Origin of the sequence: Spirillospora sp. NPDC029432 (genome assembly GCF_040703975.1) — a bacterium.
In the GTDB taxonomy this organism is placed as follows: domain Bacteria; phylum Actinomycetota; class Actinomycetes; order Streptosporangiales; family Streptosporangiaceae; genus Spirillospora.
This window is the reverse complement of the sequence record NZ_JBEZWH010000020.1, coordinates 1-112,813: the sequence shown is the minus strand read 5'-3', so window position 1 is coordinate 112,813 and position 112,813 is coordinate 1. Positions and strand designations below refer to the sequence as shown.

General features: G+C 72.2%; 105 protein-coding genes, 1 pseudogene and 1 riboswitch (1 of these 107 cut by a window edge). Of the genes and pseudogenes, 70 read left to right on the top strand and 36 right to left on the bottom strand.

Annotation, left to right across the window (positions count from 1 at the left end; translation table 11 throughout):
* On the top strand, positions 1–1,204 hold the 3' portion of the coding sequence (locus AB0881_RS18565) for an acyl-CoA dehydrogenase family protein (RefSeq protein ID WP_366618155.1). 47 nt of this gene lie to the left of the window's left edge; only the last 1,204 of its 1,251 coding nucleotides appear in the window; the start codon falls outside the window, past its left edge; its stop codon occupies positions 1,202–1,204.
* Between the two features lie 63 nt (positions 1,205–1,267).
* Here AB0881_RS18565 and AB0881_RS18560 read toward each other — a convergent pair whose 3' ends face one another.
* Positions 1,268–1,963 carry a PadR family transcriptional regulator gene (locus AB0881_RS18560; protein ID WP_366618154.1) on the bottom strand — a complete coding sequence of 232 codons (696 nt, stop codon included), beginning with the start codon at positions 1,961–1,963 and terminating at the stop codon, positions 1,268–1,270.
* A 148-nt stretch (positions 1,964–2,111) separates the two neighbouring features.
* Here AB0881_RS18560 and AB0881_RS18555 point away from each other — a divergent pair, with 148 nt between their 5' ends.
* The 5 genes from AB0881_RS18555 (at position 2,112) to AB0881_RS18535 (ending at position 7,564) form a co-directional block, all read left to right on the top strand.
* Complete coding sequence (locus AB0881_RS18555) at positions 2,112–2,681, top strand: flavin reductase family protein (protein ID WP_366618153.1); 570 nt, start codon at positions 2,112–2,114, stop codon at positions 2,679–2,681.
* A gap of 26 nt (positions 2,682–2,707) precedes the next feature.
* Positions 2,708–4,870, top strand: a complete 2,163-nt coding sequence (locus tag AB0881_RS18550; protein WP_366618152.1) for an acetate--CoA ligase family protein — start codon at positions 2,708–2,710, stop codon at positions 4,868–4,870.
* A gap of 61 nt (positions 4,871–4,931) precedes the next feature.
* Positions 4,932–5,618 carry an enoyl-CoA hydratase/isomerase family protein gene (locus AB0881_RS18545; RefSeq protein WP_366618151.1) on the top strand — a complete coding sequence of 229 codons (687 nt, stop codon included), beginning with the start codon at positions 4,932–4,934 and terminating at the stop codon, positions 5,616–5,618.
* An 85-nt stretch (positions 5,619–5,703) separates the two neighbouring features.
* Positions 5,704–6,510, top strand: a complete 807-nt coding sequence (locus AB0881_RS18540; RefSeq protein ID WP_366618150.1) for an enoyl-CoA hydratase/isomerase family protein — start codon at positions 5,704–5,706, stop codon at positions 6,508–6,510.
* A 61-nt stretch (positions 6,511–6,571) separates the two neighbouring features.
* Positions 6,572–7,564, top strand: coding sequence for a PhnD/SsuA/transferrin family substrate-binding protein (locus AB0881_RS18535; RefSeq protein ID WP_366618149.1), 993 nt, complete (start codon positions 6,572–6,574; stop codon positions 7,562–7,564).
* Between the two features lie 85 nt (positions 7,565–7,649).
* On the opposite strand, the gene AB0881_RS18530 is transcribed toward AB0881_RS18535, so the two are convergent.
* Both AB0881_RS18530 and AB0881_RS18525 read right to left on the bottom strand, forming a co-directional pair.
* Positions 7,650–8,447: an alpha/beta hydrolase gene (locus AB0881_RS18530; protein WP_366618148.1), complete on the bottom strand. Its 798-nt coding sequence runs from the start codon at positions 8,445–8,447 to the stop codon at positions 7,650–7,652.
* A 64-nt stretch (positions 8,448–8,511) separates the two neighbouring features.
* Positions 8,512–9,168 carry a 4-carboxy-4-hydroxy-2-oxoadipate aldolase/oxaloacetate decarboxylase gene (locus AB0881_RS18525; RefSeq protein ID WP_366618147.1) on the bottom strand — a complete coding sequence of 219 codons (657 nt, stop codon included), beginning with the start codon at positions 9,166–9,168 and terminating at the stop codon, positions 8,512–8,514.
* 168 nt (positions 9,169–9,336) lie between these two features.
* Between AB0881_RS18525 and AB0881_RS18520 the strand changes: the two genes are divergently transcribed.
* Genes AB0881_RS18520 through AB0881_RS18475 form a run of 10 tightly spaced genes read left to right on the top strand, consistent with a single transcriptional unit; the run spans position 9,337 to position 18,706 of the window.
* The gene (locus tag AB0881_RS18520; RefSeq protein ID WP_366618146.1) at positions 9,337–10,278 is read left to right on the top strand and encodes a hypothetical protein; all 942 of its coding nucleotides are present in this window, start codon (positions 9,337–9,339) and stop codon (positions 10,276–10,278) included.
* An 8-nt stretch (positions 10,279–10,286) separates the two neighbouring features.
* Complete coding sequence (locus AB0881_RS18515; RefSeq protein WP_366618145.1) at positions 10,287–10,982, top strand: RraA family protein; 696 nt, start codon at positions 10,287–10,289, stop codon at positions 10,980–10,982.
* Positions 10,979–11,641, top strand: coding sequence for an RraA family protein (locus AB0881_RS18510; protein ID WP_366618144.1), 663 nt, complete (start codon positions 10,979–10,981; stop codon positions 11,639–11,641). Before AB0881_RS18515 ends, AB0881_RS18510 begins: the two co-directional genes overlap by 4 nt.
* A 5-nt stretch (positions 11,642–11,646) precedes the next feature.
* Positions 11,647–12,612, top strand: coding sequence for a PDR/VanB family oxidoreductase (locus tag AB0881_RS18505; RefSeq protein ID WP_366618170.1), 966 nt, complete (start codon positions 11,647–11,649; stop codon positions 12,610–12,612).
* Positions 12,613–12,630: 18 nt separating this feature from the next.
* Complete coding sequence (locus AB0881_RS18500; RefSeq protein ID WP_366618143.1) at positions 12,631–13,662, top strand: amidohydrolase family protein; 1,032 nt, start codon at positions 12,631–12,633, stop codon at positions 13,660–13,662.
* 31 nt (positions 13,663–13,693) lie between these two features.
* Complete coding sequence (locus AB0881_RS18495; protein ID WP_366618142.1) at positions 13,694–14,974, top strand: Rieske 2Fe-2S domain-containing protein; 1,281 nt, start codon at positions 13,694–13,696, stop codon at positions 14,972–14,974.
* An 11-nt stretch (positions 14,975–14,985) separates the two neighbouring features.
* On the top strand, positions 14,986–15,180 hold the full coding sequence (locus AB0881_RS18490) for a hypothetical protein (protein ID WP_366618141.1): 195 nt from the start codon (positions 14,986–14,988) through the stop codon (positions 15,178–15,180).
* Entirely contained in the window at positions 15,177–16,307 is a 1,131-nt protein-coding gene (locus AB0881_RS18485) for a zinc-binding dehydrogenase (protein WP_366618140.1), read from the top strand. The genes AB0881_RS18490 and AB0881_RS18485 overlap by 4 nt, the downstream gene beginning before the upstream one ends.
* A gap of 39 nt (positions 16,308–16,346) precedes the next feature.
* Positions 16,347–17,918 (top strand): FAD-dependent oxidoreductase, encoded by a 1,572-nt coding sequence (locus AB0881_RS18480; RefSeq protein ID WP_366618139.1) that lies wholly within the window; start codon positions 16,347–16,349, stop codon positions 17,916–17,918.
* Positions 17,903–18,706, top strand: coding sequence for a DUF1445 domain-containing protein (locus AB0881_RS18475; protein ID WP_366618138.1), 804 nt, complete (start codon positions 17,903–17,905; stop codon positions 18,704–18,706). Before AB0881_RS18480 ends, AB0881_RS18475 begins: the two co-directional genes overlap by 16 nt.
* A gap of 77 nt (positions 18,707–18,783) precedes the next feature.
* On the opposite strand, the gene AB0881_RS18470 is transcribed toward AB0881_RS18475, so the two are convergent.
* From AB0881_RS18470 to AB0881_RS18455, 4 genes are all read right to left on the bottom strand, one after another.
* A complete protein-coding gene (locus tag AB0881_RS18470) occupies positions 18,784–20,022 on the bottom strand; it encodes an amidohydrolase family protein (protein WP_366618137.1) in 1,239 nt (412 codons plus the stop codon).
* Positions 20,023–20,198: 176 nt separating this feature from the next.
* Positions 20,199–21,599, bottom strand: a complete 1,401-nt coding sequence (locus AB0881_RS18465; protein ID WP_366618136.1) for an MmgE/PrpD family protein — start codon at positions 21,597–21,599, stop codon at positions 20,199–20,201.
* A gap of 32 nt (positions 21,600–21,631) precedes the next feature.
* Entirely contained in the window at positions 21,632–22,306 is a 675-nt protein-coding gene (locus AB0881_RS18460) for an enoyl-CoA hydratase/isomerase family protein (protein ID WP_366618135.1), read from the bottom strand.
* Positions 22,306–22,788: a VOC family protein gene (locus AB0881_RS18455; protein ID WP_366618134.1), complete on the bottom strand. Its 483-nt coding sequence runs from the start codon at positions 22,786–22,788 to the stop codon at positions 22,306–22,308. The genes AB0881_RS18460 and AB0881_RS18455 overlap by 1 nt, the downstream gene beginning before the upstream one ends.
* 321 nt (positions 22,789–23,109) lie before the next feature.
* On the opposite strand from AB0881_RS18455, the gene AB0881_RS18450 reads away from it, so the two are divergent.
* The 6 genes from AB0881_RS18450 to AB0881_RS18425 all read left to right on the top strand — a co-directional run bounded on the left by AB0881_RS18450 (position 23,110) and on the right by AB0881_RS18425 (position 30,894).
* Positions 23,110–24,426 (top strand): SDR family NAD(P)-dependent oxidoreductase, encoded by a 1,317-nt coding sequence (locus tag AB0881_RS18450; RefSeq protein ID WP_366618133.1) that lies wholly within the window; start codon positions 23,110–23,112, stop codon positions 24,424–24,426.
* A 374-nt stretch (positions 24,427–24,800) separates the two neighbouring features.
* The gene (locus AB0881_RS18445) at positions 24,801–27,152 is read left to right on the top strand and encodes a CoA transferase (protein ID WP_366618132.1); all 2,352 of its coding nucleotides are present in this window, start codon (positions 24,801–24,803) and stop codon (positions 27,150–27,152) included.
* 10 nt (positions 27,153–27,162) lie between these two features.
* Positions 27,163–28,329, top strand: coding sequence for a thiolase family protein (locus tag AB0881_RS18440; RefSeq protein WP_366618131.1), 1,167 nt, complete (start codon positions 27,163–27,165; stop codon positions 28,327–28,329).
* A complete protein-coding gene (locus AB0881_RS18435) occupies positions 28,326–28,745 on the top strand; it encodes an OB-fold domain-containing protein (RefSeq protein WP_366618130.1) in 420 nt (139 codons plus the stop codon). The genes AB0881_RS18440 and AB0881_RS18435 overlap by 4 nt, the downstream gene beginning before the upstream one ends.
* Positions 28,746–28,911: 166 nt before the next feature.
* Complete coding sequence (locus tag AB0881_RS18430) at positions 28,912–29,658, top strand: hypothetical protein (RefSeq protein WP_366618129.1); 747 nt, start codon at positions 28,912–28,914, stop codon at positions 29,656–29,658.
* A 428-nt stretch (positions 29,659–30,086) separates the two neighbouring features.
* A riboswitch (cyclic di-AMP (ydaO/yuaA leader) is annotated at positions 30,087–30,250 on the top strand.
* A gap of 8 nt (positions 30,251–30,258) precedes the next feature.
* Positions 30,259–30,894: a hypothetical protein gene (locus AB0881_RS18425; RefSeq protein WP_366618128.1), complete on the top strand. Its 636-nt coding sequence runs from the start codon at positions 30,259–30,261 to the stop codon at positions 30,892–30,894.
* 100 nt (positions 30,895–30,994) lie between these two features.
* Here AB0881_RS18425 and AB0881_RS18420 read toward each other — a convergent pair whose 3' ends face one another.
* Positions 30,995–34,186, bottom strand: a complete 3,192-nt coding sequence (locus AB0881_RS18420) for a hypothetical protein (protein WP_366618127.1) — start codon at positions 34,184–34,186, stop codon at positions 30,995–30,997.
* Positions 34,187–34,523: 337 nt separating this feature from the next.
* On the opposite strand from AB0881_RS18420, the gene AB0881_RS18415 reads away from it, so the two are divergent.
* Entirely contained in the window at positions 34,524–37,283 is a 2,760-nt protein-coding gene (locus AB0881_RS18415; RefSeq protein WP_366618126.1) for an AAA family ATPase, read from the top strand.
* 27 nt (positions 37,284–37,310) lie between these two features.
* The gene (locus AB0881_RS18410; RefSeq protein ID WP_366618125.1) at positions 37,311–38,201 is read left to right on the top strand and encodes a polysaccharide deacetylase; all 891 of its coding nucleotides are present in this window, start codon (positions 37,311–37,313) and stop codon (positions 38,199–38,201) included.
* Between the two features lie 12 nt (positions 38,202–38,213).
* Here AB0881_RS18410 and AB0881_RS18405 read toward each other — a convergent pair whose 3' ends face one another.
* The 3 genes from AB0881_RS18405 to AB0881_RS18395 all read right to left on the bottom strand — a co-directional run bounded on the left by AB0881_RS18405 (position 38,214) and on the right by AB0881_RS18395 (position 41,211).
* The gene (locus AB0881_RS18405) at positions 38,214–38,849 is read right to left on the bottom strand and encodes a hypothetical protein (protein WP_366618124.1); all 636 of its coding nucleotides are present in this window, start codon (positions 38,847–38,849) and stop codon (positions 38,214–38,216) included.
* Positions 38,850–39,088: 239 nt separating this feature from the next.
* Entirely contained in the window at positions 39,089–40,276 is a 1,188-nt protein-coding gene (locus tag AB0881_RS18400) for a VWA domain-containing protein (protein WP_366618123.1), read from the bottom strand.
* Positions 40,277–40,371: 95 nt separating this feature from the next.
* Positions 40,372–41,211 carry a helix-turn-helix transcriptional regulator gene (locus AB0881_RS18395; protein WP_366618122.1) on the bottom strand — a complete coding sequence of 280 codons (840 nt, stop codon included), beginning with the start codon at positions 41,209–41,211 and terminating at the stop codon, positions 40,372–40,374.
* Positions 41,212–41,502: 291 nt separating this feature from the next.
* Between AB0881_RS18395 and AB0881_RS18390 the strand changes: the two genes are divergently transcribed.
* Entirely contained in the window at positions 41,503–42,465 is a 963-nt protein-coding gene (locus AB0881_RS18390; RefSeq protein WP_366618121.1) for an SDR family oxidoreductase, read from the top strand.
* An 87-nt stretch (positions 42,466–42,552) separates the two neighbouring features.
* On the opposite strand, the gene AB0881_RS18385 is transcribed toward AB0881_RS18390, so the two are convergent.
* The gene (locus AB0881_RS18385) at positions 42,553–43,731 is read right to left on the bottom strand and encodes an amidohydrolase family protein (RefSeq protein ID WP_366618120.1); all 1,179 of its coding nucleotides are present in this window, start codon (positions 43,729–43,731) and stop codon (positions 42,553–42,555) included.
* 174 nt (positions 43,732–43,905) lie between these two features.
* Between AB0881_RS18385 and AB0881_RS18380 the strand changes: the two genes are divergently transcribed.
* The 4 genes from AB0881_RS18380 to AB0881_RS18365 all read left to right on the top strand — a co-directional run bounded on the left by AB0881_RS18380 (position 43,906) and on the right by AB0881_RS18365 (position 46,334).
* Positions 43,906–44,370, top strand: coding sequence for a hypothetical protein (locus tag AB0881_RS18380; protein WP_366618119.1), 465 nt, complete (start codon positions 43,906–43,908; stop codon positions 44,368–44,370).
* Between the two features lie 161 nt (positions 44,371–44,531).
* On the top strand, positions 44,532–45,023 hold the full coding sequence (locus AB0881_RS18375; RefSeq protein ID WP_366618118.1) for a DoxX family protein: 492 nt from the start codon (positions 44,532–44,534) through the stop codon (positions 45,021–45,023).
* An 11-nt stretch (positions 45,024–45,034) separates the two neighbouring features.
* On the top strand, positions 45,035–45,826 hold the full coding sequence (locus AB0881_RS18370) for an enoyl-CoA hydratase (RefSeq protein WP_366618117.1): 792 nt from the start codon (positions 45,035–45,037) through the stop codon (positions 45,824–45,826).
* Between the two features lie 160 nt (positions 45,827–45,986).
* Positions 45,987–46,334, top strand: coding sequence for an enoyl-CoA hydratase-related protein (locus AB0881_RS18365; RefSeq protein ID WP_366618116.1), 348 nt, complete (start codon positions 45,987–45,989; stop codon positions 46,332–46,334).
* A 12-nt stretch (positions 46,335–46,346) separates the two neighbouring features.
* Here AB0881_RS18365 and AB0881_RS18360 read toward each other — a convergent pair whose 3' ends face one another.
* The 3 genes from AB0881_RS18360 to AB0881_RS18350 all read right to left on the bottom strand — a co-directional run bounded on the left by AB0881_RS18360 (position 46,347) and on the right by AB0881_RS18350 (position 50,025).
* Positions 46,347–47,162: an FAD-binding protein gene (locus AB0881_RS18360; protein ID WP_366618115.1), complete on the bottom strand. Its 816-nt coding sequence runs from the start codon at positions 47,160–47,162 to the stop codon at positions 46,347–46,349.
* Between the two features lie 276 nt (positions 47,163–47,438).
* Positions 47,439–48,659 carry an Nramp family divalent metal transporter gene (locus tag AB0881_RS18355; RefSeq protein ID WP_366618114.1) on the bottom strand — a complete coding sequence of 407 codons (1,221 nt, stop codon included), beginning with the start codon at positions 48,657–48,659 and terminating at the stop codon, positions 47,439–47,441.
* A gap of 82 nt (positions 48,660–48,741) precedes the next feature.
* The gene (locus AB0881_RS18350; protein ID WP_366618113.1) at positions 48,742–50,025 is read right to left on the bottom strand and encodes a TetR family transcriptional regulator; all 1,284 of its coding nucleotides are present in this window, start codon (positions 50,023–50,025) and stop codon (positions 48,742–48,744) included.
* Between the two features lie 128 nt (positions 50,026–50,153).
* Between AB0881_RS18350 and AB0881_RS18345 the strand changes: the two genes are divergently transcribed.
* The 9 genes from AB0881_RS18345 to AB0881_RS18305 all read left to right on the top strand — a co-directional run bounded on the left by AB0881_RS18345 (position 50,154) and on the right by AB0881_RS18305 (position 59,049).
* Positions 50,154–51,089 (top strand): alpha/beta hydrolase, encoded by a 936-nt coding sequence (locus AB0881_RS18345; protein WP_366618112.1) that lies wholly within the window; start codon positions 50,154–50,156, stop codon positions 51,087–51,089.
* Positions 51,082–51,972, top strand: coding sequence for an alpha/beta hydrolase (locus AB0881_RS18340; protein ID WP_366618111.1), 891 nt, complete (start codon positions 51,082–51,084; stop codon positions 51,970–51,972). The genes AB0881_RS18345 and AB0881_RS18340 overlap by 8 nt, the downstream gene beginning before the upstream one ends.
* A 113-nt stretch (positions 51,973–52,085) precedes the next feature.
* Entirely contained in the window at positions 52,086–53,159 is a 1,074-nt protein-coding gene (locus AB0881_RS18335; protein WP_366618110.1) for an amidohydrolase family protein, read from the top strand.
* Between the two features lie 44 nt (positions 53,160–53,203).
* Positions 53,204–54,358 carry an amidohydrolase family protein gene (locus tag AB0881_RS18330; protein WP_366618109.1) on the top strand — a complete coding sequence of 385 codons (1,155 nt, stop codon included), beginning with the start codon at positions 53,204–53,206 and terminating at the stop codon, positions 54,356–54,358.
* A complete protein-coding gene (locus tag AB0881_RS18325) occupies positions 54,355–54,756 on the top strand; it encodes a Rieske 2Fe-2S domain-containing protein (protein WP_366618108.1) in 402 nt (133 codons plus the stop codon). Before AB0881_RS18330 ends, AB0881_RS18325 begins: the two co-directional genes overlap by 4 nt.
* 11 nt (positions 54,757–54,767) lie before the next feature.
* On the top strand, positions 54,768–56,069 hold the full coding sequence (locus tag AB0881_RS18320; protein ID WP_366618107.1) for an NADH-ubiquinone oxidoreductase-F iron-sulfur binding region domain-containing protein: 1,302 nt from the start codon (positions 54,768–54,770) through the stop codon (positions 56,067–56,069).
* A 12-nt stretch (positions 56,070–56,081) separates the two neighbouring features.
* Complete coding sequence (locus AB0881_RS18315; RefSeq protein WP_366618106.1) at positions 56,082–56,321, top strand: ferredoxin; 240 nt, start codon at positions 56,082–56,084, stop codon at positions 56,319–56,321.
* Entirely contained in the window at positions 56,318–57,871 is a 1,554-nt protein-coding gene (locus tag AB0881_RS18310) for a CoA-acylating methylmalonate-semialdehyde dehydrogenase (RefSeq protein ID WP_366618105.1), read from the top strand. Before AB0881_RS18315 ends, AB0881_RS18310 begins: the two co-directional genes overlap by 4 nt.
* A 155-nt stretch (positions 57,872–58,026) precedes the next feature.
* Positions 58,027–59,049, top strand: coding sequence for a LacI family DNA-binding transcriptional regulator (locus tag AB0881_RS18305; RefSeq protein WP_366618104.1), 1,023 nt, complete (start codon positions 58,027–58,029; stop codon positions 59,047–59,049).
* A 97-nt stretch (positions 59,050–59,146) separates the two neighbouring features.
* Here AB0881_RS18305 and AB0881_RS18300 read toward each other — a convergent pair whose 3' ends face one another.
* A complete protein-coding gene (locus tag AB0881_RS18300) occupies positions 59,147–59,527 on the bottom strand; it encodes a metalloregulator ArsR/SmtB family transcription factor (RefSeq protein ID WP_366618103.1) in 381 nt (126 codons plus the stop codon).
* Between the two features lie 318 nt (positions 59,528–59,845).
* Here AB0881_RS18300 and AB0881_RS18295 point away from each other — a divergent pair, with 318 nt between their 5' ends.
* The 3 genes from AB0881_RS18295 to AB0881_RS18285 are packed head-to-tail and all read left to right on the top strand — an operon-like array spanning position 59,846 to position 63,801.
* Positions 59,846–60,973, top strand: a complete 1,128-nt coding sequence (locus tag AB0881_RS18295) for an acyl-CoA dehydrogenase family protein (RefSeq protein WP_366618102.1) — start codon at positions 59,846–59,848, stop codon at positions 60,971–60,973.
* A 22-nt stretch (positions 60,974–60,995) separates the two neighbouring features.
* Positions 60,996–62,234, top strand: coding sequence for an acyl-CoA dehydrogenase family protein (locus AB0881_RS18290; protein ID WP_366618101.1), 1,239 nt, complete (start codon positions 60,996–60,998; stop codon positions 62,232–62,234).
* A 31-nt stretch (positions 62,235–62,265) separates the two neighbouring features.
* On the top strand, positions 62,266–63,801 hold the full coding sequence (locus AB0881_RS18285) for a class I adenylate-forming enzyme family protein (protein WP_366618100.1): 1,536 nt from the start codon (positions 62,266–62,268) through the stop codon (positions 63,799–63,801).
* 175 nt (positions 63,802–63,976) lie between these two features.
* On the opposite strand, the gene AB0881_RS18280 is transcribed toward AB0881_RS18285, so the two are convergent.
* The 3 genes from AB0881_RS18280 to AB0881_RS18270 all read right to left on the bottom strand — a co-directional run bounded on the left by AB0881_RS18280 (position 63,977) and on the right by AB0881_RS18270 (position 67,439).
* Positions 63,977–65,440, bottom strand: a complete 1,464-nt coding sequence (locus tag AB0881_RS18280; protein WP_366618099.1) for an MFS transporter — start codon at positions 65,438–65,440, stop codon at positions 63,977–63,979.
* Between the two features lie 141 nt (positions 65,441–65,581).
* Complete coding sequence (locus AB0881_RS18275; protein WP_366618098.1) at positions 65,582–66,298, bottom strand: MFS transporter; 717 nt, start codon at positions 66,296–66,298, stop codon at positions 65,582–65,584.
* A 76-nt stretch (positions 66,299–66,374) separates the two neighbouring features.
* On the bottom strand, positions 66,375–67,439 hold the full coding sequence (locus AB0881_RS18270; protein ID WP_366618097.1) for a phosphotransferase: 1,065 nt from the start codon (positions 67,437–67,439) through the stop codon (positions 66,375–66,377).
* 311 nt (positions 67,440–67,750) lie between these two features.
* On the opposite strand from AB0881_RS18270, the gene AB0881_RS18265 reads away from it, so the two are divergent.
* The 11 genes from AB0881_RS18265 to AB0881_RS18215 all read left to right on the top strand — a co-directional run bounded on the left by AB0881_RS18265 (position 67,751) and on the right by AB0881_RS18215 (position 78,414).
* Positions 67,751–68,935 carry a CoA transferase gene (locus AB0881_RS18265; protein WP_366618096.1) on the top strand — a complete coding sequence of 395 codons (1,185 nt, stop codon included), beginning with the start codon at positions 67,751–67,753 and terminating at the stop codon, positions 68,933–68,935.
* Entirely contained in the window at positions 68,932–69,387 is a 456-nt protein-coding gene (locus tag AB0881_RS18260; protein WP_366618095.1) for an OB-fold domain-containing protein, read from the top strand. Before AB0881_RS18265 ends, AB0881_RS18260 begins: the two co-directional genes overlap by 4 nt.
* Positions 69,384–70,586 (top strand): thiolase family protein, encoded by a 1,203-nt coding sequence (locus AB0881_RS18255; protein ID WP_366618094.1) that lies wholly within the window; start codon positions 69,384–69,386, stop codon positions 70,584–70,586. Before AB0881_RS18260 ends, AB0881_RS18255 begins: the two co-directional genes overlap by 4 nt.
* Before the next feature lie 69 nt (positions 70,587–70,655).
* On the top strand, positions 70,656–72,125 hold the full coding sequence (locus AB0881_RS18250) for an aldehyde dehydrogenase family protein (RefSeq protein WP_366618093.1): 1,470 nt from the start codon (positions 70,656–70,658) through the stop codon (positions 72,123–72,125).
* A gap of 26 nt (positions 72,126–72,151) precedes the next feature.
* The gene (locus AB0881_RS18245; RefSeq protein ID WP_366618092.1) at positions 72,152–73,363 is read left to right on the top strand and encodes an amidohydrolase family protein; all 1,212 of its coding nucleotides are present in this window, start codon (positions 72,152–72,154) and stop codon (positions 73,361–73,363) included.
* Between the two features lie 3 nt (positions 73,364–73,366).
* A complete protein-coding gene (locus AB0881_RS18240) occupies positions 73,367–73,573 on the top strand; it encodes a ferredoxin (RefSeq protein ID WP_366618091.1) in 207 nt (68 codons plus the stop codon).
* A 5-nt stretch (positions 73,574–73,578) separates the two neighbouring features.
* Positions 73,579–74,355, top strand: coding sequence for an SDR family oxidoreductase (locus AB0881_RS18235; protein WP_366618169.1), 777 nt, complete (start codon positions 73,579–73,581; stop codon positions 74,353–74,355).
* 6 nt (positions 74,356–74,361) lie between these two features.
* Positions 74,362–75,606 (top strand): cytochrome P450, encoded by a 1,245-nt coding sequence (locus AB0881_RS18230; protein ID WP_366618090.1) that lies wholly within the window; start codon positions 74,362–74,364, stop codon positions 75,604–75,606.
* Between the two features lie 12 nt (positions 75,607–75,618).
* Entirely contained in the window at positions 75,619–76,059 is a 441-nt protein-coding gene (locus AB0881_RS18225) for a nitroreductase family deazaflavin-dependent oxidoreductase (protein ID WP_366618089.1), read from the top strand.
* Between the two features lie 20 nt (positions 76,060–76,079).
* Positions 76,080–76,739: a TetR/AcrR family transcriptional regulator gene (locus AB0881_RS18220; RefSeq protein ID WP_366618088.1), complete on the top strand. Its 660-nt coding sequence runs from the start codon at positions 76,080–76,082 to the stop codon at positions 76,737–76,739.
* Between the two features lie 214 nt (positions 76,740–76,953).
* Complete coding sequence (locus AB0881_RS18215; RefSeq protein ID WP_366618087.1) at positions 76,954–78,414, top strand: AMP-binding protein; 1,461 nt, start codon at positions 76,954–76,956, stop codon at positions 78,412–78,414.
* Between the two features lie 27 nt (positions 78,415–78,441).
* Here the strand turns inward: AB0881_RS18215 and AB0881_RS18210 are convergent, their stop codons facing one another.
* Positions 78,442–79,251, bottom strand: a complete 810-nt coding sequence (locus AB0881_RS18210; RefSeq protein WP_366618086.1) for an enoyl-CoA hydratase/isomerase family protein — start codon at positions 79,249–79,251, stop codon at positions 78,442–78,444.
* Between the two features lie 222 nt (positions 79,252–79,473).
* On the opposite strand from AB0881_RS18210, the gene AB0881_RS18205 reads away from it, so the two are divergent.
* The 3 genes from AB0881_RS18205 to AB0881_RS18195 are packed head-to-tail and all read left to right on the top strand — an operon-like array spanning position 79,474 to position 81,871.
* Positions 79,474–79,776 (top strand): hypothetical protein, encoded by a 303-nt coding sequence (locus tag AB0881_RS18205; protein ID WP_366618085.1) that lies wholly within the window; start codon positions 79,474–79,476, stop codon positions 79,774–79,776.
* Positions 79,776–80,990 (top strand): FAD-dependent oxidoreductase, encoded by a 1,215-nt coding sequence (locus AB0881_RS18200; protein WP_366618084.1) that lies wholly within the window; start codon positions 79,776–79,778, stop codon positions 80,988–80,990. Before AB0881_RS18205 ends, AB0881_RS18200 begins: the two co-directional genes overlap by 1 nt.
* Positions 80,987–81,871 carry an LLM class flavin-dependent oxidoreductase gene (locus AB0881_RS18195; RefSeq protein ID WP_366618083.1) on the top strand — a complete coding sequence of 295 codons (885 nt, stop codon included), beginning with the start codon at positions 80,987–80,989 and terminating at the stop codon, positions 81,869–81,871. Before AB0881_RS18200 ends, AB0881_RS18195 begins: the two co-directional genes overlap by 4 nt.
* 74 nt (positions 81,872–81,945) lie before the next feature.
* Here the strand turns inward: AB0881_RS18195 and AB0881_RS18190 are convergent, their stop codons facing one another.
* Positions 81,946–82,824: an acyl-CoA thioesterase domain-containing protein gene (locus tag AB0881_RS18190; RefSeq protein WP_366618082.1), complete on the bottom strand. Its 879-nt coding sequence runs from the start codon at positions 82,822–82,824 to the stop codon at positions 81,946–81,948.
* Between the two features lie 167 nt (positions 82,825–82,991).
* Between AB0881_RS18190 and AB0881_RS18185 the strand changes: the two genes are divergently transcribed.
* Positions 82,992–83,768: a hotdog domain-containing protein gene (locus AB0881_RS18185; RefSeq protein WP_366618081.1), complete on the top strand. Its 777-nt coding sequence runs from the start codon at positions 82,992–82,994 to the stop codon at positions 83,766–83,768.
* A gap of 261 nt (positions 83,769–84,029) precedes the next feature.
* On the top strand, positions 84,030–84,929 hold the full coding sequence (locus tag AB0881_RS18180; RefSeq protein WP_366618080.1) for a TIGR03619 family F420-dependent LLM class oxidoreductase: 900 nt from the start codon (positions 84,030–84,032) through the stop codon (positions 84,927–84,929).
* A gap of 52 nt (positions 84,930–84,981) precedes the next feature.
* Here AB0881_RS18180 and AB0881_RS18175 read toward each other — a convergent pair whose 3' ends face one another.
* Positions 84,982–85,494 (bottom strand): helix-turn-helix domain-containing protein, encoded by a 513-nt coding sequence (locus AB0881_RS18175; RefSeq protein WP_366618079.1) that lies wholly within the window; start codon positions 85,492–85,494, stop codon positions 84,982–84,984.
* 95 nt (positions 85,495–85,589) lie between these two features.
* Here AB0881_RS18175 and AB0881_RS18170 point away from each other — a divergent pair, with 95 nt between their 5' ends.
* Positions 85,590–86,036 (top strand): hypothetical protein, encoded by a 447-nt coding sequence (locus AB0881_RS18170; RefSeq protein WP_366618078.1) that lies wholly within the window; start codon positions 85,590–85,592, stop codon positions 86,034–86,036.
* 55 nt (positions 86,037–86,091) lie between these two features.
* On the opposite strand, the gene AB0881_RS18165 is transcribed toward AB0881_RS18170, so the two are convergent.
* The 3 genes from AB0881_RS18165 to AB0881_RS18155 are packed head-to-tail and all read right to left on the bottom strand — an operon-like array spanning position 86,092 to position 88,623.
* The gene (locus tag AB0881_RS18165; protein ID WP_366618077.1) at positions 86,092–86,964 is read right to left on the bottom strand and encodes an alpha/beta hydrolase fold domain-containing protein; all 873 of its coding nucleotides are present in this window, start codon (positions 86,962–86,964) and stop codon (positions 86,092–86,094) included.
* Positions 86,961–87,764 (bottom strand): SDR family oxidoreductase, encoded by an 804-nt coding sequence (locus AB0881_RS18160; protein WP_366618076.1) that lies wholly within the window; start codon positions 87,762–87,764, stop codon positions 86,961–86,963. Before AB0881_RS18160 ends, AB0881_RS18165 begins: the two co-directional genes overlap by 4 nt.
* A 55-nt stretch (positions 87,765–87,819) precedes the next feature.
* Complete coding sequence (locus AB0881_RS18155; protein WP_366618075.1) at positions 87,820–88,623, bottom strand: glucose 1-dehydrogenase; 804 nt, start codon at positions 88,621–88,623, stop codon at positions 87,820–87,822.
* A gap of 133 nt (positions 88,624–88,756) precedes the next feature.
* Between AB0881_RS18155 and AB0881_RS18150 the strand changes: the two genes are divergently transcribed.
* Positions 88,757–89,599 (top strand): helix-turn-helix domain-containing protein, encoded by an 843-nt coding sequence (locus AB0881_RS18150; protein ID WP_366618074.1) that lies wholly within the window; start codon positions 88,757–88,759, stop codon positions 89,597–89,599.
* Positions 89,600–89,649: 50 nt separating this feature from the next.
* On the opposite strand, the gene AB0881_RS18145 is transcribed toward AB0881_RS18150, so the two are convergent.
* The 4 genes from AB0881_RS18145 to AB0881_RS18130 form a co-directional block, all read right to left on the bottom strand.
* The gene (locus AB0881_RS18145) at positions 89,650–90,804 is read right to left on the bottom strand and encodes an LLM class flavin-dependent oxidoreductase (RefSeq protein ID WP_366618073.1); all 1,155 of its coding nucleotides are present in this window, start codon (positions 90,802–90,804) and stop codon (positions 89,650–89,652) included.
* A 31-nt stretch (positions 90,805–90,835) separates the two neighbouring features.
* Positions 90,836–91,333 (bottom strand): flavin reductase family protein, encoded by a 498-nt coding sequence (locus AB0881_RS18140; protein ID WP_366618072.1) that lies wholly within the window; start codon positions 91,331–91,333, stop codon positions 90,836–90,838.
* Between the two features lie 145 nt (positions 91,334–91,478).
* Positions 91,479–92,804, bottom strand: coding sequence for an amidohydrolase family protein (locus AB0881_RS18135; protein ID WP_366618071.1), 1,326 nt, complete (start codon positions 92,802–92,804; stop codon positions 91,479–91,481).
* Between the two features lies 1 nt (position 92,805).
* Positions 92,806–94,002: a CoA transferase gene (locus tag AB0881_RS18130; RefSeq protein WP_366618070.1), complete on the bottom strand. Its 1,197-nt coding sequence runs from the start codon at positions 94,000–94,002 to the stop codon at positions 92,806–92,808.
* A 23-nt stretch (positions 94,003–94,025) separates the two neighbouring features.
* Between AB0881_RS18130 and AB0881_RS18125 the strand changes: the two genes are divergently transcribed.
* From AB0881_RS18125 to AB0881_RS18105, 5 genes are all read left to right on the top strand, one after another.
* Positions 94,026–95,006, top strand: a complete 981-nt coding sequence (locus AB0881_RS18125; RefSeq protein ID WP_366618069.1) for an enoyl-CoA hydratase/isomerase family protein — start codon at positions 94,026–94,028, stop codon at positions 95,004–95,006.
* A 144-nt stretch (positions 95,007–95,150) separates the two neighbouring features.
* The gene (locus AB0881_RS18120) at positions 95,151–96,269 is read left to right on the top strand and encodes a zinc metalloprotease (protein WP_366618068.1); all 1,119 of its coding nucleotides are present in this window, start codon (positions 95,151–95,153) and stop codon (positions 96,267–96,269) included.
* Between the two features lie 2 nt (positions 96,270–96,271).
* A complete protein-coding gene (locus AB0881_RS18115; RefSeq protein ID WP_366618067.1) occupies positions 96,272–96,664 on the top strand; it encodes a hypothetical protein in 393 nt (130 codons plus the stop codon).
* Positions 96,661–97,614: a hypothetical protein gene (locus tag AB0881_RS18110; RefSeq protein ID WP_366618066.1), complete on the top strand. Its 954-nt coding sequence runs from the start codon at positions 96,661–96,663 to the stop codon at positions 97,612–97,614. The genes AB0881_RS18115 and AB0881_RS18110 overlap by 4 nt, the downstream gene beginning before the upstream one ends.
* 174 nt (positions 97,615–97,788) lie before the next feature.
* Positions 97,789–98,271 (top strand): peptidoglycan-binding protein, encoded by a 483-nt coding sequence (locus tag AB0881_RS18105; RefSeq protein ID WP_366618065.1) that lies wholly within the window; start codon positions 97,789–97,791, stop codon positions 98,269–98,271.
* Between the two features lie 28 nt (positions 98,272–98,299).
* Here the strand turns inward: AB0881_RS18105 and AB0881_RS18100 are convergent, their stop codons facing one another.
* Complete coding sequence (locus tag AB0881_RS18100) at positions 98,300–100,258, bottom strand: DNA/RNA non-specific endonuclease (protein ID WP_366618064.1); 1,959 nt, start codon at positions 100,256–100,258, stop codon at positions 98,300–98,302.
* Between the two features lie 151 nt (positions 100,259–100,409).
* On the opposite strand from AB0881_RS18100, the gene AB0881_RS18095 reads away from it, so the two are divergent.
* Together AB0881_RS18095 and AB0881_RS18090 are read left to right on the top strand one after the other, a co-directional pair.
* Entirely contained in the window at positions 100,410–102,314 is a 1,905-nt protein-coding gene (locus AB0881_RS18095) for a peroxidase family protein (RefSeq protein ID WP_366618063.1), read from the top strand.
* Positions 102,311–103,189 (top strand): hypothetical protein, encoded by an 879-nt coding sequence (locus tag AB0881_RS18090; protein ID WP_366618062.1) that lies wholly within the window; start codon positions 102,311–102,313, stop codon positions 103,187–103,189. Before AB0881_RS18095 ends, AB0881_RS18090 begins: the two co-directional genes overlap by 4 nt.
* A 13-nt stretch (positions 103,190–103,202) precedes the next feature.
* On the opposite strand, the gene AB0881_RS18085 is transcribed toward AB0881_RS18090, so the two are convergent.
* The 3 genes from AB0881_RS18085 to AB0881_RS18075 all read right to left on the bottom strand — a co-directional run bounded on the left by AB0881_RS18085 (position 103,203) and on the right by AB0881_RS18075 (position 105,555).
* Complete coding sequence (locus AB0881_RS18085; RefSeq protein WP_366618061.1) at positions 103,203–104,285, bottom strand: hypothetical protein; 1,083 nt, start codon at positions 104,283–104,285, stop codon at positions 103,203–103,205.
* A 323-nt stretch (positions 104,286–104,608) separates the two neighbouring features.
* Positions 104,609–105,052 carry a hypothetical protein gene (locus tag AB0881_RS18080; protein WP_366618060.1) on the bottom strand — a complete coding sequence of 148 codons (444 nt, stop codon included), beginning with the start codon at positions 105,050–105,052 and terminating at the stop codon, positions 104,609–104,611.
* A gap of 290 nt (positions 105,053–105,342) precedes the next feature.
* Positions 105,343–105,555 carry an EF-hand domain-containing protein gene (locus AB0881_RS18075; protein ID WP_366618059.1) on the bottom strand — a complete coding sequence of 71 codons (213 nt, stop codon included), beginning with the start codon at positions 105,553–105,555 and terminating at the stop codon, positions 105,343–105,345.
* Between the two features lie 407 nt (positions 105,556–105,962).
* On the opposite strand from AB0881_RS18075, the gene AB0881_RS18070 reads away from it, so the two are divergent.
* The 3 genes from AB0881_RS18070 to AB0881_RS18060 all read left to right on the top strand — a co-directional run bounded on the left by AB0881_RS18070 (position 105,963) and on the right by AB0881_RS18060 (position 107,882).
* Positions 105,963–106,379 carry an STAS domain-containing protein gene (locus tag AB0881_RS18070; RefSeq protein ID WP_366618058.1) on the top strand — a complete coding sequence of 139 codons (417 nt, stop codon included), beginning with the start codon at positions 105,963–105,965 and terminating at the stop codon, positions 106,377–106,379.
* A gap of 118 nt (positions 106,380–106,497) precedes the next feature.
* Positions 106,498–107,055, top strand: coding sequence for a GAF domain-containing protein (locus AB0881_RS18065; protein WP_366618057.1), 558 nt, complete (start codon positions 106,498–106,500; stop codon positions 107,053–107,055).
* Positions 107,056–107,414: 359 nt separating this feature from the next.
* Entirely contained in the window at positions 107,415–107,882 is a 468-nt protein-coding gene (locus AB0881_RS18060; RefSeq protein ID WP_366618056.1) for an STAS domain-containing protein, read from the top strand.
* 41 nt (positions 107,883–107,923) lie between these two features.
* On the opposite strand, the gene AB0881_RS18055 is transcribed toward AB0881_RS18060, so the two are convergent.
* Positions 107,924–109,210 carry an amidohydrolase family protein gene (locus tag AB0881_RS18055; protein WP_366618055.1) on the bottom strand — a complete coding sequence of 429 codons (1,287 nt, stop codon included), beginning with the start codon at positions 109,208–109,210 and terminating at the stop codon, positions 107,924–107,926.
* A gap of 141 nt (positions 109,211–109,351) precedes the next feature.
* Between AB0881_RS18055 and AB0881_RS18050 the strand changes: the two genes are divergently transcribed.
* Positions 109,352–110,632, top strand: a complete 1,281-nt coding sequence (locus AB0881_RS18050; protein ID WP_366618054.1) for a hypothetical protein — start codon at positions 109,352–109,354, stop codon at positions 110,630–110,632.
* Here AB0881_RS18050 and AB0881_RS18045 read toward each other — a convergent pair.
* Positions 110,553–111,938, bottom strand: a complete 1,386-nt coding sequence (locus AB0881_RS18045) for an MFS transporter (RefSeq protein ID WP_366618053.1) — start codon at positions 111,936–111,938, stop codon at positions 110,553–110,555. The two genes, AB0881_RS18050 and AB0881_RS18045, sit on opposite strands and share 80 nt — an antisense overlap.
* 5 nt (positions 111,939–111,943) lie before the next feature.
* Positions 111,944–112,813 (bottom strand): annotated as a pseudogene (locus AB0881_RS18040) (flavoprotein); the annotation flags it as partial.

Sequence of the window (112,813 nt, the reverse complement as noted above, 5' to 3'; positions counted from 1 at the left end):
GATGCCGGCGGTGCTCGGCAGCCGTGACGAGGCGCTCGCCGCCGCGCGCCGCGTGAAGGAGAAGGTCGCGGCGCGCGTCGACGAGGCCGAGTCGATCCGGACGGTTCCCGCCGAGACCATCGCCGAGCTGACCGAGGCGGGTCTCTTCGGTGTGGTGACCCCCAAGCGCTACGGCGGGTCCGAGCTGGGCTTCGCCACCCTGTTCGAGGTCCAGGCCGAGCTCGCCTCCGCGTGCGCGTCGACCGGCTGGGTCTTCGGCGTCCTCGCCGGCCACACCTGGCTGGCGTCGCTCTTCCCCGAACGGGCGCAGGACGACGTCTTCGCCGACCCGCGAAGCCTCATCGCCTCCCTGATCCGCCTTGGCGGGGAGCCGCCGGAGCGGGTCCCGGGCGGCTTCCGGTGGCGCGGTGGCACGGGGCGGTTCTGCAGCGGCATCGACCACTCCGACTGGGTCCTGGTCGGTGGCCAGGTCACCGAGGCCGACGGGTCGGCCGAGCCGTGGTACTTCCTGATCCCGCGCGGCGACGTCGAGGTCGTCGACGACTGGCACACCGTGGGCCTGCGGGGGACGGGCAGCAAGTCGCTCGTCGTGAAGGACGCCTTCATCCCCGAGTACCGCGCCGTCAGGTTCGCCGAGCTGGGCTCCGGGAACGCACCCGGCGCGGCCGTCCATGAAGGCGGGCTCTACCGCCAGGCGTACGACACGGTGTGGCCGTTCTCGCTCGCCGGCGCGGCGGTCGGCGCCGCCCGCGGGGCCCTCGAGGTCTTCACCGCCAAGACGAGGCAGCGGCTCTCCGGGCTGCCTCCGGTCGCCCAGGCGGCCAACGGGACCGCACTGGCACGGATCGGGCACGCGGCGTCGCAGATCGATGCGGCGACGCTCCTTCTGCTGCACAACGCGGAGGACGCCGACCGGTCTCCGGCCGAGCCGATCTTCGACGATCTCGACAAGGCGCGCCGTCACCGCGACCTGGCCTACGCCGTGCAGCAGGTGCGGGCGGCCGTGAACACCCTCTACGAGGCGAGCGGCGGCAGCGGCGTCTACAGCTCGGAGCCCATGCAGCGCTGGTGGCGCGATGTCAACACCGCGGCGGAACACGTGGCGTTCACGTGGGACCTGGCCTCGGTCGCCTTCGGCCGGGCGCTCGTGGGCCTGGAGCAGGCCGAGGGGCCCCGCCCGGGGCCCGGGGTGGCGCGCCGCTGAATCCCGGCGCGATCCGGCGGATCCGAGAGAGGCGTCCGGTCCCCGAACGGGACCGGACGCCTCTCAGCGCTCGGGTACGGGCCCGCTCCGGGCCGCCCGCGCCGGGCGAGCGGCCTCCCCGGACCCGGCCGCCTGCTCGCCGTCCCCCTCACCGGCGCGGCGGGCCGCCCGGTTCCTGGCCTTGGCCCGGCGCCGGGCGATGCGCTGCGCCTCGTCGACCCACGCGAGCTTGGCCTCGGTGATCGCGATGGAGTACTGGATGGCGAGCTGGCGGCCGTACACCGTATCGTCCGAGTCGGCCGGCTTGCCGTACTCCTCGGTCAGGACGCGCAAGGACATCTTCTGGTGCGCGAGCGCCTCGCTCCACTGGCTGCGCGCCCCGTCGAGGTAGGTGTTGATCGACTCTTCGGGGAACAGGTCGGAGGTCCAGACCCGCAGCGCGAACTCGTCCTTCATCTTGGTGACGTCGAGCGGCGACGTCAGCCAGGCCTCCAGGGATTCCAGGCCCTTCTCGGTGATGCTGTAGAGCCGCCGCTGCGGTCCGGAGCGGCCGGGTGCCATCCGGCCGGCGACGAACCCCTCCTTCTCCAGGTTGCGCAGCTCACGGTAGATCTGCGTGTCGTACGCGTGCCAGCCATGGCCCACCGACCCGTGGAACCGCCCCTTGAGGTCGTATCCGCTGGCGGTGTTGCGGCTCAGCAGCTGCAGGATGGCGTGCCCGAGGATGGTCGGCTCCCAGGGATCCTTGCTTCTCGGCATCGCAAGCCTTTCGTTACTTGCCTTGGAGTGGTCAGCGTATACGCACTTGTGCTGTAGTCGCGCGCTCCACAGCTGCGTCAATGTCTCACCCAATGGTTGACGTCTCCGGGCAAACTAGTGCATTATTTCGTTACCTGCGACCGAGGAGATGCGCATGGAGCCGCACGAGCAGACGGTGCGCGAACAAGGGGCACGCGCTGAACCGGCCTCCGGCACGCTCGACCCGCGCGGCTTCCGCAGCATCATGGGGAGCTTTCCCAGTGGGATCACTGTGGTGAGCACCCTCGATGGCGGCGTGCCGCGCGGGGCGACGGTGACGGCGTTCGCATCGATCTCCCTGACGCCCCCGATCGTCATGGTGAGCCTCGACCGGGAGTCGCGCACGCTCGCCTCGATCCGCCGCCACGGCGCCTTCGCGGTGCACGTCCTCGACGCCGCGTCCAGCGACGTCTCCGCGCGCTTCGCCGCCCGAGGAAGCGACTTCGACGGGGTGGAATGGACTCGATCCCGCCTCGCCCGGGGTGTCCCGGTGCTCCAGGAGCACTGCGTGGCCCATGCCGAGTGCCTGGTCCACGACCTGCACGAGGTCGGCGACCACGAACTCGCGTTCGGCCTGGTCGTCGCCGGCGGAGTCACCGAGTCCCCGCCCCTGGTCTACCACCGCAGCCGCTATCACGAGTGGCCGACCGGAGCAGCGACGCAGCGTGTCGCCGGTTGAGCCGTTCACTACCCGAAGGAATCGCCATGGGATCCAGCTCAGGCCGTCTCTCCGCGCTGTTCCACCCCGGCAACATCGTCGTCGTCGGGGCATCCGACAGAGGCCCGACCGCACGACAGCACGCCGACCTGGTCAGGACCGGCTACAGCGGGGCGGTCCACCCGATCAACCCCCGGCGGGAGCAGGTTTGGGGCGGCCCCTGCCACGCGGATTTCGACGCTCTTCCCGAGCGGCCCGACCACGTCATCTTGAGCGTTCCCGCGGGGGCGGTACCGGACGCCCTCGGTGCCGCGATCGCGGCCGGTGCCCGCAGCGTCGCCATTCACGCGGCCGGCTTCGGTGAGGGCGGTGATGCCGAGGGGCGGGCCCTGGCAGCGCGGATCCGCGCGATCGCCGGCGGCGGCGACGTACCGGTGACGGGCGGGAGCTTCGGCGGGTTCTATCGCGAGTCCTCGCGGGTCATGACGCTCAGCCTCTCCCGGGTAGCGGAGGGCAAGGGCAGCCCTGTCGCCCTGGTGGGCCAGAGCGGCGGCGTCCTGATGTTCACCTATGAGGCCCTGATGGACCGGGCCATCCGCCCCACGACCGTGGTCGCCTCCGGCGGTGAGCTGCTCGTCGGCTCGGCCGACTTCGTGGCCGAGCTGGTCGAGGACGAGCAGACCAGGGTGATCGCCTGCTTCGTCGAGTCGATCAAGGACATCGACCTCTTCGGCCGGGCGGCCGAGCGGGCGCGCGAGCTCGGCAAGCACCTGGTCGTCCTGAAGGTCGGCGCCTCGCCGGAGGGCCGCGCCGCGGCGATGGCGCACACCGGCTCCGTCGTCGGTTCCCTCGACGCCTTCGAAGCGCTCGCCGCCGAGCTCGGCGTCGTGGTGGTGCACTCCGTGGACGAATTCGTCGACGCGATCGAGCTGCTGCTGCGGACCGGGGGCCTGCCCGGACCGAGGCTCGGCGTCATCAGCCATTCGGGAGGGCTGAAGGACCTGGTCATGGACTACGCGTCCCGGCTCGCGATCACCTTCCCCACGCTGGAGGACGCGACGCTGGAGAAGGTCGCGGAACTCCTCGGCACCGGATCCTCGGTGGGCAATCCGCTCGACACCGGCTTCCCCGGTCTCACCAACCCCGACCTCTACCGGCAGTGCGTGGAGGCCGTGGCGGCCGACCCGAACGTCGACGTCGTCCTGGTCCAGGAGGAACTTCCCCGCAGCACCGCGAAGCCGCGCGAGGAGAAGTACCTGCGCCAGCTCTCCGAGCAGGCGACCGGCGGCGCGCTCGGCAAGCCGGTCGGCACCATGTCGCTGGTCTCCTACAGCCTCACCGACCACGCGCGCGCCGTGCGCGACGAGCTGGACGGCATCTTCGTCCTGCAGGAGGCGAGCCGCGCCCTGTCGGTGATCACCAAGGCCGGGCGCGCCGCGACGCCCGCGAAGCGCGCCGAGCGGAGGGCACCGCGGGGCGACCTCGCCGCGGTACGGGCCGGACTGCAGGAGCAGCGGCGGCCCGGCGTGCCGGTCGCGCTCTCCGAGCACGACTCCAAGGCGCTGCTGGCGTCGTACGGGCTCCCCGTCACCACCGACAGGCTCGCACGGTCCGTGGACGACGCGGTGAAGGCGGCCGACGAGATCGGCTATCCGGTCGTGCTCAAGGTCAGCGGGGCCGCCATGAGCCACAAGTCGGAGATCGGGGGCGTCCTGCTCGACCTGCGCGACGCGGACGATGTCCGGGCCGGCTTCGCCGAGCTGGAGGGGGCGTTCGCCCGGGCCGTTCCGGGAGCGCCGGTCGAGGTGCTGGTCAGCGAGTTCGTCTCCGGCGGCACCGAGCTGGTCCTGGGCCTCAGCCGTGACCAGGAGGTCGGTCCCGTCGTGGCCGTCGGATCCGGCGGTATCGCGGTCGAGCTCCTCGACGACGTGGCCGTCGGCCTGCCGCCCTTCGACGAGTCGACCGCGGCGGACCTGCTGGCTCGCACGACGGCGGGGCGCCTCATCGGCGGCTACCGCAACCTCGTACGCGATGCCGGCGCCGCCCATCGCGCGACGATCGCCCTCGGCGACCTGGCGCTGGACCTCGGCGACCTGATCGAGGCGGTCGACATCAACCCGTTCGTGGTCACCGGGACCCGGGGGCTCGCACTCGACGCCCTCGTGGTGCTCCGCCCCGCGGCCGAGACGGTCGCGCCGGCGGCGCGCTGAGGTGAGGAGGGACATGAGGAGCGACATGAGGAGGGACATGGGGCGAGACATGAGGAGGGACATGAGCGGAGACATGGAGACCGCGACCGTGGTGCGGGCCGAGATCGTCGATGGCGTCGGGCATCTGATGCTCGACCTTCCGGAGCGCCGCAACGCGATGACCCAGGAGCTGGTCGACGCGGCGATCTCCGCCCATGACGCGTTCGCCGCTGAGGGCGTGAAGGTCGGCCTGCTCTCCGCGAACGGGCCGGTGTTCTCCGCGGGCGGGGACATCAAGGCGCCGCGGATCCCGGGCGTGCCGCCCGCCGGGGTACGCCTCATCGACACCTTCGACCGGTCGCCGATCCTCTGGGTGGCCGCGGTGCACGCGCCCGCGTTCGGCGCGGCGCTGCAGCTGCTGACCACCTGCCCGACGGTCGTCATGTCCGAGGACGCCTGGTTCTGCGTGCCGGAACTGCGGCACAACCGCTACCCGCGGCCGGTCGTGGCGGCGCTGGCCGAGGTGATCGGTCCGCGCCGGGCGTTCCGGATGGCGACGACGGGAGAGAAGATGCCCGCCGCGGAGGCCCTGCGCATCGGGCTGGTCGAGCACGTCGTGCCGGCCGCGTCCTTGATGGACGGCGCCTGGGAGCGGGCGCGAGCGCTCGCCTCGGTCGACGAGTCCGTGGCGGACGCGCTCACCCTCGCTCGCCAGGGGTGGGGGAGCCGATTGGGCACCCGGGCACCGCTCGATTCCCCGGCCGGGTGAGCCGCCCGGCCCATTCCGACCAGCCGGCGCCGGCGCACACCGCGCAGCCCGAGCACGCCGAACCACCAGAGAAGGAGAACGGCCGATGACCGAGAAGATCCAACTCGACAAGCGGTATGACGAGCAGGTCGCCGTCATCACCCTGAACCGTCCCGAGAAGCACAACGCCTTCGACGGCGACATCCTGGACGGATACATCGCGGCCCTGGACGAGGTCCGCGACGACGACCGCATCCAGATCGTCCTCACCCAGGCGAACGGCCCGTCCTTCGCGTCGGGAATGGACCTGCACTACCTGCGCGATTTCCGTGCGTCGTACCGGCCGCTCTACGACTGGGGCCGGATGAAGACGCCGGCGCGGATGTCGGTGGCCCTGCTGGACTACCCCAAGGTCACGGTCGCGGCCGTGCACGGCTACTGCCTCGGCGGCGGCTTCTCGCTGATGATGGCGCACGACGTCGTGGTCATCGCCGACGACGCTCAGATCGGGATGCCGGAGGTCCTGCGGGGCAGCTTCGGGCAGGGCGTCACCGCCCAGATCATCAAGGAGGGCATCCCCCGGAAGAAGGCGGTCCTGCTCCAGCTCCTCGGCCGCAACCTGACCGGGGCCGAGGCGGAGAGGCTCGGTCTCGCCACGCTGTCCGTCCCCCGGGAGGACGTGCAGGCCGAGGCCCACCGGATCGCGGTCGAGCTCGGCACCCGCAACCCCTCCGTCCTGGCGCACGCCAAGATCGCGATGAACCTCGACGAGAACCTGCCGCGCGTGCACGCCATGTGGTCCGACGACATGGTGGCCGCCCGGATGCGGATGTCGGTGGATCCGCTGGGCGACGTCGACGGCTACCTGAAGTCCCAGAAGGGCGGCACGAACAAGGACTACGTGCGCAAGTGACGCACGAGCGGCCGAGTTCGGGAACCGGTCACCGCGGGGCGCGCCCGATCGGAGGAACGGCATGACGAGATTGCGGCTGAGCGCCTGCCTGTCGAGAGGCCCGGTCACCGAGCCCCTGGCGTCCATCAGCCCCGAGGGGGTCGAGTGGAACCTCAGTTACGTGCACCCCTCGGAGATGTTCTGGCGGCAGCTGAAGTTCGGCGACTTCGACGTCTCGGAGATGTCGCTGTCCACCCTGTTCATCCAGTGGCGGCAGGGCGTGCGGGACTGGCTGGCCCTGCCGGTCTTCACGATGCGGCGCTTCTTCCATACCGGGATCGTGGTGCGCGAGGACAGCGGCATCACCGCACCCGCCGAGCTGCGCGGCGCCCGCGTCGGCGTCCCCGAGTACCAGCAGACCTCGGCGGTCTGGTCGCGCGCCGCGCTGCAGCACGAGTTCGGCGTCGCGCCCTCCGAGATCGAGTGGTTCATGGAGCGGCCACCGGTGCTGAGCCATGGCGGGGCGACCGGGTTCACGGCGCCCCCGGAGATCTCGCTGACCCGGCTCGACGGCGGCGACACCCTCGCGGCCATGTTCGGACGCGGCGAGCTCGACGCCTCGCTGGTCCACCTGACCGGCACCAACCTGGTCGACCGGGGGACGGGTCCCGGCGCCCGTGACGCACGGGTGCGTCCGCTCTTCGCGGACCCCCGGGCGGAGGGGCTCCGTTACCTGAGCAGCACGGGACTGCTGCCGGTGAACCACTGTGTGGTGGTGCGCCGGACGCTGGCGGAGGAGCACCCGTGGCTGGTGCTCAACATCTACTCGGCTTTTCTGAAGGCGAAGGAATCGGTACTGCGGAGGACCGGCGAGTTCGTCGACCTCTACGGCCGGACGGGCCTGGTGGCGCCCGAGGCCGCCGACGCCGTCGCCCGCCTCGATCCGCTCCCGTACGGGTTCGCGTCCCAGCGCACCGTCCTCGACGCTCTGGCCGGGTTCGTCCATGAGCAGGGGCTGGCCGACGAGCCGATCGACGCGGCCGAGGTCTTCGCCGAGCAGACCCTGGGACTCTGAGTCAGGGGCCACTCCGGGCTTGGATCCACCGACCCGCCGGTGGATCCAAGCCCTGCTCGCGTGCCGCGGCCTCCCGGACGCCGGTCTACGCGTGCGCCCGGAAGAACGCGAGCAGCTCGGAGTTGAACTCGCCGGGACGCTCCCACTGAGGCGAGTGACCGCACTCGCGGAGGATCGCGATCCGCGCGTCCCGGAACAGCGGCGCCAGCCGCCGCAGTACCGGTGGCGGGGTGAACCCGTCGGCGTCGCCGCCGAGCAGCAGCACCGGCGCCGGGATCGTCGCCAGGTCGGCGGCGTCGATCCCGGCCGCCGGAGCCGCCAGGCCGGCCGGATGCTCGTTGCCCAGGCCGATCCAGCGCAGCACGCCTTCGGGATCGCTGCTGCGGTAGGAGGCGCCGAGCTCGGTGAACCAGGTCGGCAGGGAGGTGAACCCCGGGGGCATCAGCGGAGGGGCGTCAGGGACACGGCTCGGCAGCCGTACGCCGCCGCTGCTCGCTATCAAGGCGAGCGTGGCGACCGACGAGGGCGCGGTGAGGGCCAGCTCGGCCGCGACACGACCACCCTGCGCGACGCCCACGACATGGGCCCGCCGGACGCCGAGCTCGTCCAGCAGCGCCGCGCAGTCGGAGACGGACGGGTCGGCGCCGTCGGAGGCCAGCTGCACCGACCTGCCGTGGGTCCGGCGGTCGAAGGCGATGACGCGGTAGCCGGCCGCGGCGAGCGGGCCGAACTGGTAGGACCAGTGCGGAACGGAGCCGACGGCGGAGTGCAGCAGGACGACCGCCTCGCCCGGGCCCTCGGTGTCGGCGACCCACAGCCGCGCGCCCGGGACTTCGACGTACCGCCCGTCCGGGAGGGCGGGCGGCGGGGGAGACGCGGTCACGGCGCGCTCACGCCGGTTCCGGTGCCGCCGCCACCACTAACGACTGCGTTCGCTACTCGGGCGGTCATCGGGCCGGTGCTCCGTCGGGGAGAGGAGCGAGGCCGTAGATCCCGACGGTGCCCTCGCCGGCGCGCAGACGTTCGATGATCCGGCGCTCCGCGCGCTCGCGGTCGAGGCCGTTGGCGAGCGCCTCCGGCACGTCGTCCGACGGGATGACGACCACGCCGTCATCGTCTCCCACCACCAGGTCTCCGCGATGGACCACGGCGTCACCGATCAGCACCGGTCGCCCCAGGGCCCCGGCCAGCGCCGGGTTCTTGGTGGTTCCGCGGACGCAGACACGCTCACTGAAGACGGCGAAGCCGAGTTCGGCCATGCGGGCGGTGTCGCGGACGCCGCCGTCGATCACCATCCCCTGGATGCCGCGGGCGAGGGCGGCCTCCGCCATGACCTCCCCGAAGTAGCCGTGCTCGGCCCCGGCGCCGACGCTGACGACGAGGACATCGCCCGGCGCCGCCGACTCCAGGGCATGGTGCAGCCAGAGGTTGTCGCCCGGCGGCGCCTGGACCGGGAAGGCGCGCCCGGCCAGCCGCTGCCCCGGGGCGATCGGCCTGATGGCGGAGGGCAGGGCGCCCGCATTCGCCCCCGACTCGAAGAGGGTGGCGCTGCCTAGGGCCAGAGCCGTCGCCTTCTCGTCTTCCCGGCTGTTCACTTCGGTCACGCCTGCTCCTCGCCGTCCTGGGCGGCCCCGCCTCGGGCGGGCCCTGCGCGATCGTCCTTGCCATCCCTCACACTATCGCATTAGTTTGTTTCTAGTGAGGGTCATCACTCATCTGGAGGAGCTTGGATGGCGCAGATCGTCGGAGCCGTTGGCACGTCACACAGTCCGATGCTCCTCAACAACCCGCGGATGTGGCGCGAGCGTGCGGGACAGGACCGTACGAATCCCGATCTGTTCGACGACGCCGGCGTGCACCGGACCTTCGACGAGCTGGCGGAGGCCGCCGGGGACCGCTACCGGGACGAGCTCGACCTCGCGCTCTGGGAGCGCCGGCACACGGCCTGCCACGCGGCCATGGACCGTCTCGCCGCCGAGGTCCAGGCGCTCGACTGCGACGCCCTGGTCGTCGTAGGCGACGACCAGGGGGAGGTGTTCGACAAGTCGATCCAGCCTGCCATCGGGATCTACTGGGGCAAGGAGTGGCACACGGATCTCCTCGACCACGTGCCGCCGGGCCGGTTCTTCGAGAACGTCAAGGTCGGCTACGCGATGGACGACGTCCACGTCTTCGAGGGCGCCCCCGATCTCGCCCGCGACCTGGTCACCACCGCCGTCGGCCTGGACTTCGACATCACCTCGCTGGAGGAGGTCCCGGCCGGCCGCGGCTTCGGGCACGCCTACGGGTTCGTCATCCGCAGGCTGCTCGACGAGAAGAGCGTGCCGGTCGTTCCGGTCCTGCTGAACACCTACTACCCGCCGAACCAGCCGACCGCCGCCCGCTGCTACGACCTCGGGCGGGCGCTCGCCGAAGGCGTGCGCCGGTCCGCGAGCGACCGCAAGGTCGTCTTCGCCGCCTCCGGCGGGCTGAGCCACTTCGTCGTGAACGAGCGGCTCGACCGGCTCGTCCTCGACGCGATCGTCACCGGGGACGCCGGAACGCTTCGCTCGATCCCGCAGGAGCAGCTCCAGTCCGGCACCTCCGAGATCCGGAACTGGATCACCATCGCCGGCGCGATGGAGGGCCGCGGCGTCGCCTGGCACGAGTACGTCCCGTGCTACCGCACCCACGCGGGCACCGGCTGCGGCATGGCGTTCCTGCGGTGGAACTGAGGACCGAGATGACCGAGATGACCGAGAACCCCCAGACCCTGACCGCCAGGCTCGCCCGGATGGACACCTGCGTCGTCTCCGACGCGCTCGACCGGCTCGCGATCGCCGGCGTCGTCCGCGGGATCCCGTGCAGGTCCGGCACCCTCCGGGCGGCCGGCAGGGCCGTGACCGTGCGGCTCGTGCCCGTCGGCCGGGCGCCCGCCCAGGAAGCCGGCGGGAAGCCGCGGCACCTGTGCACCGCCGCGGTCGCGGCCTCCGGCCCCGGCGACGTCCTGGTCGTCTCGCACCCGGGTGGCGACATGGCCGGTTGGGGCGGCGTGCTGTCGCTGGCCGCCGCCCACCGGGGGATCGAGGGGACGCTCATCGACGGCCCGTGCCGGGACGTCGATGAGAGCCGGGAGCTGGGCTACCCCGTGTTCGCGCCCTCGGTGACGCCCGTGACGGCCCGCGGCCGTATCGCCGAAGCCTCCTGGAACGAGCCGGTCGACTTCGCCGGCGTGCGGGTCCGTCCCGGTGACCTGGTCCTGGCGGACGGCAGCGGCATCGTCGTGGTGCCGCGCGACCGCGGCACCGAGACCGTCGAGCTGGCCGAGTCGCTCGCCGCCCGGGAGAGCGCCATGGCCGACGCCGTACGCCGCGGCGTCCCGATCACGGAGGTCATGGGCGCCGGTTACGAGAACCACACGGTGGGAGGGATCCGATGACGTCCGTCTCCGCAGAGGTGCTGTCAGAACTCGAGGCCCTCGAGACCCCCACACTCAGCGATGCCCTGGACAGGCTCGGCATCCCGGGCCAGTGCCGCGGCATCATGCCGCTGGATCGCGGTTTCCGCATGGCCGGACCGGCCTTCACCGTGAAGTACGCCGACGAGTACGTCGAGGGCGGCGGCGTCGGCGACTTCGTCGACGACATCGCCGCCGGCGAGGTGGCCGTCATCGCCAACCACGGCCGGCTCGACGTGACCGTCTGGGGCGACCTGATGACGATCCTCGCCCGGCGCAACCGGGTGGCCGGGACCGTGATCGACGGCGTGTGCCGCGACCTGCGCCGGGCCCTGGAGCTGGACTACCCGCTGTTCGCGCGGGGGCACTGGATGCGCACCGGCAAGGACCGGGTGCGGTTCGAGGCCGTCGGCGTACCGGTCCGCATCGGCGGCGTGCTCGTCCACCCCGGCGACGTGCTGGTGGGCGACGCGAACGGTGTCGTCGCCGTCCCGGCGGACCGGGTCGCGGACGTGCTGGAGGCCGCGCGCTCGATCGAGGACGCGGAGGAGAGGATCCGCGCGGCCCTGGCCGGGGGGCGGAGCCTGCGCGAGGCGCGCCGCGAGACCGGCTACCACCACCTGCAGACGAAGGACCGGTGACGGCGATGAACGACGCGGGCACCGAGCTGACGCTGCGGTTGCGAGGGATCCGCTACGAGGCGGAGGGGGTCGTCTCCCTTGAACTGACGGCGCCGGACGGCGCCGAGCTTCCGCCCTGGTCGCCGGGCGCGCATCTGGAGTTCGAGCTGCCCTCCGGGCTGGTACGGCACTACTCGCTCTGCGGCGACCACCGGGACCGCGGCCGCTACCAGGTCGCGGTGCTGCGCGGGGCCGATGGCGGCGGCTCGGCCGAGATCCACGAGACCTTCCGTGTCGGCCGGCAGGTGCTGGTACGGGGACCGCGCAACAACTTCGAACTCGTCGAGGCCGACGATTACGTCTTCATCGCCGGCGGGATCGGCGTGACCCCGATCCTGGCGATGGTCCGCTCGCTGGGCCCCGGCGGGCGCTGGCGGCTGCACTACGGCGGCCGGACCCCGGCCACGATGGCGTTCCTCGACGTCCTGGCGGCGTGGAGCGACAACGTCGAGATCGTGCCGGAGTCCACCGAGGGACTCCTCGACCTGGACGGGATCTTCGCGCGGGTCAAGCCCGGCACGGCCGTCTACTGCTGCGGCCCGGCGGGGCTGATCGACGCCGTCCGGCGGCGTGCCGATGAGGCCGGGATCGCCGACCGCCTCCACATCGAGCGCTTCGCGTCCTCGGACGCGGCGCTGGCCGAGATCGAGTCGGCCAGGAGCGGGGACGGGTTCGACGTCGAGCTCGCCCGCACCGGCGGATCGGTCCGCGTCGAGTCCGGCACCACCGTCCTCGAAGCGCTCCGCGCCGTCCTGCCCGATCTTCCCTCGTCGTGCGAGGAGGGCGTCTGCGGGACGTGCGAGACGCGCGTGCTCGGTGGCGTGCCCGAGCACCACGACCAGATCCTGACCGACTCCGAGCGCGAGGACGGCGACTCGATGTTCGTCTGCGTCTCCCGGTCCAGGACCCCGAAGCTCGTGCTCGACCTCTGAGAAGGAAGTAGCCGCCCCATGACCATCATCGACGTCCACGGCCACGTCAGCTCCCCCGCCGAGCTCTACGCCTACCGGTCCATCCTCCTCGCGGGCCGTGGCGCCCATGGCCGGTCGGGCGTGAAGCTGCCGCCCGACGGCGTGCTGCGGGGAGCCGAACGGCATGTCGGGCTCCTCGACGCCGCCGGGATCGACGTGCAGCTGATCTCCCCCCGGCCCTTCCAGCTGATGCACTCCGAGAAGCCGGCCGACATCGTGCGCTGGTGGACGAAGGCGACCAACGACGCCGTCGCCGCCCAGGTCGCCGCGTTCCCCGAGCGCTTCCGCGGTGTGGCCGCGCTCCCTCAGGCGGTCGGCACCTCGCCGGAGCACTGGGCCGACGAGCTCGAGCGCTGCGTCTCCGAACTCGGCTTCATCGGGGTCCTCATCAACCCCGACCCGGCCGAGGGCGAGGACCTCGGCATCCCGCGGATCGGGGAGGAGTGGTGGTACCCGCTGTTCGCCAAGATGGTCGAACTCGGCGTGCCGGGACTGGTCCACTCCGCGGGCTGCAGGTCCACGCGGGAGTCCTACAGCGAGCACATGATCACCGAGGCGAGCCGGTCGGTGATCTCGCTGGCCGGAGGCCGCGCGCTGGTGGACTTCCCCGACCTGAAGCTGATCGTGTCGCACGGTGGGGGCTCGGTGCCGTACCAGGTCGGCCGCTGGCGCGCCGCCCGCTACCTCGAGCAGACCGAGGTGGAGGCGTACGACACCAAGGACGGCGGCGCGGTTGCCGAGGTCGAGCCGTTCGACATCTCACTGTCCCGCCTGCACTTCGACTCGCTGGTCCACGACCGCCACGGGCTCGATCTGCTGCTCAAGGTGATCGGCCCGGAGCGGGTGCTGTTCGGGACCGAGATCCCGGGCAGCGGATCGCCCGTCGATCCCGAGACCGGCCGTTCGTACGACGACATCCTCAGCTCGCTCGACGCCATCGAGTGGCTCGGCGCCGACAAGCGCCGGCAGGTGGTCGAGGGCAACGCGCGCCGCCTGTACACGCGGCTCTGAGTCGTCTCCGCACCCTGGATAGGAGCATCCGATGAGGATCACCAAGGAACTCAACGAACGCTTGACACGTGTCGGCCCGGGGACTCCGATGGGCGACCTGTTCCGCCGGTACTGGATCCCGGCCTGCCTGAGCGAAGAGGTCCCAGAGCCGGACGGCGCGCCCGTACGGGTCCGCCTCCTCGGGGAGGACCTCGTGGCGTTCCGTGACAGCACGGGGACGGTCGGGCTCGTCGACGCGTACTGCCCGCACCGCAGGGCACCGATGTTCTTCGGGCGCAACGAGGAGGCAGGGCTGCGCTGCGTCTACCACGGCTGGAAGTTCGACACCCTCGGTGCCTGCGTCGACATGCCGACCGAGGCGGAGGACAGCAAGTTCCGCTTCCGGGTCTCGATCAAGTCGTACCCCACCTACGAGGCCGGCGGCATCGTGTGGACCTACATGGGACCGCAGGAACTGACGCCGCCGGTCCCCGACCACGAGTGGATGCGGGCCCCGGAGACCCACAGGCGGGTCTCGAAGACCGGGGAGAGCTGCAACTTCCTGCAGGCGATCGAGGGCGGGATCGACACCGCTCACAGTTCCTTCGCCCACAACAACGACCTGGCGAACCCGCGCCTGCTGCGCAACCTCGACCGGCACCCCAGGCTGGACGTGGAGTTCACCGACTACGGGTTCCGCTACGCCAGCCTGCGCAAGGTCGGGAAGAACACCACCTACCTGCGGATCTACCAGTACTTCATGCCGTCCCAGCAATGCCGGGGCTTCTTCGTCGGCCTCGACGGGAAGCAGCCCGCGATGCCGGGGGTCTTCGGCCACATCTGGGTGCCGATCGACGACGAGCACACCTTCGTCTACAACACCCTCTGCTCGATGGACGAGCGCTTCCCGATCAGCGATGAGTGGTGGGAGGAGCACGAGTCGGAGATGGGCCGGGGCAAGGAGGAGAACATCCCCGGGACCTACTGGCTGGTCCGCAACCGGTCCAACGACTACCTCATCGACCGCGAGGTGCAGCGCACCAAGACGTTCACCGGCATCGAGGGGGTCAACACCCAGGACTTCGCGATCCAGGAGGGGATGGGCCCGATCGTCGACCGCAGCCAGGAGGCCCTGGGGTCCACGGACCGGGCGATCCAGGCCTGCCGGCGCCTGCTGCTGCGCACGATGGACGAGATCGAGCGCGGCGGCACCGAACTGGTCGGCCACGATTCGGCGGCCGCCGCGGAGGTCCGCGGCGCGGACGCGATCGTGCCCGCGGGCAGGGACTGGCGCGACGAGGCCAAGACCATGACTCTCGCCCACTGGCGCTAGGGGGAGCGGCAATGCAGCAGCACGAGGTCGTCGAGATCCGGGCGACCGGCAACACCCCGGAGAGCGTCGCCGCGCGCATGCAGGAGGTCCTCGACGAGCACGATGCCGGCGGCTGGTCGCTCCAGACCGTGCAGCCGATCATCTACAACTCCTCCACCACCGGATACCTGCTGCTGGTCTTCCAGCGTGAAGTGGGCGGGCGGTGACCGCGGTGGTCCGGCCGGGTGATCGCGTCGCGGCCGCGGTGACCACCGGTCCCCGGCGGACCGAGGTGCGGACGCTGAGCGTGCCCGCGACGGGGCCGTCGGACGGCCTCATGGTGGTGGAGGCCGCGGGCATGTGCGGATCCGACGTCTCGATGTACGCCGCGGACCTGCCGGAGCGCGTCATGGGGCACGAGAACGTGGGCGTCCTCACCAACGTCGGCGAGATCGCCGCCGAGCGGTGGGGGTTCTCCGACGGCGACCGCGTGCTCCTGGAGGAGTACCTGCCCTGCGGGCACTGCTCCTACTGCCGTGGCGGGGAGTTCCGCTCCTGCCTGGCATCGGACACCTCGCTCAACCCGGAGGCCGTCCGGTTCGGCTCGACGCCGCTGTCGGTCGCGCCCGGGCTCTGGGGCGGTTACAGCCAGGTGATGTACGTCCACGCTTCGGCCGTCATGCACCGCGTGCCCGACGGCGTTCCCTCGACGCTGGCGACGCTGGGGCTGCCCCTGGGCAACGGCTACCAGTGGGCCTGCCTGGACGGCCGTGTCCGGCCGGGCGAGACGGTGGTCGTCCTCGGCCCCGGCCAGTCCGGGATCGGCGGTGCGGCGGCCGCCGGACTCGCCGGGGCACGGGTCGTCGTCGTGGGCCGGGCGCGCGACCGGGCACGACTCGAGGTCGCCCGCGAACTCGGCGCCGAGGCCGTCTTCGTCACCGGCCCCGGCGGCGACCACGACGAGGCGGCGGTCCGCTCGTACGTGGCGGACATGACCGGGGGACGGCTCGCCGACCTGGTCATCGACGCGGCCGCCGGCGACGACGAGACGGTCTCCCTCGCCATCGACCTCCTGGCCAAGCGAGGCCGCCTGATACTGGCAGCCGCCTCTAGGACGGCGCTGTCCCGGTTCCCCGTCTGGCAGCTCTCCCGCAAGCAGGTGGAGCTGCGGGCGGTGCGCGGGCACAGCTGGGAGTCGGTGGAGTGGGCCCTCGGGGAGCTGGCCTCCGATCGGCTGCCGTTCGAGCTCATGTCCAGCTATGTCGGCGGTCTGGCCGACGTGGACCACGCACTTCGCGCGACCGCCGGTGAGGGCGCCGAGCCGATCCTGCATGCGACGATCACGCCGGCGTGAGCCCCTGAGTTCGTGCTGATGGCAGAGAAGGAGTGTCTGATGTCAACGGTGACGCGTGCGGCGGATTCGCCCACGACCTGGGATCGCGAGGCCGACATCGTCGTGGTCGGGTACGGAGGCTCCGGCGCCACGGCCGCCTTCGTGGCCGCCGAGGCGGGCGCGGAGGTGCTCGTTCTCGAGAAGGGCGAGACCGGTGGCGGGAACTCGGCGTGCATCGCCGGGTCGCTGCTGGTCACCTCGGTCGACGACCAGGAGTCCCTGACCTATCTCGACTGGATGTGCGGCGGTCAGACCGAGGAGGGGGTGCTGCGGGCGTACCTCGACGGGCTGAAGGACCTCGCGGACTTCCAGAGCCGGCTCGGATTCGACCTCAAGCCGGACCCGCGGCCCTTTCGCGCGGACGGATTCTTCCCCGAGTACCCGGGCGCGCCCGGCGCGGACGCCTTCCTGGGAGTGAGCTACATCGCCGCCCCAGGCGGTGCGGCACTGTACGAGTCGATCGCCCGGCTGGCGGAGGGCGCCGGGGCGAAGGTGGAGTACTCCACGCCGGTCGTCCGGCTGGTCCAGCACCCGGACAGCGGGGAGGTGCTCGGTGTGGTCGCCGAGCGCCCCGACGGCTCGCGGATCTCGGTCAAGGCCCGGAAGGGGACGATCCTGGCGACGGGCGGGTTCGAGTTCAACGAGGAGATGCGCCGGCAGTACCTCACCCACTGCCCGGTCCTGTTCCTGGGCAGCCCGAACCTCACCGGTGACGGCATCGAGCTCGCGCAGCGGGCCGGGGCCAAGCTGTGGCACATGAATTCGGCGGCCGGACCCCTCTACTGGGGGCTCGAGGCCGAGCCCGGGCGCGTCTACGTCACCTACGACTTCATGAAGATGGCGAGGTTCGGCCACAGTGCCCCGGTGTTCAAGGACGCGGGGAGCGTCATCTGGGTCGACAGGCAAGGACGCCGGTTCCACGACGAGACCACGGAGACCGGCACCGTCCACCACGGTTACGGCAACCGGGAGAAGTGGTTCGCCATGGACGTGGAGGTCCCCGAGTTCGTCCACGTCCCCGCCTTCGTCGTCTTCGACGAGAAGGCCCGCGCCGCCGGCGCGGTGATGACCACGCTCAACTCGCGGACCCCGCCGTGGAGCGAGGACAACCTCGCCGAGCTGGAGAAGGGCTGGATCGTCCAGGCGGACACGCTCGAGGAGCTGGCCGCCAAGTGCCGGATCCCGATGATCCCCGGAGTGGCCCGCGGCGGCCACCTCGACGCCGGGCGGCTGGTGGCGACCGTGGAGGAGTGGAACGCCGGCTGCGCGGAGGGCGAGGACTCCAGCCAGGGCCGCGAGATCTTCCTGACCCCGCTCGACACCGGCCCCTACTACGCCGTCGGGCCGCTCTACCCGACCTTCGTGAACACCCACGGCGGGCCGAAGCACGATCCGGACCAGCGGGTCCTCGACCACGCGGACGTGCCGATCCCCAGGCTGTACGCCGTCGGCGAGTGCGGTTCGATGTGGGGGCCGTACTACAACTCGATGGGCGATATCGCCGAGTTCATCATCTCCGGCCGCAACGCGGCCCGGCACGCGGTGCAGGAGGGGCCATGGGACGCGATGTGACGACCGGGGCGACCACGGACCGGGAGACCTGGCCGGATCCCCGGAGCCTGCGGGCGGCGATCGCCGCGGGCGAGTGGGACGGCGCCCTCGACACGGTGCCCCACGGCTACACCCAGTCGACGGTGGTGATCATGCCGCGGCGGTACGCGTCCGACTTTCATGCCTTCTGCCAGCGCAACGCCCGCGCCTGCGGCCTGCTGTGGATGTCGGCCGCCGGCGACCCCGAGATCGGGCCGCTGGCGCCGGGCGGGGACATCCGCCGCGATCTGTACTCCTACCGGGTCTGGAAGGACGGCGTCCACGTCGGCACCGTCGCCGACGTGACGTCGCTGTGGCGCGATGACCTGGTCTCCTTCTACCTCGGCTGCAGTCTCACCTTCGAGCAGGCACTCGACAACGCCGGGGTCGCCCGCAAGGCCGGCCGGATCTACACGACCGGGCTGCCGTGCGAGCCCGTCGGCGACTTCAGCGCGAGCCTTTCGGTGACGATGCGGGCGATGACGCCGGCGAACGCGATCCGGGCGATCCAGGTCACCGGCCGCTTCCCCGCCACCCACGGGGCGCCGATCCACTTCGGCGACCCCGGGGCGATCGGGGTGAGCGATCTCGCCGCTCCGGACTTCGGGCCGCCCGCCGACGTGGCCGAGGGTGAGGTGCCGGTCTTCTGGGCCTGCAGTGCCACCGCGGTCGCGGCGGCCGAAGCGGCCCGGCCGGACCTGCTCATCACCTTCGACCCGCCCTACATGCTCGTCACCGACCGGCTCGTCGAGGAGACCGCGGTCTTCTGACGACGGGGGCGAGACGCTGGAAACACCAGGGCCGGGGCATGGATCGCATGCCCCGGCCCTGGTGCTCGTACGCCGCGTCAGGTGGTGGCCACGACATCGGTGTCGCGCCACTCGGCCTCCTTCTTGCCGAGCGCGGAGTCCCAGAAGCCGGCGTTGACGGGGCCCTGGTACGCCGGCGCGGCCGAGGCGCGGAGGGCGCCGACGGTGCACGACTCCCTGCTGCGCAGGGAGAACGGGTCGAACTGCAGCTCGCGCATGGCGTTGAGGTGCGTGATCTTGTTGACCTCGTCCTCCGGCATCCGCGAGAGGTAGTTGTTCCAGGCGACGTCGGTGCCGTCCGGCCACACGCAGTCGCCGTGCGGGTAGTCGAACTCCCAGCAGATGTTGTCGATGCCGATCAGGTGGCGCATCTCGATGCCGGGCTGGTCCTCGATGAAGCAGGTGATCGCGTGCTCGCGGAACACCTCCGTCGGGGTCTTCGGCCCGTACGCCTCGCGCACCCACGGGCGCGCCTTGTAGGCGATCTCGCACCGCTCCAGGAAGAACGGCACCCAGCCGATGCCCCCCTCGGCCAGCAGCAGCTTCAGCGAGTCGTAGGTGCGGAACACGTTGGACCACACGAAGTCCGCGGCCGTGCCGTAGAGGTTCAGCGGGATCATCACCCCCGTCGCCTCCATGGCGCAGTCGTCGGAGGTCTTCGGCAGCGTCGAGGAGGACCCGATGTGGGTGGCGATGACGGTGCCGGTGTCGGACGCGGCGGTCCAGAACGGCTTCCAGAACTCGTCGTCGTAGATGCTCGGCAGGCCGAACTTGGAGGGGTTCTCCGAGAACGCGACGGTGTTGACCCCGCGCTCGCTGATCCGGTGGATCTCCTTGGCCATGGCCTCGGGGTCCCACAGCGGCATGATGCCCAGCGGGATGAGCCGGTCCGGGTGCCTGCCGGCCCAGTCCTCGATCATCCAGTCGTTGTACGCCTCGACGCAGGCGAGTGCGAGGTCCTTGTCCGCCAGCTCCATGAACAGCTGGCCGGCGAAGCGCGGGAACGAGGGGAAGCACAGCGACCCCAGGATCCCGACGCTGCTGAGCTCGGCGACGCGCTCATCGGGGTCGTAGGTCCCGGGCCGCATCTTGCCGTAGTTCATCGTCCACGGGCTCTCGACCGAACCGTCGACGATCCACGAGCCCTTCCCCGTCTCGTCGGCGATGAACCGCGGTCCGCGTCCGGCGAACTTCGCGGGCAGCCGGCCCTCGAACATGGTCGGCGGCTCGAGAACGTGGTCGTCCACGCTGACGAAGATCAGATCGTTGGGCGTCACAGTGACTGTCCTTTCGATGACGGCGGATCGGGCTCGTCGCCGGCCTCGCCGCTCCACGCGATCGATGTGCGGCGGAGACCGGGCCGACTTGACTCTAACGAATAAGTTAGTTATCTACAAGGGTTGTATCGTCGTGATACGAGCATCTCTCGGGCATCGACAAGCTGAATAGTGCACTAAAGATCGACTGCGGAGGGCGACGGTGCGTCCTCGCTCCGGGCCACCAGGTGCCGCGCCAGCCGGTTGCTGTCGGGGAGCCTCTCCAGATTCATCACCATCTCGGCGACCCGGTCCGCCCGCTCCTCGCCCAAGGGCTCGCCGGCCAGACCGCGGAACTTCGTGATGACGTCCGACTCGCTCATCGGGCTCGCGACCGTTCCTCGCGCGCTGCGCACCTCGGCGGCGAGTACGGAGCCGTCATCGAGTTCGATGGAGACCTGGCACGGACCTTCCCCGGGAAGGGGAGAGGACGCGGGAGCGCGCTCGTACGTCACCCTGCGGGCGATGGCCAGGAGTTCCGGGTCGTCGAGTCGGGCGTTCATGTAGTCGCCGAACCCGTTCGCGTTGCGCACCAGCCTGAGCGCGATGCCGAACGCGGCGCTGAACTGCGCGGAGGTGATGTCGGCGGGTTCGGTGACGAGGCCGACGGCGTCGACCTCCCGGTCGTTCTGGAGCACGCGGATGCGGCGTACCGCGGCCGGGGTGAGACGGGGGTGTTGGTGTTGCAGCCGCGCGACGGCGTCGATGACCGTGTGCTGGGCCGCGCAGCAGCAGTACGGCTTGAGGCCGGTGGTGAGCAGTTCGAAGTCCTTGCCGAGGCCGGAGGCCGGCATGCCGGGATCGTCCGCCACCGCCTGGAGCAGGCCCCGGCGCCCATCGAGGGCTCCCTCGGGAGCCGTGACCCCCGCCCGGGCGAGCCGGACCGACTCGATGCCGGACCGTGCGGCGATGCCGGCGTGGACGCGCTTCACCGATCCGCCCGACACCGAGTGCTCGGTGATGCCCGACGCGTGGCTCGCGGCGATGCCCAGGGCATGCGCGGTGCGCGCCTCATCGAGCGACCAGAGCGCCGCCGCGGCCGCCGCCGCTCCGAACGGCCCGGCCACCGCGGTGGTGTGGAAGCCCCGCCGCATCATGCCCACGGCGCTCAGCGCGACGCGCACCATCACCTCGTAGCCGACCGCCACCGCGGCGACGAGCTCCGCGCCGGAGGATCCGTGCCGCTGCGCCGCCGCCAGCGCGGCCGGCACGACCACGGCCCCCGGATGGCTGGCCGAACGCATCTCGGTGTCGTCCATCTCGAAACCATGGGCGAAGGCTGCGTTCGCGAACGCCGCCGTCTCGACCGGGGCCGGAGCGCCGTAGTACGAGATCGTCGCCGGTCCGGCCGTCCCGGCCTCCGCCGCGTACCTCCACACGGCTCGGGACCATGGCAGGCGCGCGAAGGCGACCTGGCAGCCAAGGGTGTCGAGAATGTGCAGCTTGACGGTGGGCAGGACTTCTGCGGGCAGCGAGCCGCGCCTCTGGGCGACGAAGCGGGCGAGGGCGGCCGTCGCCCCCGAGGCGGGCGGTGCCACCCCAGCGGCGTCCCCATGATGCGTTTCCCGGGTCACGGGTGCGGCCCCTGACCGGGCGGTGTCTCCAGGCGGCGCGACCAGGCCTGACGCGCCGCCGCCAGCGCGGACTCGTCGGCGGCCAGCAGGTCGCGCCCCAGCCGCTGCGCCGAGCCCTGAAGGTCGCGCGCCGGCACCACCGCGTCGGCCAGGCCGAGGCGGAGGCACTCCACGGCCTCGATCCGCTCCTCGGTCATGGCCAGGCGCACGGCCCGCCGGTGGCCGATGATCCGGGCGAGCTCGGCGGTGAGCGGTCCCGGAAACCGCCCCTCGCTCCAGCCGGGCACGCTCATCCAGGCGTCGTCGGCCATCAGGACGCGCAGGCAGGCCGAGGCGAGGTGCATCCCCGCGCCCAGGACGGGGGCGTGGACGGCGGCGATCCAGACCATGGGGGAGCCGTTCAAGGTGCTGAACAGCTCGAGCGCGGCCGGCGGGACCCCCGGCTCCCGCTTGGCCTTGAAGTCGCCGCCGCCGCACCAGGCCGAGCCTTCCGCGGCGAGGACGGCGACCCGCACGCCCTCGCCGGCGAGGGCGTCATGGGCGGCGATCGCCTCGTCGACGAGCCGCCGCGTGAGCACGTTGTTCTCCTCGACGTCGCTCAGGACCACCCGTCCGACACCCTCGATGATCGACGAGCGGACGAGAGGCTTCACGGAGGGTGCCCGCGACATCAGGACTCCAGGCGGCCGGTGGCCGGGTGGACGGGCGGGTAGTTGTGCTTCCACCCCTCGGTCGGCCGGTAGTCGGAGGAGACCGCGTCGCGCGCGGCGTAGAACTCGAGCTGGAGGTTGTCCGGGTCGCGGAAGACCAGCACCCAGCCGGTGGAGGTCTCCAGGATCTCGGTGCGCCGCACCTCGAACTCGTCCAGCCGCGCCCGCCACGCCTCCAGCTCGCGGAACGAGGGGACGACGAAGGCCAGGTGGTCCAGGCCGGTGCGGAATTCCGTGGCGCTGTCGCCGGACCCCTTCGCGCCGTGGTGCGTCAACGAGATGACGATCCCGCTCGCCCGGTCCTCGAAGATGACCTTGCGGAAGGCGGGCTTGTCCAGCTCGGCCACCCTCTCCAGTCCGAGTACCCGCTCGTACCAGCGCCCGCTGCGGTCGAGGTCGCTCACGGTGACGCTGACGTGCCCGAAGCCCGAGACTCCCAGCATGCTTCCCTCCCGGCTGATCGGGAACCGCACGGCTGTGCCGGTTCCTCAATAGCGCAACGATGCGTTACGCGCCGACCCCGCGTCAAGGAGTATCGGCGGGCGTTATGCCCTTGAACGGCTTAGGTGTGGTCCTTGACGCCTGAGCAAGGACTAACGCATTATGCAGCTATAGGGTGCGGCTGCGAGCCGGCGAAGCCGGGTTCCGCGGGCAGGCGGGACGGGCCGTCGGGCACGGCGTTCCACGCGCCTCCGAACCCGCCGGCCCGAGCGTCACATCCTGCCGCTCGCATCACGGAAGCCCACTTCGACGAAGGAGATCGCATGAGTGCCGACATCGACCACCCCCCGGCCGATGCCGCCCGGGCCTTGCGCGGCAAGGTCGCCGTCGTCACCGGTGCGGGCGGCGGTATCGGCCGGTACATCGCCCAGAGCCTGGGTGAGGCCGGCGCCAGTGTCGCCATCGGTGACGTCGACGAGTCCGGCCTGGAGGAGAGCCGGGCCCTGCTCGCCGCGTCCGGGATCCCCGTGATCGCGCGGCCGGTGGACGTCACCTCCGAGGCCCAGCTCGCGGAGCTGATGGCCGCCACGGCGAAGGCGTTCGGGGGGATCGACATCTCGGTCAACAACGCCGCGATCGTCACCCACTCGCACTGGAAGGCCAAGTGGCCCGACCTCGACGAGATGCCGCGGACCTTCTGGGACAAGGTCATCGACACCAACGTCGGCGGGGTCTACTTGACGACCAAGCACGTCGCGCCCTACCTGCGGGCGCGCGGCGGGGGGCACGTCATCAACCTGTACGGCGGCGGCCCGCTCCGACCCGGTACCGGCGCGTACGCGCTGAGCAAGGACGCCGTCGCGGTCTTCACCCGCCACTCGGCCGTCGAGCTCGAGCCCGACGGCATCTGCGTGCTCTGCGTCGACCCGGGAGGCGCCATCGCCACCGATGACGCGCCGGACGAGATCAAGGCCAGGTACCCCGGCGTCGACTCGCTCGAGGATCTGTTCGTCCAGGCGGCGAGCGCGCCGATGAACCTGACCGGCGAGAAGGTCATGTTTCCCCGCGAGGGAGCGAAGGTCCTCGCTCCCGTACCGCCCAACCACCCACCACAAAGGAGAATCATGGGATACGACCCCTACGCCTTGGCTCCGCCGACGTCGTCGTTCACGCTGGTCAGCGATGACTTCAAGAACGGCGGAGCGATCCCGTTCGAGTGCTACGCGGACGATCGGGGCAAGAACGCGTCGCCGTCGCTGAAGTGGTACGACCTGCCGGACGGCACGGAGAGTCTCGTGATCACCGCGTACGACGCCGACACGCCGATCCCCGGCGGGATCTGGCACTGGCTGGTGAAGGACGTTCCGGTCTCGGGGCCGGCGGGGGAGCTTCTGCACGGTGCGGCACCGGACCTGCCGGCGCCCGCGGTGGCCCTCACCAACGACCTCGGCCAGGCCGGATACTCGGGCATGCGCCCGCCGCCGTTCTCCGGCATGCACCACATCTACTTCTGTGCCACGGCGCTGAAGGTGCCCACCCTGGAGATCCCTGACGACGCGACCATCGCGCAGGCCCACATCATGATGATCCCGCACACGCTCGGCCGGGCGGTCCTGGTCGGCACCAGCGTCGCGCCCTGACCCCCGCGTGAGCGCCCCCGGCGGCCCGTTGAGCACGGACTCGGTGTCGGCACGCAGGTGAAGTCTGACCGGAGCAGCCTTCGCCCATGAGTGCGCGTTCTTCATCGATCCCGCGCGCGGGTCGCCGGGAGTGACCTGCCGCAGGCCCTCGGCCAGCCGGCTCCAGTGCGCCTTGGAGGCGGGGACATCCCACTGAGTGGACTGTCCAGGGAGAAACTCCCAGGGACCGTGATCGGCTGGTTCCAGTCAGTGGACGAGCGGCTTCCCGTGGGGTGTGAGGGTTTGGACGATGGCGGCGAAGCGCGGTCAGGGACGGAGTCGGAGGGCGCGCCACGAGCCGGCATGAGGGCGCGAACGATGGGGGCACGGAGTAGATGTCGCTGCTGAGGGATTTCCGGGTCCTGGACCTGACGTCGGGGATCGCCGGTCCGTACGCGACGAAGCTGCTGGCCGATGCGGGGGCCGATGTCGTCAAGGTGGAGTCGGGTTCGGGCGATGGGTATCGCCGGTGGTCGGCTTCGGGCGCGGATCTCGGTTCGCAGGACGGGGCCATGTTCCGGTTCCTCAACGCGGGCAAGCGCTCGGTGCGGGGTGGGATCGAGGATCCCGAGGTCAGGGGGCTGCTCGCCGGTGCCGATCTGCTGGTCGAGTCCGGGACGGGGGATGCGGCGCTCGCGGGTGTGCGTGCGGGGTTTCCGATGCTGGACATCGTGTCGGTCACGCCGTACGGCCGGTCGGGGCCGTGGGCGGGGCGGCCCTGGACGGAGTTCACCTTGCAGGCGCTCGCCGGTTCGACCGGAGGGCGGGGATATCCGGGCCGGCCGCCGGTCCATGCGGGCGGGCGCCTGGGGGAGTGGATCGGGGGCGGCTACGCCGCCGCGGCCGCGCTGGCGCTGCGTACCGGTGCCCGTCGCCGTGGCCGGGGCGGCGAGCACATCGACCTGTCGCTGCTGGAATGCATGTGCGTGGCGATGTCGCTGTACGCGCCGCTCACGGTGAGCCTGGCCGGGACCGGGCCGTCCGGGCGCACGGTGGAGATCCCCTCGGTCGAGCGCAGCGCCGACGGCTGGGTCGGGTTCTGCACGATCACCGGTCAGATGTTCCAGGACTTCCTGGCCATGATCGACCGCCTCGATCTGCTGGACGATCCGGGGATCGTCGATCCGAAGCCGCGGCAGGGCCGCTTCGCCGAGTTCCAGAAGATCATCGAGGACTGGACAGGGACGCTGCCGGCCGCCGCGATCGAGGAGATCGCCAGTGCCCTGCGGATCCCGGTGTCGCCGATCGGCACTCCGGCGACCGTGCCGGCCAACGAGCACTTCAGCGCGCGCGGCGTCTTCGTCGCGAACCCGCATGGTTTCGTGCAGCCGAGGCGGCCCTATCTCGTCGACGGGGACGCCGGGCCCGGGCCGCTTCCGGCTCCGGGGGTGGGAGAGCACACGGGCCGTGTCGATTGGGAGCCTCGTGTACGCGAAGGTACCCGTTCGGATGGGGCGCCGCTGGAGGGCCTCCGGGTCGTCGACCTGACGGGGTTCTGGGCGGGTCCCTCGGCGACCCAGCTGCTCGCGGCCTTCGGCGCGGACGTCATCAAGGTCGAATCGACCGTGCGGCCCGACGGGATGCGCTTCACCTCCACCCGCCCGCCGAGCGTCGACGGCTGGTGGGAATGGGGCGCGGTCTTCCAGGGCGCCAACGCCGGCAAGCGGGGGATCACGCTGGACCTGGCCCGCGCCGAAGGCAGGGACGTCCTGTTCGAGCTGCTCGCCCAGGCCGATGTGCTGATCGAGAACTACTCGCCGCGCGTGCTCGACAACTTCGGCATCACCTGGGAGTCCGTACGGGAGCGCTGCCCGCGCGTCACGCTCGTGCGGATGCCCGCCTTCGGCCTGGACGGGCCCTGGCGCGATCGCACCGGATTCGCGCAGACGATGGAGCAGGCGTCCGGCCTGGCCTGGATGACCGGTCATCCCGACGCGCCGCCGATGGTCCTCAAGGGCCCCTGCGACCCCCTCGCCGGGACGCACGCCGTCGTGGCGACGCTCGCCGCGCTCGAACGCGCCGACACGCTGGGGCACGGTGTCCTCGTCGAGGTCCCGATGGTCGAGTCGGCGCTGAACGTCGCCGCGGAGGTCGTGATCGAGCACAGCGCGTACGGTGCCGAACTCGTCCGCGCGGGAAACCGCGGGCCGGTCGCGGCGCCGCAGAACCTCTACCGGTGCGGCGGGCCCGATGACGACGAGTGGCTCGCGCTGGCCGTCGTGACCGACGAGCACTGGGCGGCGCTGCGCACGGTGCTGGGCGATCCGGCCTGGGCGCGGTCGCCGGACTTCTCCTCTCGCGAGGGCAGGAGGCGCGGCCACGACCGGATCGATCAGCACCTCGACGCGTACTGCGCCGGGCGGGACGCGGCGGAGCTGGCCGAGGCGCTGGCGGCGGCGGGCGTTCCGGCGGCGCGCGTCGTGCCGCCCGCCGATGCGCTGGACAACCCGCAGTTCGCCGACCGCTCGTTCGCCGAGACCGTCGACCATCCGGTGCTCGGCGAGCACCGGATGCCGGGGGTGCCGTTCAGGGCCGCGTCCAGGGAGGGGCCCTGGTTCGCCCGGCCCGCGCCGACCCTGGGGCAGCACAACGACGAAGTGCTGCGCGAGGTCGCCGGGATCGGACCGGAGCGGATCGCCGCGCTGCGGCGGCTCGGCGTGATCGGCGAACGACCGGACAACCTGTAGGGAAGTGATCTTGAGCGAACACCCCTTCCGCGACGTGGCGATCGTGGCCGCGTACAACACCCGCCAGGCACGGGTCCTGGAGGGACACACGGCCTTCTCCATCACGCTGGAGGCGGCGCGCGGCGTGCTCGCAGAAGCGGCCGTCCCGGCGTCCGAGGTGGACGCCGTGTTCAGCAAGCACGCGCCCGAGCTGATCTACGCGCTCGGCATCGGCCCGGCCTGGAACTCCAACGCCGCGAGTGGGATCGCGGGGCTGCTGCAGGCGGCGAGCCTGGTCGCGACCGGGCTGGCGCGTACGGTCCTGCTCGCCGACGGGGGAGCGGGCCTCTACACGGAACGGGCCGCGACCGCGCCGTGGACGCGCCCGGCCAACGAGTTCGTCGTGCCGTTCGGCCTCTACACCGCCGCCGAGTTCGCCCTCATCGCCCGGCGGCACATGCACCTCTACGGCACCACGCCGGAACAGATGGCGGAGGTCGCCGCGACCATCCGCAACAACGGCCACGCCAACCCCGACGCGGTCTACTCCGGACGCGGCCCCTTCACCGCCGGCGACGTGCTGGCCTCGCGGATGATCGCCGACCCGTTCCGCCTGCTCGACTGCGCGACGACCTCCGAGGGCGGATGCGCCCTGATCGTGACGACCGCCGAGCGCGCGGCCGACCTCCCGGGCACCCCCGTGTACATCCTCGGCGGCGGCCTGGACGCGCTCGGACCGGCCTACCGGCACGCGCCCGCGTGGGATCTCCGCGGCGGCACCGGCGACGTGCCCAACGGCTACGTCGGGCGGCGCGCGGCCCGCGACGCGTTCGCCACGGCGGGGCTGGGGCCGTCCGACGTGGACGTGTGCGAGCTGTACGACCCGTTCTCGTTCGAGATCATCCGCCAGTTCGAGGCCTTCGGGTTCTGCGGGGAGGGCGAGGGCGGCGACTTCGTCATGGACGGCCGCATCGCACCGGGCGGCGAGTTCCCCATCACCACGGACGGGGGGCTCATGTCCTACAGCCACGGGGGCGGGGTCGTCCAGCTGTCCCAGCGCGTCGCCAGGGGCGTGCACCAGTTGCAGAAGCGCTGCCGGAGCGGCCAGGTACCGGACGCGAAGGTCGCGCTGTGCTCGGCCGGGGGAGCCGGCGCGCTGTTCACCGACGTCGTCCTGCTGGGGAGTGAGCGCCCGTGACCGTCCTGGAACCTCAGCGGCCGGGGATCCCGCTGCCGCAGCCGACGCCGGTGTCGCGGCCCTTCTGGGACGGCTGCGCCGCGGGCGAGTTGCGCTACCAGCGCTGCGGCGGATGCGGCCGCGCCGTGTTCGACCCGGCCTGGGACTGCCGCCACTGCGGTTCCGGTGCGCTGGAGTGGCAGGTGAGCGGCGGCCGCGGCGAGGTCTACAGCCACACGGTGGTCTGGCGCCCGCAGGCGCCGGAGTTCAGCGCCCCCTACGCCGTCGTGATCGTCACCTTCGACGAGGGGTTCCAGCTGCTCACCAACCTCGTCGGCGCCACGGTCGACGACGTGCGCGTGGGGCTCCGCGTGCGGACGGCGTTCCACGACGTCGGCGGAATCACCCTGCCCTACGTCGAGCCGGACGGGAGCTGAACACACGGGGATACACATGGGGATGAGGCCCTCATCTCGCGTACGCCCCGCTGGCCGAGACCGGCCGCCTGTCCCCGGGCCCGATGCGCCGTGGGCCTAGGCGGAGGGGGACGATCCTGTGATCATGGCTGTTGGTACGACGATGTACAGGACGCAGGGAGGGACCGTGGTCCGATTCGCCGTGGTCGGGATGACGTTGGCCGCCGCCTTTGCGATGGCGCCGAACGCCTCCGCCAAGGAGATCCAGGACGTCCACGTCAAGGAGAGCGAGAGCCGCATCGCCGCGGTCGGCCCAGGGTTCAAGCTCAAGGTGACCAGGCACGGAATCTCCTCGTCCATGGTGGAGGAGGAATTCGGGGATCCCGCCACGGGCAACGAGATCGTACGGCTGTCCACCGATCTGGCGGGGCGCACGTACCGTCCGTTCGTCTGCGAGAACGGCACGTACACGATCAACGCGGGCACCTTCCGGCGTGCTTACCGCTTCTCCTCGCTGGAACGGCGGCCCCCGATCTATCCGGAGCGGTTCCACACGTCGTTCCCCGGTTTCGTGACGCCGTTCATGGGTGAATTCGACGCCACCGTGACCGACGAGGCGGGCGAGACCCTCCGCGTGATGATCTCGGACCTCGCCTACGAGGCGCGGACGGCGGGCGGCGGTTTCCGCGGCACGTACCCCATTCACGGCTTCGTGGTGGATCAGAAGGGCAAGATCCGGGACCGCATCTCGCTGCTCGGCCGTTTCCGTTCCGGGCCGGGCGGCGCGGACGCCAGGTACTGGATCGAGGACCGCGGCACCTGCCACCAGAAGGCCGACCTCGGCTGGGGCGTGCCCAACACCGACCAAGTGGTGGTGACGGGCCCCTTGCTGGTCCTTCCGTTCAACGCCCCCGTCGTCACACCGAAGCGGTAGACAACGCGGGGACGTGAGGCGGCCGACCGTCACCGGCGGCCGCGCAGCACCGCATGATCTGGCCGGCTCTGGCGCTGTGAGCTGCTCGAAGCGTGAGTTTGTGGGTGTTTGCCTTCTCTTGGTGGTTGCGTTAGCTTGTCGTCCACCAAAGTGCCCTCCAGGTGCTTTGTCCCCTATGAGCACGATGACCTCATCTGACACCGTCGGGTGAGGGAACGGGCGCGATCCACGCGTCCTCCTGCCGCGTCCGGTCTCTTCGAGACCCGAGCACCAGGCCCTTCCCATGCGCACGCCACGGCGTGCGGGCCGAGCGCGCCGGCAGCCGCTCTCAGAGCACGCGGCCCTCGCATGGCCGCACAAACCAATCAGCGCCGCTCTTTCGCGCACGGGACACCGGGTCCCGTGAACGGGCCCAGCGCCCAAGGATCGCAGCGGCAACGCCGAGTCCGCCTTCATGGCGGAGCCGGGGATCCACCGTGCGCCGGACCTCAGCCGGTCCGCGCAGGGGTGAATCGGCCTGCCCTCAGAGCCGTAGGGCGACTTCCACGTCCGAACCCGTCAGCTAACCCGGTAGGCGTATTGGAAGCCAAGGAGTCCCCCTTGCAAGGCAAGCACAGCAAGAAGCGCGGCCCTCTGGGCCTGTCCCGCGGCGCCACCGGCGCACTGGTCGGCCTCGCCGTGGTCGGCGTGGCGGCGACGACCGTACACGCGTCGGCCGGGTCGTCCGGTCCGGACGGCGCGGAGAAGGCCGCCGCCGTCGCGACGATCCCGGCGGAGAAGCGGCCGGATGCCCGAAAGCCGTCGGGCGACGCGCGCGACGAGCAGGACGAGCGCTCCGAGGTGATCGCCCGCGCCAAGACCTGGCGTCCGCACACCGACCGGAGGGTCCCCTACAGCCAGAGCGACTACCACGACGGCTACCGGACCGACTGCTCCGGCTACGTGGCGATGGCGCTCGATCTGCCCAAGCCGGGCCCGAACACCGTGGGCCTGACGTCGTCGCGGTACACCAAGCGCATCAAGATGTCCGAACTCAAGAAGGGTGACCTCGTCATGGACGCCGAGGGCACCAACACGACCCGGCACGTCGTCATCTTCGAGAAGTGGGCCGACGACGAGCACACCTCCTACTGGGCCTTCGAGCAGCGCGGCAGGTACGGCACCGACCACCGGACGCGCGACTACGGCCTCGACTCCGGCAGCGAGTACAAGGCGTACCGGCCCAAGAAGCTGTGAACGAACGGTGAGAGCGCCCGGCCGGGCCACCCGGCCGGGCGCATCCGCTCGACCGCCATGCCCTCGTTTCCCATGCCGGACCGGTATCCGCGGAACGGAGTCACCGGTCGAGGAGCTGGGAGATCTCGTAGGCGGCCCACGGATCGCCGGCGTCGGCGCGGGCGCGGAGGATGGTGACGGCCTGGTCGGTGCGTCCCAGCTCCACCAGGTGGCCGACCAGCCAGGCGGTGGCATGGGCGTCGCCGGCGTCCGCGCGGGCGCGCAGCTCGGCTGCTCTGCCCTGCCGCGCCAGGAGTTCGGTGAGGCGCTTCCGGGCCCATACGGCCACCTCGGGAGGGCCTCCGTCGGCGCGGGCGCCGCAGAAGGCGATGGCCTCGTCCACACGTTCGCGCTGGACGAGGAGGTCCACCAGGTGCTGCGCGGCGCGCCGGTCCTTGGCCGCCAGGGGCCGCAGTTCCTCGATACGGCCTTGGAGTGCCAGCAGGTCGACGAGGCGGCCGGCGGCCCACCGGTGGTCTCCGGCTGCGGCGCGGTTCCGGAGCATGGTGATGGCCTCGTCGGTGCGGCCGTCCTGGACGAGCAGATCGATCAGCCGGCGTCTGGCCCAGGCGAGCTCGCCGGCCTCGGCCACCGACAGCGCGGTGGCGATGGCCTCGTCCACCCGCCCGCAGGCGCCCAGGACGTCCACCAGGTGCTGCCGGGCCTTGGGATTCGCGGAGGCGCGCAGCATGGCGATGGCCTCGTCAGGTTTCCCGTCGGCGGCCAGCATGTCCGCGAGGCGGCGCTCGGCCCACCAGGCGGGCACATGCTCGCGCAGAAGGACGGCCGCCTCCGGCCGGCGGCCCTGGCCGGTCAGGAGGTCCGCCAGGCGGGCACCGGCATGTCCGTCACCGGCCCTGGCACGATCTCTCAGCACCGCCTCCTGGCCTTGGTCGACCAGCAGGTCGACCAACCGTTCGGCGGCATAGGGATCGCCGGACTCGGCCCGCCGGGTGAGATCCTCCACTCGCCGGTGTTCGACCAGGAGGTCCACCAGCTGTTTCGTGGCGAACGGGTCCGCGCGCACGCGGGCTTCGAGGAGTTCGACGGCCTCGTCCACCCGCCCGTACAGGGGCAGCAGCTCGACGAGATGGTGCCGCGCCCAGAGATCCTCCTCTTCGGGGTCGTCGACGCGGGAACGCAGCAGCGCGAACAACTCCTCCGGCCGGTCCTCCCGCAGCAGGACGTCGACGAGCTGGTAGCGGGCGTACGCGGATCCCGCCTCGGCGCGGGCCCGCAGCTGCCGGGGTACGACCGAGCGCGCCAGGTGGTCCTGCAGGAGGGCGTGGCGGAACTGCCACGCCGTACCGGCCTGCCGCAGGATTCCCCGGTCCAGCGCGTCCGACAGGAAAGGCCACAGACGCCACGGGAGCCAACCCCGCAGAGCTAGGCGGAAATGGGTGACGCGAAAGAAGGTCCATGCCCACAGGCCGGCGCTGAACGCGGCCATCAGGCCGTAGACCGCGAACGCGGTCGCAGCGGCCGCCATCGCGTCCACGCCCTTGACGAGCGTGGCCATGACGGCGAAGGCCGCGGCACCGAGGACACCGGTGCCCACCCCCGCGACCAGCGCGTTGTCCAGGGTCGCGTAGATCGTTCCGCGCGGGGTGGAACGGCGCGACCGCGGGATGAACGACAGGCGGTTCGCCAGCCCCTCGTTCAGCGCCGGTACGGCCATCGCCAGACCGGTGCAGAGCCCGGCGGCCAGGCCGGGCAGCGGGGCGTGCAGCACCGCGCCCGCCAGCGTCCCCGACAGCGTTCCGGCGAGCACGGCGAGCCTGACGCGTTGAAAGCGACGCCAGCGTGGCGACCGGTACCGGGTCGGCACGTAAGCCGGGTGACCGCCCGGCCATAGGGGACGCAGGACCCCCAGCGCGCCGGCGCCGAGCGCGGTCACGACGACCAGGGCCACGCCGGCCCCTCGCGCCGGGCCGATGAAGACGCTCGCCGCGAGACCGGCCAGGACCGCGGCGGCCCAGCACGTGACCATCGCGGTGAAGACCTTGGTGACCTCCGGGAGCGGCAGCGCGTGGCTGTGCCGGCCGAGCTGCCACCACCACAGGTCCCGGTTCCCCGTCCGGTCGAGGTGGAAGGCCACGCACTCCAGCCACCGCACCACCTGGCCGGGAGTGTACGGGCGCGCCGTCGCGCTCCCGCCGCGCTGTGCGGAGTCGTACACGGTGGGGACGAACCCGTCCAGCAGCATGCGGGCGACGCCGTCGCGGTCGGACGGCCCCAGCAGTTCGGCGGGATCGGTGGCGGGCTCGCGGTAGTTCGCGCGGGCGAGCGACACCATCAGCGGCGTCGACAAGGCCTCGGCGAGCGGCCCGCCGGGGTGCGCGAGGAGGTGCTCGAACACCGGCTCCCAGCGCCCCCTGGACGGAGCCGGGTGCGCCAGGAAGTCGATCACGGCGTGGGTGTCGACGGGCTCGATCTCGACGACCGCCGCCCGCGACAGCACCACTCCGCTCCGCGCGACGACGCTCTCGTACTCGCGGCTGCGGCAGGTCACCACGACGGGCCGGCCCGCGGCGAACCGGTCGAGCGACTGGAGCGCAGGCACCCGGCCCTGCGGGGCGATCTCGTCCAGCCCGTCCAGGACCGCGAGGATCCGGCCGCCGGCCAGCAGCGCTTCCGCGAGCGACAGGCCGTCCCGCCCGGGCCCCGGCCGGTCGAGGAACCGGTACTCCTCCCGCAGCCGGCGGATCAGGTACGCCTTGAAGTCCTCCGCGATCGGATCCCAGGAGGCGATCGGCAGCAGGACCGGCACCGGCTCCGCGGGCCGCGAACCGTCCAGCAGCCCGAGGGTGAGCAGCATGGCCAGCACGCTCTTGCCCGCCCCGGCCTCGCCCAGGATCACCAGCTGCCGGTTCGGCAGCGCCTGGAAGGCCGACACGATCTCGCGCACATCGCCGCGCAACGGCAGCCGGTCCCAGTCCGCGCCCTCCTGGTCGTCCAGGACCACGGTCCTGCTCGCGGCCACCGCCCGTACCGTGGACGACCACCGCACCCGCAGCGGCAGCGGCTGCAGGACCATCTGGCGGGCCGCCTCCTCCGTCCACTGCAGGCGCACGGCCTCCGACAGCGTACGGACCGCCGCGTCAAGACCGCCTTCGCCCTCGCCGGGAACGGGCCGCTGGCGCGCCCACTCGACGGCCGCGACCGCCGCCATCAACCCGGCGGCGACACCCCACACGACCCACGGACCCCAGCGCCCGCCGACATCGACCGTGCCGGTCGCCAGATTGCCCACCAACGCGAACGCACCCGTGAACAGGACCGCGGTGACCGGCGAAGGATGCCACCGCCTCGCACCCCGATTGCGCCACACCTGAGCATCCTGATGGCGCCACGGCGGCGCGTACCAGAGCGCTCGCGGGATGAGCGCCGACCGAATCCGGCCGTTGACACGGCCGTCCACGCGCACATGCCGCCGTCCCGTCCCGCCCCCGGCACACCGCCGTGGGGGAGCGCGGCACCGGCCGGGTCTTGATCGAGACCTGACGGGAATGGGATCCTGACGAGGCTCCCACCGGCCGCTGACTTGGTCGCGCCGACGCATGGGCACTGGACGGGGAGCACAAGAGGCCATGGAGACGCTGCCTGGGCGCACGCCGCTGCTGGATCGGCAGCGCGAGCGTGCCGAGCTGGACGGCCTGCTGGGGGATGTGCGCTCCGGGCGCGGGCGGGCCCTGGTGCTGCGCGGAGAGGCGGGCGTGGGGAAGTCGGCCCTGCTGCAGCACACGGTGGGGCAGGCGGCCGATATGAGGGTGGTCCGTGCCGTGGGGGCGGAATCGGAGATGGAGTTGGCGTACGCCAGCCTGCATCTCCTGATCGCGCCGCTGCTGGACCGGATCGAGAAGCTGCCCGGCCCGCAGCGCGACGCGCTCGCGGTCGCGTTCGGGCTGCACGAAGGGACGGCGCCCGACCGGTTCATGGTCGGGCTGGCGGTGCTGACCCTGCTGGCGGAGGCGGCGGAGGAACGCGCCCTGCTCTGCGTGATCGATGACGCGCAGTGGCTGGACCAGGCGTCGGCCCAGGTGCTGGCGTTCGTCGCCCGGCGGCTGCTGGCCGAGCCGGTGGGGCTGCTCTTCGCGGCACGCGAGTCCGGCAGGCCGTTCCACGGGCTGGTGGACCTGAACGTGCGCGGCCTGCCCGAGCAGGACGCGCAGGCGCTGCTGCGCTCCGTGGTCCGCTTCCCGCTGGACGACCGGATCAGGGACCGGATCCTGGCCGAGACGAACGGCAACCCGCTGGCGCTCCTGGAACTGCCGCGCGGGCTGAGCCCGACGCAGCTGGCGGGCGGGTTCGGGCTGGTGGAGGCCCAGGGCGTCCCGGCACGGGTCGAGGAGGGATTCCGTCAGCGGCTGGCGGCGCTGCCGGCCGGGACCCGGTCGCTGATGCTGGTCGCGGCGGCCGAGCCGACCGGCGACCCCGTGCTGATCTGGCGCGCGGCCGGGCGGCTCGGGGTCCCCGCTTCCGCGGCGGAGCCCGCGCAGGCCGACGGATTGCTGGAGATCGGGACGTGGGCGCGGTTCCGGCATCCGCTGGTGCGGTCGGCGGTGTACTCGGCCGCGTCCTGGTCGGAGCGGCGGGCGGCGCACGCGGCGCTGGCCGAGGCGACCGATCCCGTGTCGGACCCCGATCGCCGGGCCTGGCATCGCGCGCACGCGGCACTGGAGTCCGACGAGTCCGTGGCCGGCGAGCTGGAACGGCTGGCCGGCCGGGCCCAGGCGCGCGGCGGTGTCGCGGCGGCGGCGGCGTTCCTGCGGCGGGCGACCGCGCTGACGCCCGATCCGGCCAGGCGCGGAACGAGGGCGCTGGCCGCGGCGCAGGCCGCGTTCGAGGCCGGCGCCCCGGACACGGCGCTGGAGCTGCTCGTGTCCGCGGAGATGTCCCCGCTGACCGAGCTCCAGAGCGGACGGGTGGTCCGGCTGCGCGCCCAGATCATCTTCGCGCGCAACCGCGGTGGTGAGGCCCTGCGGCCGCTGCTGGAGGCGGCCGGGCGGCTGGCCCGCGTCGACGCGGGACTGGCGCGCGAGGCCTACGTCGACGCCATCGGATCGGCGGTCTTCGCCGGCAGGCTGGGCGAACCCGGCCTCCTGCGCACGGTGGCCGAGGCCGCCCGCGCCGCGCCCCCGGGACCTGCGCCGGAACGGCCGGTCGACGCACTGCTCGACGGGCTGGTGACACGCTTCGCCGAGGGCTACGCCGAGGCGGCGCCGCGGTTAAAGGGCGTTCTGCGGACGTTCCGCCGGCAAGCCCAGCGCGATCCGGACGACACCATGCGCTGGCTCTGGCTGACCTTCCCGGTCGCCGCGGACATGTGGGACGACGAGACCTTGCACGAACTGGCCACGAACGCGGTCCAGGCGGCGCGCGAGAGCGGGGCGCTCCACTTCCTCCCGCATGCCCTCACCTACCGTGCCGCCGTCCACGTTTACGCCGGCCGGTTCGACGCGGCGGCCACGTTGATCGAGGAGTGCAGCGCGCTGCTGACGGTGACCGGCCACGCCTACTTCGGCTTCGCCTCCAACCTGCTCCTGGGCTGGCGCGGCGGGGACGAGGCACCGGCGAAGTTCGCCGCCGACATCGAAGGGGCGAGGTCCCGCGGCGAGGGGCGGGCGATCGGCGGGGGCCACTTCGTGAGCGCTCTGGCGTACAACGGCCTCGGCCGGTACCAGGACGCCCTGTCCCACGCGGAACGGGCATGCGAGCACGACGACCTGGGGCTCACCGGATTCACCCTCCTCGAACTGGTCGAGGCGGCCGCCTACGGTAACGCTCCCGGAAGGGCAACGACCGCGCTGCGGCGGCTCGAGGAACGCGCCATCGCCAGCGGCACCGACTGGGCCCTCGGCGTGCTCGCCCGCTCGAAGGCGCTGCTGTCCGGCGGCGAGGCCGCCGATCTGCTGTACCGCGAGGCGATCGAACGTCTTGAGCGCTGCCGGGTCGTCGTGTACCTCGCCCGTACCCACCTGGTGTACGGCGAGTGGCTGCGCCGCGAGAACCGGCGCCTCGACGCGCGCGAGCACCTGCGCACCGCGCACGAGATGCTCCAGGGTTTCGGCGCCCACTCCTTCGCCGAACGCGCCCGCCGCGAACTCCTGGCCACCGGCGAGACCGCCCGCAAACGCGCCGCCGGCACCCCCGACGGCCTCACTCCCCAGGAAGGCCAGATCGCCCGGCTGGCGCGCAAGGGCCTGTCGAACCCGGAGATCGGCGGCCAGCTCTTCCTCAGCCCGCGCACCGTCGAGTACCACCTGAGAAAGGTGTTCACCAAGCTGGCCATCACCTCTCGCCACCAGCTCGCGCAGGCGCTGCCCGACCCGGGCCATGACGACGCGTGAGCATCCTCCCGCGGAACGGAGCCTCACATGACCGAACAGCAGCCCTGGCAGTGGGACGAGCGGATCTGGCGCGGCCACGTGGCGCGGGTCCGCGCCGGCCGCTCCCTGCGCCCCGCGTCCTGGCCCGGCGGCGCCCGCGTCGCGGTCGCGCTCTCCTTCGACTCCGACCACGAGACGATCCCCCTGTGCACCGGCGAGACCCGGCCGGGCAAACTCGCCCAGGGCGAGTACGGCTCCCGCGTCGGCGCCCCCCGGGTGCTTCGCCTGCTGGACCGCTTCGGTATCCCGGCCTCGTTCTTCATGCCGGCGGTCTCGGCGTTACTGCACCCGGAGGAGGTACGCGACTACGCCGCCGCCGGCCACGAGGTCGGCATGCACGGCTGGATCCACGAGAGCAACGCGCTGCTGGACCCGGCCGACGAGCGCGAGCTGGCCCTGCGCGCCGCCGGCACCCTGGAGAAGCTCTCGGGCACCCGCCCGGTCGGCATCCGCACGCCCGCGTGGGACTTCTCCGACCACACCCTGGCCATCACGCGCGAGCTGGGCCTGCTCTACGACTCCTCCCTCATGGCCGACGACGAGCCGTACGAACTGCTGGCCGACGGCGAGCCGACCGGCGTCGTGGAGATCCCGGTCGAGTGGATCAGAGACGACGTGCCGTACCTGCTGCAGGAGTTCGGTGGCACGCTCCGGCCGTGCCCGCCACCGCGGGACGTGGCGGGGATCTGGCGCGACGAGTTCGACGCCGCGCTCGAAGAGGGCGGGCTGTTCCAGCTCACCATGCACCCGCACGTCATCGGCCACCGCTCCCGCATGGCCGTGCTGCGCGAGCTGCTGGAGCACATCGACGCGCAGCAGGGCGTCTGGTACGCCACCCACGCCCAGGTCGCCGAATACGTCCTGGAGCAGGCCTCATGATTCCGCGGCCGGTCATGACGGTTCGGGTTCCGGCTCGGCATCGCGCTCCGGCTCGGGCCGCTGCCCGGGATCCCCGTCCTGGTTCCCCGGGGACGGCCCCTCGGTGGGCTGGCTGTCCTGCTCCGGCGAGGGCGAGTCGCCCGAGACGCTGGGATCCACCTCCGAAGGCGAACCGCTGCCGCCACCGGTCTCGGTGGCGGTCCCGGTCTCGGCGAGCACGGTCTCCTCGACCCCGCAGGGGCGCGGCTCCCCCGTCCCCGCGATGATGTAGATGGTCTTGCCCTGCTGGACCGTCTGCCCGGGTCTGGGAACGGTCTCGCGGAACCCGCAGTAGCCGCCGTTCCCCTGGCCGAACCCCGCCCTCTCCAGCTGGTCCGCCGAGTCCACGTGCTTGACGACGAGGTTCACGCAGACCTTGCCGCCGCACTGCTCCTTGACCTTCTTCTTGATGGCCGGCTGGACCTCGTCGAGCTTGCGGTCACCCGCCGCGCCGACGCTGGGTACGCGGATCGGCGCCCCCGGCGCCACCGCGTCGTCCTGCGGGTCGGGCGCGCCGGGCGCCCCGCATCCCGCCACGACCGCGCACGCGGCGACCGCGACCGCCCGGAACGGGGCGGTGCGCCGCAACGGCGTGACCGCTCTCTTCATGTCGCCCGTCCTCACGTCATTCCAGGATGTCGAGGAACGCGGCCGGCACCGGCTCGGCGCACGTCGGCGCACCCGAAATGACCTTTACCGGACCGGAGTTCAGAGTGATCGCACGACAAGGCGGCCGCTGCCGACGCGCTCTTCGATCACGCTATGGGAAGGCGGCCCGAAGGTCGATGCGCATGCCCGGCCGTGGCCGGATCATTACCCTTTCACATGCCGTGGACACGGCGATTTCGTCAGTTGGAGCCGAGGGGTATTCCGTGGGCTTTCGCGGCCGTGAGCCAGGCCGGGAACTCGGAGAGGATGCGCTGGTAGAGCTCCGCGTCGGTGATGTCGGCGATGTCGTCCACGGCGAAGAAGCCGGCGTTGTCGACCAGCCGTCCGTCGAGGCCGTCGAGCTTCTGCAGGACGCCGTACCGGCCCTGGCCCAGGCCGATGAACTGCCAGAAGATCGGCAGATTCGAGGCCTCGCGCAGCAGGCGGGCGATCTGGGCGTCCTTGGCCACACCGCCATCTGAGAAGAACAGCACGAACACCGGCTCGCCCGGACGGTCCGCGTAGTAGGAGACGATGTCGGCGATCACCTGCGGCTCGTTGTTGCGGCCGCCCAGGCTGACACTGGACCCGTCGGCGGCGACGGCCTCGTGCATGCGCACGTTGTCGCGCGTCCACGCCTCGATCTCGGCGACCCGCAGCGGCGGCAGCCGCGCGAATTCGGTGGCGAAGATCCACGCGTCCAGCGCCGCGTCGTTGTCCACCTGGAGGGCGATCGCGGCCATCCGTTCCACGATGTCGGCGACCACGCCGTCCTTGTACATCCGCCGCATCGAGCCCGAGGCGTCCAGCGCGACGGCCACCCGGGCCCGCACGCCGCCGATGCCCTTCTTCTCCAGCGAGACGCGAACGGCCTCCTTCCGCAACGAGATGCGCTCGCGCAGATCCACCGCGACGGGCGGCTCATCGGCGCGCTCGTCGCTCACGTCCACTCCGAAGTCGGTCGCCAGCCCGGCCAGGCCGCTCGCCCAGCCCTGGCCCACCGCCCGGATCTTCCACGCCTGCGCGCGCCGGTAGACCTCGACGGCGACGAGCACCGTTTCGCCTGCCGTCATCGCCGCGGTCTCGAATCCGGGACCGCCGTCCACGCCGGCGCGGACCGCGACGCCGTCGAACGTCCCGGGCCCGTCCACACTGGCGACCACCGCGATCGTCGAGACGTCACCGGGCACCGCGTCCAGGTCGATGACGACTCCGTCGCCGTCCAGCCTCACCCCGTCCTGCACGGGGTGGTTGAAGAAGACCAGATCGTCGTCCGACCGCACCCGCCGGTCATCGCCCAGGAGCACCGCGGACACGTCGATCGCCCGGCCCGCGGCGCTCACGGCGAGCCGAACCCGCTCGCACTCCAGAGCGGCGTTCTCGCCCATGCGCAACATCACCGCTTCCCCCCCGATCGCTCCACGGCCAGACGGTACGCCCCTCATCCGGGCATCGCGGCATGTGTGCCGGAACAGGTCAGCGGTCAATGCGACGCCAGCGCGCCGATCACGGACAGCAGCTGCAGTTTGTCGTGGCTTTCGCTGCCCGGGACCGCGGTGTAGACCAGCAGGAGGTGCGCCTGCTCAGGGTCGAGCAGCGTCTGGCAGTTCAGTTCCAGGGCGCCGACCTCCGGGTGCACGAAGCGCTTGACCGTGCTGGGACGGATGCCGATCTCGTGCTCGTTCCACAGGGTCCGGAACTCCTCGCTCTGGCCGAGGAGGAGGTCGGCGAGGTAGGCCGCTCGGGAATCGGGTCCGCGCAGCGTGAGGATCCCGCGCAGGCCCGAGACGTACATGCGCGAGAGGAACGCGTGGTCTTCGGGCGCGTAAAGCTCCCGGGTGGACGGGTCGGTGAACCAGCGGTAGCCGCGGCTGCGCGCCGGGCCGGAGTAACGGGTCGTGTCACCGGTGAGGGCGACGCCGAGCGGGCTCTGCCGCAGCGTCTCGCCCAGTTCGGTGACGATCTCCGCTGGAGTGTCGGCGAGGCGGTCGAGTATCCGCAGCAGGCCGGGGCCGATGTGGTCGCTGACCGCGCCCCGCGCGGGTGGGTTGTGCCCGGCCAGCCGGAACAGGTGATCGCGCTCGTCGAGTGAGAGGTGCAGGCCCTGCGCGATCGAGGCGATCATCTGCTCGGACGGCCGAGGCCCGCGCTCGCGCTCGAGTCGCGCGTAGTAGTCGGTCGACATGTGGCACAGCGAGGCCACCTCCTCCCGCCGGAGCCCGCTCGTCCTGCGACGTCGCCCGCGCGGAAGGCCGACGTCCTCCGGTTGCAGCGACTCGCGGCGGCGCCGCAGGAACTCCGCCAGCCCGGCCCGGTCGATCAAGGCGCGCCTCCTTCCCTCTCTCCTTGATTCTCCTCGTTCCTACCGCCGGTACGCGCGTCCAGCCACGGATCGCCGATCCCCCCATACGGGCGTTGCGGGGACTCCTTGATCCACGGATCAGGAGGCCGTGGATGCCCTCCCACAGACGAGCAAGCCTTTGAGGAAGAGGCCTACAGATGTGCCTTCGGCGTTCGTCGCCCTCGCCGCCGTGACCGCGCCCGTGGTTTCCGGGGCGCGGCGCGCTTGCCGGGGAGGCACGAGCCTTTTCCCTTCTCCTACAGGAGCACGTTGATGCCACGCACACCCGACATCTCCGTACCCGACCTGACCGGCAAGCGCGCGGTGGTCACCGGAGCGAGCGACGGGGTGGGGCTCGCTCTCGCCATGAGGCTCGCCGCCGCCGGAGCCGAACTGCTCATGCCCGTCCGCAACCCGCGCAAGGGGAAGGCGGCGATCGCCAGGATCCACGAGCGGAGCCCTGATGCGAACGTGTCGCTGCGCGAACTCGACCTGTCCTCGCTCGACTCCGTCGCCGCGCTAGGCGAGACCCTCCGGGACGAGGGGCGTCCGATCCACATCCTCGTCAACAACGCCGGCGTCATGACCCCGCCGCACCGGCAGAGCACGGCCGACGGATTCGAGGTGCAGTTCGGGACCAACCACCTCGGCCACTTCGCCCTCGTCGCCCACCTGCTGCCCCTGCTCCGCGCGGGCCGGGCGCGCGTGACCTCGCAGGTCAGCGTCGCGGCGCGCTCCGGCGCCGTCAACTGGGACGACCTGAACTGGAAACGCTCCTATGACGGCCGCCGCGCCTACGGCCAGTCGAAGATCGCGTTCGGGCTCTTCGGTCTCGAACTCGAGCGGCGCGGCCAGGCGGGCGGCTGGGGCATCACGAGCAACCTCGCCCATCCCGGAGTCGCTCCGACGAGCCTGCTCGCCGCGCGTCCCGAGGTCGGACGCGATCACGACACGCTCCAGGTGCGCCTGATCCGCGCACTGTCCCGGCGGAGCATCCTCCTCGGAACGGTCGATACCGCCCTGCTCCCCGCCCTCTACGCCGCGACCTCACCCGGCGCCCTCGGCGGCCGGCTGTACGGGCCGGACGGGGTCGGGCACCTCGGCGGCGCTCCCGCGGAACAGCGCCTCTACCGCCCGCTCCGCGACCCGGAGAACGCCGCACGGGTCTGGCGCGCCTCGGAGGAATTGACGGGGGTTTCGTTCCCGACGTCCGAGGCGGTTCCGCCGCCGAGATGACGTGGAGTTCGGCGCGGCCGGGGCCGGTGCCGGCCTGCTGCCCGCCCCGGCGGGCAGCAGGTCCGAGCCCAGGGTCCGCGGCCGCCGTCAGACGGGGAGCAGGCGGGAGAGGTTGCCGCCCATGACCTTGGCCTTGTCCGCGTCGCTGAAGGACGCCAGGTCGTCGACGTAGGTCACCGGGTCGGCCTTGCCCTCGGGGTGGGGGTAGTCCGAACCGAACAGCACCCGGTCGACGCCGAGCAGGTCGGCCAGCGCGGCCATGTCGTCCTCGATGAACGGACTGACGTGGATCAGCCGGCGCATCTGCTCCACCGGGTTCTCCTGGAAGGCCTGCGGCATCTTCTTGTGGACGTCCGCCAGCTTCTCCAGAAGCGGCGCGACCCAGGCCGCCCCGTTCTCGATCGTGGCGATCTTGAGGTCCGGGAAGCGGGACAGGCAGCCGTGGCAGATCAGCGACGCCACCGCGTCCTCGATCGCCCGCCACTGCCCGATCTGGCGGAAGGCCTGCGGCTTGAACGGCTGGAACTCGCGCTGCTTGCCCTCCCAGTCGCCGGCGTGCCGCTCGTAGCCGCTGTCGGAGGAGTGGAAGCCCACGACGACGCCGCTCTCCTGCACGCGCTTCCAGAACGGGTCGAACTCCTCCAGGGCGAACGACCGGGGGCCGCGCAGCCCGTACGCCGGGGCCGGGCGGATGAGGATGGCCCGCGCGCCGCGCTCCAGGCACCACTCCAGCTCCTCGATCGCCTTGTCGACGATCGGGAGCGTGATCACGGGGGTGGTGAAGATCCGGTCCTTGTAGTTGAACGACCAGACCTCGTGCATCCACTGGTTCAGCGCGTGGACGACGACGTGGGTCAGCTCGGGGTCGTCGCGCATCCGCTCTTCGAGCAGGCTCGCCAGCGTCGGGAACATCAGGGTGCGCTGGATGCCCTGCTCGTTCATCAGCTCCAGCCGCGGGCCCGGCTCCCGGAACGCGGGCACCGACCGCATCGGCTCGCCGATGATCTCCCGGTACGACTTGCCCTCCGGGTTGCCGTGCTTGAAGTAGTCCTCCTGGGCGCCGGGGCGGGCCACGACCTCGAACGTCGGGTTCGGGATGTACTCGCTGATCTGGCCCCGGACCGCGATCTTCGTCCGCCCCCGGATCTGCACGTACTCGATGGCGCCCCGGTACTCCTTGGGCAGGTACTTGGTCAGGGCCTCCTCGGGCTCGTACAGGTGGTTGTCCGCATCGAACACCGGATACGGCAGTTCACGCGTGGGCATTGCGTCCACCTCTCACTTCTGAGGTCGGGATCTCGGCCTACTGATGTAGTTCTAAATCTATCGAAGCGTCTGTCGGTTGTCACTAGGTTGATCGAAGGATGCTTCGCCGGTGGCGGCGACGCGGTGACGGAGCAAGCATTTGTTTCCGCGCCGCTGTGCGGTTACCGTGGGCGCGTGGCGACAGCAGTGGTTCGTGTCATGATCGACCCCGAGGGGCGGTTGACGGGTGCCGCCTACGGGGCCGGGCTCAGGATGCTGGAGCGCTCCGGGTTCGAGGTGATCGCCAGTCCCGCCGGGCGCCTTCCTGAGCGGCGGCGGGAGATCGAGCTGATCGTCGAGGACGGCGGCGGTGAGCTGCGGACGGGCCCCTGCTTGGACGCGTGCCGCGCGGCGTTCGGTATCGAGCCCGAGCTCGGCGTCATCACCTACGTCAGCCGGGGGACCGACGACGACGCCCGCGGGGTCCTGCGCCGCTTCGGCCTGGCGGGCGAGGTCGTGAGAACGGTCGAGGGCGACGAGGAGATCGTGACGGTCGCGCTCCCTGCGGAGGCGGGCCGCCGGGTGCCCGAAAGCCGCCTCCACACCGCTCTGGAGGCCGCGCTGAACTGCGAGGTCCGGATCGTGACGGCGTCCGGCTGACGGACTGTTGACTATATTTTGATGATTACCCTACTATCAAAATAGTCGTTGATCGTCGGCGCGAGAACGGCGAGTGCCGGCGCACCGCCCCCGGACGCTACGTGTCACGAGCCGACGGACGGCTCACCGCCGATGAACGAGTCGTCCGAAAGGTGGAGATGATGGACGCCGACATCGCCCTGCTGCTCGCCCGCTCGGTGCTGGGCATCACGATGATCGTCCACGGGCTCAACCACTGGCTCGGCGGTGGCCGGATCGAGGGCACCGGCCGCTGGTTCAGCGGGCTCGGCCTGCGGCACGGGCGCCTCCAGGCATGGATGAGCGTGGTCACCGAGATCGGTGCCGGAGTCCTGCTCGTGGCCGGACTGCTCACACCGCTGGCCTGCGCGGCGGTCATCTCGGTGATGCTGGTCGCGGGACTCCTCGCCCATCGTTCCAACGGGTTCTTCGTGTTCAAGGACGGCTACGAGTACGTCCTCGTGCTCGCCGTGATCGCGCTCGCGCTGGCCATGCTCGGCCCGGGCGGGCTGTCGATCGACGGTGCGGCCGGGATCGGCGTGACGGGTTGGGCCGGCGGCGGCATCGCTCTCGGAGTGGCCGTGGTCGCGACGACGGGGCTGCTGGCGACGTTCTGGCGGCCGAAGCTCAAATAAGGAGAGCACGCATGGACCAGATCCTCTACAAGGTCGCCGACGGCGTCGCGGTCATCACGCTGAACCGTCCCGAGGCCGCCAACGCCCAGACCATGGACCTCCTGGACGACCTGGACGCGGCCTGGAGGCGGGCCGCCGACGACAAGGACGTCCGGGTCATCGTCCTGAACGCGAACGGGCGGCACTTCTCCGCCGGGCACGACCTCAAGAGCGGCGGTCCCGCGCCGGACAAGATCACGCTCGAATCGATCTACGACATGGAGACGCGGCGGTACCTGGAGTACACGCTGCGGTGGCGCAACGTGCCCAAGCCGTCGATCGCCGCGGTGCAGGGCAAGTGCATCGCCGGCGGGCTGATGCTGTGCTGGCCGTGCGACCTGATCGTGGCGGCGGAGAACGCGGAGTTCTCCGACCCAGTGGTGTACATGGGGATCGGGGGCGTGGAGTACCACGGTCACACCTGGGAGCTGGGGCCGCGCAAGGCCAAGGAGATCCTGTTCACCGGCCGGCCGGTCACCGCCGAGGAGGCCGAGAAGGTCGGCATGGTGAACAAGGTCGTCCCGCTGGACGACCTGGATTCGAGCGCGATGGAGCTGGCCGGGCGGATCGCGCAGATGCACCCGTTCGCGCTGCGGCAGGCCAAGCGAGCCGTCAACCAGACCCTCGACGTCCAGGGCTTCCACGCCGCCATCCAGTCCGTCTTCGACATCCACCAGATCGGGCACGGCAACGCGCTGAGCGTCGACGGCTTCCCCGTCCTGATGCGGCTCGACGGCATGAAGGACAAACTCAAGCGCCAGTAAGCGCGATTCCGCGGTTCCCGGTAATCGTCGCTGCCGGCGCCGAATGGCCATCGGCAGTCATCGGATGTCTTCTCTTCGAGCGCGGATCTGTCGTGGCTGGTCGAGAACCAAGACCAGGGCCTTCAGTACCCCGTTCGTGTTCCGGGGCACGCACGGGGGGATGGCGGCGACCTGGCTGTTGCCGGAGGCGGTCGGGATCACTCGGGCCCGCGAGATGCTCTACACCGGGCGGCAGGTTGCGCCCGCGCTGGCGTTGGAGTGGGGGCTGGTCAACGACACCGCCGACGACGCGCTCCAGCACGCGCTGGCCATGGCCGAGCGCATTGCGCAGGCCGCGCCGATCGCGTTGCGGCTGACCAAGAACGGTCTGGAGCAGGCGGCCGGCGGGCTGGAGGCCTCGCTGCAATGGGAGGCACTCGCCCAGCCCGTCACCCTCACCACCTCAGACCTGCACGAGAGCATCACCGCCTTCCACGAACAACGACCACCACAATTCCGCGGCCGCTAGACCGGGAGCGGCTCAAGCGGCCCGCCGCAGGTCGGCGGGGTCGCCCGTCAGCGCGGCGGGAACGAAGCTGCGGATGACCTCGGTGTCGTCGACGTGCGCGGCCGTGTAGAGGCCCCGGACGCGCCACCCCTCGCTCACGACGATCGCCCCGGTCGTCTTGTCGACGGACAGTTCCTTCAGGAGCGAGGCGGAGGCCGCCGCGTCACGGGACGCGCACCACGCGCGGACGGCCAGTTCGGGATTGCGCCGGCCGTCGCCGTCCGCCGCGCCGATCACGCGCAGGGGACGAAGGTTCTCAGCCGGGGGCGGTGTTCCGGCGTCGAGGCCGCGTGCCGCCGCCCACGCGGCGGGCCCCACGAACTCCCAGTGGCGCGGGTCCATCGCGAGGACGACCCTGAAACAGCCGACCTCGCCGACCCCGAACGCCGACTGCCAGACCGTGTCGGCGGCCCTGTCGAGGACGGCCCCGAGGCGCTCCGGCACCCTGCCGTTCATGCTCCGCAGCATCCGGTAGCCCATGGACGCGACGCTCCGGGACGGCAGCATCGCGTAACCGACGCCGCTCACCCTCCCGCCGTCCATCACGAGTTCGTGCGCGCGGCAGTGCGCCTGCACCTGGACCCCGGCGGCCCGCGCGGCCCGCCAGAGACCGGCCCGCAGCGCTTCGCGCGAACGGCCGGCGGGGGAGGGGACCAGCTTGCGTCTCATGGGAACGTCCTGGTCGAGCAGCAGCACGCGGGCACCGGCCCTCGCCGAGATCACCGCGGACGCGAGCCCGCTCATGCCGGACCCGATCACCACCACATCGACACGCCCGTTCGGCCCCATTGGCCAACCTCCTCGCAGCGCCCTCCTCCGGAGGCCGGACGGCCCCGAAGGCTTTGGTCGGCTTGATCAGACTAAGAAGCTGTGTTGACGCGCGTCAACAGTCCATCCGGTTCTTGCTTCCGGCCACGGAAGACCGCTCGATCAAGGTCCATTCGCATCGATCGTGAGCCTCTCGCCTGCGAAAACATCGCCGGTGCGGCCGGGATGGTGCGTCCGTCGTCGGCGGTCATGGTCCACGCCGTCGGCGTCGTTCACGTGCGCTCCGTTCGATGGTGGTCAATCTCCGGTGAATGTCAGGTAGGCCAAGGCCGCGTTGAGGCAGATGACGATCGCGGCGACGGCGCCGGCGGCGGCGGTGGTGAGCGAACCGTTGGCGTGCTCGCCCATGACGCCGCGCCGGGCGGTGAGGACCACGAGCGGGACGAGGGCGAAGGGGATCCCGAGGGACAGCACGACCTGGGAGATCACGAGCACCGACGTCGGCTCCACGCCGAGCCCGAGCACCAGGAGGGCGGGGAGCACGGTGACGACCCGCCGGACGGTGGTGGGCACGCCGGTCTTCAGCAGGCTCTTCATCACCTCGGCGCCCGCCGCGCTGCCGATGGACGTCGACGCGAGCCCCGAGCAGAGCAGGGCGACCGCGAAGAGCAGGGCGACACCGGTGCCGAGCTCCGAGGCCACGACCCCGTGGATGCCGGCCAGGGTGCCGGTGCCCGGTAACCCGTGAAGGCTGGTCGCCGCGACCACGAGCAGGGAGAGGTTGAGCAGGCCGGCCATCAGGAGCGCGAGGACGACGTCCATGCGGGTGGCGGCCAGCAGGGCGGTGACCGGCAGCCCCCGGCCTCGTGGGCCGAGGCGTGCCGTGGTCAGGCTGGAGTGCAGGTAGATGACGTGCGGCATCACCGTCGCACCGACGATCCCGGAGGCGAGCAGGACGCTGTCGGCGCCCGCGAACGCCGGCACCAGCCCCGCGGCGAACGGTTCGGGCCGGGGCGGATCGACGACGAGGCCGGCGAGGAAGCCCGTGGCGATGAGGGCCAGGAAGCACATGATCAGCCGCTCGAGTGCGCTCTGCCCGCGGGCGTCCCCGACCTTGAGGATCATCAGCGAGACGGCGGCGGTGAGGACCGCGCCCACGACGAGCGGCAGGTCGAAGAGCAGGGAGAGCGCGATGGCACCGCCGACCACCTCCGCCATGTCGGTGGCCATGACGATCGCCTCGGCCTGCAGCCAGTAGGCCACCCGCGCCCGGCGCGGAAGCCGGCGGCCCAGCTCTCCGGCCAGGGAGTGCCCGGTGACCATGCCGAGCTTCGCGGAGAGGTACTGGACGAGGACCGCCATCATGCTGGCGAGCAGGACCACCCAGACGAGCGTGTAGCCGTACTCCGCGCCGGCCGTGACGTTCGTGGCCACGTTCCCGGGGTCGATGTAGCCGACGGCGGCGATGAACGCCGGCCCGAGCAGCGCGAGCCCGCGGGCCCGCTCTCGCATCAGCATGGCGCACACGCTACACGGAGCAATTATTTGCTCCAAGACCTGGCGCGGAACGCTTCCGGTGCCGCCGGGGCGCCCGCGGAGGCTAGGAGTTCAGGAATCCGCGGAGCATGGTGCCGCGCAGGAACGCGTGCGCCCGGTCCTCGCTCGTTCGCCCGAAGTCCTGGTAGGTGACCCAGAGCACGTACCTGATGTGCGGCGCGAGGGTCTGCGGCGGGGCGATCCGGCGGAGGGTCCCCTTGGCCATGCCCCGCTCCAGGACGCCTTCCAGCAGTTGCAGGCGCTCTCGTGTCTGCTGGGAGTAATGGGCGAGCGAGTGGTCGAGCGAGGTGGGATCCGAGTCCATGGTGCGTTCGAACCGGAGGATGTCGGACTCCTCGCGGAACCGCCGCCGCCCGTGCACGAACACCTTCGCCAGCGCGTCGAGCGAGGCCGCCTCGGAGTCTCCCGTGGTCAGGGCCGCGCGGGTCGCCGTTTCCAGGCTGGCGGAGAACCCTTCGATCACCTCGCGGAGGATCGCCTCCTTCGACTCGACCCGCCGGTAGAGCGTGGCCATCCGGACCTCCGCCAGCTCCGCGATGTCCCGGATGGTCGTGGCCGCGTAACCGCGGCGCGCGAACGTCGTGCGGGCCGCGGCGATGATCCGGTCGCGGACGTCGTCACCGGTCTCCCTCGAACGGGCCGGCCACGTGGACAGGGCGTCGTCGACCGCCCGGAGCGCCTCCGACCGGTCGAGCTCCTCGTCGCCGGGGTGGTCCGCCGTGATTCCGCGCAGCAGGAGGTCGCACAGATCGTCGGCCACGGCCGCGGGGTCGGGATGGCGCGGGAAATGGGCCGCGGCGTCCAGGGTCAGGTTCTTGAGGGCGAACCGCAGCAGCGGCACCTTCCCGACCTTTTCAGGGTCGCTCCCCGCGATGTCGTCGATGGTGGACTTCCACAGCCGGTCCAGGACGGGAGTGTGCAGCTTCCAGGCGTCGTGGAGCCGCTCCGTCGCGACGGTGGGCGGCTCGAAGACCCTGAGCTGGATGGCCGCTCCGTTCCGGAGGCTGAGGGAGACGACCTCGCGTGCCAGCTGGTTGAGGCGCTTCTCGGGCGGCAGGTCGCGGATCGACGCCGTCAGCTTGGTGCTCACCGCGTCGAGGTCCTCGTCGAACCGCCTGAGGATCTCGACGGCGATCTGCTCCTTGGAGCCGAAGTGGTGGTACAGGCTGCCGGGGAAGAGCCCGGTGGCGTCGGCGATCTGGGTCATCGTCGTCGCCGCGTAGCCGTGCTGCTCGAAGAGCGCGGCGGCCGCCTGCCGTACTTCGTCCGTACGCCGGCCGGACGGCGCCGGGCCCGCGTTCCGCGTACGCGCTGGCGGTGAGCTCATGGGAAAAGTATGCCCGCGGCGCGCGGCGAAGGTGAAACCGATCCGATCCCGCTCGATCCGCCTCTAGCGGATCAAACATTCGGTCCCGTAGCCTGCGAAGGGCGCGAACGAGACGTGGAGGAGGCCCAATGGCCGAGATCGAGATCAACGGCGGTCGGGTGGTCTACGAGTTCGTCGGCCCGGACGATGGCGAGATCGTCGTCCTCACTCCGGGAGGCCGCTTCGGCAAGGACTACGGCGGGCTGCACGAACTCGCCGGCGCGCTGGCGGGCGGCGGCAAGCGGGTACTGCTGTGGGACCGCCCGAACTGCGGTGCCTCCGACGTCCAGCTATTCGGGAGGTCGGAGTCGCACATGCGCGCGGAGACCCTCGGCCTGCTCCTGAAGAAGCTGGACACCGGGCCGGTGGTGGCCGCCGGAGGCTCCGGCGGGGCGCGCGACATGATCGTCTTCACGATCCTGTTCCCCGAGCTCGTCACCCGGCTGGCGGTCTGGTCGATCGTGGGCGGCACGTTCAGCACGATGAGCCTGGCCGGCGTCTACGTCCTCGACGAGCTGAGGGCGGTCCGCATGTCGGGCATGGACGGCGTGCTGCGGCTGCCGGCCTGGGCCGGCCTCGTCAAGGCGAACCCCCGCAACCACGACCGGCTCGTCGCGATCGGCGCCGAGGAGTTCGAGCGGGTGATGAACCGCTGGCTCGACGCCTACGTCCCCAAGGCGAACGAGGTGATCCCCGGGGTGCCGGACTGGGAGTTCGCGGGGATCAGGGTGCCGACCTTGATCATCCGAGGTGGCGAGCGGGACTTCGACCATCCCAAGCGCACGTCGTTCGAGGTGCACGCGCTGATCGACGGCTCGATCCTGGTCGACCCGCCGTGGCCCGAGGACGCGTGGGAGCGCGCGGTGGAGGCGAGCCTCGCCGGAACGGGCAGCCTGTTCGACCCCTGGCGGCAGGCGGCGCCGCTGCTCCTCGACTTCATCGACGGACGCGAGGTGGCCGCCCTGCGCGTCGCCGAACCGCCGCCGCCGTCCGGGCGGGGGGAGGAGGGGACGCGCAATGGCTGAGGTCGAGGTCAACGGCGGGCTGGTCGTGTACGAGTTCGTCGGGCCGGAGGACGGCGAGGTCGTCGTCCTGACGCCCGGCGGCCGGTTCGGCAAGGACTTCCCGGGCGTGCGCCCGCTGGCCGACGCGCTCGCCGCGGGCGGGAAGCGGGTGCTGCTGTGGGACCGGCCGAACTGCGGTGCGTCGGACATCCAGATCTTCGGCAGGTCCGAGTCGCACATGCGGGCGGCCACGCTCGCGGGGATGCTCGCCGAGCTGGGCACCGGGCCCGTGGCCGCGTTCGGCGGCTCGGGCGGTGCGCGCGACTCGATCGTGTTCGCGATCGAGTACCCCGAGCTCGTCACCCGGCTGGCGGTCTGGTCGATCGTGGGCGGCACGTTCAGCACGATGACCCTGGCCATGGTCTATGCGATGTCGGAGCTGCGGACCGTGCGCGAGAACGGCATCGAGGGGATCCTCGAACTGCCGGGCCAGGCGGGCAGCTGGGCCGATCTCGTGCGCGCCAACCCGCGCAACCGCGACCGGCTGCTCGCGATCGGCGCCGGGGAGTTCGAGCGTGTCCTCACCCGGTGGTTCGACGCGTTCGTTCCCAAGCCGAACGAGGCGATCCCGGGCGTTCCGGACTGGGAGTTCGAGGGGATCAGGGTGCCCACCCTGATCATCCGCGGCGGCGAGCGGGACTTCGACCATCCGAAGCGCACGTCGTACGAGGTGCACTGCCTCATCAAGGGCTCGCGGCTCATCGAGCCGCCCTGGCCCGAGGACGCGTGGGAGGCGGCCCGGGCCGCCGAGCGGCGCGGCGAGGGGAGCGTCTTCGATCCGTGGGTCCAGGCGGCGGCGGTCCTCCTCGACTTCATCGGCGGGACGGCGGCCGGGCGTTCCTGAACGCGTTCCTGAACCCGTTGCCGGGAGTCCCGGCACGCCGAGGCCTTGTACCGCGCCGAGAACGGAGCAATAATTTGATCCACGATCGCCATGAGGGCGGGGACGGAGCACCGATGACCTCCCGGACGCATCCGAAGATCGACGCGAGCGTGCACGCCTTCTTCCAGAACGACGCCGACCTGCGCGGCTATCTGCGAGAGCCGTTCAGGAGCAGGGGTTTTCCGGAAGTGGACGTGGCGTGGTTCTCCCGCCCCGGCCCCAAGTACGCCGCCGGCACGGCCGGGGAGAACGGCGCGCACCCGGGATCGGACCCCGAGCTCACCGGACGCCAGGTCCTGGACGAGCGCGGCTTCGACTACGCCGTCCTCCACCCGATGTCGGTCGCGGCGATCCTGCCCGACTGGCACGTGGGCACCGCGATCCTGGCGGCGACGAACCGGATGCTCGCGGAGCGGTGGCTGGAGTCGGGCACGTACGCCGACCGGTTCCGGGGGACGATCCGGGTCAACCCCAACGACATCGAGGGCGCGGTCCGCGAGATCGCGAAGTGGCGGGACCACCCGCGCATGGTCCAGATCGGGCTGCCGATGCAGACCCAGGAACCCTACGGCAGGCCGCACTTCAGGCCCCTGTGGCGCGCCGTCTGCGACGCCGGCCTGCCCGTGGCCGTGCACCTGGAGATGGGGGTCGGCATCACCCACCCCCCGACGCCCTCGGGCGTTCCCAGGACCTACTCGCACCACGCGGCGTACCAGCCCATGACCTATATCTGGCACCTGCTCAACATGATCGCCGAGGGGGTCTTCCAGGAGTTCCCCGACCTGAAGGTGATCTGGGCGGACGGCGCCGCCGACATGGTCACGCCCTTCATGTGGCGCATGGACACGTTCGGGCGGCCGCATCTGGAGCAGACGCCGTGGGCCCCGCTGATCCCCAGCGACTACCTGCGCGACCAGGTCTATTTCGTGCACGGCCTGCTCGACGGCCCCGGCGACGCGGAGTACGCGTCCGAGTGGCTGCGCATGACCGGCAAGGAGGACATGGTCCTGTTCGGTTCGAGCTATCCCGACTGGCAGCTCGTGTCGCCCGCTGATCTGCCCCCGCGCTGGAGCGACGAGCAGCGCGCGAAGGTCCTCGGCGGCAACGCGGCCAGGATCTTCGGGATCGAGCGGCTCGTCCCCGCCTGAGCCTTCCGCCGTTCGCCGTTCGCCCGCAGAGAAGGGGAACCGTCATGACGATCGAAATGCACCACGAGAGTGTCCTCACCGGCGAGACGACCCAGGTCAGGGTCGTCGACTGCGACGTCCATCCCGTGCCCAAGCGCGGGGAGCTCGCGCAGTTCATCCCGGAGAGGTTCCGCAAGCTGTTCGAGCTGCGCGCGCAGGGAGCGGGCAGCCCGGTCTATTACGACGCGCCGGACTACGCCCACTCCTACGCCATGAGGACCGACGCCTTTCCCGACGACGGGAACTTCGCCGGCTCCGACCCGGACCTGACGTTCCGGCAGCTGATCGTGGACGCCGGGTCCGACATCGCGATCCTCGGGCCGACCAACAGCTCGGACGGCCAGACCGAGGAGGAGCTGCACGCGCTCGCCGTCGCCACCAACCGCTGGCAGGACGCCTGCTGGCTGGACCGGGTGAACAACTGGCACCAGCGGTTCTACGGCTCGATCGTGGCCGCCGTCGAGGCGCCCGAACTGGCGTCCCGGGAGATCGAGGAGTGGGCCGGGCACCCGTTCTTCTGTCAGGTGCTCATCAACGCCGAGATGCGCCCGGCCTGGGGAGACCCCCGCTACGACCCGGTGTGGGAGGCGGCGTCGCGGCACGGCATCCCGGTCGCCTGCCACCTGAGCCGCGGCCGCAACAACGAGCTGCCGATGTCGCCGGTCGGGTTCATGACCTACAACCACGACCTGATGGTGAGCTACTCGATGCTCGCCGCGAACCAGATCATGAGCCTGATCTTCGACGGCGTCTTCGACAGGTTCCCGAAGCTGAACATCGTGCTGATCGAGCACGCCTTCAGCTGGATCCTGCCCCTCATGTGGCGGATGGACGCCATGTACAAGGCCCAGGGCCCGGAGAACGGCCTCAAGCGCAAGCCGTCGGAGTACGTCAAGGACCACATCTGGTTCACCACGCAGCCCCTGGACTACCCCGACGACAAGCTGGAGTTGACCAACGCGCTGGAGTGGATGGAGGCGGAGAGGATCCTCCTCTTCTCGTCCGACTACCCGCACTGGACGTTCGACGACCCGCAGTTCATCGCCAAGCACATTCCCGCGCGGATGCGCGAGCAGATCATGTTCCGGAACGCGATCGACCTGTTCCACCTGCCGAGCGAGGTGCCGGCGCTGAGCGGCCGGAAGCGGGTCTTCCGATGACGGCCGAGCCGTCGGCCGAACGGCCCGCCCGCCTCGCGCGGGGACGCGAGCACGTCGTCGCGACCGTCGACGAGATCCGGCCCGGCCAGCACAAGATCGTCCCGATCGGGCGGCACGGCGTCGGGGTCTACAACGTCGGCGGCAGGTTCTACGCGATCGCCAACTACTGCCCCCACGAGGGCGGCCCGCTGTGCAAGGGACGCACGCACGGGCAGGTCGTCACCGACGACGAGCTGCCCGGGGGAGCGGCGGAGGTCCGGGACGGCGAGTTCGTCTACTGCCCCTGGCACCAGTGGGGGTTCGAGCTCGCCACCGGAACGACGGCGGTCAAGCCGGAGTGGAGCATCCGCACGTACCCGGTCCATGTCCGGGGCGACGACGTCGTGGTCACGGCGTGACCGGCGCTCGGATGAGCGGACCGCCCGGAACCGCTTCGCACGACCTCGGTGTCGCCTACCCGGGGATCTCTCCTCGGCTGGTCATCGATGGCGCGCGGGCCGAGGACATCGGCGCGTACCGGTCCCGCGGCGGCTACCGGCCGCTGCGGGACGCCGAGGCGTTCGTCTGCGAGGTCGAGGAGTCCGGGCTGCGCGGCAGGGGCGGCGCGGCCTTCCCCGCGGGCAGGAAGCTGCGGGCGGTACGAGCGGGCGACGGCGTACCCGTGGTGGTCGCCAACGGCGAGGAAGGCGAGCCCGCCTCGGTCAAGGACCGGTGGCTGATGCGGCACCGGCCCCACCTGGTGCTCGACGGCCTCCGGCTCGCCGCGCAGGCCGCCGGGACGGGCGACGCCCACGTCTTCGTGTCCGATCCCGGCAGCGAGCGGAGCATCCGGTCCGCGCTGGAGGCTGCGCGGAAGGATCCTTCGTTCGGCGTCGAGGTCTCCATCGCCCGCGTCGCCCCCGCCTACGTCGCGGGGGAGGAGACGGCGGTCGTCCAGGCCCTCAACGGGGGACCGGCGCTGCCGATGGACAAGCCGCCGAGACCGTTCGAGTCGGGGGTCGGCGGCAGGCCGACCCTGGTCGCCAACGTGGAGACGCTGGCCAACCTGCCGTGGGTGCGGCGACTGGGGGCGGCGGGCTACCGCGAGGTGGGCACGGAGAAGGCCCCCGGCACCTTCCTGATGACCCTCACGATCCGCGGGCGCGCGGGACTGTACGAGATCCCGTTCGGGACGGCGCTGCGCGATGTCCTGGCCTGGCTCGGCGAGGACGCGGGCGCGGTGCGCGGCTTCCTGATGGGCGGCTACTTCGCGGGCGTCGTCGGCGAGCACGCGCTGGACGTCCCGCTCGAGTACGACACGTTCGCCGATCTCGGCAGCGGCCTGGGCTGCGGCGCGGTGGTGGCGCTGGGCAGGGACGACTGCTCCGTCGCCACCACGGCGGCGGTGATGGCGTACTTCGCCCGGGAGAACGCCGGCCAGTGCGGGTCGTGCTTCAACGGGACCGCGGCCATGAGCGCCGTGCTCCAGGCGCTCCGGGACCAGCGGGCCGGGGCTCCGGACCTCGAACGGCTGCGCGGCTGGTCGACCGGGCTCCGCGGCCGGGGCGCGTGCGGGACGCTCGACGGCGCCACGAACGTCGCGGCCGCGCTGCTGCGGGAGTTCCCGGAGGCGGTCGCGGCCCATCTCGACGGCCGGTGCGGCATCTGCGCCGGCGCCGGGCCGGCCGCCGCCCCGCCCGCCGTCGCGGCGATGCCCGCCGCGGGATCGTGAGAGGAGGCCACGGTGAGGATCAAGCTCGACCGGACTCTGTGCGACGGGTTCGGCATGTGCGGGGTGTACGACCCGGAGACGTTCTCGATCGATGAGTGGGGCTACGCGTCGCTGGCCGCCGGTGCCGGCGAGGTGCCCGCGGACCGGGAGGCGGACGTGCGGCGCGCCCTCCTCGACTGCCCGGTGCACGCGATCACCGAACTCTCCCGAGGTCACGCCCGCGAGAACCGCGGAACGGAAGGGAACCGATGACGAACACCCTGGACGCCGCCGCGCGGGCCGAGGCCGGAGACGGGCCGCCCGAGCTGGCGCACTGGATCGGCGGCGCCGCCCGCCCGGGGAGCGGCGGGAGGTTCGGCGACGTGACGGATCCGGCGACCGGTGCGGTCACGGCCCGGGTCCCGCTCGCCTCGGCGGCCGAGGTCGCCGAGGCGGTGGACGCGGCGAGGGCGGCGTTCCCGGGGTGGCGGGACACCTCGCTGACCAGGCGCACCCAGATCCTGTTCCGGTTCCGCGAGCTGCTCAACGCCCGGAGCGGGGAGCTGGCCGAGCTGATCACCGCCGAGCACGGCAAGGTGCTCTCCGACGCGGCCGGCGAGGTCGCCCGCGGCCAGGAGGCCGTGGAGTTCGCCTGCGGCATGCCGCACCTCCTCAAGGGCGATGCCACGGAGAACGCCTCCACCCAGGTCGACGTGCACTCGGTGCGCCGGCCGCTGGGCCCGGTCGCGATCGTCAGCCCGTTCAACTTCCCGGCCATGGTGCCGATGTGGTTCTTCCCGATCGCGATCGCGGCCGGCAACACGGTCGTGCTCAAGCCGTCGGAGAAGGTGCCGTGCGCCGCGCTCTGGATGGCCGGGCTGTGGCGGGAGGCGGGCCTGCCCGACGGCGTGTTCAACGTGCTCAACGGGGACAAGGACGCGGTCGACGGGCTGCTCGCGCACCCGGACGTCAAGGCGGTCAGTTTCGTCGGGTCCACCCCGATCGCCCGCCACGTCTACGCGACCGGCACCGCGCACGGCAAGCGCGTCCAGGCCCTCGGCGGGGCGAAGAACCACATGGTGGTGCTGCCGGACGCCGACCTGGACCTGGCCGCGGACCAGGCCGTCAACGCCGGCTTCGGCTCGGCGGGGGAGCGGTGCATGGCGATCTCCGCGCTGGTCGCGGTCGGCGGCTGCGCGGACGGCCTGGTCGAGCGGATCGCGGAGCGCGTCCGCGGCCTGCGCACCGGCGACGGCCGGCGGGGCTGCGACATGGGCCCGCTGGTCAGCAGGGCCGCCCAGCGGCGCGTCTCGGGCTACATCGACGCCGGCCTGGCGGCGGGCGCGACCCTGGTCGTGGACGGGCGCCGGGCGGAGTTCGACGCCGACGCCGCGGAGGGCACCGGCGGCGGGTTCTTCGTCGGGCCGACGCTGTTCGACCACGTGGGCACCGACATGCCGATCTACACCGACGAGATCTTCGGGCCGGTGCTCTCGGTGCTGCGGGTCGGCTCCTTCGACGAGGCCGTCGCGCTGATCAACGCGAACCCGTACGGCAACGGCACCGCGATCTTCACCAACGACGGCGGCGCCGCGCGCCGCTTCCAGAACGAGGTGGAGGTCGGGATGGTCGGAGTGAACGTCCCGGTCCCCGTCCCGATGGCCTACTACAGCTTCGGCGGCTGGAAGGACTCGCTGTTCGGCGACACGCACGCGCACGGCACCGAGGGCGTGCACTTCTTCACCCGGGGCAAGGTCGTCACCACCCGCTGGCTCGACCCGAGCCACGGAGGGCTCGACCTGGGCTTCCCGCGGAACGCCTGAAGCAGGGAGGTCGGCTGATATTTCAAAGCTCGTAAATATGTCGAATGGGGTAGATTGCTGCAGTGTCGGGTGGCGATCGGCGCGGTCGGCCTCCCCCTGCGGTGAGCCGAGGTCCGGCCCGCGCGGGAACGTCCTTCGACCCATCGGGAGACGATGTGCCCAGGCAGCCGGCGGGCGGCGGCCCCTCCACGCCGCCGCGTTCGCGCCCCGCGACCAGCGTCGACGTCGCCCGGCTGGCCGGTGTCTCGCGCGCCACGGTGAGCCATGTCCTCAACGATCAGGTCGAGCGGTTCAGCGAGGACACCGTCCAGCGGGTGCGCAGGGCCGCCGCGGAACTCGGCTACGTCCGCTCGGCGGCGGGCCGCGCGCTGGCCCTCGGACGCAGCGACTTCATCATCGTGGCCGTGCCGTCCGCGACCTTCATGCGGCTCCAGGACGTCATCGAGGTCATCTCCGCCGACATCGAGGAGCTCGGGTTCACCATGGTGGCGCACTTCGCCCTGTCGCGGGGGAAGGGCTCGTCGAACCGGCTGCGGCACATGGTCGAGACGATGCGGCCCGCGGGAGTCGTCGATCTGGGCGGGCTGTCCCCCGGGGACCGCGAGCTCATCATGCGGGCCGGCTGCCCGGTGCTTCCGCAGCTGGTACGGCCCGACGTCAACCGCTGGATCGGGACCCTCCAGGCCCGGCACCTGCACTCCCGCGGCCACGGCGAGATCGCGTACGCCTTCCTGGCCGGCGGGCGCGACGACCATTACGGGCGGGGGCGTTCGTCGGCGGTCACGGCGTTCTGCGCGTCGGAGGGGCTGAGCGCGCCCGCCCGCGTCCATGTGCCCATAGAGGCCGAAGGCGCGCGGCGGGTCCTCGAGGACCTGGTGCGGTCGCGCGGACGGCCGGTGGGGATCGCCTGCTACAACGACAAGGTGGCGCTGGCGCTGGTGTTCGCGGCGAAGAGCCTCGGGCTGGCCGTGCCCCGGGACGTCGCGGTGGTCGGCGTCGAGGGGGCCGACATCGGGCAGGTCGTCTCGCCCCGGCTGACGACCGTGATGAGCGATGTCGCGGCCGCGGTGCGTCACTTCCGGGCGGCGCTCGCGTCGGTCTACGGCGGCGGGCCGTCCCCGGAGGAGACGACGGAACTGGAGGACACGTTCGTGCTCCTGCCCGGCGAGACGACGTAGCGCCCGCCCTCGCCCGAGCCGTCCGGCCCGTGCGGCAGGCCGCGCGACCCGCCAGGTCGTGTGGCGCTCCGCGCCGGTGCCGTACCGGCGGTGACGGCTACCAGGTCAGGAGCCTGACGTTGGCGTCGGCCTCGTCCGCCGCGGCCGGGGCCCGCTCCGCGCGCGGGGCGGGACGGGCGCGGACGGCGCCCTTCTCCTCGTCCGGGGCGAGGTCCCACAGCTCGCCCATCACCTCGCGCATCACGTCCCTGCGCAAGGAGTAGAAGTAGTTGCGGCCCCGCTTGTGCACCTCGATCAGCCCGGCCTGGGAGAGGATCTTGGTGTGGTACGAGATGGTCGGCTTGGAGACGGGCAGCATGTCCTCCAGGAGGCTGCACGCGAACTCGTCCTCCTGGGCGATCTGCTGGACGATGCTCCACCGGATCGGGTCGCCCAGCGCCTTGAAGACCTCTGTCACCGCGACGGGTTCGCGGGCCATGACGCCCCCCTCTGTCTGTCGGTCGTCTATTCTTCCAGTATTCGGCAACTATGAATCTAGCCGAACCGAGGGTACGGCACCTTTTCGGCCGGTGTGAAACGACGCACAGGGTTCGCCGTCAAAGCTCTTGTCAGGTTCCCGAGGAAGTAATCACACGGCTGCCGAGGCGGCAGCGATACTTCGATACATTGACAACTATTCCGCCATCGTGTTTAGTGAACCCTGTCCGGAACGGTGACGGGCAGGCCGGAACCTCCGGGTTCCGCGGGCCGTCCGGAGCCGGCCGGCGGTCTCGCGACGATGTGAAGGGGAGTCCCGATGGAGCTGGCGCTCTCGCCGGATCAGAAGCTCTTCCAGGAGTCGGCCAGGGGGCTTCTCGAGCAGGAGTACTCCCTCGACCGCGTGCGCGGCATGGAGGGGAGCGAGCTCCGCTGGTCGCGGGACTGGTGGCGCAAGGGAGCCGAGCTGGGCTGGGCCGCCGCCGTCGTTCCCGAGGAACTGGGCGGCGGGAGCGTGTCCGGCGAGGGCGTCCGCGACCTCGCCGTACTCGCCGAGGAGCTCGGCGCCGGAGTGGCGCCGGGGCCGGTGCTCCCGGTCAACGTCGTCCTCGCCGGACTGGTCGCGGCGCACGGGCGCGGACCCGACCACGGCGAGCGGATCGAGGCCCTCGTCGCGGGGGAGACCATCGCGACCTGGGCCGTGTACGAGCCCGGCCGCGAGTGGACGCCCGCGGACCCCCGGCTGACGGCCGCGCCGGCGGACGGCGGCTACGTCCTCGACGGCGTCAAGGACCGCGTCCAGGACGCGGGGCAGGCCGATCTCCTGCTGGTCACGGCGAAGACCCCGGACGGGGTGGCGCAGTTCCTCGTCCCCGCCGCCGCGGCCGGAGTGACGATCTCCGAGCAGTGGACGGTCGACCTGTCCCGCTCGTTCGGCGAGGTCCGCTTCGACGGGGTGCGGGTGGACGCCGGCGCCCTCGTCGGCGCGCCGGGAGCCGACGAGATCATCGAGCGGCAGCTCCAGATCGCCCTGGTCGTCCAGTGCGCGGAGGTCTGCGCCGTCCTCGACCGCGCCTTCGCGATGACGACGCGGTGGGCCTTCGACCGGTACTCGTTCGGCCGTCCGCTGGCGTCCTACCAGGCGCTCAAGCACCGGTTCGCCGACATGCGCACCTGGCTGGAGGCCTGCCACGCGACGACGCAGGCCGCGGCCGCCGCCGTCCAGGCGGAGGCGCCGGACGCCGCCGAGCTGGCCAGCGTGGCCAAGTCCTTCGTCGGCGAGCGCTCGCTGCCGATCCTCCAGGACTGCGTGCAGATCCACGGCGGCATCGGCGTCACCTGGGAGCACGACCTGCACCTGTTCCTGCGCCGTGCCGTGCTCGACCAGGCCCTCTACGGGACGCCGGAGGACCACCGCCTCCGCCTCGCCGATCTGGCCTCCCTCTGACTCGCCGAAGGACTGATCCGTGATGACCGACAGCACGATGGAGAGCGTGGAGTCCTTCCGCGCCCGGGCGCGGGCGTGGCTGGCCGAGAACATGCCGCCCCGCGACGGCTCCCTGCCGCCGCTGGTCGAGGACGACGCCCACGAATGGGAGCGCGCCCGCGAGCTCCAGAAGATCCTCTACGCCGGCGGCTTCGCGGGCATCTGCTTCCCCCGCGAGTACGGCGGGCTCGGCCTCACGTTCGCCCACCAGCAGGCGTTCACCGAGGAGAGCGACCCGTACGAGATGCCGCTGCTGCTGAACATGCCGACGTTCGCGATCTGCGCCCCGACGCTGCTCGACATGGGGAACGAGGAGCAGAAGCGGGAGCGGATCGGGGCGGCGATCCGGGGCGAGGAGGTCCTCTGCCAGTTCCTGTCCGAGCCGAGCGGAGGATCGGACCTCGCGGGCCTCATCACCCGCGCGGACCGCGACGGCGACGGCTGGGTGCTGAACGGCGCGAAGACCTGGAGCACCTCGGCCTACGCGGCCGACTGGGGGCTGTGCCTGGCCCGCACGGACTGGGACGTGCCCAAGCACCGCGGTCTCACGATGTTCCTGGTCCCGACGAAGGCGCCGGGCGTGACGATGAACCGCATCCGCATGGTCAACGGCGTCCGGGAGTTCTGCGAGGAGTTCTTCGACGACGTGGTCCTGCCGGCGTCGGCCGTCGTCGGCGAGGTCGGCGGCGGCTGGACCGTCGCGTCGAGCCAGCTGTTCCACGAGCGCAACGCCATGGGCGGAGGCTCGCCCTACATCAGCGGTCGAGGCGAGGCCCGGACCATGCCTCGCGTGAACCCGCTGAACGTCGCCGCGGCCTCGGGCCGCTCGGACGACCCACGGGTCCGGGAGATGCTCGGCGAGTACCTGACCCTGATGAGGGTGCACGAGCAGACGGCCGAGCGGGTGACGCGCGCGCTCGAGACCGGCGTCCTGCCCCCGGCCGCCGCGTCGATGCTGCGGCTCCTGCACGCCGAGGCCACCCAGCGCGGGGACGACCTGGCGCTCCGGATCGCGGGGGCGAACGCCGCCACGGGCACCGGCCCGTCCGAGGGCGTCGGCGGCCGGACCGCCATCGGCTACCTGATGCGGCAGGGGGGAAGCCTCGGCGGCGGCAGCACCGAGATGTCGCGGAACATGATCAGCGAGCGGCTGCTCGGGATGCCCCGCGAGGCCGCCCCGGACCGCGACGTCCCCTTCAAGCAGGTCAAGCGCGGCCGCTGACCGGCTCTCGACGACAGGCGGTGGAGCTTCGATGAACCTCGCGATGATCCTCGACATGGTCGCCGACGGCATGGCCGATCGGGTGCTCGTCGGGGACCGGGAGACCGGTCTCACCGGAACGGACCTGCGCGCCCGGGCCCTGGCCGGCGCCGGCCACCTCGCCTCGCGCGGGGCGCGCCGGCTGCTCTACCTGGGGCCGAACGGCCCGGCGTTCCCCGTGGCGCTGTTCGCCGCCGCCTATGCGGGCGTCCCGTTCCTGCCGGTGAACTACCGGCTGGGCGCCGAGCAGCTCGCCGACGTGATGGGGCGCCAGGAGTCCCCGCTCGTGGTGACGGACACGCCCGAACGCGTGCCGGGGGCCGAGACCGTCGGCATCGGCGAGTTCATGGCGCTGACGGCCGGCGACGACCCGGCCTCCACGTCCTCGGCGTCTCCTGTGTCTTCCGCCGCTTCGGTGGCGGCCGCGCTCGACCCCGAGGCGGTCGCCGTGCTGCTCATGACGAGCGGGACCACCGCGGCGCCCAAGAGCGCCGTGCTCCGCCACAGCAACCTGACCTCGTACCTGTTCGGGTCGGTCGAGTTCGGCTCGGTGCCGGACACCGACGCGACCCTCGTCAGCGTCCCGCCGTACCACATCGCGGCGGTCGCGAACGCGCTCTCGAATCTCTACAGCGGCCGCCGGATCGTCTACATGGACCGGTTCGCCCCCGGCGACTGGCTCGGCACGGTGGAGCGCCAGCGGATCACCCACGCCATGGTGGTGCCGACGATGCTGGCCCGGATCGTCGCCGAGCTCCGGGAACGGGGGACGCCGGGCCCCGGCTGCCTGAAGTCCGTCTCCTACGGCGGAGCGAAGATCGCCCCCGAGATCATCGAGAGCGCGCTGAAGCTGTTCCCCGGCACGGGGTTCGTCAACGCGTACGGGCTGACGGAGACCGCGTCGTCGATCGCGGTCCTCGGCCCGGACGACCACCGCGAGGCGGCTGACTCGGCCGACCCGTCCGTACGGGCCCGGCTGGGTTCGGTCGGGCGCGCGCTGCCGTCGGTCGAGATCGAGGTGCAGGACGACCAGGGGCGCGCGTGCGCCCCGTACATCGTCGGCGACATCGTCGTGCGGGGACCGCAGGTGTCGGGGGAGTACCTCGAGGCCGGCAGCAAGGTGCGCGGCGACGGCTGGTTCCCCACCCGGGACCGCGGTTACCTCGACGACGCCGGCTACCTCTTCGTCCGGGGGCGGGCCGACGACACCATCATCCGGGGCGGCGAGAACATCGCGCCGGCCGAGATCGAGGACGCGCTGGACGGCCACCCCGCGGTCCTGGAGTGCGTCGTGGCCGGTGTGCCGGACGTCGAGTGGGGGCAGCGGATCGGCGCGTTCGTCATCGCGCGCCCCGGCGCCGAGGTGGACGCCGACGAACTGCGGTCGTGGGTGCGCGAACGGCTCCGCGGCTCCAAGACCCCGGAGCACGTCGTGTTCGTCGACGAGTTCCCGACGACCCCCACGGGCAAGGTGCTGCGCCGGGAGCTCGTCGCGCTCGTGCACGGGGACGACTCCGTCCCCGCGTAGTCCGCGGCCCACCGCCACCACCGGCATCGCCGTTCCGGAAGCTGGACGACGCCTGCCTCTGAGCTTCGACCTCCCGCCGCCCGCGTGCACACCCAAAGCAGTCGCCCTCCTCCGGCTGGAGGAGGGCGACTGATCGTGGACGGCCCCGGCGCCGGTCCTCACCGGGGTGTTCGGTTCAGGCCACGGCCCGCTTGGCGTCGACGTCGGCCGACGGGGCCTTCCCCGCCTCCGCTCGGCGGGAACCGCCGATGAAGGCCGTGAGCAGGAGGGTCACCGCGGCGGAGCCGATGACGAACAGGCATCCGGCGGTCAGTGCCGTCTCGGTCGGCAGGTGGGTGCCGGGCGCGGTCCAGGTGGCCAGGATGATCGAGCCGATCGACAGGCCGGCGGCGATCCCGATGTTCAGGACCACCCGGTTCATTCCGGTGGCGGCGCCGGTCTGCTCGGGCGGTACCGCCTCGACGATCAGGTTCGGTGTCGCGGTGAAGGCGAACGCGGAGCCCAGGGTGGTGAAGCCCATGGCGATCACGGTGCCCGTCAGGCTCTGCGCCTGGAAGATCCAGATGGTGGGGCCGATGATGTAGAGGGCGGCCGCGACCGCCAGGGCCCACCGGGCGCCCACCACCTGGGAGATCCGCCCGCTGGCCGCGGCCCCGCCGTACCCGACCACGGCGATGGCCAGCCCCACCACGCCGGCGGCGGTGGGCGACAGGCCCATGCCGACCGGTGCGCTCTCGGGCAGCTGGAGGACGATCGGCGTCAGGATGACGACCGTCCCCTGACCGCCCACGCCCACCATGACCGTGGCCAGTGTGGTCAGCAGGATCTTGCGGTCGCCGAACTGCCGGACGTCGATGATCGGCTCGCGGACGCGCCGTTCCCACCACACCCAGGCGGCGAGGGCCACCAGCCCCACCAGGATCGACCCCAGCACCCACCCGTCCGTCCAGCCCCAGCCCCTGGCCTGGGTGAAGCCGAACAGCACGAACGCGGTGGCCGGGACGAGGAGCGCGGCGCCGACCACATCGACCGGCGGCCGCGGTATGAGACCGGGCGTGCGCGGCAGGCCGACGAAGGCCACCAGCGCCGCGCCGGCCCCCAGCGCGGTCGCGACCAGGAACATCACGCGCCAGCCGCCACTGTCGAGCAGCATCCCGGCGAACAGCGACCCGGCGCCGGCCGAGACCGGGACGATGCCGCTGAGCAGGGCGATCGCCAGCGGAACCCGCCGTGCCGGCAGCAGCTCGCGCACCAGGCCGTAGGAGATCGGCAGGGCGCCGGCGGCCAGGCCCTGCACCCCGCGGCCGAACACCACCATCCACAGATCCGTCGCCAGCACGCTGATCAGCGATCCGCAGGCCGCCGCCACGAGCAGCAGCGTCAGGACCTTCCTGCGGCCGAAGATGTCGCCGAGCCGGCCGCCGGTCGCGGCGCAGGCCGCGCCCACCAGCAGGTACGAGGTGGTGGTCCAGCCCGCGGCCGCGGAGTCGGCCTCGAAGACGCGCATGAAGGTGGGGATGGCGGCGATCGCCATCGCTGTCTCGGTGACGGCCAGGACCTCGATCGCGATCAGCGCGATCAGTACGCCGGTATGGCCCCGTTCTCTGGGAGGTGCGGCCGGTTCGGGTGTGGGGATCATCGAATCCTCCAGGGTGGGATCGGCTCGGCCGTCCGGCCCTCAGGGCGCGGGGACACGAGCACTGGTGGGGAGAGGGGCTGGTGACCCGCGCCCGTTCGGTTCGGGGGACGCGGCCGAGGTGGTGCTCGCGGAGGTTCTGCTTCAGGCCGCCGCCTGCTCGGTGCCGGGACGCGGTGCCGCCGCGCGCTCCGGGCCGGTGCGGCGGGCGTCGCCGAAGAGGGTGGCGGGGACGAGGAGCGCGGCGCCGACCACGTCGACCGAGGGGCGCGGTGTGAGCCTGGGCGTGCGCGGCAGGCCGGCGAACGCGACCAGCGCCGCGGCGGCCCCCATGACGGTGGCGACCAGGAACATCAGGCGCCGGCCGCCGTTGTCGAGCAGGACCCCGCCGAGCATGCCCCCGATGCCGGCGCAGACCGGGACGATGCCGACGAGCAGCGCGTTCGCGACCGGTACCCGCCGTGCCGGCAGTAGTTCGCGCACCAGCGCGAAGGAGATCGGCAGGATGACGGCGGTGAGGCCCTGCACCGTACGGCCGAGCACCACCATCCACAGGTCGGTGGCCAGCATGCTGATCAGGGATCCGCAGGCCGCGACCGTGAGCAGCAGCGTGAGGACCTTCCTGCGGCCGAAGATGTCGCCGAGCCGGCCGCCGGTCGCGGCGCAGGCCGCGCCCACCAGCAGGTACGAGGTGGTGGTCCAGCCCGCGGCCGCGGAGTCGGCCTCGAAGACGCGCATGAAGGTGGGGATGGCGGCGATCGCCATCGCTGTCTCGGTGACGGCCAGGACCTCGATCGCGATCAGCGCGATCAGCAGGCCGGTGTGGCCCCGCTTTCTGGATGGGGCGGGCGTGGGGGGCATGGGTGCCTCCGGGACTCGGACGGGCCTCCTGGGACGGACCGGGTCCGCCTCGCGGGCCTTCGCCGGCGGGGCGGGCTCAGTGGCCCAGTACGGCGAAGCTGTCGTGGTCGGCGGCCGCGGTGCCGAGGCGGTGCTGGAGCTCGCTGGTCATGGCGGGCTTGACCTGCTGGGTGACGCCCCACAGGTAGAAGCCGTGGACGATGCCGCGCCGCACGCCGAGCCACGCGTCGTCCCACGACGGCGCCTCGACTCCGGCGGCGCGCAGCCGGTCGAGGTAGTGGCGGAGCAGGTCGTGCTCGTTCCGCCGCCGGTCGTCCACGGTGAGCGTGGAGGCGATGTGGTACCCGACGTCGAGGTACCACGGCCCCCGCTGCACCAGTTGCCAGTCGAGGAAGGAAGGGCGGCCGCGGCCGTCGCGGTAGAGGTTGCCGACGTGGGCGTCGCCGTGGATCACCGACCAGGGGGACTCGGCCGCGGCCTGCCCGATCAGCGTGCGGTACGCCGCGACGAGCCGTTCGGGATCGCGGACCTCCGCGGGCACGCCCGCGCCGATGTCGCTCTCGAAATTGGCCCGGATCTCTTTCACCCCGCGGGCGGCGAGGGTGTAGTGGAGCCGCGACGCCAGCCAGTCCTCGGCCCCGAGAGCCGGATCGCCCCAGGTCGAGGCGTGCAGCAGGGCCAGCTGCTCGAGGCTCTCGGCGGCCAGCTCCGGCGTGTACTCGCTCGCGGGGTCGAGGAACGTGGCGCCCTGGGCGACGACGTCCTCGGTGATGACCACGCCGTGCCGGGTCTCGGGGTCGATGTCCGCGTAGACGCTGCGCAGGGTGCGGACACCGCACGTGGCGGCCAGGTTGCGGTAGAAGGCGACCTCGGGCACCCCCGCGCTGCGGGCCGGCCAGCCCAGCTCCGTGAAGTACCCCTTGGCGCACAGATTCGGCGACAGCCCGTCGGGAAGGCCGGACTCGCACTCGATGCGGAAGCGGGCGTTGGTCGACAGCCGGCTGACGACGGGACCGGGCGTGACCGCGGTGACGCGGACGCCCGGGAAGCGGGTACCGAGCGCCGCGTCGAGCCACGCGGGCGACAGGACGTCCTCCAGTGCGGGCGGGGCGGGCAGGTGGCGCTGGGTCGGTGAGGACATCGGACTCCTTTGATTTATAGTTTTGGAACTCTGAAATGGGAAGGTAACACCGCCTCGCGGATCTGGCCAGAGAGGAATCCGGGCCACTCCAGGGGTGGGGCGGACCGCCTCCGCCCCTGATCATGAAGCAGGTCGGCGGCCTCGAACGGGCGGCGGACCCGCCTGGAGCGGGCGGGTCCCGGCTTGGTTCATCAGATCCAAAATCACAAAACTATTTACAAGATGAGACTCCCGTTCTACTGTTGCGCGTACTCAGGTTCCAGCGCCCGACCAGGGGAGGCAGCTTCGTGCACGAAGGAGCGTTCGACGGTTTGAGAGTCGTCGAACTGGCACAGTGGGTGTTCGTTCCGGTCGCCGGCGCCCTCCTGGCCGACTGGGGCGCGGACGTCGTACGGATCGAGCGCCGGGAGGGCGACCCGTACCGCGGCCTCGCCACACAGGGGATCGGGACCGACTCGGGCGGCGTGAACCTGTCGATGGCCCTGGCCAACCGCGGCAAGCGGTCCGTCGCCCTCGACCTGCGCCACGAGCAGGGCCGGGCCGTGCTCGACGAACTGCTGGAGACCGCCGACGTCTTCCTCACCAGCTTCCGCCCGGGCGCGCTGCGGCGCCTCGGGCTCGACGCCGAGACGCTCACCGAACGGTTCCCCCGGCTCGTCTACGCCCGGGGCCACGGCTTCGGAGTGCGCGGGCCCCACGCCGACCGCCCCGGCTACGACTCGTCCGCCTTCTGGGCGCAGGGCGGGATGGCCCACGTCCTGACGCCGCCCGACCGCGCGCACCCGATCAGCCAGCGCGGCGCGATGGGCGACCGCAACGGCGCCATGGCGCTCGCGTTCGGGACGGCGTCGGCCCTCCTCCGCCGGGAGCGCACCGGCAGCGGATCGGTCGTGGACGTCTCCCTCCTCGCCACCGCGATGTGGACGCTGTCCTCCGACCTGCTCTCCGCCCTCCAGGGGCAGCGGCCGCGCGCCGCCTCGGCGGAGGACGCCTACGTCAACCCCCTGGTCGGCATCTACCGGACCAAGGACGACCGGCACATCCAGCTCGTCTTCCTGCAGGGCGACCGCTACTGGGCCGACTTCTGCCGGCTGGTCGAGCGCGACGACCTCGCCGCCGACCCGCGCTTCGCCGACATGGCGGCGCGGCGCGAGAACCGCGCGGCGTGCGTCGCCGAACTGGAGGCGGAGTTCGCCGGGCGGACCTTCGAGGAGTGGAAGGAGCTGCTCGCGAGGATCGACGCGCCGTGGGCGCCGGTGCAGGCCGTCGAGGAGCTCCTCACCGATCCCCAGGTCCTGGCCAACGGCTACATCGACGAGGTCGTCGACGACGAGGCGTCCTACTCGCTGCCGACGGTCCCCGTGCAGTTCGACGAGCGCCCGCCGACCCTGCGCCGGGCGCCCGAGCACGGCGAGCACACCGAGGCGGTGCTGCTCGACCTCGGGTACAGCTGGGAGCGGATCGCCGAGCTCAAGGACGCCGGGGCCGTCCCATGACCACGACGCGCGAGACAGGGGCGCCCGCCGCGACCGGGCGGCCCCTCCCGGTCCCGGACGAGACCTCCGCCCCGTACTGGGAGGCGGCGGCCGAGCACAGGCTCGTCCTGGCCCGCTGCTCCGCCTGCACGGCGTTCGTGATCCTTCCCGACCAGCTCTGCCCGCACTGCCACAGCACCGCGCCCGGGTTCGCCTTCGAGCCGGTGAGCGGCCGGGGACGGGTGCGGTCGTGGACGACCGTACGGCAGGCCTTCCTGCCGGGCTTCGAGCGGCTCGTCCCCTTCGTGCTGGTGGACGTCGAACTGGCCGAGCAGGAGGAGCTGCGCATGGTCGGGCGGCTGCTCGACGGCCCGGACGCCCCCGTGCGCCTCGGCGCCGGCGTGCGGGTGGCGTTCGAGGACGTGGCGCCGGGCGTCGCGGTGCCGGCGTTCGTCCTGGACGGTGCGGCATGAGCCGCGGGTTCCCGGCGCGCAACAAGATCGCGGTGGTCGGGTACGCGCACAGCGACGTGCGGCGCCACGCGGCGCGGCCGCTGGGCGCCCTGGCCGTGGACACCGTGCGGGCGGCGATCGCCGACGCCGCGCTGGAGCCGGAGCGGGTGGACGGCGTCGTCGCCGCGTCGCTGTTCCCGACGGCGGGCTCCCACGCCGCGGCCGACGGGATCAGCACGGTGACGGCGGGCTGGCTGGCCCAGCGCCTCGGCACCGAACCGCGCCACGTGTCGAGTTTCCAGGGGATCGGCCAGATCCCCGGCGCCGTCGCCACGGCCGTCAACGCCCTCGCCGCGGGCGCGGCCGACTACGTCGTCATGTTCCGGGCCCTGCACAATCCCCCCGGGCGCTACCACGCCAGCACGATCCGGGAGGCCGCCGGCATCGACCAGTGGACCGTCCCGCAGGGGTTCTTCGGACCGCTGTCGATGATCGGGCTGCCCTACAACGAGTACCTCCAGCGGTACGGCGCCGAGCGGGAGTCGATGGCCGCCGTGGTCGTCGAGGCCCGCAAGAACGGCTCCCGGATCCCCTGGTCGTACTGGTACGAGCGGCCGCTCACGGCCGAGGAGTACCTCGCGGCCCCGATGATCAGCGACCCGGTGTGCCGGTTCGACTGCGACATCCCGGTGGACGGCGTCGCGGCGTTCGTCCTGACCACCGCGGAGCGGGCCCGGGACCTGCCGCACCGCCCGGTGTACGTGTCGGGGTACGCGGCCGGGGCGAGCGCGGCCGCGCGGCTGCCGCTGCACTGGCCGCTCGACGACATCATGACCGCCGGGGAGGCGACCGTCCGGCGGCTGTGGGAGAGCGCCGGAGTGGGACCGGCGGAGGTCGATCTTCCCCAGCTCTACGACGGCTTCTCCCCGTTCGTCTACTTCTGGCTGGAACTCCTGGGCTTCTGCCCGAAGGGCGAGGCGCACCGCTTCGTCCAGGACGGGCGGATCGACGCCGACCGGCCCGACGGCCTGCCCGTGCTGTCGGGCGGCGGGGCCCTCGGGAACGGCCGGATGCACGGCATCCCGCAGATGCTCGAGTGCTACCTGCAGCTCTCCGGCCGCGCCGGAGCGCGCCAGCGCGAGAGCGCGACCGTCGGTGTCGCGTGCCAGTCGTCACCGCACTACGGAGGCGCCGTCGTCTACAGCGCCACACCTTTCTGACCACGCACATCCGACCCGCGCATCCCGCCGCTCCTGGCGGCGCCCCACCACGAGAGAAGGGACGGGCCGTTGACATCACTCCTACCTCAACGCGGCTCCTACATCGCCGGCAAGTGGACGGACGGCGACGACACGTTCGCCGTCGAGAACCCCGCCGACGAGTCGCACGTCGCGGACGTCTCCACCGCGCCCGTCGCGGAGATCGAGCGCGCGATCGCCGAGGCCAGGCGCGGCTTCGACGCCGGGGTGTGGGCGGACACCCCGCCCCTCGAACGGGCCCGGGTGCTGCGCGCCTTCCTCGACCACATCGAGGGGACCCGCGCGGCGCTCGTCGCCACCATGGTCGCCGAGGCGGGGCAGCCCGAGGTCTTCGCCCAGCACGCGCAGTTCGGCGCCGGCCTGGCGATCTCGCGGAACACCATCGACCTCTACCTGTCGATGACCCACGAGGAGTCCAACCCCGTCCCGGTGGACGAGCTCGTCCGCGACGGGGTGCGGCTGAGCGTCCGCAGGCACGAGCCCGTCGGCGTGGTGGCGGCCATCACGCCGTACAACGCGGCGTTCCTCATGGGCCTGCAGAAGATCATCCCGGCCCTGATGGCGGGCAACTCGGTGGTGCTCCGCCCGAGCCCGCTGACGCCGCTGTCCTCGGTGGTGTTCGGCGCGGCCGCCGAGGCGGCCGGGCTGCCGCCCGGTGTCCTGAGCGTGGTGCTGGAGCCGGGGCCCGAGGGCGCGGAACTGCTGACCCGTCATCCGGCGGTGGACATGGTGTCGTTCACCGGCTCGACCACGGTCGGCCGGCTGATCCTCGGCCAGGCCGCGCCGACGATCAAACGCGTGGCGCTCGAACTCGGCGGCAAGTCGGCCCAGATCTACCTGCCCGACGCCGTCGAGTCGGCCGCGGCGGGCGCGCTCGCCGTCGTGGCGGCGACCGCGGGGCAGGCGTGCGTCGCGGCGACCCGCATGCTCGTGCCCCACGACCGCAAGGACGAGGTCGTCGAGGCGGTGTCCCGGGCGTACTCGGCCCTCAAGGTCGGCCCTCCGACCGACCCGTCCGCCGCGATGGGGCCGGTCATCAGCGCCGCCCAGCGGGAACGCTGCGAGAGCTTCGTGGGGCTGGCCGTGGAGAACGGCGGCAGGGTGGCGTACGGGGGCGGCCGCCCGGAGGGCCTCGACCGCGGCTACTACTTCCAGCCGACGGTCCTGGACCTGCCCGACAACGCCAACCCGGCGGCACGCGAGGAGATCTTCGGACCGGTCATCGGGATCATCGGCTACGGCGACCTCGACGACGCCGTGCGGATCGCCAACGACAGCGAGTACGGGCTGTCCGGCCAGGTCTACGGCGCCGACACCGCCGCGGCGACGTCCGTCGCCCGCCGGCTGCGGACCGGAGCGGTCAACGTCAACACCGGCATGTTCAGCGCCTACGCGCCCAGCGGCGGCTACAAGCAGAGCGGTCTCGGCAGGGAGCGCGGGCCCGACGGCATCCGGGCCTTCCAGGAAGTGAAGCACCTGGCCATCGGCGGGCTCCGGTGAGCCCGTCCAACCGAAAGGAAGAGGAAATGGCGTCCGAACTGAACCTGGACTGGCTGATCTCGGTCGACGACCACGTGCTGGAGCCGCCGAACGTGTGGGTCGACCGCGTACCGAGCAAGGACCGCGACCGCGCGCCGCACATGGAGGTCGGCGACGACGGCATGGACTTCTGGGTCTACGACGGCAAGCGGATGCCCAGCTCCGGCCTGAGCGCCGTGGTGGGGAAGGCGAAGGAGGAGTTCAGCCCGGAACCGGTGCCCTACAGCGAGATGGCGCCCGGCTGCTACGACGCCGCCGCGCGGGTGAAGGACATGGACCGCGCCGGCATCCTCGCCTCGCTGTGCTTCCCGTCGGTGACCCGCTTCTGCGGTCAGCTCTTCTACGAGGCCGAGGACCGCGAGTTCGGGTTCACGTGCCTGCAGGCCTACAACGACTGGATGATCGACGAGTGGTGCGCGGCCGCGCCCGGCCGCTACATCCCGCTCATCCTGATCCCGCTGTGGGACCCGAGGCTGGCGGCCGAGGAGATGGAGCGCTGCGCCGCCAAGGGCGCCACCTCGTTCGCGTTCTCGGAGAACCCGGAGCCGCTCGGCCTGCCGACCATCCACGACCCGAACGGCTACTGGGAGCCGGTGATGGCCGCGGCCAACGACCTGGAGATGGTCGTGTCGATGCACGTCGGGTCGTCCTCGACGCTGCCGCAGATCTGCTCGGACGCGCCGTTCATGGCCAACCTCACCTGGGGCGCGACCAGGACCTCGGGCACGATGCTGTCGTTCCTGTTCAGCGGCCTGTTCCAGCGCTACCCCAAGCTGAAGATCGCGCTGTCGGAGGGCGAGGCCGGCTGGGCGCCCTACTTCCTGGAGCGGGCCGAGCAGGTCCTGGACAAGCAGCGCCACTGGGTCAAGCGCGGCACGAAGTTCATGGACCACGCCGGCAGCGGCGACGTGGTCGACCTGGACAACCTCGACCTGCGGGCCGACTTCCGCGACCACATCTACCTCTGCATCATCGAGGACGCGCACGCCATCGCCAGCCTCGGCGAGATCCCCGAGGACAACCTGATGTGCGAGACCGACTACCCGCACTCCGACACCACCTGGCCCAACAGCATCGAGGTGGCGAAGAAGACCATGGTCGGCCTGCCGGCGGAGACGCAGTACAAGATCCTCCGCGGCAACGCCGAGCGCCTCTACCGGTTCACGCCGGCCGAGCCGCCCGTCAAGGCCGGAGTCTGAACGATGAGCGGTCGTGTCGTCGTCGACCGGGACAAGTGCATCGGCGCGGGGATGTGCCTCGTCTTCGCGCCGGGGACCTTCGCCCATGACGAGGAGAGCACGGCGGTCGTCGTCGACCAGCGAGGCGACCCGGAGGACGCCATCAGATCAGCGGTGGAAGGGTGCCCCACCGGGGCGCTGAGCAGAGCGAAGGACGGAGCGACGGCGTGAGCGCCATGCTGGACGGCAAGAGCGCGGTGGTCACCGGCGCGGGCTCGGGCGTGGGACGCGCCTCGGCCCTCCGGTTCGCCGAGGAGGGCGCGCGCGTGGTGTGCGCCGACATCAGCCTCGAGCGGGTCGAGGAGACGGCCGAGCTGATCGGGAAGGCGGGCGGCGCCGCGGTGGCCGTCCGTGCCGACGTCTCCGCGGAGGACGACGTCGTCGCGATGCTCGCGGCGGCGGCCGACCACTTCGGCCGGCTGGACATCCTGTTCAACAACGCCGGGATCCCCACGCCCCGGCTCGGAGCCAGGCTGGAGGACCATTCCGCGGACGACTTCGAGCGGCTGATCGGGGTCAACCTCCGCGGCGTCTTCCTCGGCAGCAAGCACGCGGTGCTCCGCTTCAAGGAGCAGGGCGGCGGCGGGGTCATCCTCAACACCGGTTCGGTGGCGGGTCTCGTCGGCTGGGGCGGCTCGGTGTACGGCGCCACCAAGGGCGGCGTGCACCAGCTCACCCGGGCCGTCGCGATCGAGGGCGCGCCGTTCGGCATCCGGGCGAACGCCATCTGCCCGGCGGGGATGCCGTTCACGAAGTTCATGGCGGCCGGAGGGCTCGGCGACGAGTCGGGCCCGAGCGAGGAGGCGGTGCGGCACACCGGCGCCCAGCATCCGCTCGGGAAACCGATCACCGCCGAGGACTGCGCCGAGGCCGCGATCTACCTGGTGTCGGACCGGTCGGCCAACGTCACCGGCGTCCTGCTCCCGGTCGACGGCGGGTACGTGGCGAAGTGAGGGACGATGACTGAGACACAGGCGCTGGACCGGGCGCGGATCCGGGAGCTGTTCGACCTCCGCAGCAGCTACAACGCGCGGATGGGCGGCGACTTCACCACGGACCCGTACCCGATCTGGCACGAGCTGCGGGAAAGCGGGCCGGTGCACGAGGGCACCGTCCACGAACTGACCGGGTACCGCGGTTCGGCCGTCTTCCAGGGCCTGCCCGAGCCCGACCGGCCGCACTACTCGGCGTTCGGCCACGCCGCCCTGGACGCGGCCTACCGCAACCCGGAGGTGTTCGCCTCCTCCCCGGACGAGGTCGACCCCACCGGCGCCGCCGACGTCTCCAACAGCATGCTGTCGATGGCGGGGGACCAGCACCGCCGCTACCGCGCGCTGGTGCAGCCGTCGTTCGTGCCGGCGCGTGCCAGGTGGTGGATCACCAACTGGATCGAGCGGACGGTCCACGAGCTGATCGACGGGTTCGCCGGCGACGGCCGCGCGGAGCTGAACGTCGACTTCTGCGCGGCCATCCCGCTGCTGACCATCACCGGCAGCTTCGGGATGCCGCCCGAGCAGGCGCTCGAAGTGCGGGAGTCGCTGCAGGACCCGGTGAAGATCGTGCGGATGCTGGAGCCGATCGTCGCCGCCCGCCGGGAGGCGCCGCGGGACGACCTGATCAGCGTGCTCGTCGAGGCGGAGCTCAAGGAGGAGGACGGCGGCACCCACCGGCTCTCCGACGCCGAGATCTACTCGTTCGCGCTGCTGCTGCTGTTCGCGGGGTCGGGCACGACCTGGAAGCAGATGGGCATCACGATCACCGCCCTGCTGCAGCGGCCGGAACTGCTCCAGCGGGTCAAGGAGGACCGCTCGCTGCTCCGCCCGGCGACAGAGGAGGCGCTGCGGTGGATGCCCACCGACCCGATGTTCTCCCGGTACGTGACGCGGGACGTCGACTTCCACGGCACGCGCCTCCCCGCCGGCTCGGTGCTGCACCTGTGCCTGGGCGCGGCGAACCGCGACCCGGCCCGGTGGGAGCGTCCGGACGAGTACGACATCGCCCGGACGATGCGGGCCTCGTTCGCGTTCGGCGGCGGCCCGCACATCTGCCTCGGCATGCACGTCGCCCGGGCGGAGATCAGCACCGGCATCGGAGCGCTGCTCGACCGGCTCCCGAACCTGCGGCTGGACCCCGACGCCGCCGAGCCCCGCTTCATCGGCATGTACGAACGCGGAGTCACCGAGATCCCCGTGCTCTTCGGCTAGAAGGACGATCCCATGAGCGAGAGAGAACCCGGCTACAAGGCGCCCGACCTCGGACTGGTCGGGGCCGAGCACGTCAGGCGCTACCAGGAGACCGGCGGCGAGGTCGGCTACATGTGGAACGGCGTTCCGACGCTGCTGCTGACCACGACCGGCCGCAGGAGCGGGCAGCCCCGCACCTCGGCCATGATCTTCGGCCGCGACGGCGACGACTACCTCGTCGTCGCGTCCATGGGGGGCGCTCCCCAGCACCCGCAGTGGTACCGCAACCTGGAGGCCACCCCCGAGGCGGAGATCCAGGTGCGGGCGGAGCACCTGCCGGTGACGGCACGCACCGCGTCCGAGGACGAGCGGCCCCGGCTGTGGAAGATCGTGACGGAGGTCTGGCCGAACTACGACGTCTACCAGTCCCGTACCGAACGCCGCATCCCGGTCGTGGTGCTGTCCCCGACGTGAGCGCGAGTAACATGACCGCCGTGCCATGGGCCGAGAACGCAGCCGACCGGTCGCCGCTGGTGCAGCGGTGGCGGACGCGCAACATGCAGCAGACTCGCACCATGGTCGACGCCGCCCAACGGCTGATCACCGAGAAGGGCGGCCAGTGGACGACGCAGGAGCTCGCCAAGGAGGCCGGCGTCGCGGTCCAGACCTTCTACCGGCACTTCGGCGGGAAGGACCAGCTTCTCCTGGCCGTCCTCGAGGACCTGATCGACCGGCAGACCGAGGTGTACGAGGCCTCGACGCGGGACATCGACGACCCGGTCGAGCGCCTGCGCCGGTACATCGTGTCCGCGCTGGAGAGCCTGGGAAACGGGAGCGGGAACGCGGCGGCGCGGTTCATCACCACTGAGCACTGGCGGCTCCTCCAGCTCTTCCCGGAAGAGGTGTCGCGCGCCTCCCGCCCGTTCGTCGGCATGGTCGCCCGGGAACTCGAGGCGGCGCGGCGGGCGGGGCTGCTCGCCCCGCGCGACGTCGAGCACGATGCCGAGTTCCTGTCCATGCTGGTCATGTCCGTCTTCCATCACCACGCGTTCGCGCCGGGCGAGGAGCCGGTCGAGGCGATCGCCGAACGTCTCTGGAGATTCTGCCTGACCGGCATCGGCGGCCGGCCGGGCGGCGCGGCCGACGGGACCTGAGCCGCACGGCGGCCCGCGCACGAGCGGCGCGGGCCGCCGTGCGACCCGGCACCCGAGGCGTACGGACCCCCTTCCGCCCCCCCGGTGTGATCATGCGGCCGCGCATCTGACCTCGACGTCGATCTAGACATTTCGCCTGGGCGTTCACCGGTCGGCCCCCGCATGTCCGGGCCCGCCCGAACGCCGACAACCGAGCCGCCGCTGGAGGCCGTTGATGGAAAGCCAGAGAAGCTACAGCCGACGGATCGCCGAACTGGCCGAGGAACGCCCCGACGAGCGGGCGCTGTGCTTCAGCCTGCTCGACGGCGAGGAGGTGACCTTCACCAGGAGCGAGCTGCACCGCCGGTCGAGCCAGGTCGCCGGTGCGCTCGCCGACCGCGGGCTGGGCCTGGGGGACAGGGTCGCGCTGAGCCTCCGCAACACCCCCGAGTTCGTCCTGGGCGCACTCGCCGCGTGGAAGCTCGGCGCGGTGCCGGTCCCGGTGCGGTGGGACCTGCCGGATTGGGAGCTGTCGCGGGTCCGGGAGGTGATCGACCCGAAGGTGCACCTCGGCCCGTCCGACATCCCGTGGATCCGGGCGACCGCCGGCGACCCGGTGCCCGACCTGCCCGACGCGGTGTCGCCGCAGGTCTTCGGCATCTGCAGCAGCGGTTCCACGGGCACCCCCAAGGTGATCATCAGCGAGAGCCCCGCGCTCTTCGACGAGGCGCGCGCGACGCCGTTCGCGGCGGCGTGGCAGCCGGTCCCGCGCCCCGAGACCATCCTCGTGCCGGCGCCGATGTACCACACCAACGGCTTCTCCCCGCTGATGAACCTGCTGGGGGGCGACCGCCTCCTGGTCATGGAGAAGTTCGACGCGGCGCGCGTGGTCGACCTCATCGAACGGCACCGTGTGTCGACGTTCACCGCGACGCCCACCATGCTGCAGCGCATCGCGAACCTTCCGGACATCGGCCGGCGCGACCTGTCCAGCCTGCAGTGGTTCATGCAGGGAGCGGCGCCCATGCCGCCGTCGCTGGTGCGCCGGTGGGCCGACCTGATCGGGCCCGAACGCGTCTTCATGGCCTACGGCATGACCGAGGGGTTCGGTCTCACCGCGCTGCGGGGCGACGAGTGGCTCACGCACGAGGGGAGCGTCGGGCGCGGCTTCCGGGGCACCGAGATCCGCATCCTCGACGAGGCGGGGAAGGAACTGCCGCCGGGAGAGACCGGCACGGTCTACCTGAAGTCGGCGGCCCTCAAGGGCTCGTACACCTACCTCGGGACGAACGAGCGCGCCGCGGCCACCGAGGACGGGTTCCAGACGGCGGGGGACATGGGGTACCTCGACGACGAGGGCTACCTGTACCTCAAGGACCGCGCGGTCGACATGATCATCACCGGTGGCGCCAACGTGTTCCCCGCCGAGGTGGAGACCGCGCTCATCGACCACCCGAAGATCGCGGACGTGGTGGTGATCGGCCTGCGCGACCCCGAGTGGGGCCGCCGGGTCCACGCCGTCATCGAACCCGCGGACCCCGCCGCGCCGCCCTCGGCCGACGAGGTGATCGCCTTCGCGAAGGGGCGCCTGGCCGCCTACAAGGCGCCGAAGACGGTGGAGATCGTGGACGCCGTCCCCCGCAGCGCCGCTACCAAGGTCAGCCGCGGCGCCATGGTCAAGGCGCGCGGCGGCTGAGGCGGGAACGGGCCGGGAGGCGCCTTGTCATCGGCCGCGGAATTGTGGTGGTCGTTGTTCGTGGAAGGCGGTGATGCTCTCGTGCAGGTCTGAGGTGGTGAGGGTGACGGGCTGGGCCAGTGCCTCCCATTGCAGGGAGGCCTCCAGCCCGCCGGCCGCCTGCTCCAGACCGTTCTTGGTCAGCCGCAACGCGATCGGCGCGGCCTGCGCAATGCGCTCGGCCATGGCCAAAGCGTGCTGGAGCGCGTCGTCGGCGGTGTCGTTGACCAGCCCCCACTCCAACGCCAGCGCGGGCGCAACCTGCCGCCCGGTGTAGAGCATCTCGCGGGCACGAGTGATCCCGACCGCCTCCGGCAACAGCCAGGTCGCCGCCATCCCCCCGTGCGTGCCCCGGAACACGAACGGGGTACTGAAATGCGCACCCGGCCCGGCCACCCGCAGATCACACGCCAGCGCCAGACACACCCCCGCACCCACCGCCGGCCCGTTCACCGCCGCGATCACCGGAAACGACAACCACCGCGGCCGCAACCAACTCCGATAGAACGGCAGCATCCGCTCCCGCAACCGATCGATCGTCACCTCCCCACCCTGACCCTGGTCCTGGTTTTCGACCAGCCACGACAGATCCGCGCCCGAGGAGAAGGACTCACCCTGCCCCGTCACCACCAGCACCCGCGTCCCGGAATCGGCCGCCACCCGATCCAGCACCCGGTCCCAATCCCGGGTCATCTCCTCGGTCATCGCATTACCCACACCCGGCCGGTTCAACGTCACCACCCGAACCCCCGGCCCCGCCTCACTCAACAGCACCGCACCACCGGAATCACCAGCCACTTAACGATCCCTTCCACCACCAAAGTCAAAATCAAAACGCTATCGCAGCCCCCTGCCGGAACCGAGTTCCCGCAGCGGTGTCGTGGAGCGGGCGTGCCTGGTCGCGCCGGCGAAACGAACCCGTGCGCGGCCCGACCGATCCCGCTACTCTTCGATATGTTGACAACTTTATTGAGGATCGTGTTCAGTTCGGAAGGGCGCATGAACGGAGAAGGAGCGCGCATGAAGTTGCGACTGGGGCAGACCCTGAAGAGCGTCGTGGACTCGACCTCGGTGGTCGTGATCAGGAGTCCTCAGGAGGACGTCACGGTGACCTGCGGTGGCCACGAGATGACGGAGGAGCCGGGAGGCGAGGTGCCCGCCGCGGGCGGGGCCGGCGGCCCGGGCCTCCTGCTGGGGAAGCGGTACACCGTGGAGGGGATGGAGATCGAGCTGCTGTGCACCAAGGGCGGCGAGCACGCGGTCGCCGTCGACGGCGTGGCGCTCGAGCAGAAGTCGGCCAAGCCCCTCCCCGCGTCGGACTGATGGCGGCCGGGGAACGGGCGGCGGCCGTGCCCGGGCACGTGGTGGTCGTGGGCGCCGGCCTCGGCGGGCTGCGCACGATCGAGAGGCTGCGTTCGGACGGGTACGCGGGACGGATCACGCTGATCGGCGCCGAGCGGCATCCGCCGTACGACCGGCCGCCGCTGTCGAAGCAGATCCTCGACGGACGCTGGGAGCCCGAGCGGGCGACCCTCCGCGACAGCGCTGGCCTGGCGGACCTCGACGTGGCGATGCGGCTGGGCACCCATGCAGTGGCGTTGCGCGGGACGACGGTCGACCTGGACGACGGCGGCAGCGTCACCGGCGACGCCGTGGTCGCCGCGACGGGACTCGTCCCGCGCAGGGTGCCGCACCAGCCGGACGGCGTCGCGTCCCTGCGGACCCTCGACGACGCGCTCGCGCTGCGGAAGGCGTTCGACTTCGCCGGCTCGCTGATCGTCGTGGGCGGAGGGTTCATCGGAGCGGAGGTCGCCTGCGCCGCCCGCCGCAGAGGCATCGAGGTCACCGTTCTGGAGGCCCTGGCGGCGCCCTGCGAGCGGGTCCTGGGGCGCGAGGTCGGCGGGCTCGCGGCCCGGCTCTTCCAGGACGCGGGGATCGACCTGCGCCTAGAAACGCGGATCCTGCGGATGCCCGACCGGCACACGATCGAGCTCGCGGACGGGACGCTGCTGTCGGCCGACGTGGTCCTGGCGAGCGTCGGCGGTATCCCGGACCTCACCTGGCTCGGCGGCGCCGGGGTGCGGGTCCAGGACGGCCTGGCCTGCGACGCCCGCGGCCGCGCCATCGGCCTGGAGGACGTCTGGGCCGTGGGGGACGCGGCCGCCTGGTGGGACCCGGTCACCGGCGAGTACCACCGCGGGGAGCACTGGAGCACCACGATCGACCACGCCTCGCGGGTCGCCCGCGACATCCTCGGAGCCGAACCCCCGGCCGCCGCCCCGCCCTACGTCTGGTCCGACCAGTTCGATCTCAGGCTGCAGGTCGCCGGCCGGACGGGCGGCGCGGACGAGGTGGTCGCCCTGCACGGTTCGGGGCTGGAGGACGGCCCCGTGAAGGGGACCGTCGCCGGGTACCTCACCGGCGGCGTGCTGAGCGGCGTCGTCGCGTTCGGCGCCCCGGCGCCGTTCATGCGCTACCGCGCACTCGTCGCGTCCGGCGCCGACCGTTCGATGGTCCTCAAGGAAATGGCCCGGTGAACACCGCTCGGGCGGGCATCTACCTGCCGCAGGTACGGATGGATCTGGCGACCATCGAAGCGCGCGCACGGGCGGCGGAGGACGCCGGATTCCACTCCGCCTGGTTCATGGACCACCTGTCGCCCCCGGCCGGCCGCGGCCTGCCCATGCTCGACGCCTGGACCGTCGCGACGGCGGTCGCGGTGCGCACCGAGCGGCTGCGTGTGGGCCACCTCGTGCTGTGTACGGAGTTCCGCCATCCGGCGATGCTGGCGAAGATGGCCGCCAGCCTCGACGTCGTCTCCGGCGGCCGGTTCGACCTCGGGCTGGGGTGGGGCTCGGTCGCCCGGGAACTCGCCGACTACGGGTTCACCGGCGCCGGCCCCGCGGTGCGCGCCGAGCGGCTCGGCGAGACCATCGAGATCCTCCGCGCGCTGTGGACGGGCGAGGAGGTCGACTTCGACGGGAGGCACTGGACGCTCCGGGACGCGGTCTGCCTCCCGCGCCCGGTCTCCGGTGAGGTGCCCATCCATATCGGCGGTGCCGGGCCGAAGCTCACGCTGCCGCTCGTCGCCCGCTCGGCCGACTGGTGGAACTGCCCGTCCAGCGCCGCGCACCGGATCGCCGAGCTGCGCCCGTCGATCGGCGCGGCGCGCGTCTCGGTGCAGCATCCGATCGGGCTCGCCCCCTCGACCGCCGCCCGGGACGAGGTCGTGGAGCTCGCGCGGCGCCGCTTCGGTGCGTGGGGCGGGCTGATCGCCGGGACGCCCGACGAGGTCGCCGCGGCGCTGCGCCCGGAACGCGAGGCCGGGGCCGAGCTGTTCGTCTGCCAGTTCCACGACTTCGGGCGCCCCGAGTCGTCCAGACTCTTCGCCGAGGAGGTCCTTCCGGCGCTCGGCTGACTCCGCCGCCCGGGGTGCCGATGATCCGCGGGTCAGCGGCACCCCGGTCGGGAGGCGTCGGGAGGCGTCCGGTGTCACAACCGGGATTCGACGGGTGCGGAGGCCGCCGGGCCGCCGGCCGGGAGGTTGCGGATCATGGCGTCCTGGGTGAACGAGGCGATGAGGCGGCCGTCCTCGGTGAGCACCTGGCCGCGCACGTGGCTCATGCCCGCCCCGGCGTAGGCGCCCTCGTGGTGGTAGCGGATCCAGCCGTCCCAGCCGAGGGGCTCGTGGAACGTCACCCCGATGCCCATGGGCGCGGTCGAGATGGTGTGGTGCGCCTGGGCCGTGCCGACCCCCGCATGCGGGCGCATCGAGGTGGCGATGGACAGATGCCCGGTGAAGTGGGTCAGCAGCGCGCGGCGGAGGTCGTCGCGTTCGGGCACGGCGTCGTAGCGCAGCCAGGCGTTCACGACGGGCGGCCCGACCTCCTCCGGATCGTCGAGGTCCCGGATGCCCTCGATGCGCACCTCCCGGCCCTGCATCGGCATCCCGGCGGGGTACGCGGTGCCGGGGCCCCCGACGGGCCCGCCGGTCCACCGGTCATGCCTGATGACGTCGGGCTGCGGCCGGTCCAGCAGCAGGGTGACGGTCGAGCGGATCCGGTCGTTCTGCGCGACGGCGACCGTCGCGCTCGCGAAGGACCGACCGGCCTGGACCGGGGTGACGGTGAACTCGAGGGGAAGCGCCGGGTCGCCCACGGAGACGAACAGCGCGTGCGCGGAACGGACGGTACGCCCGGGCAGGGCCTTGCCCACGGCCACGACCGCCTGCGCGAGCATCTGGCTGCCCTCCACCACCTGGCGCCCTTCGTCGAAGCTGTCCCCCCGGAACCGGCGCGGCCCGTCGGGGCCGTCGTCGACCGCCTCCACATCGAAGATGTCGATCATCTGCTGCGATGCCGTCTCGGTCATGCCCGCACTCCTTCACACGTGCCCGTCCACGGTCTGTGGTTGCGCCTCGAATCAGTGAATCAGTATTATTAGAAATATCAAACTATCTGTGCCGGGTGAAGGAGCGCCATGACGGGACGCCCGGGAGCCGGCGAGGCCGGACCGCGAGCACGCAAGGAGACGCCCGAGTGAACCCGACCATCGCCGCGGCGGAGGAGACCCCGCGCCACGTCCTCAACGAACTCGGCTTCTCGACCAGGCGGGTCGGCGAGGAACTGCACGGCACGGCCTCGATCACGCCGCAGATGCACGTGCCGGGGACCTCCCATCTGCGGACGTCCATCCTCGCCACCTGGGCGGACATGCTGACCGGCCTGCTCGCGACCCGGGTCATCGCCCCGCGCGTACCGGTGACGCTCGAACTCGACGTGCACCTCTACCGGCCGGCTCCGGCGGCCGGCGACCTCGTCGGGATCGCCAGGACGGTCAAGGCCGGCCGCTCGACGATCGTCGCGGAGGTCGACTTCACCGTGGACGGCGAGCCGCTGGCCATCTCGAAAGGCCTGTTCATGATGGCGCCGGACCCCGACGTGCGGCTGCCGCCGATGCACAGCCTCGATTCCCCCGCGACGGGCGCGCGGCTGGCCGTGCCGCTGGCCGAGCGCGTGGGCTGCGAGCGCCGCGGCGCGGGGACGGCCGCCCTTCCCCGGAGGGAGGACGGGCTGAACGCCACCGACTCCGTCAACGGCGGGCTCATCGCTCTGGTCGCGGAGGAGGCGGTGCTGTCGCTGGCGCCCGGCGACACGCTCCGTTCGCTCAGCCTGACCTACCTCCACGCAGCGCGCGTCGGGCCCGTGGTCGCGACCGCACGCCTGCGCGACGGGCTCGCCCGGGCGGAGCTGCGCGACTCCGGCCACGGCGACCGCCTCACGGGCCTGGTGACCGCCAGAACCTTCCGTGGCTGACGCCCGTCCTCCCCGATGGCGGACGCCGCACGCGAGGCGCACCGCACGGGCGCTCGTGGCGACCCATCGGCAACGTACGGAATCGCCCGGATTCGACGCCTTTTGAGAAGGGAGGGCCCACAGTGCCCTCAAAGGCCGAACGACCTGGTGCGAGCCCGTGGCCAGGGCTCGCCGACATCGCGACGGGGGCACCGGAGTCCCTGATCGTCCTGGGGTCGGCGTACCTGTGGTCCCGCTGGCGGCGGAGAAGAGGCGCCTGAGATGAAGGTCGGCTTCGTGGTGGGCGGCGACCTGGAGCGGGCCGTCCGCCTCGAACGGCGCGGCGCCGACTCGCTGTGGACGGGCGGTCACGTCGCCTCGCGGAATCCGTCACCCGAGCCGATGATGAACCTCGCCCGCTTGTCCGCGGTGACCGGTCGTGCCCGGCTCGGCACCTCGGTACTGCCGCTGCCGCTCTATCCGCCGGCGATGATCGCGAAGCAGGTGGCCGACCTCGACCGGGCGACCGCCGGCCGGCTGCTCCTCGGGGTCGGGATCGGCGGCGAGTACCCGCAGGAGTTCCGGGCCTGCCAGGTTCCGCTGGAGGAGCGCGGGCGCCGGCTGGACGAGGCGGTCCCGCTGCTGCGCAGGCTGTGGACGGCGGAGGAGATCTCCCACGACGGCCCCCTGTTCGCCATGGAGAACGTCAGGATCCACCCCGCGCCGGCACAGGCCGGTGGCCCGCCCGTCGTCATCGCGGGCCGCAAGGAACGGGCGATGCGCCGCGCGGCGGCGATCGGCGACGGGTGGATGCCCTACCTGTACTCACCGCGCCGGTACGCGGCGTCGGTCCGGCGGATCCGGGCGATCGCGGCCGAGGCGGGCCGCGACCTCGGCGGATTCGGCTGGTACGCCTTCGTGTTCGTGAACGTCCACGACGACGGCCCGCGCGCCCGCCGGGAGGCGGCGCGCACCATCGGCGGCACCTACGCCCAGGACTTCCACGCCATGATCGGCAGTGTGGCGGTCGTGGGAACGGTGCCCGAGGTGATCGGCGAGCTGCGGGCCTTCGCCGCCGCCGGCGTCCGGCACTTCGTCTTCATGCCGGCGCCGGGTACCGGCGACGCCGACGCCGTCATCGACCGCCTTCTCGACGACGTCCTCCCCGCGGTACGCGAGTAGTCCGGACGGAGCCACCGGCCGGACGCGGGCGCGGGACCCGGGACGTTCCGGGTCAGCGGGAGTCGTCGCGGTCGCGAGGCAGAGGCCCGCCGAGCAGCCACGTTCCCGGGCCGTTGGCCGCGCCCGGCCCGGGGAGCACGTCGACCGTGTCCGCGGTGACCGGCTCACCGCACTCCGAGCAGGCCACTCGGGGGGTGAACTCGTGGCCGCACGCTTCGTGGACGAGCCGGACGGGCGGCCCGCCGGCCGGTGTCTGCCACCGGTCGCCCCAGGCCATCATCGCCATGAGCACGGGAACCAGTTCCCGCCCGGCCTCGGCGAGGTGGTACTCGTGGCGCGGCGGGCGGTCCTGGTAGCGCCGGCGTTCGAGGATCCCCGCCGCGACCAGGTCCTCCAGCCGCTTGGCGAGCAGGTTGCGGGAGATGCCCAGGTTGCCGGCGATGTCGTCGAAGCGGTGCAACCCCAGATAGACGTCCCGCACGATCAGCGGGCTCCACCACTGCCCGACGACCTCGAGAGTGCGGCCGATCGAGCAGTGCATGTCGGCGAAGCTGGTCTTCTGCACGCTTCCAGTCTAGTGAGTTGACTCATTGAACGCACCGCTCGTAGGGTGAGCCCCGGACAGTGAGTTCAATACAAGTACTTACTAGGAGGTCGGCCATGCCCTTCGTGGAGGTCTTCGCGCCCAGGGGCGCCCTGGACGGCGAGCGCGGCACCCGGGCCAAGGAGCGGCTGGTGGCGGAGGTCATGGCGGCCGAGGGTGCGCCCGACACCCCCGCCGCACGGGACATCTCCTGGCTGGTGGTGACCGAGCCGGACGACTGGTTCGTCGGCGGCCGCCCGCTGCCCGCCGACGAGCCCCCGCGCTACCTGGTTCGGGTCAGCGTCCCCGCCGGGTCGCTGGACGACGGCAAGCGCCGCGACATGATCGAGCGCGTCACGCGCGTTCTGGCCGACGCCGACGAGGACGCCGGCCGCGTCTATTCCGCACCGGTCGCCTGGGTGCATCTCGTCGAGATCCCGGACGGCAACTGGGGCGCCATGGGCCGCGTCTTCCGCCTGCCGGACATCATCGAGCACGTGGCCGGCGCCCCGGCTGCCGGCTAGGAATCTCCGGCCCGGCTACGGGAGCGGCGGGCTCCAGTGGCGCGCCCTCCGGTCGTCATGTGCCCTCCTGGGCGAGGAAGCGGGCGATGGTCTCCAGCGCCGCCGCCGACTCCGGACGGTCGGGGTGGACGGAGGGCCAGGCGTGCGGCACGCCCCGTTGGATGTCGAGCGCGGTCCGCACCCGGGCCCGCGCCAGCGCGGACGCCATGGTGAGCGTGTCGTCCAGCAGTACCTCGTCGGTGCTCGCGAGCAGCAGGGTCGGCGGGAAGCCGGCGAGGTCGGCCAGTAGCGGGGAGGCGAGCGGGTCGGCGGGATCGTGTCCTTGGAGGTACTGGCCGGCGGCCTGGCGCGCGGCGGCGTGCGAGAACAGCCGGTCGGACGCCGCCCGCGAGCCGTAGCTGCCCGCGGTGCAGCGCAGGTCGAGCCAGGCCGACGCCAGGACGAGCGCACGGGGGACGGCGACCCGCGCCCGCGGGCAGGCGGCCACGAGCGCCGCGGCGAGGCCGCCGCCCGCCGAGTCCCCGACGGCGGCCGGGGGAGGCCCGCCCTCGGCGAGGACCCGTTCATGGACGGTCATCGCGTCGTGCAGCGCGGCCGGGAAGGGATGCTCCGGCGCGAGCCGGTAGTCGACGGCGACGACGCGCGAGTTCGTGGCGGCGGCGAGGCGGGCGGCGAAGGGCGCGAACAGGGCGGCCGAGCCCAGCCGGTAGCCGCCTCCATGGAAATAGGTCAGGACGCCCCGCGGCCGGGGCGGAGCGCACACGACGCAGGGGACGTCCCCGTACCGGACGCCGGTGACCTCGACACCGGGGATCTCCGGCGGTGCCGCGGCTCCGGCGGCGGCGCGCAGGGCGGCGAGGTCGTCGGGCGTCGGTACCGTCGAGCGGCGCTGCTCGGGGAGCCGCCATGCGGCGGGGGCGGCGCTCACGGCAGGACGTAGGGGTCTTTGATCGAGGCGCCGCCGTCCACCGCGATCGTCTGGCCGGTGATGAAGTCGGAGAGTCCGCCGCTCAGGAAGAGCGCGGCCGACGCGATGTCGAGCGGCCGGCCGTTCTTCTGGAGCGGCACCGGGATGGTGGGGCGCTCGCGCGTCGCCTCCTCCGGATTCGCCGCCAGGATGCGCGGCGTGAGGATGGAGCCGGGGGCGACGGCGTTCACGCGGATGCCGTGAGGGCCCAGCTCCTCCCCGAGCGTCCGCACCCAGGAGATGAGACCGGCCTTGGCGGCCCCGTACGCGCCGTGGCGCACCGACGCCGTCATGCCGTGCACGGAGGCGACGAACACCATCGTCCCGGGCGTGCCGGTGTCGACCATGTGCCGGCCGATGTGCCGGCCCAGCAGGTACGCGTGGCGGAGGCAGATGTCGAACTGCGCGTCCCAGGTCCGCTCGTCCATGTCGATCGCCTCGACCCATTCGGCCAGCCCGACGATGTCGACGAAGCCGCCGAGCGGGCCGCCGACCGCCGCCGTGGCCTCCTCGACCAGCCGGACGACCTCGTCCCCGCGGGTGACGTCGCCGACCCAGGGGACGCCTCCGACCTCCTCGGCTATCTCTTTGGCGCGGGCGGCGTCGATGTCGACGCACACCACCCGTGCCCCGCACTGGGCGAGCGCGTGGCTCGTCTGGCGGCCCATTCCCTGTCCGGCGCCGACGACGACGATGGTCCGGCCGTCGAGGCGGAGGAGTTCCTGGTAGCCCGGCACCGGGCTCTGGTCGGTGGAGGTCATGTCTGGTCGCCCTTCCCGTGTCTGGCTGGGGTCTTCCGTCGCGCGTCCCGGCCGGTCAGGCCATGGAGGCGCCTCCGTTCGCCCGCAGGACCTGCCCGGTGACGAACCGCGACGCGTCGGCCGCGAGGTAGAGCATCGCCCAGGCGATGTCGGACGGCTCGCCGATCGTTCGTAGCGGTGTGTGCGCCGCTCGATCAGCGAAGATCTGTTCGCGTTTCGCCTCGTCGACGGTGCCGTCGTCGCCGACCCAGTAGCGCTCCGTCATCCCGGTCGGCACCCAGCCGGGCGCGACGGTGTTGGCGCGCACGCCGTGGGGGCCGACCTCGGCGGCGAGCGTGCGGGTCAGCGTCGCCACCGCCGCCTTGCTCATCGCGTAGCAGGAGATGCCGGGCGTCGCCGTGTCCATCCCGGTGGACGCGACGTTGATGATCGAGCCGGCCTTGCGTGCCGTCATCGCGCGGGCCGCCGCGGCGCATCCCCAGTAGGTGCCCTTGAGATTGACGTCGAGGACGAGGTCGAGTTCCTCTTCGGGGGTGTCGACGATGGGTCCGTAGCGGATCACGCCGGCGACGTTGGCCCAGACGTCGATGCGCCCGTGGCCGTCCAGCGCGGCCCGGGCGACGCCGTCGACGGCCGCCCGGTCGGTGACGTCGGCCGGAACCGCCGTCGCCGCGCGGCCGAGGGCCCGTACCGCGCCGGCGGTCGCGCGGAGGCCGGACTCGGCGACGTCGGTCAGCACGATGTCCGCTCCGGCCTGGGCGAACGTGATGCAGGCCTGGCGGCCGATGCCGCTGGCCGCCCCTGTGACGACGGCCGTCCGCCCGGTGAGGTCGAACGCACGCTCAAGCTCCGTGTGCATGGGTCTCCGTTAGCCTTGGTTTCGGTGGAGTGAAAGACTTTTTGCAATACGCCTCGGCCGGGCGAGGCCGGGTGCGGTACGTTGCACACCGTCCGCCCGGTGGTGGGCGGGCGTCCGACCTGAGGGGAACGTGATGGCGCGACCGGCACCCGCCGCCGCGCGGGCAATGAAGATCATCGATCTGCTCGTCACGCACCGCGGCGAGCAGTTCACGATCTCCGACCTCGCCCGGCGCACCGGAATGAGCCTCGGCTCCGCGCACGCGGTGCTCGCCGTCCTCGAAGAGTCCGGCTACCTCGGCAGGCACCCCGTCCGGCGGACCTACGGTCTCGGGCCGGCGCTGGTCAGCGCGGGGATGGCCGCGCTGAACCAGCATCCCGCGATCCGCGCCGCCACCGAGCGGATCGACGGGCTCGCCGCCGAACTCGACGCCGACGTGGTCGTCACCGCGGCCACCCCCGTGGACATCGTGTTCGTCGCCGTCGGCGGATCGGGCTCGCGCTACGGCCCCGGGTTCCGGGAGGGCGAGCGGGTGCCGCTCGTTCCGCCGCTCGGCCTGGTCTTCATGGCGTGGGCGCATCCGGACGAGGTGGCGGCCTGGCTCGGGCGCGCCCGCGTCGACCTCGACCGTGAACGGGTCGAGAACGCGCTGGCGACCGTCCGCGAGCGCGGGTACGCGCTCGGCCGCGGCGGGACGGCGGAGCCGGCGCCCGCCGGGCCGGGGGACCCTGGGTCGCTGGCGCCGATCTCGCTGCACGACGCCTACGACCTGCCCCATGTCGAGCCGGACGAGGTGTACGGACTCGAGATGGCGTCGGCGCCGGTGTTCGACACCGACGGCCGGGTGGTCGTCGCCATCACCGCGAGCGGCTTCTCTCCCGGACTGACCGGGCGGGAGGTCACCGACATCGGGGAGCGGGTCAAGGCCTGCGCCACCGTCGTGACCAAGCGGACGCGCGGCAAGCTCCCCGCCTGACGGCCGCCGCCCCGGCATCGGCGGCCTCCGGTGCCGGATCGCGCCCACGGTCAGGAGCCCTCGAACAGGGCGCCGTAGTCGAGGCGGTGCCCGCGCTTCTCCAGTTCGGGGATGACCTCGGTGCCGAGCAGCTCGATGCTGCGCATCACCTTCTCGTGGGGCAGGGCCCCGAACTGGGAGTAGCACAGCAGCTGGTCGACCCCGGCCTCCTCGTACCGGAGGATCTTGCGGAGGCACTCCTCGGGCGTCCCTACGATGATCATGTCCTGCCCCGTGTAGCGGGCGATGTCGATGTCGCCGCGGATCGTCGGCTCCAGGAGCGGGAACGCCTTCCGCTTCTCCTCCTCCGGCAGGTGGGCCAGCTCCCACTCGAGCGTGAACTCGGCGAGGTTCTGGTACCACCACTTGACCGACTCCCAGATGCCGTAGCGCTCGGCCTCCTCGGGGTCGTCCGTGCAATGCACGAGGGTGTACGCGCCGACCCGGTCGTTCTTGAACCGGGGGAGGGGCCGTTCGCAGTCGGCCTGGCCGCGGCGGTAGGTCCGGATCGCCTCCGCCATCTTCTCGACGGGCTGCATGAGGGCGAACGACAGGAGCCCGAGCCCGAGCTTCCCGGCGTTGTACGCGGACGTCTCGCTGGCGGCGGCGAGCCATGCGGGAGGGTGCGGGGACTGGTGCGGGCGCGGGGTGATGAACCGCTCGGGGAAGTCGATGGTCTCCGACTTCCACGCCATCCGCTCCTTGCTCCACGCCTCGATGACGAACTCGAACGCCTCGCGCCACATGTCGCGGGAGCGGTCGTCGGCGGGGACGCCGAACGCGAGCTGCTCGTTGGGCGTCGACCGCCCGGACCCCCATTCGACGCGGCCGCCGCTCAGCAGGTCCACGGTGGCGACCTTCTCGGCGACCCGTACCGGATGCTGGAAACCGGACGGCAGCAGCACCACGCCGAACCCGAGCCGGATGTTCTCGGTGATCTGGGACAGCGCGCCCAGGACGGTCTCGTTGCTCGCGCAGGCGGACCGTCCTTCGCGGAAGTGGTGCTCGACGGCCCAGACCGTCTGGAATCCGAGCCGGTCGGCGAGCTTGACCTGCTCGAACGCGTCGGCGTAGGCCTGCCGCTCCGCGTTCTTCTGACCCTCGGGGAACGGTTCGGCGTAGGGGCCGGGCTTCGGCTGGAACTCGTACATCAGGTCGAGCTTCATGTGTCTCCCTCTTCCTTGCGCTCTGCTTGCTTCAGGCCGTGACGAGCCGGCGGAAACGGCTGCCGTGGAAGACCAGCGGCCGGCGGCCGGGGGCGGCCCGCAGCGCGTGGACGGCCAGCAGCGCGATCGCATGATCGCCGGCCGGGAGCTCCTCCTCGACCGAGCACTCCAGCCAGGCGACCGCGTCCCGGACGAACACCGCCCCCTCCGTGTAGGCGGTCCAGTCGATCCCGGCGAACCGGTCGCCGTCCTTCGACGACAGCGCCCGGCAGGCGTCGCCGTGGTGCTCGGCGAGCACGCTGACGCCGAGCCGCCGTGCCCGGCGGAGCCGGGGCCAGGTGGCCGACGAGTTCCGCAGGCACACCGACACGAGTCCCGGGTCGATCGAGACGCAGGTGAAGGAACTGGCGGCGATGCCCACGGGCTCGCCGCCGTCGAGTGCGCAGAGCGCGGTGACGCCGCTGGGGAAGCAGGCGTACGCCGCTCTCAGCTGGGCCGGATCTCCGGTGACGGGTTCGAGCTTGACCATGCAAGTCGCCCTCTCCTCCGAGTCTCTTTCGCAATAGCGAAAGATCTTTTCATATAGAGGAGTATGTGCATGGCTCCGAGAGGCTGTCAAGGGCAGGGGCCGTACCGAAGGGACTGCTGCCACGCGACGCGCGGCGGGTCTCGTCTCAGGCGGTGTTCACGGGCTCGCCGTCGAGGAGGACGGTCGCGATATGGGCCGCGTCCAGGTCGTGGAGCGCCTCGGCCAGGGGGAGCCGCAGGACGATCAGGTCGGCGTGCGTACCCGGGCGTACCCGGCGTGGCGGGCCTCCGGGCGTGCCGGGCGCGCCGAGGTAGGCGTCGAGGGCCTGCCGCGGGGTGAGGCGTTCGGCCGGCCCTGCGATGTCGCCGTGTGGGGTGCGGCGGTGGACCGCCGCGCGCATGACCTGCCAGGGGTCGACCGGGCCGTAGGGCGCGTCGCTGGAGAGGGCCAGGGGGACGGCGGCGTTCAGGAGGGATCGGCACCGGTAGAGGTCGGGATGGTCCTCGGCGGGGACGTCGCGGAGGTAGTCGTCGCCTCGGTCGGCGAGGAAGCCTGGCTGCGTGACGACGCGGAGACCGCGGCGGGCCAGGTCGGTGATGGTGTCCGCGGGGACGAGGGCGGCGTGCTCGATCCGGTCGCCGGGCCGTACTCCCGCCGTGTCGAACGCGGCGAGGAGGAGGAAGAGGGCCTCGCGGGTCACGCAGTGGACGGCGACACAGCGGCCGTGTGCGTGCTCGGCGGCGATCCGTGCGGCGAGGTCGTCGAGGGACGGGAGCGCCGAGTCGGCCAGGACGATCTTGCGGGGGCCGATCGTGATCCGTTCTCCGGTGCCGGCGGCGCCGAGCGAGTGGACGTGCTGGGGTACGCCGTCCAGGGACGCGGGGTCGAGGTCGGGGGTGGCGTCGGTGAGGCCGGTGATCCCCAGGCGGAGGAGGTCCCGTCCCAGGCCGGGGAGGTCCAGCGGCGGCGGGGGCGGGAGCCGGGTGCGGAGCCAGGCGTCGGCGCGCCAGAGCCGGCCGGTGGGATTGCCAGCGGGGTCGCGTTCGATGCCGGGGTGGTCGGCGTTGACGAGCCCGGTGGCGGCGATGGCGGGGGTGTTGAGCATCCACAGGGCGCCGCTGCGGTGTTGCACGCGCAGCGGGCGGTGCGGTTCCAGCCGGTCCAGGGCGGCGGCGTCGAGATCGTCGGCGAGGCCGGTGGCGCGGAGCCAGCCGTGGGCGTCGGGGGCCGCGGCGGGGAGGGCGGCGGCAAGGGCGGCGCGGTCGCGGCAGCGCAGCGAGCGGCGTTCGGCGGCCAGGGCGTGCAGGTGCAGGTGGTGGTCGTGCAGGCCGGGCAGCAGGGCTCCGCCGCCGCCGTCGAGGACGGGTTCCCCCGGGCGCCGGGGGAGAGGGCGGCCGATCTCGGTGACGCGGTCGCCTTCGGTACGGACGTCGGCGCGGTGTCCGCCGACCTCCACGTCGCGCAGGAGCACCTCACAGCTCCTTCAACACGGCGGCGGTGTGCTCGCCGGAGCGCGGCGCGCGGCCTGCGGGAGAGCGCCGGCGGGGCACGGCGACCGGCAGGGCGCCTTGTTCGGTTTCGATCATCCACCCGTCGCCGTCCTGGAACGCGGCGGGTGAGGGGGCGGGTGAGGGGGCGGGGGAGTGATCGGGGAGTGTCGCGGCGATCAGCGGTCCCATCGCCAGGTCGTGCAGCCGGGGCTCCGGCCGCAGGGCCAGGACGGCGGCGGCCAGGCCGGTGAGGGGGTCGGCGATGGCGTCGCCGGCGAACAGCGGGGAGCCGTCGCCGTCGCGGGCGACCAGGCCGCAGGAGGCGGCGATGTCGTCGCCGAAACCGACCCGCTGGGAGGAGCGGCCGTGGGCGGTGATCGAGATCCAGGCCGTTCCGGCGGCGACGGCCTCGCGGGCGTCCAGTCCCCAGCGGGCGAGCGCGTGCGGTCGGGACGCCTCGATCACGATGTCGGCGGCGTCCACCAGGGCCCGCAGCGCGGCGCGTCCATCGGCGGTGCCGGGATCGAGTACCACGCTGCGATGCCCGGCGTGCAGGAGATCGTAGAAGGCGGGGTCGCCGCGCCGTGCCCCGTCCGGCCGGTCGGGCGTCTCGACCTTGATCACGCGGGCTCCGGCGAGCCCGAGCAGATGGGCGCACAGCGGACCGGCCCACAGCGCGGAGAAGTCGACGACGAGGAGATCGCGCACCGGCCTGGCGGCGGTCGCGAGGTCGGGGGACCATGCGGCGGGGCGGGCGATCGGGCCCGCCGCGATGCCCAGCGGCTCCGCGCGCTCGGCCAGCTCCGCGCCGGTGTGGCGGGCGAGCCAGGCCGTCACCGCGGGCCACGGGTCAGCGCCGGTCTCGGCTCCGATCAGGGCGCCGAGCAGGGACGGGTCGTCCGGGCGGGCGCAGGAGACCGCGGCCCACCCGTCGGCGGTGGGCAGCAGCCGGCAGGAGCCGCCCGCCGAGATCCGGCCGCGTCGGCGGTGGTCGGTGAACGCGGCGCGCTCGGAAAGCAGCGCCGGGCCGTCGATCGCGACGCCGGTCACCGCCGCGAACCGGTCGGCCAGCTCGGCCGCCAGCGCCGCGGCACGGCCGGGCGGCATCCGCGGCGGCCCGCCGGGACGGCCGGTGAGCGGCACGATCCCGCTGCGCGCCCAGGCCGCACCCGGTTCCATGGCGGTCAGACTACTCTCGACCGGTGGATCTTCTGCGTACGAGCCTGCCCGAGCTGGCCGATGCCCTCGACCTCGGCGACGCGCCGCTGGCGGCCGTCGAACTGGACGATGCCTCGCCCGCCGTTCTCGAACGGATCGCCACCCGGGCACGCGACGCCGACCGCATCCTGATCGGCCTGGGCGACGGTCCCCCCGAGGCCGCCGACCTGCTCGACCTCACCCTCGGAAACGCCGGGTCCGCGTCGATCCCCGTCGACGACCCGGAGACGGAACTGGCCGCCCTCGCCGACGCCGTGCGCCGCAACCCGCAGGCATCACTGGTCCTGGCGCAGGTGCTGCGGGCCTCGGAGCACCTGCCCGTCCCCGCCGCGCTGGACGTGGAATCGCTCGCGTACTCCACGCTGCTCGGCGGCCCCGAGTTCGCCCGCTGGCTGGACGAGCGCGGCCCCCGCCCGCTGCCGCCCGATGCCGAGCACCCGGTCCTGGCCGAACGCGACGGCGACCTCCTGCACGTGACGCTGAACCGGCCCGAGCGCCGCAACGCCTACGGACGCCAACTCCGCGACGCCCTGGTCGAGGCCCTGACCATCGCGGTCCACGCCCCCGACGTCCGCGTCCTCCTGGACGGCGCCGGCCCCGCCTTCTGCTCCGGCGGCGACCTGGCCGAGTTCGGCACCACGCCCGACCTGGTCAGCGCGCACCTCATCCGTACCCGAGGCGGTGCGGGACGCCTCGTGCACGCGCTGCGCGACCGCATCGAGGTCCGCCTCCACGGCGCGTGCGTCGGCGCCGGCCTGGAGCTCCCCGCCTTCGCCGGAACCGTACGCGCCGCATCCGACACCGTCTTCCGGCTCCCCGAGATCGCGATGGGCCTCATCCCCGGCGCGGGCGGTACCGTCAGCCTGCCGCGGCGGATCGGCCGCCACCGCACCCTCTACCTCGCACTCACCGGACGGCCCATGGACGCGGCCACCGCACGCGAATGGGGCATGGTCGACGCATAGCCGACCGCGGCGGAGTGGCGCCCTTAAATATGCGCCCAAATCGTCAAATAATGCTCCGTGCTGGTGGTGGAGGATCCTCTCCGGGTGCATCGTGAGAAGGGGGGTGGAGCGCCCGCCTTCCATATTGTTCCGGGGAAGATTTCCATGACTGAGACGAATTCATTACCGCCGCCGTCGCGCGATCTGTGCGCCACGATGCTCGTGCACCGGCGGCTTCTCAACGAGAGCATGTCCTACCGCGCCCATCGCCGGACCATCGAGAACCGGGCGATGCAGTACGAGGCCGGGCGGGTCACGCCGGAGACCTCGGACGTGGTGACGATCCCGGTGGTCGTCCACGTGGTCCACAATCCGGCCGTGCCGGAGCAGAACATCTCCAACGAGCAGATCCAGAGCCAGATGAGGGTGCTCAACGAGGACTTCCGCGCCGCCAACGGCGACGTGGGGAAGGTGCCGGAGGTGTGGCGGCGGCTCGTGGCCGACGCGCGGATCGAGTTCCGGCTCGCCGACCGCGACCCGGAGGGCGAGCCCACCGGCGGGATCGTGCGGGTGGAGACCGACCGGCAGGGGTTCAGCTGGGACGACGGCGTGAAGTCGGCCCGTACCGGTGGTTCCGACGCCTGGCCCGCCGACCGCTACCTCAACATGTGGGTCTGCGCGCTGACCGGAGGGCTGCTGGGGTACGCGCAGTTCCCGGGCGGCCCGCCGGACACCGACGGCGTGGTGGTCCTGAACAAGGCGTTCGGCACCACCGGCCTGGCGGCGCCTCCGTTCGACGGCGGCCGGACCGCGACGCACGAGATCGGCCACTGGCTGGACCTGTACCACATCTGGGGCGACGACGACGGGGCCTGCTCCAGCGACGACAAGGTCGACGACACGCCGAAGCAGGGCGACGCGAACACCGGCCGGCCCACGTTCCCGCACATCAGCTGCGGCAACGGCCCGAACGGCGACATGTTCATGAACTACATGGACTACACCGACGACGTCGCCATGTTCATGTTCACGCACGGGCAGAGCACGCGCATGCGGGCCTGCCTGGAAGGGGCGCGGGCCTCGTTCTCGGTCGCGGGGGCGCCGCGCGCGGCGGAGCCGCCCGCCGAGCCGGTCACCGAGGCGGTGCCGGTGATGCGCGCGTCCGAGCAGGACGGTGAGATGGAGCGGCTCCTGCACGACGGCGAGCGGCTGACCAGGGAGCTCCTGCGGGAGATCCACACCGCCCTGGGCCTGGTGAACGAGCGGACGGCCGGGCGGAGTTGAGCGTGCCGGCGGGCGTGGCCGGCAGGTGGCTGCATTCGCGCGAGGAGGACACGGCGAGCGCGGAGGTGTACCGCCGCGAGGACCACCCGTTCCCGCCCGCGCGGCGGCCGCGGCACGGGCTGGAGTTCCGGGCGGACGGAACGTTCGTGGAACTGCGCCCGGGCCCGGACGACCGGCCGCGCGAGGCCGCCGGACGCTGGGAGGACGCGGGGGCGGGCGTCCTCCGCGCCGCCTTCCCCGACGGCCGCCTGCGGGTGCTGTCGTGGAGCGGCGACAGGCTCCTGCTCGCCCGCGCCCGGGCGCCGTCGGACGATCCCGACCTGCCGCCGAGCGAACCGGGCGCGCCGGGCGAACCGGGCGCGGGCGGTCCTGAGCCGGGAGAGGAGGCGACGTGATCCCCGATCCGGCGGAGTTCGTCGGACCGGACCGCGGGCCCGGGGACGGTTCCGCGGGCGAGCCCCCGCAGGCGTCCGGGCTGCACCGGCTCGGCAAGATCTTCGGCACCGTGGTCGCGCCGACGTCGCTGGTGACCGCCCTGCTCTACTACTTCGGCTGGTCCCACGCCGCCTGGTACTTCGAGCACTTCGGGGTGGAGTCCTCGGTGCTCGGGCTCGGGACCGTCGACTACCTGTTCCGCAGCGTGGACGCGATCTTCGTTCCGGTCACGCTGTCCGCGCTGGCGGGGCTGCTCGCGCTGTGGGCGCGGGCGGTGATCCGGTGGCGGATCCGGCAGGGCAGCTCGCGCCGGATCGTCCGCGCCGTGATCTGCGTGCTGGCGGGGGTCGGGATCCTGCTCACCCTCGGCGGCATCGTCAGCGTCTTCCGCCCGACGGTGCTCACCGAGCATCTGCTGCTCGCCCCGCTGAGCCTCACGCTGGGCCCGCCGCTGATCGCCTACGCCAACGGGCTGCGGCGCCCTCGCGGCGCCCGCCGGTCCGCGGGCACGACGACGGCCGTCACCGAGTGGGCGATCGTGTTCACGCTGGTGGCGATCGGTCTGTTCTGGGCCGCGGGCGAGTACTCCGCGGCCGTGGGCACCTCGCAGGCCCGCAGGTTCGCGCAGAACCTGCCGGCGCTGCCCGCGGCCGTCGTCTACAGCGAGCGTGCGCTGAGCCTGAACGTGCCCGGAGTCACCGAGACGCGCTGCCACAACAAGGAGGCCGCGTTCCAATACCGGTACGACGGGCTCGTACTGATGCTCCGCGCCACCGACCAGTACCTGCTCGTTCCGCGGGAGTGGACGGAGGCGGGGGCGGTGGCCGTCCTGCTGCCGCGCACCGAGGCGGTCAGGCTGGAATTCGTTCCCGCGAACGCCCGCGCCGCCGCGCCGGGTCCTAGCTGCTGAGGGCCGCTAAGGGCTGCTGAAGACTGCTGACGACTTCCCCGCTGGGGACTTTCTGAAATAGTTGCGTTGCGGGCCGAACGATTCCATGACGTGTCCCGGGTTTGGCTCTCCTCGACCTGTCTCCTGCTTGGCTGGAAGGAGACCGAGAGAAGCACCAGAGAAGAGGGAGGCGTCATGCCTGCTCCACCATTCAAGCCGCCGATGATGAAACACCCGCCCGGTACGAGCGGCCCGGCCGTGAGGGAATGGCAGAGGCAGCTGAGGGAACGCGGATGGAACATCGTCGCCGACGGCCACTACGGCCCGATCAGCAAGCGGATCTGCACGAACTTCCAGCGGGAGCACGAGCTGGCCGTCGACGGGATCGTCGGCCCGAACACCTGGAAGGCCGCCTGGGAGGCACCCGCCACGATGCCGCCCCACGCTCCCGATGTGATCCTGCACTTCGGCTCCACCGGCGAGCACGTCCTCGCCTGGGAGCGCCAGGTCGACAGCAGGGGCTGGCGGATCGCCGCCGTCGACGGCGCCTTCGACGCCGCGACCGAGACCGCCTGCAAGGCGCTGCAGGAGTTCAAGGGCCTCCCCGTCACCGGGCGGGTCGACTATGACACCTGGTGCGCCGCCTGGCGGGAGAAGGTGCCGGTGGCGGCGTCGTGAGGCGCGCCCCCGCCCCTCCGGGGACTCCTCAGAGGACGAGGTCCTCGGGGCTGACGACCTCGCGGGGCGCGGGGACGGCCTCCAGCCGTTCGAGCGGATCGGCCTGGACGTGCGTGTCGACGTTCAGGCCGGTCAGCTCGGCGATGCGGCGGACCGGCACCTGGTAGGTCCGGTACGCCCCGTACGAGAAGGCCTCCTCGCCGGCGAGATCGGCGATCAGGGCCGCCTGGCTGAGCAGGTAGCCCGTCACCGAGAGCGCGCCCGAGGCCCCGGTCATCGCGACGATCTTCCAGAACTGGCGGGGCAGCAGGACGCCCCGGTAGACGTCGTCGTCGGGCGCCAGGACCGGGCCGGTGAACACGCTGACGGCGAGGTCGTGGTTGTCGGCGCTGTTGAGGACGTAGTCCTCCAGCCCGAGCCACAGCGTCCGGCCGGCGTTGAAGGCGTGGTGCTGCGGCGTGGCGTTGGTGAAGTGGAAGGTGTCGTCGTTGGCGGCCAGTGCCTGGGACTCGGTGCCCCAGGCGGGATCGAGCCGGCGGACCAGGTGGCCGCGGTCCAGATCGTTGTCCTCGTAGACCCTCTCGCCGGTCTGCTCGCCGGCGGGCAGCCGGGGATCGAGGATCCAGCGGTCGCTCTCGCGGCGGGGGCGCCGCGCGAGGCGGCCGTCGATGTTGCAGGCGGTGAACATCGCCAGCGCGCGCCGCCGGTGCATGACGACGCTGAAGTGGTGGTAGCGAAGCTCCGCGGAGGCGACCGCGGCCAGCTCGGGCGATGGTACGGGGAGCGGCAGCGGGCTCGCCAGGAAGGCGGGATCGTAGCCCTCCCGGCGGCTGTAGTCCGGATCGATCGCCTCAGGTTCGCGCGGGCCCGCCGGCCGTACCGTGACCTCCAGCGGGACCGAGACCGTGACCGTCCGCTCCGCCGCGGCGGCCGGTGCCGGTGACGGCGCCGCCGCCGGCGCGGGTGCGGGCGCAGTGGGCGGTTCCGTGGCCGGGCCCACCGGTGCGGACTGGAGGGAGACGGCCTGCTCGGTCCGCGCGGGCGCGAAGAGCTCGTCGACGAGCGCGCGCTGGGCGTCCGGCAGCGGGGCCTCGCGCACCAGCCGGCAGATCCTGCTGATGCGGATGCCCTCGTTGACGAAGCCGCCGGTCTCCTCGCGCTCCGGCACCGGGACGCTCGCGTGGTGCAGCGCGACGACCTCCCACTGGTCGTTGAACACCGGTGAGCCGGACGAGCCGGGCTCGGTGTCGGCGGCGTAGTGCAGGAACAGCTCGGGGATGTCGACGATCCGGTTCTCCCGCAGCGCGACCTGCTTCTTGTCGCCGCGCGGGTGCTGGACGATCGTGACGAACTCCCCGATGATCGCCTTGCCCTCCGCCTCGATCAGCCGGTTGAACCCGAACGCCGCCAGCTCGTGGGCGGGGGCGCGCACGGCGACCAGGGCGAAGTCGAGTTCGGCGTCGGCGAGGAAGAACCGGTCGGGATCGAGCGGGTACGCGGTCGTGGCCAGCGGGCGGCCGTCCGCACCGTCCTGGTAGTTGAACTCGATCAGGCTGGTGCGGGCCGTGCCGGCGTCGGGGAGCACGTGGTGGTTGGTCAGCAGCAGGGCCGGGGACACCAGCGAGCCGGTCCCGTACCCGGCGGGCCTGCCGCCGTCGTCCCGGATGTCCACCCGCCCGACGGTGCGCGCCGCGGCGACCCCGGCGTCCAGGTAGCGCACGCCCACGTAGTCCACGGTGTTGATGATCTTCTCCAGCCGCGTCCCGGGCACCGCGCCGCCGGGCTCGCGCAGGGAGCCGTCACCGTAGAACCGGCTGAGCCGGTCGACCCGCTTGGCGATCCGCTCGGCGGTGTCGGCCGCCGCCACGCCGCCCGGCGATGCCAGCACGCTCTCGTTCCCGCGGCGTTCGGGGACGCGTTCGGCCACGCGGCGCGCGGCCGCGTCCCGCTGGTGCTCCTGCTCCCGCTCCTGCAAATAGAATTCCATTCTTATTCACCTCGGTCGCGATATAAGAGCTGAATCGCCTACATCTCTCAATTACTTCGGATTTCGCCGGTTTTCGCCAGTGTCGGGTTGTGCTCTTTACCCCGGACCGAGAAACGTTTGACGTGAGCCGACGAGGCGGAGGTGAGATCCCATGACGGGGACGGCTCAGCGCGAACGGCCCGCACCGGCCCTCGAAACGCCGCGCCCGCGAGCGCGCCGGGAACGGCGTGCGCGCCGGGAACGGCGTGCGCGCGCCGGGCCGGTCCTGGCGCGCCTGCACCAGCGGGCAGCACTGCTGCTGGACCGCACGGTGGGATGGCACCGCCTGCCGACACCGCTCGGCCTGCTGGTCCTGGTCGGGCTCCGCGACGTCCTGCGCCGGGAGAACCTCTTCGACACCGAGACGCTGCCCGCCACCGGCCGCCCTCCGGTGCGCCCGGCCGCGCCGGCGGACCGCGCCGCCCGGAGCCCGGACGGCTCGCACAACCACCCCGACGACCCGCGGATGGGCATGGCCGGCGCCCGGTTCGGGCGCAACGTGCCGCCGGCGGCGACCTTCCCCGACCCGCCGTCCACGATCATGTCGCCGAACCCCCGCGAGATCAGCCGCCGGCTGCTGACCCGTACCGAACTGATCCCGGCCACATCGGTGAACGCGCTGGTCGCCGCCTGGTTGCAGTTCATGATCCGGGACTGGTTCGGCCACGGCACCGGCCCGTCCGAGGACCCCTGGACCATCCCGCTCGCCCCCGGCGACCCGTGGCCCGCACCGCCGTTGACGCTGCCGCGGACCCGTCCCGACCCGACCATGCCGGCCGGCGCCGCCCCGCCGACGTGGGCGAACACCGAGACCCACTGGTGGGACGCGTCCCAGCTCTACGGCTCGGGGATCGAGGCCCAGCGCCGGATCAGGTCCGGGCAGGGCGGCAGGCTCCGCGTCACGCCGGACGGGCTGCCGTGGCGGCCCACCGACCCGGCGTCCGATCCGGCGCGGGTGCCCGGCTTCTGGGCCGGGATCCTGCTGATGCAGACGCTGTTCGTCCTGGAGCACAACGCGATCTGCGACCGGCTCCGCGCCGAGCATCCCACCTGGGGCGACGAGGAGCTGTTCCAGCGGGCCAGGCTGATCAACGCGGCGCTGATCGCCAAGATCCACACCACCGAGTGGACGCCCGCGGTGATCAGCCATCCCACGACCCGGCTCGGCATGCGCGCCAACTGGTGGGGCCTGGCGGGAGAGCGGGCGCACCGCCTGTTCGGCCGGATCGGGGAAGGCGAGCTCATCAGCGGCATCCCGGGTTCGCGGACCCGGCTCGACGGCGTCCCGTTCTCGCTCACCGAGGAGTTCGTGGCGGTCTACCGCATGCACCCGCTGGTGCCCGACGACTTCCCGCTGCGCTCCCCGGACGATGAGGGCGCGGCGCCCGAGACCCTCACCCTGCGCGACCTGGCGGGCCCGGCCGCCGTGGACGTGGCCCGCGGGCACGGCATCGCGAACCTGCTGTACTCGTTCGGGACGATCCACCCCGGCCTGGTCACGCTGCACAACTTCCCGCGCTTCCTGCAGGAGTTCGCGCGGCCGGACGGGATCATGCAGGACCTGGCCGCCACCGACATCCTGCGCACCCGCGAGCTGGGCGTACCGCGCTACAACGAGTTCCGGAGACTGCTGCGGCTCCCGCCCGCCCGGAGCTTCCGCGGCCTCACCGGCGACGAGGCCACCGCCCGCGAGATCGAGGCGGTCTACGACGGCGACATCGAGCGCGTCGACCTCATGATCGGTATGTACGCCGAGCGGCGGCCCCAGGGCTTCGCGTTCAGCGACACCGCGTTCCGGGTCTTCCTCCTGATGGCCACGCGCCGCCTCAACGCCGACCGGTTCTTCACCGACGCCTACCGGCCCGAGGTCTACACCCCCGAGGGAATGGCGTGGATCGCCGACAACACCATGCTGTCGGTGCTCCTGCGCCACTATCCCGAACTGCGGCCCGCACTGGTCGGCTCCGCCAACGCATTCACACCGTGGGCCCGCGTGACAGGGCGGACGGCACCATGACGGCGACCGTCGTGTTCGTGCACGGCCGCGCCCAGGAGTTCCGCATCCCGGACGAAATGGCCCGCGAATGGCTGGCCGGCCTCAACGCCGGCCTCACCAAAGCGGGGCTGCCCACGCTCGCCCCCGAACGGGTGGTGCTGCCGTTCTACGGCAACATCCTCTACCAGGCCGCCACGCTCCCGGGCGCCGACCGGCCCCACCTGGAGGGCCTCCCGGCCGATCCCGACACGCCGGGCCCGCTGCATCCGTACCTGCCCGCCGACGTGGGGGAGATCGAGCGGCGGCTCGTCGCCGACATGGGGGCCGTCCTGGAACTGGAGGCCGCCGAACCCGAGCTGTTCGGCTGGACGCCGGACCGGCTGCTGTCCTGGGACGCGACCCGCCGGCTCCTGCTGGCGATCGCCGAACGGACCCGGGCCGACCAGGAGATCATCACCGCCCACCTGCGCGACGTCGCGGTCTACCTCACCCGGGCCCGCGACGAGGTGCTGGACGCGGTCCGCCGCGACGTGCCCGCGTCCGGCCCGCTGGTGCTGGTCACCCACAGCCTGGGCACCGTGGTCGGCCGTGACCTGCTCGACGAGCCGGCCGTACGGGACCGTACCCGAGCGTGGATCACTGCCGGCTCCCCGCTCGGCCTGGAGGCGGTGCAGCGCAACCTGCGCCCGCCCGGGACCCGGCATCCCGGCCCCACCGTGGAGTGGACCAGCGCGTACGACGTCCGCGACATCGTGGCGCTGGGCCACCCGCTGCGCCCGATCTACGGCGATCCCCTCACCGATGTGCGGGTTGAGAACGGGGACCGGCCGCACGCCATCGAGCGCTACCTCGCGCACGCCGAGGTCGCGGCACCCATCGGCCGCGCGCTCGGCTGAGCGTCCCGGGCGTTCACGGCTTGCCGGTCTCCGGCCCGGGCGCGGGCCCGCCCGGCCCGCGGATGCCGTCCAGGACGTCCTGGCCCCGCCGGTCCACGAACTTGGTGAACAGCTCCTGCGAGTAGCCGAAGATGATGGCCCAGCCGATGATCTGCGCCGACGAGTCCAGGGCGCTCAGCCCGGGCACGAAACCGCCGCGCATCAGGAGCAGTCCCAGTACCGCGGTCAGCGCGCCCGTGGGCAGCTTCAGCATGGCCAGCGCGACCGGGATGCCGAACACCGTCGAGGTGCCCCTGATCCTGCGCAGCGCCGACGCCGCCGCGACCCCGGCCGCCACCAGCCCGGCGAACTCCACGACGATGTAGTCCCGGTGCGACACGACGCTCGCGGTCTCCCGGCCCAGGTCGCGCTCGGCGACGGGCTCCGCCGACTCACCGGTCGGGCAGACCACCCCGAACCTCGGCTGGCCCCCCGCCTCCGGGGCGGCCTGCTGGAAGCACAGCGGCACCGTCGTCTTGAACACGGCCGACAGCACCGCGACGGCCAGCGCCAGCGCGAACAGGAAGGCGGCCACCCAGCGCACGATGACGACGAAGCTCCCGGCACGCAGCCGCTCGCGCAGCTCGGCCTGGCGCGCCGCGTTCACCGCGCCGACGATCGCCGCCCGCTGCGACGGCCGCAGATCGAAGGGCTGCCCCGCCTCCCGCGCGGCACGCATGTCGCGCGCCAGCCCCTCCACGGCCGTCCGGCGCTCGTCCCCGGCCGCCAGATGCTCCTTGACGACCGCGAGCATCCCCGGCAGATGCGCCTCGACCTCGGCGGGCGCGAGCGTCCGCAGCCACAGCGACCGCGCGGTGTCGAGGTGCACCTGCGCCGTCGTCACATGGGACGCCGACGCGGCCCGGCGATGCGTGTCGAAGTCGATGACGCCGCGGGCCCGGTCCAGCTCCTCGCGCGCACCGTCCAGCAGATCGGCGCCGCCCGCCCCGTCCGGCACGGCGTCCAGGAGAGCGCGCAGCTCGCACGCCTGCGCGCGGATCTCCTCGCAGAGCACCCACGAGCCCCGCTCCCGCCTCCACTCGGCGTACTTCCTCACCAGCGTCCCCGGCCCTCGACGACACGCGACGCCGCAGCGTACGACGCCGAACCGGCGAGAACGCGCCCGCATCACGAGCGACTGGCCAAGCCTTTGCCTTTCCGGCCCTCCAGCATGAGGCCGTGCGCGCAGCCGCTGTCCGTGGAACGTGCGGCGCGCGACGTTCGTCGTCGCGGCCCTGGGTGCCGTGGCCACCGGTGCCAACGCCACCACGGCCCAGGCGGCCCGGCACCTGCGACTGACGCCATCTGCGTAGCGCACGCGGCTCGCGTGCGAAGCGGAGCTCCTCGGTCGCCGTTCCGGGCGAACCCGGGCGGCGTTCCTCAGGAGGGTGCGGGCGCGCTCGCGAGAGGGCGCAGCCTGTCACTGACCACCGCCCAGTCCAGCGCGCGCAGCAGGACGGTGTGACCGGTGTCGGTCGCGGTGACGGGACAGTTGTCAGTGCCGTTCAGCGTGCCCGGGATGGTCAGGGTGCGCACCACTCGTCCGGTGCGGGCCTCGCGGACGGTCACCTTGTAGTCGCCCTCGTACAGCGGGAACGTGTGGGTGACTCCCGGGGGATCGGTGAAGGCGCATTTCACCTTGCCGATCGGCCCCGAACCCTTGGCCGCCTTGATGCAGGCGAGCAGCTGGACCTCCGCGAGCCTGTCGTCCCGGGTCAGGACGGACGGGTCGTCGCCCCTGTTCGGCCTGATGTCGCCGCTGATGTACGGCCCGCTCTTGCCGAGGAAGCTGACCGCGATGTCGTCCGGCAGATTCCTCCGCATGGTGATCGGCAGGATGAGGTGCGGTCCCGGGCCGGCGAACGGCGGATTCTGGGCGCGCCACGGCCGGTCGGCGCACGCGTCCTCGTTCGGGACGCGGATGACCTCCGTGGGCGACGCCTCGGCGGTCGGCGGCCGGGGACCGCGACGCCGGGGGAGCGCCGGTCGCGCAGGCGGTGAGCGCCGGGAGGACGACGAGGACCGCGACCCGCTTCACTCGCATGGCAAGCCAGACTGGCACATTCGCGCCTCGTGCACGGGCCGCCGCCGCGCTTCGCGCGAGGCCGGAGGGATCAGTCGGCCAGGAACTCCGCGTAGGAGATCTCGCCGTCGGCGTTCTTGTCGGCGGCGGCGATGTAGGCGTCGATCTCCTCGATCGAGCGGGGGTCGCCGGACGCGGCGAGGGCGGCGATGAGCTCGTCCCGGCTGAGGTAGCCGGAACCGTCGGTGTCGAGCGAGCGGAACTCGGCCATGTGGTCGGTGTTGGGATTCTCGTGCTTGCCCATACTCTGCTCCCGTCTTCCGTACCGATCAGCATAGGCGGACCGCTCGGGGACGCCCCGGGCGCACCTCGCCAGGCCTGCGCCGGCTCACCCGGCGTGCATCGGTTCGGAAGCCGGTGTGGTGGCATCGGGCGGTCGATGGAGTAGGTTGGCAACATCCGGTAACGACGAGGTCGCGTCCCGAGGCCGACCGCCACGCCGGGCTCACCCCCGAAGGGGGACGGCATCGTGATCTCGGATCGCGGCGATCGGACGGGCCCGCGCGATGGGCCGATCCTCCTGCCCGCCGCGGGCCACACCGACGGCCGTCGCTTCAACTCGCCCATCATCCTCGCCCACACCAGCCACGCGGCGGTCGGGACGGTCATGGAGTCGGCCGCGGACTCCTCCCTCAGCGATCGGAGTTCGCGATGGCCCTCGACCCACCCGTACCTGTGACGGCCCTGCGCAGCGCCGCCTCACCTCCGCCCGAAGTGAGCATGCCCGCCCACCCGCGTCCCGGCCATACCATCGTCGCGCTGCACGGCGCCCTCGACGCGGACTCGGCCCCGGCACTGCGCACGCACCTCCTGGGTGTGCTGCATCGCAGCGCCCGGCTGCTGATCCTGGATCTGGGAGAGGTGTCGTCCTGCGACGAGGCGGGACTGGCCGTGCTGATCGGGATCCAGCGTCGCGCGACCGGCCTGGGCATCACCCTTCGCCTGGCCTGTCCCCGGCCGCATATCACCATGCTGCTGCACGCCACCGGACTGGAACGCAGCCTCACCGTCCAACACTTCCTCGCCACTTCACCGGCCGCACAGATCACCTTGGCCAGAGCCTGCTGAGCCCGGTGCGTCGACCCAGCGTCCGGATAGGAAATCCCAGCATGCGCGCCATCGACAGGTCCGGCGCAGGACGGAGAGCGCGATCTCACGAAACGGGGCGACGACGGGAGCCGGCGCGATGACGGGCGCGGAGACCACGCCCATCGCGTGGAAGACGGCCAACAGCGCCCGTACCGCCACGGGCCGCCGGCGGCTCGACGCGACCTTCGAGGTGATGACGGCGGTCCTGGAAGGCATCGATCTGACCGCCGCGCTGACGCTGGTCGCCGTCCGTGCCCGCTCCATGGCCGGCGCCCGGCTGGCGTTCATCGTCATGCCCCTCCCGGAGACCGATCTGCTGCGGATCGACATCGCCGTCGGGGCCGGCGCCGACCGGCTCCGGGGCCAGACCTTCCGCAGCGGACGTTCGATCATCGGCCGGGCGTTCAGGACCCGGCGCGCCATGTCCACGCAGATCGCCGTGGGGCAGGCCCTCAGCGATCTGCCGGCCGGTCCCATCCTGCTGCTGCCCTTGGAGACCGGCGAGGCGACCCACGGGGTCCTGGCCGTCCTCGGCGGGCCGGGGGAACGGCCGCTCGACACCCCCACCGCCCGCGAGCTGTTCCGCTTCGCCACGATGTCCGCCACGCTGATCGGCCTGGCCGAGGAGCAGCGCGCGGCCGGCCCGCCCCGTTGACTCATACGTCCCGACCTGCCCCATGGGCCCGTGCGGGCAGGGGTGGCGTGTGCGGTCGAGCCACTTCTCAATTTCACAAGCTCGGAGTAGAGTGAGGTCATCCGGCAACGACGACATCCCCGTCCTGAGGGTGAACCGCCACACCGGCTCACTCCGGCAGGGAAGTGCATGCCGATCTCCGAACCGCCCATCGCCCCGCGCGGCCCCGGCCGGGCCCCGGGCAGGGGGACCGAGTCCGATCTGCTCTGATCGCACCAGCCGCGGGGACGCCGTCCAGCTCGTTCCTGGTGCCCGCCGCGCGCGCCTGCCGCGCCGGCCCGACAGGGCCGGTGCCCACCCACCAGCGATCGGAGATCGCCATGACCACCCTGACGCCCCCTTCGAAGGGCATCGCCACAACCGCCTCGACCTGGTACGCCGCGTACAGCGGGTTCACCTCGGTACGGCGGGCCCAGTCCCATGCCAAGGTCAGCAGTCCCACCCACGGGAGAGCCGGCCACACCATCGTCACCTTGCACGGCGACCTTGACATCGCCACCGCCCCGGCACTGCGCGCGCACCTGCTCGGCGCGCTGCAGCACAGCGCACGGCTGCTGATCCTGGACCTGGGCGAGGTGACCTTCTGCGATGCCGCCGGCCTGGCCGTGCTGACCGACGTCCAGCGCCGCGCCACCGGCTTCGGTGTCGCCGTGCGCCTGGCCAACCCCCGGGCGCAGACCGCCAAGCTGCTGCGCATCACCGGGCTGGACCGCCGCTTCCTCCTCCAGCCGGCCACGCCCGCGGGCCCGACGACGTACCGCGCGCTCTCGAAGAGCCAGGCCGTATGAGGGCCTGACACCCGGTAGGAACGGGTCGCGGGGGACAGGGGTCAGTCCGCGGGGGTGCGGTCGATGAGGTGGCCGTTCTTCCAGATGGCGGCGATGGCGCGCAGGTCGGTGATGTCGGTGGTGGGGTCGCCGTCCACCAGGAGCAGGTCCGCGCGGAGGCCGGGGGCGATGCGGCCGCGGTCCGCCAGCCCGAAACGGCGGGCCGGCTCCGCGGTGGCCGCGGCCAGGGCCGCGGCCGGGCTCAGACCGGCGCGGACGAGGTGCTCGACCTCGATCAGCATGCTGGCGCCGCCGACGTTGGCGCGTATCGGCGCGTCGGTGCCGGCCAGGATCGGTACGCCCGCCGTGTGTAGCCGCCCGACGTTGGCCGAGCCGATCCCCAGGAAGTCGGGGCGGCCCGGCCGGTCCGGGGGCTCCTGCTGGAGCAGGTACCGCTGCGTCGCGCTGAGCCAGGGCTCGACCCGATCATCGGCGAGGAGCCGCTCGGCGCCGTGACCCCAGTCGACGACGCTCAGGGTCGGGATGACGAACGCGCCGGCGCGACGGAACTCGGCGATGTCCTCGGCGGTCGCGTGGACGTCCCAGAAGGCGTGCGCGAGGCCGTCGGCACCGGCCCGGACGGCGGCCAGCGCGAGCCGGAGCTTCTCGGCGTGCACCACCGCGCGGCGCCGGTGCCGGTGCGCGGCGGCGATCACGCGCCGGACCTGCTCGCCGGTCAGCGTCGGCAGCGACGGCCTCGGCGGCGGACCGCCGTCCTCCAGGATCACCTTGATGAAGTCCGAGCCCTCGGCGACCCGGTCGGCGACGAACCGTTCGATGTCGGTGCCCTCCGTCACGCGCGGGAAGTCGTGGCCGGGCTGGAGGGGATGCCCGCCCGGCACGGTGACGCCGGCCCCCGCGGACCACAGGTCCGCCCGCTCGGACGGACCGGTCGAGCGGCGCCGCCGGCGGGCGTCCGGCAGCGCCGCCGGGTCGCCGAACATCTCCAGCTCGGTGGTGACCCCGAAACGCACCGAGTCGGCGAGGCTGCCGTCGAAGGTGTGGACGTGGCAGTCGATGAGCCCGGGCAGCAGCGTCCGGCCGCCGCCGTCGTAGACCCGGGCGGACCGGGGCGCCGGCCCGCCGTTGAACGCCGCGATGCGCCCGCCGGCGACCAGTACGGAGCCGCGACCCCGCGTCCGGCGGCCGTCGAAGACGCGCACGTCGCGGATGAGCCAGGTGCCGCCGTGTTGCGCGGCCGCGGCCGCACGGGGTGCCGAAGCGGCGGCGGCGACGGCCAGTCCGGAGGTCAGTGACAGGAAGCGGCGGCGCGGTGTCCGGTACGTCATGCCGGTGACCGTACGGATTCCCGAAGCACCTGGTAACCGCCAAACGTCGCCCCTGGAACGACCTAAGTCGGCGCTTCTCCAGCCACTCGGACGTGGGAAATCGCGTTGCGGGCGGTCACGGCATGAACGATGATCCGGCACATGACGGACGATCGTGATCGCCTGAGGGCGCTGCTGCCGTCGTGGGAGGCGCGCCCCCGGGCCGCGGCCGTCGCGGGGGAACTGGCGGGCGTTCCGGCCGTCGCGATCGCCGATCTCGTGCTCGACGACGACGAGCCGTTCTGGCGCCGGGAGAGCTGCGCGCAGGCGCTGGTGGGCCGGGTGCCCGCCGAGCGCGCCACGGCACTCGTGGCCCACGTGTGCGACAACGAGGTCGGCTACAAGGTGGGCAGGGCTCTGGTCGCCGCGCTGGACGTGCCCGGCGGGCCGTACTCCGGCACGCTCCGGACCCGCGCGCTGGAACGGGGCAATTACTACGTCGCGGAGCTACTGGGGGCGCGGGCCCTGCTGGACGCCGCGTCCTCGGGCGACGCCACGGCGCTCGGCCTTCTCGCCGTCATGGCCTCGTCCCCCTGGAGGCACTTGCGGGTGTCGGGGGAGGAGGCGATCGACGAGTTGATCGAACGGCGCGGCCTGCCGGCCCTCCTCGCGATGCTCGGGACCGATTCGCCGGAGGGCCTCGCGCGTACCGGCACCCGCCCGGCGGAACGGCTGCTCGGGCTCCGTCTCGTGTGGCGGGCGGGCGGCGACATAGCCCCCTCCCTCGGCGACGAGTCCGCCCTCGTGAGCCGGAGGGCCTACGACCTGCTGATCGCCGGCTACGGCGAGGACGCGCCGCTGCTGGCGATGGTGGAGGAAGGCCGTCCGGGGTTCCTGTGGGCGCTGCCGATCCTGCACGAGCGCGGCCATGGCATCCGTCCGATGTGGAAGCGGCTCGGTTCGCCCCGGGTCGAGGTCCCCGGGGTGCCGCCGGACATGCGGGAGGCGATCGTCCGGGAGTACACGCCCGGCCAGACCGGCACCGATCCGCTGTGGCTGATCGAGGCCGCCCTCCTCGATCCGCCGCCTTCACCGGACGAGGCGCGCGAGAGCCAGGACGAAAGGCTGCGCGCGGCGTGCGCCGCCCTTGCCGGCGCGGGCCTCGACCCGCAGGAACCGGTCCCCGTGGGCAGGCACATGCACTCGGGGAACGGGACGTACCACGTCATCTCCACCGATGCCGGCACGGTCTGGGTGAGCACGCTCGGCCCCTACGTCGCCGTACCGGACGACGCCCGCGCCGCGTCGGCCCTCCGCGACGCGGGCTTCCTGCGCGTCGACGGCGAACTCGCCGATACCACCTTCACCGGCCTGGCCGTCTACTTCTTCGGCTCCCGCGACCCATTGACGGTCCGCGACCTGGTGTTCTACTGGCAGGACTGAACCCGCTCGCCGCTCCGATGGGGACGGCGGCGGCGGTCGGCATGCTGCCGGTCGCCAAGGCGGCCGCGAGTACCGCGACGACAGTGAGGACGGCGAAGAGCGCGGGGTAGCCGCCGAGGCCGCCGGCCAGTGCGGCACCGGCCCAGGGCGCGATCGCGCCCGCGATGGTGATGGGGGCGGCGAGGACGCCTGAAAGGGTGCCGTAGGCGGTGGCTCCCCAGCGGTCGGTGACGGCCGTCGCCTGGAGGAGGGTGGCGATGCCACGGGTCGTGCCGGCCAGGACGGCGACGGCGACCAGGAGGGCGACCGGGCCGGGAACGGCCGCGAGTGCGGCGGTGGTGACGGCCGACAGGGCCAGGATCAGGACGGTGCGGGAACGTACACCGGTGCGCCGGACCAGCGGGCCGTAGCCGAGGCGGCCGGCGACCTGGCCGACGCCGCCGAGCCCGAGGGCCCAGGCGGCGGTGGTGGCGTCGGCACCGCGGGAGATGAGCAGCGGGATGAGGTTGATCATCACGGCGTACATCGCGAACGTGCCTAGCGTGAGCCCGGCGGTGAGCAGCAGGAACGGGCGGCTGGTGATGACGGCCCTCACCGTGGCCGGTCGGCCTGCCATTGGGCGGGCCGCATCTCGGCGTTCGTCGGATGCGTGCTCGCGGATGCCGGGCCAGGGGCGGCGGAGCGCGATGGCGTGCAGCGGGATGGTGACGATGGCCAATATGGCGGCGAGGGCGAGGTAGACACTGCGCCAAGACATGTGGGAGGCCAGGGTGTCGGTGAGGGGAGCGAAGACGGTGCTGGCCAGGCCGGCGACCAGCGTGAGGGTGGTCAGCGCCCGGACATGGCCGGGGCCGTAGTACCGGGTGAGGGCGGCGAAGGCGGGCTGGTAGAGGACGGCGGTCATGGCGGCGCCCGCGAGGACCCAGGCGGCGCTGAACCACCACAGGTTGGGCGCGGTGGCCAGGCCGATGACCGCGATGACCGCCGCGATGGAGCCGGTGGTCATGATGGCGTGCGGGCCGCGCCGGTCCAGGAGGCGTCCGAGCGGGATCCCGCCGAGGGCGGCCAGGACGAGCGCGGCCGAGAAGGCGGCGGTGATCGCGGCGGTGGACCAGCCGGTGTCGGCGGTGATGGCGGGGGCCAGGACCGGAAAGGCGTAGTAGAGCACGCCCCAGCTGGTGATCTCGGTGACGCACAACGCGGCGAGGACGGTGCGCAGGCTGGTGGCGCTGCCGGAGCGGGCGCTGGGAGCGGTACCGGCGGCCGGGTCGGCCGCCGGTACCGAGGCGGGGGTGTCGTGGCCCACGCGTGTCAGGCGTCCGCGCGTTCGGTGTCGCCGGAGTAGCCGTGCTCGTGGCCGGTGGCGAACCCCAGGCGCGGGGCGCCGTCACCGGCGGTCGCGCCGGCGGTGACCGGGGTCCCCAGCGTGAGCGGCTGCGGCGCGCCGGAGCCGCAGCAGGACGCGCTGTCCGACTCGTCCGCCGATGGGAGTTCGGTCGCGGGTGCGGTGGAGCAGGAGCTTCCGCAGCCGTCGGCCTCGTCCTCGGTGGCCAGGTCGGTGGAGCAGACGCCGGTTTCGGGCAGGTCGAGTTGGACGGTGTCGGCGGCGGTGCGGTCGCCGGCGAGGGCGGCGGTGATGGAGCGGACCTGCTCGTACCCGGTGGCCATCAGGAACGTGGGCGCGCGGCCGTAGCTTTTCATCCCGGCGATGTAGAGGCCGGTTTCGGGGTGGGCGAGGTCACGTTCGCCGTGTGGGGGGACGGTGCCGCAGGAGTGGAAGTTGGGGTCGATCAGTGGGGCGAGCTTGACCGGGGCCTCGGTGGCGGGGTCGAGCTCGGTGCGGACTTCGCGGAGCATGTCCAGGTCGGGTCGGAAGCCGGTGGCGGCGACGATGGTGTCGGCGTTCACGGTCTGCTCGCCGGTGGGGGTGGTGCCGGTGACCTGCACCGTTCCGGTGGTGGGGGTGGTGAGGCGGGTGATGGTGAACGAGCGGATCAGTTCGATCTGGCCGGAGTTGACGGCCTGCTTCAGGCGTGTGCCGAGGGCGCCGCGGGCGGGCAGGCCGTCGGTGTCGCCGCCGCCGTAGAGGCGGGTGGCCGAGGTGTCGCGTACGGCCCAGGTGATGCGGGTGCCGGGTGCTTGTTCGGCGAGTTGGGTGAGGGTGAGCAGGGTGTTGGCGGC

Excerpts from the sequence above, each read along its gene's own strand:
- AB0881_RS18560 (WP_366618154.1), bottom strand. The coding sequence starts at position 1,963 with ATGCCGAGAAGCAAGGATCCCTGGGAGCCGACCATCCTCGGGCACGCC.
- AB0881_RS18555 (WP_366618153.1), top strand. The coding sequence starts at position 2,112 with ATGCGCATGGAGCCGCACGAGCAGACGGTGCGCGAACAAGGGGCACGC.
- AB0881_RS18550 (WP_366618152.1), top strand. The coding sequence starts at position 2,708 with ATGGGATCCAGCTCAGGCCGTCTCTCCGCGCTGTTCCACCCCGGCAAC.
- AB0881_RS18545 (WP_366618151.1), top strand. The coding sequence starts at position 4,932 with ATGAGCGGAGACATGGAGACCGCGACCGTGGTGCGGGCCGAGATCGTC.
- AB0881_RS18540 (WP_366618150.1), top strand. The coding sequence starts at position 5,704 with ATGACCGAGAAGATCCAACTCGACAAGCGGTATGACGAGCAGGTCGCC.
- AB0881_RS18535 (WP_366618149.1), top strand. The coding sequence starts at position 6,572 with ATGACGAGATTGCGGCTGAGCGCCTGCCTGTCGAGAGGCCCGGTCACC.
- AB0881_RS18520 (WP_366618146.1), top strand. The coding sequence starts at position 9,337 with ATGCTCCTCAACAACCCGCGGATGTGGCGCGAGCGTGCGGGACAGGAC.
- AB0881_RS18515 (WP_366618145.1), top strand. The coding sequence starts at position 10,287 with ATGACCGAGATGACCGAGAACCCCCAGACCCTGACCGCCAGGCTCGCC.
- AB0881_RS18510 (WP_366618144.1), top strand. The coding sequence starts at position 10,979 with ATGACGTCCGTCTCCGCAGAGGTGCTGTCAGAACTCGAGGCCCTCGAG.
- AB0881_RS18505 (WP_366618170.1), top strand. The coding sequence starts at position 11,647 with ATGAACGACGCGGGCACCGAGCTGACGCTGCGGTTGCGAGGGATCCGC.
- AB0881_RS18500 (WP_366618143.1), top strand. The coding sequence starts at position 12,631 with ATGACCATCATCGACGTCCACGGCCACGTCAGCTCCCCCGCCGAGCTC.
- AB0881_RS18495 (WP_366618142.1), top strand. The coding sequence starts at position 13,694 with ATGAGGATCACCAAGGAACTCAACGAACGCTTGACACGTGTCGGCCCG.
- AB0881_RS18490 (WP_366618141.1), top strand. The coding sequence starts at position 14,986 with ATGCAGCAGCACGAGGTCGTCGAGATCCGGGCGACCGGCAACACCCCG.
- AB0881_RS18480 (WP_366618139.1), top strand. The coding sequence starts at position 16,347 with ATGTCAACGGTGACGCGTGCGGCGGATTCGCCCACGACCTGGGATCGC.
- AB0881_RS18475 (WP_366618138.1), top strand. The coding sequence starts at position 17,903 with ATGGGACGCGATGTGACGACCGGGGCGACCACGGACCGGGAGACCTGG.
- AB0881_RS18460 (WP_366618135.1), bottom strand. The coding sequence starts at position 22,306 with ATGTCGCGGGCACCCTCCGTGAAGCCTCTCGTCCGCTCGTCGATCATC.
- AB0881_RS18455 (WP_366618134.1), bottom strand. The coding sequence starts at position 22,788 with ATGCTGGGAGTCTCGGGCTTCGGGCACGTCAGCGTCACCGTGAGCGAC.
- AB0881_RS18450 (WP_366618133.1), top strand. The coding sequence starts at position 23,110 with ATGAGTGCCGACATCGACCACCCCCCGGCCGATGCCGCCCGGGCCTTG.
- AB0881_RS18445 (WP_366618132.1), top strand. The coding sequence starts at position 24,801 with ATGTCGCTGCTGAGGGATTTCCGGGTCCTGGACCTGACGTCGGGGATC.
- AB0881_RS18415 (WP_366618126.1), top strand. The coding sequence starts at position 34,524 with ATGGAGACGCTGCCTGGGCGCACGCCGCTGCTGGATCGGCAGCGCGAG.
- AB0881_RS18410 (WP_366618125.1), top strand. The coding sequence starts at position 37,311 with ATGACCGAACAGCAGCCCTGGCAGTGGGACGAGCGGATCTGGCGCGGC.
- AB0881_RS18405 (WP_366618124.1), bottom strand. The coding sequence starts at position 38,849 with ATGAAGAGAGCGGTCACGCCGTTGCGGCGCACCGCCCCGTTCCGGGCG.
- AB0881_RS18400 (WP_366618123.1), bottom strand. The coding sequence starts at position 40,276 with ATGGGCGAGAACGCCGCTCTGGAGTGCGAGCGGGTTCGGCTCGCCGTG.
- AB0881_RS18390 (WP_366618121.1), top strand. The coding sequence starts at position 41,503 with ATGCCACGCACACCCGACATCTCCGTACCCGACCTGACCGGCAAGCGC.
- AB0881_RS18385 (WP_366618120.1), bottom strand. The coding sequence starts at position 43,731 with ATGCCCACGCGTGAACTGCCGTATCCGGTGTTCGATGCGGACAACCAC.
- AB0881_RS18375 (WP_366618118.1), top strand. The coding sequence starts at position 44,532 with ATGGACGCCGACATCGCCCTGCTGCTCGCCCGCTCGGTGCTGGGCATC.
- AB0881_RS18370 (WP_366618117.1), top strand. The coding sequence starts at position 45,035 with ATGGACCAGATCCTCTACAAGGTCGCCGACGGCGTCGCGGTCATCACG.
- AB0881_RS18365 (WP_366618116.1), top strand. The coding sequence starts at position 45,987 with ATGGCGGCGACCTGGCTGTTGCCGGAGGCGGTCGGGATCACTCGGGCC.
- AB0881_RS18360 (WP_366618115.1), bottom strand. The coding sequence starts at position 47,162 with ATGGGGCCGAACGGGCGTGTCGATGTGGTGGTGATCGGGTCCGGCATG.
- AB0881_RS18355 (WP_366618114.1), bottom strand. The coding sequence starts at position 48,659 with ATGCTGATGCGAGAGCGGGCCCGCGGGCTCGCGCTGCTCGGGCCGGCG.
- AB0881_RS18350 (WP_366618113.1), bottom strand. The coding sequence starts at position 50,025 with ATGAGCTCACCGCCAGCGCGTACGCGGAACGCGGGCCCGGCGCCGTCC.
- AB0881_RS18345 (WP_366618112.1), top strand. The coding sequence starts at position 50,154 with ATGGCCGAGATCGAGATCAACGGCGGTCGGGTGGTCTACGAGTTCGTC.
- AB0881_RS18340 (WP_366618111.1), top strand. The coding sequence starts at position 51,082 with ATGGCTGAGGTCGAGGTCAACGGCGGGCTGGTCGTGTACGAGTTCGTC.
- AB0881_RS18335 (WP_366618110.1), top strand. The coding sequence starts at position 52,086 with ATGACCTCCCGGACGCATCCGAAGATCGACGCGAGCGTGCACGCCTTC.
- AB0881_RS18330 (WP_366618109.1), top strand. The coding sequence starts at position 53,204 with ATGACGATCGAAATGCACCACGAGAGTGTCCTCACCGGCGAGACGACC.
- AB0881_RS18325 (WP_366618108.1), top strand. The coding sequence starts at position 54,355 with ATGACGGCCGAGCCGTCGGCCGAACGGCCCGCCCGCCTCGCGCGGGGA.
- AB0881_RS18320 (WP_366618107.1), top strand. The coding sequence starts at position 54,768 with ATGAGCGGACCGCCCGGAACCGCTTCGCACGACCTCGGTGTCGCCTAC.
- AB0881_RS18310 (WP_366618105.1), top strand. The coding sequence starts at position 56,318 with ATGACGAACACCCTGGACGCCGCCGCGCGGGCCGAGGCCGGAGACGGG.
- AB0881_RS18300 (WP_366618103.1), bottom strand. The coding sequence starts at position 59,527 with ATGGCCCGCGAACCCGTCGCGGTGACAGAGGTCTTCAAGGCGCTGGGC.
- AB0881_RS18295 (WP_366618102.1), top strand. The coding sequence starts at position 59,846 with ATGGAGCTGGCGCTCTCGCCGGATCAGAAGCTCTTCCAGGAGTCGGCC.
- AB0881_RS18290 (WP_366618101.1), top strand. The coding sequence starts at position 60,996 with ATGACCGACAGCACGATGGAGAGCGTGGAGTCCTTCCGCGCCCGGGCG.
- AB0881_RS18285 (WP_366618100.1), top strand. The coding sequence starts at position 62,266 with ATGAACCTCGCGATGATCCTCGACATGGTCGCCGACGGCATGGCCGAT.
- AB0881_RS18280 (WP_366618099.1), bottom strand. The coding sequence starts at position 65,440 with ATGATCCCCACACCCGAACCGGCCGCACCTCCCAGAGAACGGGGCCAT.
- AB0881_RS18275 (WP_366618098.1), bottom strand. The coding sequence starts at position 66,298 with ATGCCCCCCACGCCCGCCCCATCCAGAAAGCGGGGCCACACCGGCCTG.
- AB0881_RS18270 (WP_366618097.1), bottom strand. The coding sequence starts at position 67,439 with ATGTCCTCACCGACCCAGCGCCACCTGCCCGCCCCGCCCGCACTGGAG.
- AB0881_RS18260 (WP_366618095.1), top strand. The coding sequence starts at position 68,932 with ATGACCACGACGCGCGAGACAGGGGCGCCCGCCGCGACCGGGCGGCCC.
- AB0881_RS18255 (WP_366618094.1), top strand. The coding sequence starts at position 69,384 with ATGAGCCGCGGGTTCCCGGCGCGCAACAAGATCGCGGTGGTCGGGTAC.
- AB0881_RS18245 (WP_366618092.1), top strand. The coding sequence starts at position 72,152 with ATGGCGTCCGAACTGAACCTGGACTGGCTGATCTCGGTCGACGACCAC.
- AB0881_RS18240 (WP_366618091.1), top strand. The coding sequence starts at position 73,367 with ATGAGCGGTCGTGTCGTCGTCGACCGGGACAAGTGCATCGGCGCGGGG.
- AB0881_RS18235 (WP_366618169.1), top strand. The coding sequence starts at position 73,579 with ATGCTGGACGGCAAGAGCGCGGTGGTCACCGGCGCGGGCTCGGGCGTG.
- AB0881_RS18230 (WP_366618090.1), top strand. The coding sequence starts at position 74,362 with ATGACTGAGACACAGGCGCTGGACCGGGCGCGGATCCGGGAGCTGTTC.
- AB0881_RS18225 (WP_366618089.1), top strand. The coding sequence starts at position 75,619 with ATGAGCGAGAGAGAACCCGGCTACAAGGCGCCCGACCTCGGACTGGTC.
- AB0881_RS18215 (WP_366618087.1), top strand. The coding sequence starts at position 76,954 with ATGGAAAGCCAGAGAAGCTACAGCCGACGGATCGCCGAACTGGCCGAG.
- AB0881_RS18205 (WP_366618085.1), top strand. The coding sequence starts at position 79,474 with ATGAAGTTGCGACTGGGGCAGACCCTGAAGAGCGTCGTGGACTCGACC.
- AB0881_RS18200 (WP_366618084.1), top strand. The coding sequence starts at position 79,776 with ATGGCGGCCGGGGAACGGGCGGCGGCCGTGCCCGGGCACGTGGTGGTC.
- AB0881_RS18190 (WP_366618082.1), bottom strand. The coding sequence starts at position 82,824 with ATGACCGAGACGGCATCGCAGCAGATGATCGACATCTTCGATGTGGAG.
- AB0881_RS18180 (WP_366618080.1), top strand. The coding sequence starts at position 84,030 with ATGAAGGTCGGCTTCGTGGTGGGCGGCGACCTGGAGCGGGCCGTCCGC.
- AB0881_RS18170 (WP_366618078.1), top strand. The coding sequence starts at position 85,590 with ATGCCCTTCGTGGAGGTCTTCGCGCCCAGGGGCGCCCTGGACGGCGAG.
- AB0881_RS18160 (WP_366618076.1), bottom strand. The coding sequence starts at position 87,764 with ATGACCTCCACCGACCAGAGCCCGGTGCCGGGCTACCAGGAACTCCTC.
- AB0881_RS18155 (WP_366618075.1), bottom strand. The coding sequence starts at position 88,623 with ATGCACACGGAGCTTGAGCGTGCGTTCGACCTCACCGGGCGGACGGCC.
- AB0881_RS18150 (WP_366618074.1), top strand. The coding sequence starts at position 88,757 with ATGGCGCGACCGGCACCCGCCGCCGCGCGGGCAATGAAGATCATCGAT.
- AB0881_RS18145 (WP_366618073.1), bottom strand. The coding sequence starts at position 90,804 with ATGAAGCTCGACCTGATGTACGAGTTCCAGCCGAAGCCCGGCCCCTAC.
- AB0881_RS18140 (WP_366618072.1), bottom strand. The coding sequence starts at position 91,333 with ATGGTCAAGCTCGAACCCGTCACCGGAGATCCGGCCCAGCTGAGAGCG.
- AB0881_RS18130 (WP_366618070.1), bottom strand. The coding sequence starts at position 94,002 with ATGGAACCGGGTGCGGCCTGGGCGCGCAGCGGGATCGTGCCGCTCACC.
- AB0881_RS18120 (WP_366618068.1), top strand. The coding sequence starts at position 95,151 with ATGACTGAGACGAATTCATTACCGCCGCCGTCGCGCGATCTGTGCGCC.
- AB0881_RS18105 (WP_366618065.1), top strand. The coding sequence starts at position 97,789 with ATGCCTGCTCCACCATTCAAGCCGCCGATGATGAAACACCCGCCCGGT.
- AB0881_RS18100 (WP_366618064.1), bottom strand. The coding sequence starts at position 100,258 with ATGGAATTCTATTTGCAGGAGCGGGAGCAGGAGCACCAGCGGGACGCG.
- AB0881_RS18095 (WP_366618063.1), top strand. The coding sequence starts at position 100,410 with ATGACGGGGACGGCTCAGCGCGAACGGCCCGCACCGGCCCTCGAAACG.
- AB0881_RS18090 (WP_366618062.1), top strand. The coding sequence starts at position 102,311 with ATGACGGCGACCGTCGTGTTCGTGCACGGCCGCGCCCAGGAGTTCCGC.
- AB0881_RS18080 (WP_366618060.1), bottom strand. The coding sequence starts at position 105,052 with ATGCGGAGGAATCTGCCGGACGACATCGCGGTCAGCTTCCTCGGCAAG.
- AB0881_RS18075 (WP_366618059.1), bottom strand. The coding sequence starts at position 105,555 with ATGGGCAAGCACGAGAATCCCAACACCGACCACATGGCCGAGTTCCGC.
- AB0881_RS18070 (WP_366618058.1), top strand. The coding sequence starts at position 105,963 with ATGGCCCTCGACCCACCCGTACCTGTGACGGCCCTGCGCAGCGCCGCC.
- AB0881_RS18065 (WP_366618057.1), top strand. The coding sequence starts at position 106,498 with ATGACGGGCGCGGAGACCACGCCCATCGCGTGGAAGACGGCCAACAGC.
- AB0881_RS18060 (WP_366618056.1), top strand. The coding sequence starts at position 107,415 with ATGACCACCCTGACGCCCCCTTCGAAGGGCATCGCCACAACCGCCTCG.
- AB0881_RS18055 (WP_366618055.1), bottom strand. The coding sequence starts at position 109,210 with ATGACGTACCGGACACCGCGCCGCCGCTTCCTGTCACTGACCTCCGGA.
- AB0881_RS18050 (WP_366618054.1), top strand. The coding sequence starts at position 109,352 with ATGACGGACGATCGTGATCGCCTGAGGGCGCTGCTGCCGTCGTGGGAG.